The following is a 115,343-nucleotide window of genomic DNA, read 5'->3' as shown; positions in this document are numbered from 1 at the left end:
ACACGAATAAGCAAAATAAAAAGTTGCATTATTTTTCCTTTTTTCTTTTTTTTTTTAAAGAAACATCATTTATACATTTCAATAACTATTTACAATTATAAACAAAATATTTGATGTTATGAATGTATATACTTCAAAATCAGTAAAAAACAGTTCTGATATTCGCCTGTTCTTGTAGTTCAATAATCAAAGGATAATCGTACTGCATGATATACTTCGTTGTTGCGTCTCGACCTGATTCGCATAAGTATATGTTCATATATCCTTTCATACAGAGCCATTAACCATCATTTGTCATGATAAAATAATTCACACTCTTTATTAATCGGTATCTTCTCATCAAAAAACTTCACTTATAGTATGTACGTAGATTATCACATCGGTTATTTCCAATTAGTAGGCGGGGACTATTTGACGCTTGCATATACACCTCGCCATTTACGGGTAATAAGACCCCTCCCCAAAAATTCGGCACATGCGAGAAATTTAGGTAGGAGCCGAGTTACCCATATATGTCCAATTGATGAGCGCTAATAATCAATTTGGGATACCTGCCCCCTGCTGATTAAACTTTCAATTTATAGATTAAATACAGTTCCATATGGGATAGTAAGAAAAGAACTTCCATACGGTGTGATTTGATGTACTGGGTAAAAATAATCCATGGATGAATAATATGGCTGGATACCTTGTTGCTGCATTTGCATTTGTTGTTGCATTTGTAACGCTTGTTGTACAGCTTGAACTGTACTTTGTGCTCCGCTAAACGTTATCGATGTACCATACGCTGGTCGCATACCAGCTTGATTAGCAAAATACGAATAAAACATTATTTTCAGCTCACTTCCGTAAAAGTAATTACAATTTATGTTATGTTCCTTTATTTCAGTGGGTGCGGAGAGTTAATCTATTAACCTTGATTAGGGTTAAAGATTTTTATTATCTGTGACACTTTCATATTTCATTTACAAGTTTCTGATAATCACTTTTTAAATTTGACTACTTTCCAAGTTACGGAAATGGATGTTCAAGATTACTAAAAATAGATTACTTTGCTATACACCCTCCACAAAATAAAAACACCCTAAACGGATGCTTTATTTTTCACTACATTAATCCATTAACAATAATTCAATTGTCCTCGAATTTCACCATTAGGATGTTGAACTGTATGAACATTAATATATATGTTTCCAGATATGATTTCATTTACAAGAGTACCTAATGTTTGACCCGCTAACGGCCCAACCAAATCTTCTTGAGTAATCGCTCCCGTAAGAGTTGCACACTTTATTGAAACTGGATTTGTTATAGGTCCAAATAAAAAAGCTACTACAGGACCGTTCGTTCCTTTTGATCCAAGATGCAGATGGGCAGCTACTACATCCTCAATATCAAATAAATCTAATTTGAATTTTAGGCTAAGCTTGTCCAGGCTTAATTTAAAGAAAGCCTCTCCTCGAGCATCTGTTTCTACTGGTGGAACTTCATTTCTACCACGTAACTTTGCAAAGAACATATTTACCACTCCTACGTTTTTATATACTCCTAATATATTCTTGACCTTCATATATGGTGTTAATAAATGAGCAGTTAGTCAAATTAAATTTTTTATACCATAGGTTAAATTATCAATTCTATTAAATTCATTAATCTGACTATTACGTATTATAATTCAGTTCATATACTATATTAGATTACTGGAAAGGAGGCGTAAGTATGGAAAGTTGTGTTTTGTTCGTTAATGGCCAACCTCTTTTAGTGGTCTCAGTCGCTGGAATCGAAATTGCTAGATTAGAACTTTCTCTTCAAGTAGCGTTGACCTTAATAGCATTAGGAATTCCAATCTGTGCATAAACGTTAGGTATCTATTCAAAAGAGAGCTTAGGCTCTCTTTTTATTTATATCTTTCCTTCACAACAAAAAAAGACGCCATTAAAATCACGGCATCGCGTAAAATAACTGCTATTTGTTTAATTATTACTTCACTAGCAACCCTAATTCATGTAGAATTTCTGAGAACGAATAGCCATATGCAAAACCTACAATACGAATCCCTGGAATCCATCTATGTTCTAAATTTTCATTGTATGTTTTCTTATAATACTTTAATTTAGAATCTATACTGTATTTGTCGTTAATAATTACTTCATCGCTATGAAATCCATCCATTTCAATCTGAACAGCTACGTACTCTGCTCCTTCAATAAAGGCTTTATTATAACACTCTTCTAATTCTTCTAATGTCATCCCCATTATTAACCTCCTATCCAAATGGGTGTTTTGTTCGATAAAAAGAGCATCTAGATTAGTAGATGCGAAGATATATAAAAGGTAAGCTCTTTAAGTATTTAATAGATTGTAAGCTGGTTGCTTGTCCTATAACATATTATATGATTTTTATATAAAAATGGTTCATCAAAAAAATAAGGTAAAAATTAACCTTTTTCATTTTAGGAATTTTTTACTTTATTAAAAATTATTTAAGCTATTCTATTAATCGCTCCCTTCCAACTCCTCACTTTCTTCACGTATTTGTCCAATTAATGAAATTACAGAACCTACCGCTTGTATCCAACTTCCAGCAATATCTACCAACTGTCCTTTTTTATTTTCACCTGGTTCGCTATTTACTTGAGTTTCTAAATTTTCCTCTACATCATTTGATCTATCTTCTTTACTAAATTGCCGTAATTCTCTTTTACTCTTTAGTTCGTAAATCCCTCCAATCGCCTGCAATGAATTCCCTGTAGCTTGCAGTAAGTTTCCTACAATATTTAAAGATTCATCTTTATCTGAAGTATCCTCAAATTCATCTGCTAATGCTGTAAGTCCTCCTAAAGCCTGTGTCCAATTCCCAGCAATCACTAATTTAATTTTTGTTTCATCTTTAAACTCAATAACCAACCCAGATATTACAGTTACATTACCAATTGATTGAATTTCATTCCCGATTTTTTCAAGAGATATTTCTCCTTGACCATCAGCCTCTAAAGCATTTCCGACCGCTTGTAATACGTTCCCATATACATTTAACTCTTTCCTTACATTACTACCTATAAAATAGAAAGGTGTACTTCCAATAGCGGAAGTTATTGTACCTATAGCTGCTATCAATGCACCAAATATTTCTTTTAGTTGGTTCTCCATTTATAACCTATCCCAACATTAAGTAATTATTTTCATCCTATTCAATCACACATCTACCTGTTAAAAATTCAAACTGTCACTTAGTTTTTTCTTCCTTTAACGGAGTGTCTTATAATAGGAAATCTTCTTATCAATCACACTCATATATTGAGCGTAACTCTACACTTCAGTTTATTAAAGTACTCAATACACATCGTTATTTCTATAAAACAGAAAAATATTCATAAAATACCATTTCGAATTAACTGAATGTTGTGATTTTTAGATATATATATATTTGTATTACATTTCCTATACAAAATAGTTTTTGCAACTAGATGATTTCTCCACTAGAACACTCAATACATTACTCCTTTTATGTTTTAAGTTAATAAAAATGTATTTCCATTTTGTTTTGTAGCCTTACTTACACTTCCTGTTAATAACCAAGTATTGACTATACATCCCATAAGAACGTCTCGATTTTCTAAACATATACTTAGAAGAAAAATATTCCTGAACATTACACAAATACTTACAAGCCCTTTAAATGCAGAAGAATATACAAATTCTTAAGACATACTTAACGATTAAAAAATTTTAAAAAGGAGGTAACTATGAAAAATAATCAAAACTCAAACGATCCGTGTGAAAAATTCAAATTCCCCTGTTTTATTTCTATATCCTCTTGCGATCAAAGTAATTGTTGTACACCTGTTTTTTTCTCATTTTCTCAGCAACAAGAATTATTGTCCCTAATTAACCAATTAAACCAAGCTATCCTTTCTTTCTTTACCACGCCAAATCCGACAACTATACAAATACTCCAATCTGCATTGCAGGCATTAAATGATTTAATCATTACAGTGCAACCAAATACTCCAAATAGAAATTTAGTTATACGAACTATAACTCAATTAATCAATTCCTTACCTACTGCATCTCTTACTCAAATCTCTGCGTTATTTCAATTTCTATTCCAAAATTTATCTTCGTTCATTAGTTGTTCCAATATATCGGACCCATTGTTGCAACAAACATTCAACTTAATTTTGCAAGGAATATTGAATAGTTCTCTATTAAATATTATCGGAACACCCGGTCCTACTGGAGCTACTGGACCTAGAGGATTTCCAGGGCCTAAAGGAGCTACTGGGCCTCAAGGTGTGCAAGGTATTCAAGGGCCAGAGGGACCAGAAGGAACTACTGGGCCTCAAGGGGTGCAAGGGCTTCAAGGACCGGAGGGACTTGCAGGAGCTACTGGGCCTCAAGGCGTGGAAGGGCTTCAAGGACCAGAGGGACCGGAAGGACCGACTGGACCTCAAGGGGTGCAAGGCATTCAAGGACCGCCTGGGCCACCAGGACCCACTGGTTCTGGGACTGGAATGGGAGTTCCTGGACCACCAGGGCCGACTGGACCTCAGGGGGTACAAGGTATTCAAGGGCAGGATGGACCAGAAGGACCGACTGGACCTCAAGGGGTGCAAGGGCTTCAAGGACCAGAAGGACTCGAAGGGCCGACTGGACCTCAAGGGGTGCAAGGAATGCAAGGACCGGATGGACCAGAAGGGCCAACTGGACCTCAAGGGGTGCAAGGTATTCAAGGGCCAGAAGGACCACCAGGACCGACTGGCGATTGTGAGTGTCCACCGGGTCCGACCGGACCGACTGGCGATTGTGAGTGTCCACCGGGTCCGACCGGACCGACTGGGCCAACCGGACCGACTGGGCCAACCGGACCGACTGGGCCGACTGGGCCTGCATGTAATTTCCTAGTATATGCTACAAATGCAGGACTCATAGATGACCCTACAAATGATACAGTATCTGTAATTAACACCGGAACAAATACAGTGGTTGATACAATTACTGTAGGTAATGCACCTCTTGAAGTAACAGTTTCACCAAATGGCGCTCGTGCTTATGTTACTAACATTTTTTCTGATACCGTTTCTGTAATTGATACTGCTACTAATACAGTTATTGCTACCATTCCGGTTGGGGCTGATCCAATTGGCGTAGCTGTTTCACCAGATAACACAACTGTTTATGTTGGAAACCACGCAAGTGATGATGTTTCTGTTATTAATGCCGCTACTAACACGGTTATTGATACCATCCCTGTTGGTAACGATCCGCAAGGAATCACTGTTTCTCCAAATGGAACCTTTGCATATGTTGCAAACGAATTAAGCAACAATATTTCTGTTATTAATACTGCTACTAATACAGTTAGCACTACCATTTCTGTTGGCATACGTCCTAGAATAATCGTCTTTACACTAGATGGTACTCGTGCGTATGTCACAAATCAAAACAGCAATACTGTCTCTGTTATTGACACCGCTACTAATGCCGTTATTAATACAATTAGCGTAGGTTCTGAACCGGTTGGTATAGATATTACACCAGATGGCACTCGTATTTACGTTGTAAATAAAGTTAGTAATAATGTATCGGTAATAAGTGTGGCAACAAATACTGTAATTGATACAATTCTTGTTGCTTCATCCCCAGATCAAGTAACCATCATACCGGATGGTACTCTCGCCTACGTTACAAACCAAGGTAGCAATACTGTTTCTGTTATCAATACTTCTACAAATACGGTTATAGATACAGTTCCAGTAGGCGTTGCTCCAACTGGTATAGCAACTGGAACTATTTGCGAATAAAAAAACAGGGAGACAAAAAATATGTCTCTCTGTTTTTTATTTTTTATGTTCCTTAAAAATTTTATATTCATAGCGGTCCCCTTATGTACTTTTCGTTAATCACAAATTACCTATATCACGCTCTAATCTGATTTTTCTAACCTCCTATTCATCACCTTCTAAATTCCTTTGCAAAATAAAAAAGCAGCTGTTATGCTACTTTACATTCATTTTAACCCCAAGTGAAATGGTATATATATTCCCCCGGTGCCCTTTGATTAATCCCATTAATTCTAGCAAACCGCATTAAGTCCGCCCCTTGAAGAAAATACATCGCAAGCATTACTGGTACTTGCGACCACATAAACTGATAAAGCTCCTCGATCCTCAAGTTTGTCGAAACAATTAAATCATTTGCAGGCCCTTGATTCCATACCGAAGTTCTAACTGAAATAAACGGAAGATCCTTCCCATTAACCACTATTCGCGCCATACTTTGAGTTATATCCACATCAATTCCCTCCATCATTACAAAAATCGGACCTGTGTATTTACTCCTTTTGTTATAAATATTCTTGACTTTCATAAATGACTAAGGCAAATCTCTATTTTTCGATTCTATTCAAATGAATTTATTTATTACAGTAAAAAGCAAATATATCTTCAGTATTTACCTCCTCAACTTCCGTAACATTTATATATTTTATAACCTTGTTCACTTTAAAAAGTCTGATATGCAAAATTACATATCTTATTATCTCAATATCATTTTATTTACTAAACTTCGATAGAAATTCATTCCAATCACTTGATAAATCAACATTTGTAATTTAATTCCTTATTTTAAATTCCACCCCTTTACTTTTAAACACTATATTCGAATAATTATATTGGAATATCTTGTTGTATACACATCTATCTTTTTCAAGTATTATATACGAGAAGAGTAAGGTAAGAGTTACTCTTTGCCATTTTAGGAAAGGTCCTGTTGAAAACAACAGGACCTTTTTTCGTAAAATTACATTTTTTTATTTCCGCCTTATAACCATTTTATTATTTATCAAAACACTATGCTGACGTAACACCCATCTGTAAATCAATGACTATGCATCGCTTTATAAAGAAAATAAAAAAACACGTTATTCGTCATTTTAACGATAGCGCGCTTCACTCACCGCCTTAAAAATGCAGGATTTCCCTTTCCAATATCGAATTGGTAATGTTTAGAAAGGGGGTGTAACATGGCGGAAATTAAAGTGGGACTTACACAATTTTTAGACTTTACACTGAAGAGTAGTGCAGCTAAAACAAATTTTGTAAAGAATCTAAAATCTCAACCTGAATATCACCCGGTTTTTGATTACTGGAAACAATTACGAGAAACTATTATTAAATTTCATAAAAACGAACTACCTTTTGACTGTTTTGAAACATTTGTACAAACTGTTGACCAGAAGAAAAAGCAAAACTACATTGATGTTATAAAACAGTACAAAAAATTTATTAAAAACAAAGAGGTTTCTTGGTTTGATCCAGGTAAATCACATTGGTTATCAGATAATTTAATCGTCCGCTCATCACCTGAACTCGGTTTGCTCATTAATGATGAGCCGCATCTTATTAAACTATTTTTCAAAGGAAAAAAAGAGCGAATTGATAAATATAACATCAACTCAACACTGACATTATTAAATGAATCAACATTTTCAAATGAATATAAAGATGTGAATTATACAGTCCTTAACATCCAAAAGAACAGAATGTTTACGAATAACTCTATTAATAATGATCATTTAATAGCCCTTGAATCAGAGGCCCACCAACTTTCTTATTTATGGAATAAGGTGTAAAAGAGTATAGGTATCTCTTCCAATACCTTGTTCATGCGTAATTTGGGCACAATTTTCACAAATCCAATTCGTTTCTTTTAAGTGAAGCTCACCTTCTTGTTTCTCACAAACAATGCAGGGTGGGCGTTTTTTGAACACAGTTTCTTTACTCATTTCAACATCTTAATTCTCCCCTCTGAAAGAATAATATAATGGTCTTTTTCTACCACATCTGCATTAGCCTTCTGACTTCTTAACCGCTAAGTAATTCCTAAGATGTTCTTACAATCCCTTTCGCGTTCCACATCATGTTTTTTCTTGCACTATATACAGTGCAGCAATTCCCCCTCTTGTTATTCACATTTCTTTATTTGGTTGTGATTATTGCTGAAACTCAGCTAACACCGCCCTAATCTCTTCACTCACAATTTTACGAATAAGTTCTTATAACGATTCCTCTAAATTCATATATGCATCCCCTACATCTTTTTTGAATTTCCTGCTTGTTGTTTCATTCACTCATTAAATTTATGAGTAATGATCATCCACTGTTTACCTTCTCTAACATCTCATTAAAACACCTGAGGAAAAGAACGTGATAGCGATGGCTATCATGAATACAATTTAATTTATCCTGTTTATAATAGTAACCTTACAATTCAGAAGTTTGACACAGCTCATGAAAAAGCTTATAAAGAAAAGTGAGGTTCCTAATACTCGTTTCTAGGTTTTAAGGTGTATATCTCAATAATCTTAAATAAACGATTAGGACATAAAGAGTGGGATCACAACTAGATACCTACTTACATGTTATATCAGAACTTCAAGAAACTTCGGTGAATCAATTTGCAAACGAATGATTCGGAAAGAAAACTCACGTTAGAATTTCGTTAGAAGTTTTCATTTCGTAGCAAATACACCAACTAAACAACTAAAAATATGAATAGTGAAAAAGGAGAAACAAAACATGAAAGAAATCAAATCAGAACAGGAATTCAAAGACATCATCGCAAGCGAGGAGCCAGTAGTTGTTAAGTTCTTTACTACATGGTGCCCAGATTGCGTCCGTATGGACAACTTTATCGGAGATGTAATGGAAGAATTCAATAAGTTTGAATGGTATTCTATTAATAAAGATGAGTTCCCAAGTATCGCTGAAGAGTATCAAGTAATGGGTATTCCAAGTTTACTTGTATATCAAAATGGCGAGAAGCTAGGCCACTTACATAGTGCTAACGCAAAAACTGAAGAGCAAGTTACTGAGTTTTTAGAAGCATACTAAGATTAAAACCCTCTGAAAAATATTTTTTAGAGGGTTTTTATTTTACCCAATCATCTTTCAGCAGTGTAGTATACGGATTCATCCTAATTCATATGTCCTTTCCCCTACCCCCCCCGATTAATATCGCGTTCACACCCGAACTTTGCACTTTACAACATATTTTTCCTTCACGAAACTTTGTTATCCCCTTCTTAAAAAGCTAAAAAACGTCAACAATGTTTGTATAGACCCACACGAGTTTCGTTTGATACTCTATTTATAGAAAGAAATTCCTTGTAGAAAGGTGAGTGATTAAATTGGATACTCTTTCTCATAAAGAAGCTGATAAAGGTGCGATTGTCAGCATCATGGCCTACATATTTTTATCCTCTATGAAAATCATCATCAGTTATATTACCCTCTCTAGCGCATTACGTGCTGACGGTTTAAATAACTTAACGGATATCGGTGCTTCTTTAGCGATATTAATTGGTCTAAAAATCTCTCGTAAACCTCGTGACCCAGATCATCCTTATGGGCATTCGCGTGCAGAACAAATTGCATCACTTGTTGCTTCTTTTATTATGGCAACGGTCGGATTAGAAGTTGTTATTAGTGCCATTCAATCTTTTTTAAATCCGAAACAAGCAGCGCCTAATGTGCTTGCTGCATGGGTAGCTTTATTTTCTGCTATCGTTATGTACTTTGTGTATTTGTATACGAAAAAGATTGCAGCACGAACAAAAAGTAAATCATTAGAAGCCGCTGCAAAGGATAATTTATCAGATGCTCTCGTAAGTATTGGTACAGTAGTAGGTATTGTCGGTTCACAGTTCAAAATGCCTATTCTAGACCCTATTGCCGCTTTAATTGTCGGTCTTATTATTTGTAAAACTGCATGGGAAATTTTCGTAGAAGCTTCACATATGTTAACGGATGGAATCGATCCAGATAAGATGGAAGAGTACGCTGATGCGATTGAACATATTGGTGGCGTGGAAAACATCGTAGATATTCGCGCTCGTATGTACGGGAATCAAACTTACGTTGATATTACAATTGAGGTAGATGCTCGTATGGATGTTGGTGAAAGTCATTGTATTACTGACAACATCGAAGCTATGCTTCGGAAAAAGTTTGGCATTTACCATGCACACATTCATGTTGAACCAATGGAAAAAGAACCTATTATGACATAGGTTCTTTTTTAATGAACGTTTTATGAAATATAACACATAAAACGAGCCAGCTACCGCCAGCTGCCCATCCTGCTAATATGTCAGATGGATAGTGAACGCCAAGATATATTCGGCTAACTGAAATAGATAATACAACAAAGCTCGCTATAAAAATAATCAACAATTTTTTATGCAATGTAATACGTTCTTCTGTAATTGTAACGTATGCAATAAATCCTAAAAAAGCAGTAGCATTCATCGTATGACCGCTCGGAAAACTATATCCAGTTGCCGTAACAAGCTGCGTTACATCCGGTCTTGCTCGTTCGTACCATAGTTTAAGCATACTATTTAAATAACGAGATCCATAATAATTAATTGTTAGAAGTAATGCACTAAGCAACTTTTTTCTAACGAGAAAATACATTACAAGAATGATGAGTAACGGAAAATATATTCTTTTGGAACCGATAAAAGACACCCAAGTAAAATAGGCTGTCAAGTAATCGTTTCGAAAACTTTGAATAAAATGTGCGACTATATTGTCAAATTTCTCAATACAAGCGGTATGATACGAAAGTGATAATACGACAAAACAAATGAGTAGCGTAAAACTTAACAAGTATAAATGTCGATATCGTTTCACATACATAACCTCACTATGCAAAAAAATGGAGCGGTTGTTTTAGTTTTCCTCTCCATTTCTTTTTTATGCATAGTTTATTAAAAAATATAATTGTTAATTTTTTCTTTCATCGCTGGAATATCTTCATTCGTTACTGTAAAGCGAATCACTTTCTCGTCAAGATCAAGCGCTTCTGCAAATAAACCTGCTAATCCGCGAGATTTTCTATCTACTTCCATAATAATCTCTAGGCGATCGTAAGCGCTTGGTAAGATTAATAATTCTAGTTCATCTAATTTCCCATAATACTCTCCAGAAACCGGAACAAATTCAAATTCTTGTGCGAATGGAACTTGCTTACGTAATCGATACGGTAACTCTTCACATTCTATATGACGCGCTTTAAAACCTAATTGATTTACACTCTCTAAAACACTATTTAATAGTCCATTTGGCAACACTTGAATGTAATCACGATCACTCGGATCTATACTGCGTTTAATATCAAGGCCCGTATGCACCCAAACAGTTTTCATTCCAAGAGTAAGTGGCGTTTCAACTGGCATTTTAAATGAAAATGGAATTTCTCTTTTTTCATTCGGCTCAACAGAAAAAGGTTCTGTTAAACGAACTCGCTCTAAATCATATGTTGCTGTTACTTTTTTATCATCCACTTCACGTACATACGATGTTGATAACGTTAAGTAAATGCTTTCAATTTGTTGGCTAACTGAACCACCTATTATATGAACCTTCCCGTGTATCTCTTCTCCAACAAGATAATCTTCTTTTTCAAGAACTGTATCTACTTTTGCATTACCGATACCAACGCTTGCTAAAAACTTTTGAAACATGGATCCTCCATCCTTTCTAAAGCAAAAGCTACATCTTTTTTTAAATCTTGTACATTCTCATAGTACGGCGTTTTTATTTGTAACATGCGCATAAGCATTTCACGGTTACAATTTTCCAAAGTTAATTCGTCATACCATGGCTTTTCAAGTTTTTCATTAGATTCATAGCCTGCATATAATAAAAATAACGAGAAATGACCGAGCGCATAAAAATCGCTACGAAAGTGAACTTCTCGCATCAAAGCTTGTTCACCTTCATAAGTTGTAGCTCGTTCATCATCCTCATCCTTCAATTTAGCCAATCCAAAATCAATAATACTAATTTCGTTTTCTTTCATTAATATGTTTGGAATGCGTAAATCTCGGTGAATAATTCCTTTACTATGAAACACTGATACAATTTCTAATATTTCATATAAAATTTTTAAAACTTCATGTTCCGTATATACATACCCATCTAAGAAAATATAATCTTCGAAATTTTTACCAGGCATATATTCCATCACAAAAAAGCTTTTTTTCTCCCATACGAAATGATCATATAAACTAGGAATTGCATGATGATTTAATATTTGTAAAATCATTTTCTCTTGTTCAAATGATTTTCTTCCAGACTCATATCTTTGTTTACTTTGTCTTAATTGTTTTAAGACTTTATATCTATTTATTTGTAAGTCATTAACGACATATGTAACCCCATAACTGCCCATTCCAATTACTGATTCAATTTTATAACGTTCTGCAACAATTGTATTTTTTCGCAGTGGTCTATCAAATAAAGCTAGTATACGACGCCATTTCATCAGCTACTTGAAAAGAAGCTACGGCTTTTACGTTTTCTTTTATAATGATGATGCCCATAACCAGATGAACGTCGTTTATAATCGCTACTTGAATAAGAGCGACCTCTATGGCGATAATCACTACTAGAATACGAACGATATTTTTTCTTTCCTAATAAAGAATCAATAATTTTTTTGAACATCCCTTCACCTCTTGAGTAAAATTTTCTTTTAATTATACCAATAATTACCGACTATGTTTGTGACAAGTTTGTAAAGAGTAAAAAAACGACGAGTTAAGCCCGTCGTTACTTTCACTCATCCTCTTCATCAAAAACTTCATCAATCATACATTTCTCTAATAAATACTCGAATGTAATGTCTGCGAGATCTTCAATTTCTTCTCGTTTTGGGACGTATCCCCTTTCAATTAATTGCTCATAAAAAAACTCCGCAATCTCTTCCGTATCAATTACGACTTCAATTTCCTTCATGAGCATCACTCCTTTATTTCTGTTTTATGAAAAAATCTCAAAAATATGTATATGAGATTAGAAAAATAGTTTTTCTTTTTTTTAGGTTATACCCTTTGGACGAGATGCATACGATGGTAGTACAAGCTATCAAAAAGGGGGATTTTATTATGGAATACCAATATGAGGAAAAACAAGAAGTAGGGCAAACAAAAGAAGAGTTCATGCATGAAGATCAATGGGCAGACTCTCTTATTAAATGGCTTTTTATTTTTTTAATAATTGTAGGCATACCTTATACTGCATATGTTGTTGTTCAATTTATTCTCTCTTTCTAGTTAACTATTTTTTCTCTGTCAATTTAACTAAATAATTATGAACAACATCCATAACAATTTTGTACTCTTCATCTTTAAATGTATCGAATAACAATTGATAATCGTTATAAATATCAAGTAATCCATCAATGATTTCTTGACGATTTGTCTTAACACTCACTTTTTTTGAGTTGTTAATTGACTTTAATTTTCCTAAATCTAATTTATTCATACCAGCTTTATCTTGTTTCATTTTCTTCAAAATTGCATTTGCCGTTTGAGCATTGGCAAGTAACGTTAAATCTGATTCATCCGCTTCTAACCATTCACCATCCGTAATTCGTGACAATTCATATATTGTATCTTCCCATGCGTCATTTTTATATCTCCATACTTCTGTACGAAAACCAACTATTCGAAACACATCTTTATCGTATCCTGTTACTTGCACGAGATCACCAAATGTGAAATTATAATTTAATTCAATCCACTCAGTTTCACCTTTTTTCATATCTTGCTCTGAAACGTGCTGCAACGTTTGCTCTACGTAAAAGCCATCGTGATTATTTACTTCGTAAACGTAAACTCCATCTAAAACCTTCATATTTGTGATTTTACCAACGGTTCCATATAGCGTAATCACGACTATGTCCCCTACGTTATATTTAGGTTGCTTTTTCCTTGCCATCTATATCTCTCCTTTTTTTGACGTCGTGATTTTGATAACAGTATATGCAACCTACATAAAAACGCTTATCACAGAAGCGTATATTCATAAATTTTTTCAATAAAAAATATCACCATATGAAAATTTATTTACAACGTAAAAAAAGCTAGCAAATAGACTAGCTTCTCATCAAAAATTTCATATAGTTTTTATCTTTCTTGTATGTATAAATCCCAAGCTTCATCAAATATAGACATACTCTCTAGCATTCCGCTTAATTCTAAGTATGAACTAATTTCATCATAGTCTTCAGATTGCTTCGGAAAACTTAAATCATCATACATTGCCTCTGCTAAATTCGAAATTTCATTACTAAATAAAGCTGCACGATGCTTCATCATATAGTGGTAAAATGTCTTTTTCAAAAATATTCCCTACCTTTCTAACTTGGGTACATTATACAAGGCAAAAAAGAAAAAAACCAGCATAAAAGCTGGTTAAAAATCGAAATAATTTCTTTTTAATAGACGTGGTCTTCCCATTAATTCTTCATATGTTAGTTGTTTTGGTAAATCTTTCGTATAAATTAGAAACAATTGGTCTTCTATTTCTTTCACTGTTTGATCTGCTTGATAGTCCATACCACATGAGGAACAAGAAATACATGGTGTCTCTTGGATTTCAATGGCTTTCGTACCATCTGGTAATTCCCAATATACAGTATTCAAGCTTTCTTTCGCTTCTGTACTGTCACACCACATACAATTCATACTGCATCACCCTCAGTTTTTTTGTCGTTTTCTTCTAATTTAGCCATTTGTGCTTGATATTTTTTATCTTTTAATTGGTCGCGCTTATCACGTTTATCTTTTAATGATGCATGCGTTTCATTATCTTCGTAGTCTTTACGACGGCTCATACGCTGTAAGTCGTCTGGAACGAGGTTAAATTTCTTATCACTCATAAGGCCTGCGATACCAACATCTGAACGTTTTTCTTCGTAGTTCGGATAGATTTCTTTAAAGTATCCTTCTGCTCTTCCAGGAATGTAGCTTTCTGGCTCTGGATACGTTGTAATAACACCTTCAAAGTTACGAAGTACAACTTTATCTGCACTTTGTGAGATTAAATAGTTTGGCTGAAGTGCAATCTTACCGCCTCCTCCTGGTGCATCAACAACGAATGTTGGAACTGCATAACCAGACGTATGTCCGCGTAAACCTTCAATAATTTCAAGACCTTTAGATACTGGTGCACGGAAGTGACCAATACCTTCAGATAAGTCACATTGATAAATGTAGTATGGACGTACACGGATTTTTACTAAGTCATGCATTAGTTTTTTCATAATTGGCACGCTGTCGTTAATACCAGCTAAAATTACTGCTTGGTTTCCGACTGGAACACCAGCATTCGCTAACATTTCACATGCCTTTTTCGACTCTTCAGTAATTTCAATAGAAGTATTGAAATGTGTATTTAACCATACTGGATGGTATTTTTTAATAATGTTACATAAGTTTTCTGTAATACGCTGTGGGAACACTACTGGTGCTCTCGTTCCGATACGAATAATCTCAACGTGCGGAATATCGCGTAAATTTTTTAATACATATTCTAAAATTTTATCGTTAATAAGAAGACCGTCACCACCAGAGATTAATACATCTCGTACTTGTGGTGTATCACGAATGTAACCAATTGCATCATCTAATTGTTTCTTCGGCACACCCATTCCAATTTGTCCACTAAAACGACGGCGTGTACAGTAACGACAATACATAGAACATTGATTCGTTACTAGGAATAATACACGGTCAGGATAACGATGTGTTAACCCTGGAACTGGTGAATCTTCATCTTCATGAAGCGGATCTTCTAAATCGTATTTTGTTTTATATAACTCTTCCGAAATCGGTACAGATTGCATCCGAATCGGACAGCGTGGATCATCAGGATTCATTAACCAAGCATAGTACGGTGTAATATTTAACGGGATCGTTTTTGTTGAAATTTTAACACCTTCTTCTTCTTCAGGTGTTAAATTAATCACTTTCTTTAAGTCATCCAAAGTTTTGATCGTATTCGTTAATTGCCAAACCCAATCATTCCATTGTTCTTCAGTAACATCCTTCCACAACTCGATATCCTTCCAGTGACGATTTGGTTTGTATACATCATGTAACATTGCTATTCCCCCTTTTTATACGCTCATCCTTTATATAAGCAATAGTTATGCCAACTTTACTTTATTGATAAGTAAATGTACGGAGAACCCAATTACATAAGCGAAAAAATATTTTTAAGCACTGAATGAAATCCATACATACTATCATATTCATTACTTTTTATATATGTAAACGCTCTTTTATTGGTGCAAACACACAAAAACCGCCAACTATTCGGCGGTTTTGTCGTACTTACTCAGTTTATATTGAAGCGTCTGACGAGGGATACCTAACATTTTTGCAGCTTGTAATATATTCCCTTCCGTTTCAATTAACGCTTGATCTATTAATTCTTTTTCCGTTTGATGAAGTGCTTCTCTAAGAGGCAATATACCCTTCTTCTTCGGAAGATTCTCTTTCCGAAATGTACGTGGTAAACAATTAGCTGTTAACGTATTCCCTTCTGCAATTATGACAGCATGTTCAATTGTATGTTTTAGTTCCCGAACATTTCCAGGCCATTGGTAAGCTTGTAATCTTTCTTTCGCTTCCTTATCCATTTGAAGTACACCTTTTTTATAACTTTTATTATATTCTTTCAAAAAATAAGACGCTAATAATAATACATCTTCAGTTCTTTCACGGAGCGGCGGAATATATAATGAAAAGACATTTAATCGATAGTATAAATCAGTGCGAATTTTATTCTCTTTTAAGCATATTTCTGGTGGCTGATTCATTGCGGTAATAACGCGAACATCTACTTTTCTCGTCTTATTATCACCAATACGACGAATAACACCATCTTCTAATACACGTAGCATTTTCGCTTGTAAATCAAGCGGCATTGAATTCAGTTCATCTAAAAACAATGTCCCTCCATCTACAAGTTCAAATAATCCCGCTCGTTCAATTGCCCCAGTATAGCTACCTTTCGTTGTTCCAAACAATAGACTTTCTAATAGAGACTCCGGCAAAGCTGCACAGTTTTGTGCAATAAACGGCTTGTTCTTCCGTTTAGAAGCTTCATGAATTGCTTGTACAAATAACTCTTTCCCGGTTCCTGTTTCCCCATATATTAAAACATTCGCATCAGTTGGGGCTACTTTTTGTGCTAATTCTTTCGTCTGTTTAAACCTTGCATCATTCGTCACGATCGTCTCAAATGCAACATGCTTTTTGATTGCTTTTTTTCTAGATGACCGCTTTATTTTCGACTGCAAATCAACGATTGTATCCGTAAGCTTTTGTACAGTGGAATAATCTTTTGCAATTTCAACAGCTCCAGCAATATTTCCATCTATAAAAATAGGTAACGTCGTATTTACTGTACAAATGTCTTCTCCATTTAAATTTTGATAATGCTGCACTTGATGAACAATTGGTTTTTTTGTATCTAACACTTTCATCAATGTACTTGTTTCCCTAGATAAAGAAGGGAACGCTTCTAACAAATGTTTACCTAACACTTTTTCAATTTTTGAACCATCGTGTTTTGCAGCTACAGTATTATAGAAAATTGTAATACCATTTTCATCTACTGCGTGTATAGCCTCATCAATACTGCCCAAAATCGCTTCAATGACTTCTTGTGTCGAAACTGCTAGCAATGTCATCCCCCCTCTTGCCGAAAATTCAGCAAATATCATGCCGAATTTTCGGCATACCTATGTGCGATTATAAGCATGACGATTCCGTTCTATTTTCACCGTACTATTTAGACAAATCTTTCACCCATATATTCATATCTTCCAACTTATCAAAAATGTAGCAATTGTTCGCCAGGCGCCCTGAATACGTATAACCTAACTGATGAAAAGCCGCATTCATTCCGAAAGAAAGCGATCGAGCAATTGTATAAGAGCAGAAAATCGATCTTTCTTGTAGTTCTTCTTCTAATTTAATTAATAAGCTTTTCATAAACCCATGTTTACGATATTCGGGTAAAGTAGCACAATTCGTTAATTCTGCATTTCCTTCTTTTATATTCATTTCTGCAGATGCTGTACTAATTATTTTCCCCTCGAATTCATACACATAGTAAATTGTATCGTCTTCTTTCATCGTTTGTTTTACATAACTTGCTTCGTTTAAAGGAGTCGGATAAACTTCAAATACTTTTCCAAATACAGTTGCTAATTCTTCTGCATCCTCTTCTGTCGCTTTTCTTAATAGAAATTTCTCTGGGACTATTTTTTCCTTTACTTCTTTTGCTTTTACAGCGCTTAAGATGGTATCCTCCTCAGCCCAATGTATACTATTTCGTCTTTCATCATTACTAAATTTCACGAAAAAGTATGCATCGTGACCTTGGAAATAATGTGGTATTGTCGCTTCCAATAAAAAACCGAAAGAGAGCCATGTTGAAACATGCTCTCCCTTTCCTTTAAAAATACATTTAGTGAAAGAATGTTTCTCTGCTAATTCATCAATTGTTTGGATAATCCTCTCAATATTTCCCGTGTAGTGGTCTACTCGAATACGTTTATTAAAATAGTCCAAAACGCCTTCTACTGTATAGCTGTTCGTCTGCTCTCTAAAAGATTCATAGTATTTCATTTTTTCACCTCACACCAATCTAGTAATGTACATGCAATGATTTTTGCGGCAGCTATCATTTTATCAACTTCTATATATTCGTTTGGATAATGTGCTACTTTCGTTTCTCCTGGGCCAAATACTATCGTTGGTACACCTGCGATTTGTGTAAATAAACCTCCATCAGTCCCCCACGGAGATGCTTCAATAATTGGTTTGTTCCCTTCGATTTCAACAAAGTTATGACCGAGTGTTGTAATTAACTCATGATTTTCTTCTAGTTCACCAGGAACCCATCTCGCACCAAACCATTCTACTTCTACAGGATTTTCAACAAACCAATTGTCCACATCATTTAATTCAGCGATCCAATTCTCAAACTCTTCTTTTGCCGCCTCTATAGTCTCATTCGGCGCAATACCGCATCTTCCTTCTAAAATTAACGAATCAGGAACAGAACTTGGCCAGCTCCCGCCTTCAATTTTCCCAATATTAATTGGAATTGGAATCGGGATTCCTTTAAATAACGGGTCTGTAATTCGATCATTTCTCTTCTGTTCTAGCTTTCTCAAATGGTCTACAACAAACATACTTTTTTCAATTGCACTTACCCCTTCATAACGTGTTCCACCGTGTGCTGCTTTTCCTTTCACATGTAGACGAAACCACATGGACCCTTGTTGTTTCGGAAAAAACTTCATATTTGTTGGTTCTGGAATAATAACACCATCCGCTTTATATCCTCGTAATATAGTCGCTAATGTTCCTGCCCCGCCGCTTTCTTCTTCTATTACACTTTGAAAATAAATATCTCCTTTTAATTCAATACGAGATTCAATAATCGCTTCCATCGCAAGCATCAGTGCGACATTGCCGCCTTTCATATCCGTTGTCCCACGGCCATATATACGATTTCCTATTTTTTCACCACTATAAGGATGGTGGTCCCACTGATTCACATCTCCTTCAGGTACAACATCAATATGCCCATTTAATATCATAGATTTCCCGTCGCCACTTCCTTTAAGGGTTGCTACAATGTTCGGACTATCTGAAAAACTTGTACGCGGTGATACAAAATATGGATGATCTTTCATTTTAGAAAATGAAGGTTCCCAAATATCAAGATCTAAACCTAACTCACGTAATTTTTCAATTACAATTGCCTGCGCACCACTTTCATCACCAGATACGCTCTTTTCTTGAATTAATCGTTTTAAAAACTTTACGCTTTCCTCTTCATGACTCTCAATATAATCACAAACTTGTTTTTTTAATTGCTCCATATATTACATCTCCCCTCATTCAATTACTAGTAAGTTAGAGCCAATTTCAAACTTCGCTTCTGTATGTTTTTTTATATCTTCCACTGTGTATGGGCTCATTAATTCTTGTAAAATAAGTCCACTCGGCGTCACTTCCATAACTGCCATATCCGTAATTATTAAATCTACACATTTCTTTGAAGTTAATGGTAACGTACACTCCGAAACAATTTTTGCATTTCCGTATTTATCGACATGGTTCATCACAACAACGACCCGCTTTGCTTTTTGTGCCAAATCCATCGCTCCTCCAATACCAGGAACGCGTTTTCCTGGAACAATCCAGTTCGCTAAATCACCATTCTCACTTACTTGTAACGAACCGAGAATTGTTATGTCTAGTAAACCTTTTCGAATCATCCCAAACGCTGTGCAGCTATCAAAATAACTCGCTCCAGTAATAAGAGAAGTCGGCAAACCTGCTGCGTTACATAAGTTTTCGTCTTCATTTCCTTTGCTTGGCGTAGGTCCCATACCTACAATTCCATTTTCCGCATGAAACATAACATTTATATCGTCTGGCAAATGATTTGGTACGAGCGATGGTATACCGATACCTAAATTTACGATCATACCATTTTGTATTTCTTTCGCCGCACGTCTAGCAATTTTATCTCTCACTTCTACGCCCATACCCATTTCCAATTCACTCCTTCCGACGGTACGATATAATTTACAAATACTCCTGGGACAACAATTTCTTCTGGATCTAGACTTCCAAGTGGAACAATTTCTTCTGCTTCTACAATCGTTATATCCCCGGCCATAGCAACGTGAGGATTCATGTTACGCGCGCTCTTGTCAAACACAAGGTTACCGAACGGGTCCGCTTTTTTCGCATATACAATCGCAACCTCAGCAGTTAATGCTGTTTCAACTAAATATGTCTTACCATTCATTTCAACTGTACGTTTTCCTTCTTCTACAATCGTATCAACACCTACATCAACTAATACGCCACCAAGCCCTACACCACCAGCGCGAATACGCTCTGCTAATGTTCCTTGAGGAGAAAACTCAATTTGTAACCTTCCTTCGTTTAGCTGTCTTCCTGCATTTGGATTTGAACCGATATGAGAAGTAATTAATGATTTTACTCTTTCATTCGTAACGAGACGACCGATTCCTACATCAGGAAATCCCGTATCATTCCCTATTAAATTTAAATTTGTAATTCCTTTTTCTAAAATTGCCTGTATTAAAGATGGAGGGGATCCAATCCCTCCAAATCCCCCAAACATTAATGTCATATCATCATGGAACAAAGAAATTACTTCCTCTATTTCTTTTATTTTATCGAATGTATTCGTAATAGTTGTCATGCGATACTATGCCCTCCTTTTTGCATCATTTCTTCTACACTTTTTGCAAAAATTGAAAGTAATTCATCTAACTCCGAATATGTAGTTGTCATTGGCGGTGCCACAAGCAGTGCACTATCTTCTTTTCCTGCTTGCCCTGAAACAGCTTGGTATAAAAGGAGACCATTTTTAGCTGCAACTGAAATAAGTTCCGACGCCTTTGTAAACGGTTGCAATTCTACTCCGATTAGCAACCCTTTCCCGCGCACATCAGCTATAATTGTCGATTGTTGTTGCACTTTCTGTAATCCTTTTATTAAATATTCTCCCTTTTCTGCTGTTTTTTCAGGTAGATTATGTTTCTCCATATATTCAATAACAGCTAAAGCTGTTGCTGCAGATAATGGATTTGCACTTAACGTATGCCCACTCATAACAGAACGCGATCCTCGTAAAATCGGCTCCATAACACGGTCACTTACAATCGTCGCTGCCATCGGTGTATACCCAGCTCCTAAACCTTTACCAAGAGTCATAATATCCGGTTCTACACCCCAATGCTCCATCGCAAACCATGCGCCAGTACGACCAAGTCCAGTCATTACTTCATCGGCAATAAATAAAATGTCGTAATGACTACAAATATCTTTAATGACTTTATAATATTCTTTCGGCGGAACGACTGCGCCTCCAGCTGCTCCAATTATTGGTTCAGCGATAAAAGCTGCAATATGTTCTGCTCCAATCCTTTCAATTGATCTTTCTAGTTCAGTTGCACAAGCAAGCTGACAAGTAGGATATACTTTTTGCACAGGACATCTAAAACAATATGGAGCTGGAATAGTTGGATAATCTTCCAAAATTGACACGAAACGTTGTCTGCGCAATGGATGCCCAGACATTGATAAGGCCCCCATCGTTATACCGTGATAACTCATCCATCGTGACAAAATTTTATGCTTCCCTTGAATACCTCGCTCTTGAAAATGTTGAATTGCAATTTTCATAGCAGTTTCATTGGCTTCCGTACCACTATTCACAAAAAAGCTCCAATTCAAATCTCCTACACTTAAATCGCTTAATTTCTTCGCTAATTTTTCAGCAGGTTCACTCGTAAACTGTGATCTATAAACGAATGCAATCTCCTCTGCCTGCTTTTTTATAACGTCCGCAATCTCCTTTACGCCATGCCCAATACCTGCCGTAATTGCCCCTGACGAGCCATCAAAATATTTATTTCCGTTTTGATCATACAAATACACACCTTTTCCATGTGAAATCATTGGATACGGCTGACCAACAAGTGGTTTAATTAAGTAATCGCGCATAGCGCTCCCCCATTTCTCCAATTTGTATATATATATGAAGAAAATTGACGTTTCTTTCATAAAAAAGAACCCTCTGCGAAAGCAGTGAATTTATCAAAAAACTATTATAAAATATACAAATGAGTGCTAAATATTATTTCGAAAACAGAAAATTCAGAACTTAAAACGAAGACCAATCCTTATCTATACGCTCAAATAACCCTCCCTTATATAAAATTAATACTTCACTAAATATTTTTCTAGCATAATGCCAGCTTCCCTCAAACGCCGACATTGTGTAAACTTCGACGAAACTCCCTTTAAACTCCTTCCTATTCTCCTACTTTATATTGCATATTTTCAAACAAATCTCGACAATTAAACCTACTAAATGCATAGCAATTATTTTTAAAGAAGCCAATAATTCATATTCATTCCCCTCTGTTTTATGCAATAAAAAAAGAACCGATTAACCATATTAATCAGTTCGGCACGACGCTCTTTTATCGGTTAATACCGCCACTTGCTAACGTAAATAGAAAAAATAATGTTACAAATTCAAAATTCATCCTACAGCATTAAGCACAAAATCGTCCATAACTTCATTCACAATTCCTTGCGGGATATCCCCATCCCAAGCTTTCATTCCTTTCCTCAATTTCAAACTACCTTTCCTTTATAATTTATGTAGGACAATTATCACTTTGTATGTGTATTTGCCCATAATTTAAAAAAACCATAGTTTTAAGACTTATTTTCGATATGCCACCTGTTACACTCTTAAGGTTTTTTATTTCGAAATACATGCTGTGTACCTAATATAGATGAAATATTGCTGTATCATCTAGAAATTTATAACTCCCGCTCACCTAACCTACACTTATCTATTAAAGATATTTTTTATTAAATTTCCATTTTATTCTTTTAAAAAATCATTCTTTCGCATAATCTCGTTCTTGCTAAGCATATAGTTTTAATGATGACAAAGGAGGAATGTTCATGTCTCAATCTGAAATCGAAAAATATGGACAAGAAGCTGCACGTTACGAGCAGCTCGCTCGTTACTATCAATTTCAAAATCCAAAGAAATATGCAGAACTATATATGAAATATTACGATGCACTTACGAAACTTGTACAGGCTTATGAAAAAAGAGATTCACAAGAAGCTGCTTTACCGTCACATATAAGGTTTTTTCACTCTTCTTCCAATACACCCGTGGTTGACGTTTTAGTTAATGGGCAAAAAGTAATTAAAAATATTTCATTTAAACAATTTAGTCCCTATTTAACGTTAGTGCAAGGTAAATACCGCATAGATATTGTTCCTGTCGGAAATGAAACTCCCATCTTTTCAGCTTTAGTACCGATAATGGGAAATCACACTTATACTTTTGCCGCAATAAATAGCGATAGCCATCTACAATTACAACCAATGCTTGATAATACACATTTGCCAGCTGGCCAAGCAAAAATACGATTTGCGCATTTTTCTCCAGATACTCCTGTTGTAAATGTAGATTTAAAAGGCGGAGATCATTTATTTGAAAATGTACTCTTTAAACAAATTACGGATTTTTTAGAAGTTAGCCCTGGTACAGCAGATATTGAAGTTTCACTCGCAGATAATCCAAGCGTCTTGCTAAATATACCGGATTTCAAAGTCGAACCGAACATCATTTATACCATTTCAATTTTAGGTTATTCAACGAAAGATCCAAAATTAGAAGCCGTTATACTTACGAATTAAAACAGTCTACACCATTCATTTGGTGTAGACTGTTTATTTTTGAAATGCAATTTGAAATTCTGTCCAATCGTTATCTGAACGACACATGATGGACCCATTATGTTTTTCTACAATTTGTTTACATACAAATAATCCAATACCAGTTCCTAACTTTTTAGTAGTTACAAATGGTTCAAAAATCGTTTCTACATTTTCTGCTGGAATCATTGGCCCGTTATTTTTTATTACAATGCGAATCGATTGATCTTCTTCAAATACATCAATGATAATTTTTCGTTCTTCTTTCATTGATTCAAGAGCGTCAATTGAGTTCATTAATATATTTAGAAATACTTGTCTCACTTCACTGCGATAACCAGTAAGCGGAATTGGATACGGTAAATTCTTTTCAATCGAAACATTCGCATTGACCAAACTCGGATATAAGAACTGTATAATATCTTGAAACAAGTCATTAAGCCAAAATCGTTCTGATTCATTCCACATTTCTTTTTTCGATACGAGTAAAAATTGTGAAATACGAAAATTTAATTGGTCTAATTCATGCGAAATAATATCTAAATACGATAAACTAGGATGATCTGCCTTTAATAATTTGACAAATCCCATAATGGACGTAAGCGGGTTACGAAATTCATGTACAAAACTAGCTGACATTTGCCCTAAAATCGTCAGCCTTTCTTTATGTGTTTCATTAATATACTGCTGTTTTTCCTCTAAATTTCTTGAAATAATTTCCGAGTATTTTAAAACAGTGTAATAAATTAATTTATCAAAACAAGTATGTATTTGGGCCATAATTGGTTTCAATTCGCGTGCACTAACATCTAACTCACACATCGCTTCGAAAAGCTCATTTCTTCCCACATTTGCATTATAAACAAAATCACCTATATTCGCATCTGCTCCTGCACGTTCAATAGCTATTTTCTCGCATAATGGCTGAAGATAATTTATATCTTTTTCTTCCATAGTAAGTTCAATAATAAACTCTAATAAATCCTCTCCATTTTGAACTGCTTCTAGTCTAAATGGATCTTTATCGGAAATTATCATTTTGTTTTTCCAGTTCTCAACGAATTGGTGCCTGTTGTTTTTCAAGTGCGAACAAAATACTTCTTTAATATCCTTATCGATTGGAAAAACCTCCATTCCCTCCATTTCCATGCGACGAACACCCTTTATATTTTGAATATTAACACAAAAATTACGATTCGTTAATAGATTATTGTCACATTTTGTTAATATGTGTTGATAAAATTTTTTATGACTTTATTAATTGTTTAGATTGATACATGCCATTTCCCTTCCTTTCATTCAAAGTTTTTTATATTCGATGCGACTTTTTTTGCATCCTGCTTCATTCTTTCGTACAATAGAAAATGAAAGGTGTGAAAAATATGGTAAATAAAAATGTGGAAGATTATCTCCAAGAAGGCATTTACGGCCAAAAGCAGAACAAACCAGAAGAACGTAATATGTATTTAACTACATTACGTGAGCGTGTAGAAATCGCTTTAACTATCGGTCAAGTAATGCAAAGTAATGTATATTCTGAAGTAGCTAGTAGCATGCGCTCTTCTCAATCATTACAAATATTCCTAAATGGTGGCATTGCTTACCCACATTTATCTAAATACATTAAATTAGCAAATGAAAAAAATGTTCCTTTTACAATTGTTCAAAATAAAGGTACAGAAACACCAATCGGTTTAGTATTATCTCATAGCACCGCTGTCGACAAAGAACAAATTTATGTAGAAGATGCTATTTTCAAACAAGAAATGAAGTAAAAGGTACACTTGATTAAATGAAATCATTCTGAGAAACGTAAAACAAACAATAAAAAAACGAGTATGGAATCGTAAACATTTCCTACTCGTTTTTTATTGTGGTATTTAAGTTTTCCTATACTTTATTTTTTAATGCATACTAATTTCATTTCAGTCATTTCTTCTATTGCATATTTAATTCCTTCACGCCCCGTTCCACTTTCTTTCACACCACCATAAGGCATATGATCTACTCTAAACGTTGGAATATCATTTATCATGACACCGCCAACTTCTAGCTCATCAATTGCACGCAAAGCTTTAAACAAATTATTTGTAAATATGCCTGCTTGTAGACCGTAACGTGAATGATTTACTTGCTCTATCGCTTCATCAAATTCTTTAAATGTATTTACTGTCATAAGTGGGCCAAATACTTCTTGGCACTGTACAGATACATACTCTGGAACATTTGTTAATACAGTTGGTTCAAAAATTCTTGCATCCTTTTTATTACCACCGTATAAAACAGTTGCACCTTCCTTAATAGCTTCTTGCACCCACATTTCAATTCGCTCTACATCTTTTTTCGAAATTAAAGCTGATACATCCGTTTCGTCAAGCAGTGGATCACCAACAACAACTTTTTCCATCGCTTTCTTTAGCTTTGTAAGAAATTCATCCATTCTTTTTTCCTGTACAAAAACACGTTGTACCGAAATACAAACTTGTCCATTATTAACAAATGCTCCCCATTTTACACGTTCAATTAATTCATCTGTTAATTCTACATCTTCATCAATAATAACTGCAGCATTTGACCCTAGTTCTAACGTAACTCGCTTTAACCCAGCCTTTGCCTTAATTCCAATTCCAACTTTCGGACTTCCTGTAAAAGTAATGGAAGCAACATCATCATTTGTAACTATCGCCTCTCCTACAGTTGAACCAGGACCAGAAATAATATTTAAAGCTCCTTTTGGCAATCCTGCCTCTTCAAATAGTTCAACTAAAGCGTAAGACGATAACGGTGTTTGATCAGCTGGTTTTAACACAACTGTATTTCCGGCAGCAATTGCAGGGCCGACTTTATGTGCCACTAAATTTAATGGGAAATTAAATGGTGTAATAGCCCCTATAACCCCAATTGGTTTTCGTATAGTGTATGCAATACGCCCATCTGCACCAGGTGCTGCATCAAGTGGCAGTGTCTCGCCGTATATACGCTTCGCTTCTTCCGCTGCAAATTTGTATGTCTGAACGGTACGATCTACTTCCCCTCTCGCAGCACGTATTGGTTTTGCCGCCTCTTTTGCAATAATCTGTGCAAACTCTTCTCTTCTTTCATCCATTTTTTGTGCAACCTTCTCTAAAATGGTCGCACGATCATATGCAGATAATGTATTCATTTCTTTCATTGCATTTTTTGCAGCAGTAACAGCCTCTAGTACATCTTCTTCCGTTCCTTGTGCAATTTCCGCTAATGTTTCTTCAGAATATGGTGCGTATAATGGTTTATACGTGTTTACAGACTTCCAATCTCCATTTATATATAAATGCTTTTTCATAATTCTTCCCCTTCCAAATATATGTATACAACAATACTTCACCTAGTGAAAGGTCTGACTTATGTCATTGTATCATAGCCCTTATTCTGCCAAAAACATTATGCTCAAAAAAACTCTGCCATATAGCAGAGTCTACGAACTAATTTGTTCTTGTAATGAAATTTGCTTTTCATCTTCTAATACAACAATGGATTCTACACTTTTTGTAACTTCTAGTCTCTTTATATAGTGTCCATCTAATTCTTTCACGCAAAACTTATAATTTTCAATTTCAATGAAATCCTCTTCAGCAATTTCTATATTCTTCGTTAAAATCCATCCACCTATTGTATCAACACCATTATCATCAATCGTTAATCCTAACAACGTATTCACTTCACTTACGAGCACTTTTCCCTCTAATATCGTTTTCGTTTCACTAACTTGTTGAATTTCTGGCTGTTCATCTGTATCAAACTCATCTTGAATATCTCCAACTATTTCTTCTAAAATGTCTTCAACAGTAACAAGTCCAGACGTACCACCATATTCATCTATCAATATAGCAATATGCGTTCTTTCTTTTTGCATTTTTAAAAACAAGTCGTGTATTGGGATAGAGTCGATAACTAAAATAATCGGCCTCATATATTGCTCTACTTTCTTATTACTTACTGCCTTATGCTGCACAAAATCTGTGAAAATATCTTTAAAGTTTACAAAACCTATTACGTGATCTTTGTCGCCATCAACAACTGGATATCTCGTATATTTTTCCCGAGACATTTTTTGCAAAGCTTCTTCAGTAGGCATTTCTTTACTAATTATATGCATCTCAGTTCGGGGTACCATTATTTCTTTTGCTATACGATCATCAAATTCAAAGATTCTATTTACATATTTATATTCAGATTGATTAATCTCTCCGTTTTTGTAACTTTCTGAAACTAACAACCGTAATTCTTCTTCTGAATGAACCTCATCGTGCCCTTTCGGTGGTTTCAGCCCTAGCAACTTCGTAATCATTCGGGCTGATCCATTTAATAGCCAAATAAATGGAAACGCCATACGATAAAAGAAAATTAACGGTTTAGCAACAAATAAACTTACTTGTTCAGCTTTTTGAATCGCAAATGTTTTTGGAGCCAATTCCCCTATTACAACATGTAAAAATGTAATAAACAAAAACACTAAAATTACAGCAAAAATGTCTGCTAGTTGGGAAGAAATGTTCAAATTTACAAAAAGCGTGTCAAACATTTGCTTTAACGCAGGTTTACCAAACCACCCAATTCCCAGAGCTGTAACTGTTATACCTAGCTGACAAGCAGATAAATATTCGTCTAAGTTTGTAATGACTGTTTTGACAGATGTTGCGCGATTATTTCCTTCTGCAATTAAATAGTCAATTCGTGAACTTCGCACTTTAACAATTGCAAATTCTGCTGCAACGAAAAATGCCGTTAAGGCAATTAAAACAATCACTATACTTATACTATATATGTCCAAATACTTTTCCTTACTTACATTGTAAGCAAGGAAGCCACCTCCTACTTAATTTTATTCAAGTGAAGTAAGCATTCTAATACTCTAACAAAATTCTACATTAGCAACCACCTTTTTATATATTATATGCATACATAAAAAAGATATTTATCATTATGATAATCTAATTCTTTTCCTTCAGTCAAATAATTCTAAACCTTAAGGTAAAACATTTTTATATACACGATATATTCTTCATAGCTTCATTTCGTGAAAAAGCACTTTCTTTGCCGATTCCACACTTCTTTTGTCACACTAGAAGGGAACTTCCTTCATAGATCGAAATCATTCAACAGGATATATATAGGAGGGATTATTTTGGAATATAAAACACCATTTATCGCAAAAAAATTAGGTGTTAGCCCAAAGGCTGTTGTCCGGATTGCACAACAATTAAATCTTACGATAGAAAAAAATAAATATGGTCATTTTATTTTTACACAAGATGATTTAGATCAAATGTTAGAATACCATCTATCACAAATAGAACAGTGCCAAAACTCTAACCCTATTCAAAAAGCAGCATCAAACGATGTTGAAGAATTAAAAACTCAAGTAAATACAATTGTTCAAAACATATCCTCGCATGATTTTGAGCAATTAGCAGCTCAATTAAACACAATTACGAGAAGGCTAGATCGAATGGAAGAACAAATGCAAGATAAGGCGAATGATGTTGTTACGTACCAACTTTTACAACACCGTCGTGAAATGGAGGAAATGTTAGAGCGAATTCAAAAGCTAGAAGCTACCCTCAAGAAAGAAGAACCAATATATATTACTCCCGATACAAAACCAACATATGAACGTGAAAAGAAACCGAAGCGCCGTAAAATGATTTTTAGTATTTTTGGATTATGATTTTTAGACCCTTATTAAAATAATAAGGGTCTTTTTTCATGAGGAAATATTTCATTTTAAAATAGTATTCTCTTTATTATACATATTCATTTTGATTTATTTGGTTAACATAATATTCTTACTGTATTCTGCGATTAATGCTTGTGCATGAGCATTTCCTTGAATTACATCTCGAAATTCTTTTAAAGAATACAAATGTGTAGCCCCTTTTCGGGCATGAATTCGTACTGGTACACCTTGTAAAGTATCATGAAACTGAAATGGCTTATCTATCGGTTCAATTGGAAAACCGAGTGTTAATAAATACATGTACATTCTTTTTGTAACTGCTGCAATATACCATTCTGCTTTCGTTTCTAATGCATGCATAAATAAAATGGCTGTTAGTCTTTTGAAATGCCCTCTCCCACGAGACGTTTTCGCAATACTTAACTTGCCTATTTCATATACATTTTTCAAATCTTTCACTAAATCATTTTTAGAAAACGGATAGAAAAACTCAGAATTCGATTGCTCTGGTACCGTATACTTAATACATTCTACTGTACCGATATGATGTTCATCTTCTATTAATAAAAATCGTGATGGATTTAAATTACGTTCTACGAACATTAAGTTTCTTTCTTCACAAAAATCTCCCCATAGTTGCTCGAACCAAAAATGTTCTTCCTTTGTTTGAACACGCTGGAACATATTTCCCCGCCTTTCCCATCGCCGCTCTGTTTTTGATAACGCTTTCACTATCTATCATATAAGAACAAATCTTCGTATGCAACTAAAAATATTTATGACTTATTATATTCTGCAAAATGAATTAAATTCCATCTTAATCGTCTTTTATTACTCATGTAGCGTTCTGCTAACAACATATTTATATTACTATCAAATTCATATCGTAAAGAGCTATCTTCCATACTGCATATAATTCTTCTTAATCTAAAAGAAATCCTTTATAAAAAAGGATTTCTTTTACTTCATGCTTTTTAACCACTTCTCAAAAATTTGTACCATTCCATGTTTTCCAGCTAATTTCTCTTCCCCTTGTTTCGTTTTATATGGATATAATTGCAAGAACACACCACATCCAGACTCAATTTTTTTACTATGCATATGACTTCCTGGATATACACAAATGACTTCATAAATAGCCCTTCGATGATAGACTCGCTTTCCATCTTGTTCTTCTACATATTTTATAGACCAGTACTTATACATTTGCTCAGTCGCTTTCGTATTTCCAACGTGCTGAAAAATATTGTACATTGGGCTATACTTCACTTCTATAATAATAGAAGATTGATATACATATTTCTCTTCTTCCTTTACATAACAGTCTAATCGAATATCTGGCTTCTTCGTGTCCTCTCCATTATAAAAGTTACTCCCTTTACTTAATGCAATAAGAGGATGTGTTTCAATTAAATCATTAAATGCGACATGTACTCTCATATCATCTCGGTGTAAAACTACTGTCGTTCCATCTTGCAATCCATCTACATAAAAATGCTCTTGTATTTGTTCACGAATGGAATTTCTAGCCTCAAAACCAATATGTTCTAACATGGAAATAACGATAAAAAAAGCGTAATATTCATACACTAAAAATGTTGGTTTATAAACAAATAATAAAGATGGAGATTGATCTGTGTATTGTGGAAGTAAATCTAAATGCTGTAGTAGTTGTTTATGTGGTATCGGTAAATTATATGAGTTCATCTTACCCGTTTCAGAAACTTCTCTCCAAAATGGAGAATGCATTAAAGTTTGAAAATATTGTACACTTTCATGTACAAAATGCGCTAATATTTTATATTCTTGTATCTTCATGGAACTTTTTCGTAAATCCGCCTCTTTTAGTAAATGTATATTTTTATATTTCTGTTTCTCTCTATCGGTCACTGATCCATTACGCTCAATTGTTTGTATAATCGTTTTTACAGCTTGAAATTCTTCTGATTTCTTCTTCTTCTCTCTTTCTAATATTTCAATTGTTTGACGCAAAAAACTTTCCGCTTCAAGTAAATAAAGATAAAAATGCATCGCTTTAAATTTAAGAAATGCATTTTCCTTACTATTTTTTTGTTCTATAAACTTACGATTATAATATTTTGCATACGGTTTTCTTTCCGCGACTACGGCTCCTTTTCTCGTTGCTTTCCGCTCTTTTTCTTCCCATTTATATTCATGTATAAACTTTGAACTCGATTCTATTTTCTTAAAAATTTGCTTTATCTTTTTCATTTTTTGCGGCAACTTTCTAAGTAACACTAAATAAGAAGAATCTTCAATATCACTAAGCACAGAGAAAGTCTTTTTATAATAACCTCTATCTAAAATCAACTCATTTAAAATTGACTTCACATAGTCTTGAATCATATCAAATTGATCATTAAAAAAATTTTTTGGAACGACTTGAAAAGCGCCATAATACTTTCGATCTTCTATATTTACCTCAAAATGATATAAACCACAACGCCATGGATAAAAGAATTCTGTTTTTCCATGTTCATATATTAATACCTTTTGTTTTTTGTCATTTATTTCATATTTTGTCTCTTTTATATTCTTCTGTCCCTCATATACTTTATTCCATATAAAAGTAATATTCATTGGATTTTCATAATGGTATTGCAATCTAATTGGTTTTAATTCTTGTACTTTATAAATACATTGAACTAATGCTGTAGTAGATGTACAAAGGCGATTTAATAAAATATAATCCCCTTTTGCCTCTGTTCCAATGATTAACTTTAATACAAAAGGGAGCGTTTCTTTCGTATCAACGATTTCGGTTTCATATCGCCCTTCATTTTGCATAACCATACAACTCCAGTTCTCTACGCTTTTCTCTTATATATGCTATAGAGTGTTCAAATGTAGATACTCTGTTTGCAAGTGAAGATTGCAAAAGAGGTACTAATGTCGCTCCCCTTTTTACTTCTTCAGAAAGTAACGATCCAACCATCATTTCAGTCCCTCTTATTTTCGTCAATATACGTTGCTTAATTTGTAAATCAAATCCCTCTTCTCTACTGATCATATAGGAATGGTTATTTTGGAACGGTATATTTTGCAAATAAGAAGCGATTGCGTTTGCACACCGAAAAGAAATTCCCTTTGACGCATCGTGTGATGACAATACAGCATGTAACTTATCTAACAGTTCTAACTCTTCTCCAGAAAACACCTCAATCATCGTTTTATTCCTGATCCAATTTATACGAAATTCTCCTGCGGTTACTTTCAGAGGAGGTTGTAATACAACTTTCTCTTGTTCCATACACATCTCACAAAACGGAATCTTTTGTAACGTTATTAAATTCGTCCGATCTAATAATCGATCTGAGAGCTCTTTCGTTGTTTCATCAAAATTTATAGTACCTACAAATATAATATTTTCTCCAATTTCAATTGATGGTGGAATTGGATTTTCTTCTTCTTGTACACCTTCATATAAATTTAAAATACGATTTTGCTTTTCAAGTTGAAGTACAGATAGAAATGGAGTAAACCAATGTTCAATATGTGACATATTCATTTCATCAAAAACGATAATATACAGCTGATTTTGATTTTCTTTTGCCTTTATTAAGGCCCTAACTAATTTTGTTTCACTTTCAATAAAAGTACCATTAGGGTGAAGATAACCAAGTAAATCATGTGGTTCTTGATACGATGGTGAAATCGGGATCCAAACCAATTCTTCCCCGTATTGTAATCCAAGTGCTTCTGCATAAGCGTGCACAAAACGTGATTTCCCAGCGCCCGGTATACCACCAAGAATCGTCAACATATTGGTTTTTGCACTTATATGAAAATTATAAATGTCCGTTTCATCTAAAAATAGACCTTTATTACGTACATAACTTTTTACATATTGTAAAAAGACTGATTCACGCTCATCCCATTCCCATTCATCCTTTTGCACTTTTATTTCCTCTACTTCTACATGCTTACCTTCTTCAGTCATTCGTTTTTTTAATTGCTCATACACTTGATTACTTACAAAATATAATTGATCTTCTACTGCTATTTCTACATACTTCATCCAGTCATTAATTTCTATATACTTACATTCCCGCTGCTGTTCAAAATATGCGATTGAACTAATTGATGATGATTTTAACGATATATTTCCATATAGCCTTCCATCGTGCCACAATAATTCGGGAGGCTCAAAGTCTTTCGGATATTTAGGCATTAGAAATGACAAATAACCATTATTAAGTTTTCTTTCTAAAGACTCCCCTTTTTTATAATTGGAAACTTTAGGTACTGGAATCATTTTATAACCATTTGCAATTTCTCGCGGTTCTTCTGTACAAATTAATTCCGCGTATATATGCCCTCTTTCATAATAGAGTCGAAACATAACCAATTGTTTTTCTAATTTTCTTTTCTTTAATTCTGAAAAGATCTTTTCATTCTTTTTATTACTACATAACCCTTCAAATACATATGGTTCATCTTTTAATTGCTCTTGTAACGTGAATGGCATTGGCGATAGGCATTGTACAAAGAAATTCTCTCCATTCTTCTCTTTCTCTGCTTTTATAAACTTTCCGATAAACCTCATATAGTACATTCGTTTTATAAAACTTGGCTGAAGAGCTTTATGTAATTTCACCTTCGTCACCTTCTTTTTTTCATACTATTCTTAGTGTATGAAAGAAAAGAAAAACTAGAAACAAAAAACCTGACGTTATCCGCCAGGTTCAAAATGAAAACGTATATTAATGAGATGGAAATGCGTTTTTCTCTTGTAAAATGGCATTATGTGCGATTTTCATTTTAGCAAGTACATATCGCAAACGATCTTCAGCGTTCTCATCTTTATGTTGCTGTAATTCCGCTAAATTCTCTACAGCACTTGCTAAATTTTCAATCACTCCTCGTAGTTCAGGATGATGATTAAAAAAAGATTCTTGCACTAATACTTTCCTTACTTCACTCGCTAAATCAACGATTCTGGTCAACTGTTCTTTTTCTTCCATTTTCATCCCTCCTGAATATCTTATGTATTAAATATTCTCTAGACAAAGAAAAAAGCCCTTTATTTAAAAGGACTTTTACATTTTTATATTTCCAGTCAACAACATATAAAGAGATGTGATAGCTGCAATAACAATTGCCCACATTACATATCTCTCAATACCTCTAAAACAACGATTCCCTTTTTCTTTTCTTGCATACATGTAAACAATAATCCCGATTCCATACACGATTGAAACGAGTAATAAATTTTTCAAACCTGCTGCATATAGAAGCCATACAGAATAAATAGAAGCAATTAACGCTAACGATCCGTTTTTTACTTTTGCATCTTTTAGTTCGTTTGTAATAACTAATTTAAATTGAAATAACGCTGATAATAAATATGGTACTAAAATTGATGTTGACGCTATGAAATACATAATTTGATATGTTGATTCTGAAAACAGAACAATTATAAATATTACTTGGGCAACACCATTTGAAATCCATAATGCCATATGTGGCGTTTGTTTTTTATTTGTTTTCGTAAAAACTTTCGGAAATACACCATCTTTTCCTGCTACGTGAGAGATTTCAGAAACAAGTAAAAACCATCCTATTAATGTACCTACAAGTGAAGCAACTAACCCGATGTTAATCGCTACTGCACCCCACGTTCCAACAACATGTTCTAATACATGTCCCATTGACGGTGTTTCTAAAACTGCTAGTTCTCCTCTTGTCATCGCTCCCATTGATAAAACAGAAATTAAAATATAAATAGACATTACTAAAATAAGTCCTAATACTGTCGCTTTACCGACGTCTCGGCTATTTTTGGCTCTTCCAGATAATACTACCGCTCCTTCAACTCCGATGAAAACCCAAAGAGTTACAAGCATTGTATTTTTCACTTGACCAAGTATAGAGGAAACTGAAATAGTTCCTTCTCCCCAAAAATCATGTGTAAATGTATCCCAGCGAAATGCTGTTACCATTACAACAATAAATAATACGATTGGAACCAATTTCCCTATCGTTGCAATAACGTTCATAATAGAAGCTTCACGAATTCCAAATAAAATTAGTAAATGAAGTGTCCATAGTAAAAGTGATGCACCTACGATAGACGCAACACTATTTCCGCCCTTAAAAATCGGGAAGAAATAACCTAACGTACTAAACAGTAACATAATTGTTGCAACGTTTCCTAAAATTCCTGCGAGCCAGTATCCCCATGCACTGTTAAATCCAATATATTCACCAAAACCAGCACGTGCATAACTATAAATTCCGCCCTCAAGCTCTGGTTTTTTTCTTGCTAACGTTTGATATACGAGCGCGAGTGGAATCATTCCCATCGCTGTAATACACCAGCCAATTATTATAGAGCCACTATTTGCTCCTACTGCTAAATCATGCGGTAAACTAAATACACCGCCACCAACCATTGTTCCGACTACTAATGCAATTAATGGAAAAAACCCTAACTTCTTTTCTATTTGTACCACCCCATCTGTCATTCTAGGTGTTATGTTCGTTCAACTATTAAAGTCACCTTTTTCTCTAATAGACGTTTCTCTTATATTTTTTCAGGAAAACATTACTTATTCTAAAAGAAAATGAAGAAAAATGGAATACTTTTTTGAAAAAATGTATAAGTATGCACAAAAAAACCGTTCATTTTGTAATGAACGGTCATTTCATACATATAAATTTGTATATTTCTTGTAAAATTAACGAAGTAAATTCTCTTTTTGTAAAAATTGTTTCGCTACTTCTTCACTACTTTTTCCATTCACATTTACTTCATAATTCATTTTTCGCATTTCTTCATCTGTAATCTTTCCATATAATTTATTTAATACTTTTTCAAGTTCAGGATATTTTTCTAATGTCTCTGTTCTTAATAACGGTGCACCTTGGTATGGTGGGAATAATCCTTTATCATCTTTTAGCACTTTAAGTCCGTATTGCTCAAGTTCACTATCTGTTGAATATGCATCGATTACGTTAACATCCCCTGATTGAATAGCACTATAACGTAGTTTCGGTTCCATCGTTTTCACATTTGAAAACTTATAGTTATATAATTTTTGCATTCCTTTATAACCGTCTTCACGATCCGCAAATTCTAATGTGAATCCTACTTTAGCATCTTGTGCCATTTTTCCTAAGTCAGAAATTGTATTTATATTATTTTGATCTGCTATTTTTTTCGGCATAGCTAGTGCATATGTATTGTTATACTCCATCGGCTTCAACATCACCATATTATACTTCTTTTCCATTCCAACGCGAGCCTGCTCATATACTTCATCCCGATTTGTGCTTTTAGGCTCTTCTTTCACGAAAGTAGATAAAGCTGTTCCTGAAAATTCAGGGTATATATCTACTTCTCCTGATTTCAATGCTTCAAATACAAATGCTGTTTTTCCAAGTCCTGGTTTTAATTCTACGTGTAAATCGGTATCTTGTTCAATAAGCTGCTTATACATTTGAATTAAAATTTCAGGTTCTGACCCAAGTTTGCCGGCAATAACAATATCTTTCTTTTGTGTGTTCCAAAGAAAAGGAGAAGCAATCATGATACAAATCATACATATCGTCAATATAACACGCTTAGAAGAGCGTTTCGGACTCTCAAGTACTCGAAGTACTACATCAAAGAATAAAGCGAGTAACGCGGCTGGTACGGCCCCTAAAATGATAAGTGCATGATCATTTCGATCAATACCTAGCAATATGAGTTTACCGAGCCCACCAGCACCTATAAGAGCTGCTAATGTAGCTGTTCCAACAATTAATACCATCGCCGTACGAATACCGGCCATAATAATTGGTAATGCAAGAGGAAGCTCTACCTTCCACAGCCTTTTCCAGCTATTCATCCCCATAGCTCTCGCTGCTTCGATTAAAGATTCATCTAACTCCCTTATGCCTGTATATGTATTGCGCAAAATAGGTAATAGTGCATACACAACTAACGCAATTATGGCTGGAAGTTTTCCAATTCCTACCAACGGAATTAAAAGTCCGAGTAATGCAAGTGATGGCACTGTTTGCATTACTGCAGAAGTTCCTATAATAAACTCAGCCATTCGTTCTTTTCTCGTTAATAAAATGCCAAGCGGCACCGCAATAGTTACTGCAAAAAATAATGAAATAAGTGATATTTGTAAATGCTCACTTAATGCAGTTAGTAATTCTATTTTTCGTTCTTGGAACGTTTGTATAAAATCAGTCACTGTTTAGCCTCTTTCCTTCATTTGTTCAACAATATAATTGACAATATGACTACTTGTTAAAGCTCCAACATATTGACCATTTGCTTCAACTGGAACGACTTCATCAGCTCTCACACGAACTAGAGCTTCTTGTAAAGAAGAATGTAATGATAGTGCATCCCCTTCTACCCGCATACTCTCATCAAGTGGCAATACAGCTTCTATACTTTTCCCCTCATACCAAGGTCGTCCACGATTTCCAATGAACTCTTCTACAAATTCATTTTTCGGATTATGTATAATTCCTTCTGGTGTATCTAATTGAACAACTTTTCCTTCTTTCATAATACAAATACGATCTCCAAGTGATAATGCTTCTTGCATATCATGTGTTACGAATACAATTGTTTTTTGAATCGTCTTTTGCAATTGTACGATATCCTTCTGAAGCTGCTCTCTACTTAAAGGATCTAATGCACTAAATGGTTCATCCATAAGAACGATTTTCGGATTTGCGGCTAATGCCCTTACGACACCAACGCGCTGCTTTTGCCCTCCTGATAATTCATCCGGCATACGATCGCGATATACGTCTGGATCTAGCCCAACCATCTGTAGTAACTCATCGACACGAGCTTTTATTTTTTCTTTGCTCCACTTTCTCATTTCAGGAACAACTGCAATATTTTCAGCAATTGTCATATGCGGAAACAAAGCAATTTGCTGCAACACGTATCCTATATCCCAGCGTAATTCATTAATATTGTATTTTTGAATGTCTTTTCCATCGATTAAAATTGAGCCTTCTGTCGTTTCAATTAAACGATTAATCATTTTCATTGTCGTTGTTTTCCCACAACCACTTGGACCAATAAGGACAAAAAATTCTCCCTTTTTAATTTCTAAATGCAATGCATCCACTGCTTTTGTGCCATCTTCATATGATTTTGACACTTGATTAAACTGAATCACAAATACAACTCCTTTATCGTTGTTTCCTTTATTTTGATGGAATATGGAATTCATTTCAAATGATACGCATTATTCTACAAAAAAAGAGCTCACATTTGAGCTCTAACGGTCTAACAATATTGTTTTCATAATAGCGGCATATTCACGCACATACATTTTTCTCTTAGAGCGCATTGGCGTTTCAGCAGCTAGTGCCTCCATCTTTATACCTAAACGCTTTGCAATTATTTTCGTTCTAAACAAATGATACGTATTACTTACAACTACCGCATGTTTTACTTTATATAAATCTATACTAAACTTTAAATTCTCATACGTATTTGTAGATTGATCTTCTATTAATATACGACTATCATCTATACCACGCTCCATTAAATAATTTCTCATACTATGAGCTTCCGGTATATCTTCATCTTCTCCTTGACCACCTGAAACAATTACTTTCGCTGTAGGATGAGAAACTAAATATTCCAATGCTACATCCAAACGGTTTTGAAGAGATAAAGACGGTTTATCTCCAAATAATTTTGCACCTAATATAAGAACGTACGGAGAGTGATGGCTCAATTTTTCACGAGCAACCTGCTTCATTCGAAACGTCATATAAAGAATGTATAGTGGTGGTAATAATACGATTATAAGTAATATCCATTTGTTCATATATATGTTTGCACTCCCTTTCTTTTTATTATATAAAAAAAGATTGGAAGGGAGAAGGTTTTTTAAACGATTGATTTATTAGAAACGTTCGTCCCTACTTTACGTTGTGAATATACATAATAAAGAGCTATTCCTAATGATAGAATCAATATACAGCTAAGTACGTAAAACGGGAGCATTACCCCTGCTTTTGATACGCCGGCTGTAAACAACATTAATAATACAATGCGTATTCCTGTACCAATTAAGCGAAATAAGCTATCTACACGTCCCATTATTTCATTTGGGATTTCCTCCATCATCAATACATTTCTCGCCACTCTTGTACCCGCATTTCCAACTGCATGAAAAATCGAAAGTCCGTATAAAAACATTACGGAAGGCTCAATAATCATTGCGGTAATTGAAATTACATAAATGCACATCGTTATAACGATTGAAACTTCTGTTTTGACATATTTCATTATGAGCGGAATACAGATTCCTGCAACAACCGCTCCAACACCGTACATCATTCCCTCTATCGCGTATACAAAGGCATTAGCTTTAAGTATATCCGAAATATAAACTGGTATTAAATAATTTGCCATCATAACACCTATAAACGGCATATACGTGGCGAGTAAGAACCAAAAGAGCTTAGGACGTTTTTTCATAAAGTGAATTCCTTCGAACAATTGCTTCTTAAATGTTATTTTCTTTTTAATCTCTTTTTTCTTGACATACGGTATACATAAAAACAGCAAAAACGCTCCTGTAAAAGTTAACATATCTACAAACAAAATCCACTTCAAAGACACAACTTCAATTAGGAAGCTCGCGGCCGCTCCAGAAATAACTTGCGTTAACTGTCCTTGTATTTCCATCGTTCCCCTTAAACTTTTATAATGTTCTGCTTGAAATATCTCTTGGTTGAACGCAAATATTGTAGGATAAAATAATAAATAGTAAAATGACCCTGCTATATATATTAGAATATAGTGAATAGAATGATAAGGTTGCCCAGCGAATCCCCATATAACCATTATTCCAATTACAGCTATTCCAATTCCTTCGTTACATAATAATAAAGATTTTCTTGAAAAACGATCAATACTTTGCCCAATGAATGGTGTTAACAAAAACATAATAAGTGTTGAGATAATGGATACATAACCAAACGTTGTCTCCCCTCCACTCTCTTTAATTAACAACCACGGAATCGTTATCATTACAATTCCGGAACCAATAGCTGATAGACTATTGGCCCCCAGAATGAAATACAAGCGTGAATCTTTATATAGAGATGACATTATCACTCAACTCCTAGTTGCTTTTTCACCTCTTTATATACGCTCATATATGCTTTTAATTCTTTCACTAAATCGTGAATTAATGGTTTTGCATCTTCTCCCAGTTCACCGTCTTGTACATGAAGTCCATCAAGCACAACTTGTTTTGGGATTGCATTTGCGTATACCCCTCTAGCTACAATGCGCATACTGTTTAATGCGTTAATTCCACCTTTACCGCCTCCTGCAACTGCAAGTAGTGCGACAGGTTTATGAACAAATTCACTACTACTTAAGTAATCTAACGAATTTTTCAACGCCCCACTCATTGCATTATGATATTCAGGTGTACAAAGTACTACACCGTCTGCCGCTTTCACTAACGCCTTTAATTTTTTTACCGCCTCTAATTCACGTTGTGATTCTTCCCCGTTATATAATGGTAACTCTTCTATCGCTAAATCATATAATTCCCCTTCAAATTGATCCGCAATATATTTTGCCACCACGCGAGTTCTACCAAATTTTCTTGGCGTACCGTTAATAACGACTAGTTTCATAATTATTTCTCCCCTTTGTTTTCCAGTTATACTTATATATTATCAGAAATTTCTATACAAAACACAATATAAAGAAGGAACTAGCTTGATAAAATAATATGATAGACGTAAAAAAGAACTCATACGAAAGTATGAGTTCTTCACAATTACTTTTCCTCCTCTTTATGACTCAGTATGCCTTTGCTTCCTTTTGCTTCAAAATGGGTATACGCTTTTTCTGCTAATTGAATACGCTCTTCTGGTAATGCTACATATTTCATAATATTTTCTATTATGTTTTCATACGGAGTAAAGACAATTCCTGGCCACTCTATCTCGTCCTCTAGATTGCTATTTTCCGAAATAATAAATTTCTTATTTGCCACTGCATAAGAAACTCGCGGTGTTTCTAGAATGCCCGATAAGTAAAAGTGAATATTTAATATAATTTTAGACCTAGCAATTAACTCATTTCTGACAATTCCCCACGCATTATTTTTAAAAACGATATTTAAATGCGGGGCAATTGCTTTTAATTGATCAAAAATAGCTTGCCGCCTCGGGTTAAGAGCACCTATAAACAATATATCAATGTCTTCAGTTATCCCATCTTCAAATGCATCTTTTTTTATTTCTAAAGTTGGAGCATAGTTCATTTCCACATGTTTTATTTCTCTTCCTACTCCTTTTTGTTTTAACCATTCTATATTTTGTTTACTATAATCCCAAATTTCCTTATCTTTTAATAACATTAAATAAAGGGGATGCGCATAAGGACTTCCTTCATATAGCTGTTCTAAATTATAAATAATTGCATTTTTCGGAAGTAAATTCGGGTTATGTGCATATGTATGCGCTCCAAAAACGATTGTATTCCCCACATTTTCTAGTATTGTTTCTGATATGATTGCTGTATTTCCCTCTTGCTCCAATCGCCATTTCAAAGCACGTGCGACATCTATGAAACTACCATACGTCTTTGGGCATATAAACAGACAATAATCATATCTTTTATTCAAATATGCTTCCATTAGCCTTAAATTATTTTTATATAAATCCACATCCGGATATTTAAGTAAAAGCTCATTTGCATGTTTCTTTGCCACTTTATATAATCCTGCATAATAAGCGGCAATACACCTTCTTAATTCAATTCTTTGCCGATGCTCATCTGCTACATCCATATTTAAAAGAAGATTCGCTACACAATACGCTTTTAAATGATCTCGATCATAATAATAATCTAGTAGTGGTAACAATTCTTCATACGTATTTCCATGCACAGATTCCCCTAGTTCTAGCGCCCATCGTATTAATTCCATTATTACTCCACTACTCCTTTAACCGACATTGTATTTAATAAAATTTTGCATTACTTTCTACCATATTTGCTATATGCAACGGTAACTCTTCTTTTTTCGCTTCCAAAACTTTTTGTGATACTGCACCTAAATGTTTTTTATGTGGTATATAAAAAGCACTTATAGAAATCTCATAGTCAAATAAGTAATCATACACATGATAATCTACAAATAGAAGATCATTATTCGGAAAAGGAACTTCCTTCCCTTGCAGGGCATACATCAAAGCAATATTATTTTGAGATTTTAATCGATACATTCTTGCAAGTTGGTATAATGGCTCAGCCCGAGTTGGTCGATATTCCCACGCTTTTTGAAAATAAAGAATAGCTAACGCTGTATATTGCTCTTCTTGCGTCTTAGCATTTTCTTTTTCATCTGCTTCTGTTACTTCATGTTGTTTATTTGCTGAACGGTTTGCTAATTGTTCATAACAAAAGCCTATTCGCAATAACGAGTAGAAAACCTCTTCAACCCATCCGCCTGCTTCCACTCGTTTTTTATACCATTTAATCGAATCTTCAAATTGACTTAAATGAAAATAAGTTTGGGCTAAATAAAATAAATATCTTATATGCAAATCAGGCGTTGTTTCTGGATCATTAATCCCTTCTAACAACAATCTCTCATCTCTCTCAAATTTATCAGCTTTACTCCCACCATCCCCAGGGTCGTTAACGACAAGCGTCTCTAACCTAGCTACTCTCGTATTGTAATTCGCACCAACTTTGGAACGATCTATATCCCAATACTCATGAGTAACACCGACAGATTTCCATGGTAAAGAAGCTTTTAAAAGGCGTGTAAGCCAATACTTAATATGAATATCATATTGCAATGTAAGATAATGGTCTTCCGTTAAACTAGTCTTATCAAACCTCGGATCAACTTCTAATATCATATCTGCATCTAATATTAATAAATAATCTGCTTCTGGATATGTTTGTTGCGCCAATGAAACTGCTAAACTTCTGTTATAACCAAAGTTTTTAAATGGTTCATGATGAACTGTTCCAGGGATATCATTTTCTTTACACCAATTTTCAATAATTTCAGGTGTACTATCAGTTGATCCCGTATCACAAATAGAAACAAAATCTACAATTGATTTTGTAGCATTTAAACATCTTTCCATAATTCTAGACTCGTTCTTAACAATCATACAAAGACATAACTTTTTTTCTTCCCCTGCATTCTTCACTTTCTCATTTCCCATTTAACCACCTCATATTTTATTAACACGCTCTTTTCATATGTAACACCATTTCATAGCTACACTGATGACATAATCATCCTTTTACTATTTATGAAAACTTCATTTTATTTATTCTTATTTTTATGTTGGGACATTAGCTAGAATGTGATAATTATTACTGACGAAAACAATGACTGATTGCTATTTTTAAATTAGTTATTTCTTAAGCAATAAAAAAGAAACTTGCGCTTATACACAAGTTTCTTTTCAAAAACATCCTTATTTTTTCACAACTTCATGTCCACCGAACTGATTACGAAGAGCTGAAACTACTTTTCCGTGGAATGTATCATCTTCTTGAGAACGATAGCGCATAAATAATGACATTGCGATTACCGGTGCTGCAGCTTGCAGTTCAAGTGCAGTTTCAACAGTCCATTTCCCTTCTCCTGAAGAGTTCATTACACCTTTAATTCCATCTAGTTTAGGATCTTCTGCAAATGCCTTTTCAGTTAAGTCCATTAACCAACCGCGGATAACCGATCCGTTTGCCCATACTTTTGCAACATCTTCATAATTGAAATCAAAATCACTTTTATCTAACACTTCAAATCCTTCAGCGATTGCTTGCATCATTCCGTATTCAATGCCGTTATGAACCATTTTTAAGAAATGACCACTTCCGACGCGGCCTGCATAAGAATACCCATTCTCTACTGCTAAATCTTTAAATAAAGGTTCTAATTGATCGTAAATTTCTTTTTCTCCACCAACCATTAAGCAAGCACCGTATCTTGCTCCTTCTACACCGCCTGATGTACCGATATCTACGTAATGTAAACCAAAGCTTTTCGCTTCTTCAGCACGGCGTAACGTATCTTTATAGAATGAATTTCCGCCTTCAATAACGATATCGCCTTCTTCTAATAATGGATATACATCTTTTAGTACCGATTCAACAACTTCTCCCGCAGGTACCATTACCCAAATTGTACGAGGAGCTTCTAGTTCAGCGATCATTTCTTTTAATGTATGACGAGCAGTAATTCCTAAAGCCCCTGCTTTTTCAACAAGTTCTTTATTTACGTCATATACAACTACTTCATGCTTGTCTTCATATAAATGTTCTGCTAATGGGAATCCCATTTTTCCTAATCCAATTAAACCTAGTTTCATATTAATCAATCTCCCATTCTATACAAATATATTTAATAACGAAATGAGTCCAAGTGCTACAACAGATAATATTGTTTCCATTGCCGTCCATGTTAATAATGTTTCTTTCACAGTCATTCCGAAATACTCTTTAATCATCCAAAATCCAGAATCATTTACATGTGATAAAATTAATGACCCTGCGCCTGTTGCGAGTGCTAGTAGTTCAACATTTACACCTGGTGTACTTGCTGCAATTGGCGCTACAATTCCAGCTGCTGTCATCATAGAAACTGTAGCAGATCCAGTCGCAATTCGGATAAGTGCCGCAATTCCCCAGCCTAATAATATCGGTGAAATATGAGATTCTTTCGCCATTTCTGCGATTGTCGTTCCAATTCCAGAATCTAATAACACTTTATTAAATGCTCCGCCTGCACCAATAACTAACAGTATGTTCGCAATAGGTCCTAAACAATCATTTGTAAATTGTAATACTTTATCTTTTGAGAAACCTTTCGCATAACCAAGACTAAAGAAAGAATATATCGTTGCAATTAATAGCGCGACTATTGGATCTCCAATAAAGTGCAATACTTGTGCAAGTTGACTTGTTTTGTTTAGCGCTACTTCTGCAATCGATGCACCTAGCATAAGAAATACTGGAAGTAAAATAGTAAACAATGTATTTCCGAAACTAGGAAGTTCCTTCTTCTTATCTCTTTCAATAAATTGCTCTGCTATATCTAAAGGTACTTCTTTATGTATACGAGCACCAATCCACTTCCCGTAAAGCGGACCTGAAATGATTGCAGTTGGAAGTCCGACGATTAATGCATATAAAATTGTCTTCCCTACATCTGCTTTAAAAATACCTACCGCTGCCATCGCTGCTGGATGTGGCGGCACGAGTCCGTGTACAACGGATAGTCCTGCTACTAGTGGAATACCGATTGTAATAAGTGATACCCCTGTTTCTAACGCAATTGTAAACACTAATGGAATTAATAGTACAAATCCAACTTGGAAAAACACCGGAATCCCTACTAAAAATGCAACGAACATCATTGCCCAGTGAACACGTTTCTTCCCAAAACGACCAATTAATGTGTTAGCAATTCGTTCTGCACCGCCAGATTCGGCCATCATTTTTCCAAGCATCGTTCCTAATGCTAAAACTATTGCTAAAAATCCTAACGTATTACCAAGCCCTAGTTTAATAGAATCGATAATCCCTGGATCTTTTGGTGAAGTTCCAATCAATGGCATTCCCATTGCTAGCCCTACACCAATTGCTGTTAAAATTAACGCGACAAACGGATGCCATTTCACTACCGTAATAAGTAAAAGTAGTATGACAACTGCCGCTAGTACGATTCCAACTACCATTTCTCCCAATCCCCCTATTGTTTACGTTGGAAAGCAGCTATACAATCAAATTCTTCTTTCAAGCGATTGTAAAGTCGTTCATACATATAAAACATTTCTAAATATATAGCCGTATTTTCTTTATTCGGTACATGGTGATGAACAATATCAATCCAATCCTTAACCTCTTCAAGAGAATCAATTTTCCCTACAGCATATAAAGCAACTGCCGCTGCCCCAAGCGCAGATGCTTCATGACTTTCAGGAACAAGCAATTCTTTCCCCATCATATCGGATAACATTTGTCTCCAAAATGCAGATTTCGCAAATCCTCCTGAAACGCGTATTTCCGTAAGTGGCCCTGTACAATCCCTGATTGCAAGTGCTACAGAATATACGCTCATACAAACACCTTCCATGACTGCACGTATAAAATGTTCTCGTTTATGCTGAAGGTTTATTCCAAAGAATGTACCACGAGCATTTGCATTCCAGTACGGTGCACGCTCTCCAGATAGAAACGGTAAAAATAGCAATCCACCTGCTCCAGCTGGTACACTTTCCGCATATTTAATTAATAAATCATACGGATCAATTCCAAGCTTTCTTGCTACTTCTTGCTCCGGGCTACCAAATTCATCACGTAACCATCTCAGTAAAATTCCGCCGTTATTCGTTGGTCCCCCGATCACCCAGTGCTCGTCAGTTAATGCATAACAAAACGTTCTTCCTTTTTCATCTGTATTAACACTTGATGAAATTGTTCGAACTGCACCACTTGTTCCAATCGTAATTGCAGCTGAGCCAGGCGATATTGCCCCAACACCTACATTCGCAAGAACACCATCACTTGCCCCAATAACAACTGGAGTATCTTCACGAATACCCATCTTCTGTGCTAATTCCGGTTTCATACCGGATAAAATATATGTAGTTGGTACAGGTTTTGATAATTGTTCTGGCGACATATGTAACATCGTTAAAACATCTTTATCCCAATTTAATGTTTCTAAATTAAATAACCCAGTAGCTGATGCTATTGAATAATCCACTACGTAACGTGAAAACAATTGATAAATAACATACTCTTTAATGGAAATAAATTTATAAGCGCTCGTATATAATTCTGGCTCTTCCTCTTTCATCCACAATAATTTAGAAAGCGGTGACATCGGATGAATTGGTGTACCCGTTCGTCTATAAATGTCATGTCCATTCATATGTTGTAATAATTTTTCTGATTGTTTCGTACTTCGATTATCTGCCCAAATGATAGAACGCGTTAATGGCGCACCGTTTTCATCTACTGCAATTAATGCGTGCATTGCTGTACTAATACCGATTGAAGAAATATCATCTGGTAACACGTTACCTTTTTCGATGGCAACGCTTACAGTTTTGTATACAGCAGCACATATTACATCAGGATCTTGCTCAGCCCATCCGACGTTCGGTTGAATAATTGGATAATCAACTGCATGTGATGCAACGACTTTTCCTTTTTCTGTGAACACAACCGTTTTTGTACTTGTGGTACCGATATCAATCCCGATTACTCTCCCCCTTGTTTCCATGCGAATCTTCCCTTCGTTTCTAGCAAAATACGATCTAGTAAACCGTTTACATGAATTAGTATATAAAATATTTTTTCTTTAATCAAGTTTTAAAAAGAAAATTTTTTTCACAACAAAAAATATATCGCCCTCATTCCATTTCATTTATATACTATATGTAGCTTTTCCGTTTGGTATAGTTAGATAATATACGTTTCGAAACACACTCTTTTTCTAGTTTTTAATTAACTTGTTCTTTAGCTTAATAGATATGTGGTTTGTTGTAGAAACTCAAAATTTTTAGCAAGATTGCGTAAGGTGTTAGGGGGAGAAAAAGTTTTAGATTCCTTGAGCAAATTGTAATAATAGATTAAATGAAAAAACGCCATTCTTTCCTATGATTCTATGGAAAGAATAGCGTTTTTTCATTTTAGTTAGAATTTTATTTTGTTAACTTGATGATACTGTGCTTCTATCCTACATCGTCTCTAATTTGAAAACATTTATTCCATTTAATAATTCTTTAATGAAAATAATCTAACTGACATTTTCAAACAACTATATTGACACTACACTTCATTAAGGCACATTATTCTAAATTTATTGATGTAGCTGAGATGGACTCACTTTTTGAATTTGAACAAGTATATCAAACGCTTTGCCTAATGATATATCAACTGTTTTTGGTATATCAGGCCCTTCGGTAGCTATTCCAGCGAAAATTGGATGTTGTTCGTTTAACCAAGTTTTTGTCACGCCGTTTGCCTTACGTAAATCAATAAAAAATTGATCTTTTTTAACTTGTCCAAAGATGTAGTTATAACTGTTTGGATCATCCGATTTTAATATTCCATATGGGCCAAATTCACCATCGCTATTCTTGACATTGTATTGTCCTTCATAAACTGACGTTCCAATAGATACGTACCGTTTTCCATAATACTCTGCTAAATACTGCCCAGCTACTTTAGGGTATACAAAAGGAAGCATATTTGTTTTCGAAACGTGTCCATTATGTCCCCATACAATTGTTTTTCCTAAATGTTCTTCAGTCCACTTCGCATTTTCATACATTGCAATATCATGTTTCAAATATAAATCAGATGGTTTATCAGGAGGTGACGCTAACATTGTAGTAAACTGTTCAATAATACGAGCATTTTGTTTTATCCATGCGAACTCTTTAGATTTCCCATTTAAATAACTTTTATTTTCCTCTAATAAATCACTAATTTGTTTAGCATCTGAAATATACTTTTCTTTTTCTTCTTTCGTAAGGCTTTCAAAAGTATTCATATCCTTTGTTACAGGAATAAGACCTTTTATCTTCTCTTCTACCCTCGGCACAAGTTTTGAATTGGTTCTTTTAATATATTCTATTATATTATTATAAACATTCTCATTTACTGATTGAATGTCCATCCCAATGATACGCACTTTAGATTTATGTTTTGGATTAGCATTATATTGCCGAATCCAATCAAGTAAATCTAACATTTCTTTCGTCTTAAATATAGGTGATAGATATTGGCTTGGATCTCCCTTACCAGTAAGAACATATCGATCAAGTTCTAAAGCTCTGTCCCACCCCTCTTCTAAAACTAGGTTGGTAAAGCCCTTTTCAGATACTAAATAATTCACAATACGGTTTTTCATCGTAAAAACTTCATGAGCCCCATGCGTAGCTTCACCTAAACCTACAATTGAAGCTGAACCTACCATATTCTTAAGTGGTTTTAAATCATCAACAGATGCATTTGGATTCGTTGTTTTTAAAGGCTTCGCATGCATTTCTAACCATTCCGCTATTTGATTTTTCTTGTAGGGAGCTGTAACAGAAACTCCTGTTTTCGAGTCTGCATAAGTACTTCCTACAAAATTAGTCAGTATTATAGCAGAAACACCAAGTGCAGTAATCATTTTCTTTTTCATAAAACCCTCCTGAAATATTTACTTAAAACGATAGCGTTCTTTTATACTTAATTACGAGTATTAAATTTTTTAGAGCAAGTTGTTTTTTGCACCAAAATGGTATATTTTAAACTATAAAACTATGATAAAACTTATCCGTTTTTCCTACTTCCTAAATTCAGCAAGTAAAATACTTTTAAAAGGATCAGGATTACTAAAGTTAAAGCTGTTCAAATTGACGGCCAATGTATGCTTGCCTCCAAGTGTTCCACCAACAAAAGTGGAAAACCCTGGAACGCCCCCCCTGTGTCCCCATACCGAGACACCATTTGGAAGCTTAATTTCAAGTATTCCAAGACCATATCCAGTTCCTTCTCTTTCTGTAGGAACTGTAGTAAGCATTTGTTTTAGTTGCTGTTCCTTCAGTAATTTGCCACTGAGTAAGTAAGAGAAGAATTTGTTTAAGTCGTCAGCAGTGGAAATCATATCTCCATCCGAGCTACCTGGGTTAATATAAGTAACGTCTTTTAGCTCACTTGCTCCGTCTAGTTGCAAATAGCCACGGGCATGCTTGGTGCCTGGAATCACGCTTGAATTGCCAGGTAGGAATGTATTTGATAAATCAAGCGGTTCAATAATCCGATTTTCAACCTCTTCCGCATAGCTGTTTCCTGTTACTTTTTCAATAAGGATTCCTAATATTACGTATCCTGTATTTGAATAAGACCAACCCTTTCCTGGAGCAAAGTCTGGGGGAAGAGAAATCCCCATCTTTACAAATTCTTCAGCCGTATACGATTTTTTTATATCCGTAATATCAAAGTCTTTTGAATTTATATAGTCAGCAATACCACTTGTATGATTCAATATTTGCCGGATCGTAATCTGGTTACCATCATATCCGTTTCCTTGAATGACACCAGGCAACCATTTTTCAATGGAGTCGTCTAAATTCAAACGATTCTCCCCAGATAATTGAAGTAGAACTGTTGCAATGAACGTTTTCGTTACACTGCCAATACGAAAGCGAAAATCTGCTTCCATTGGTTTCTTGGTTCTCACATCTGCTACCCCAGCGGTATAACTCCAAGTTTTACCACCCTTAGAAATTTTAGCGAGTATTCCCGGGTATCCAAGTTGTAGTGCATCCCGTATTGCTTTCTTAACGGAAGTACGATCGCTTTTCGTACTTGTTTGTAACGAACTAGATACATTTTGCGTGGGTTCTGCTTTTACTATTGAGTTTGGTGTTATGTATAACAGGGAACTTCCAGCTATTAAAAGTGCTAGACTTGTACATGTAATTTTACTGCATGTTTTCATAAAGCATTCCTCTCCTCTATTTAAATTGTATTGATGGTTGATAGGTATGTCATACGCTAACCACATAGCTATCAACTCTCCCAATGATAAGAGTCAACACTGAATTTGCAATCATCTATAGATCAATTATTTCTACAAGCAACTCTCTGACCTAATAAATGATTAATCCCTCTTCTTCAGATGTTTGTTAATTTCTATAATTTCTTCTTTTTCTTCCATAGAGTTTTATTAATTTGTTTTTATAAAAATATATAGTAACTATTCCCCCTCTCGTTCTTCTCTATATTTTGATCATACACATTGAAAATCTCTTTTTTCTTACTCCTTCCTTACAAATTCCTTACGTTCAAAATCACTTCTATATTTCGGTGGTTTTTATTTTAAGAAATCTTAGTTCTATTAACTTGATCGCAATGGAATAGCACCAAATACCCATCAACTGAAGAAAAGTAAATGCCTCGAAAATGGAAATACTGCACATTTTGCTTGATGGACATAGGGACTGGCTCCCCACTATAACCTTTTTACCGTATAAATATATATTCCGTATTAAAATTATAAAATCCGATTAATTTCTTATTTTTCAGAAAAATAAGACAATAACATTGAATTTATTGTATAATGTTGTAAAAAGATGTCGGAGGGATTTAATGTTACATAAAATATCTCAATTCACAATGAAGCTTTCATCCATTCTTTTATCACTGTTACTATTACTAAATTTACCTTATTTATTTATCACTCAACAAGGATTTACCTTTCAACCAATTTATTTTTTTGACCAGATCGTTACTATGTTAAAACAGGTTTTCTCCCCTGAATCATTGTTGGTTATAGGATCAGACCCAAAGTATGGTCATTTAAAAACAACACCATTATTTCCAACTGTTTTAGAACCTTATCTATATTCATTTACTATTTTATTTTTAGCCTTTTTGCTTGCGCTCTTTTTTTCATCTAGCATGGCATTTTTTTATTTTTTAGCAAAAGATTATATAAAAAAATGGATAAACCGAATTGTGTTCATATTAGAAGCTGTCCCTGATATGATGATGATGATTTGTTTGCAAATATTTTTCATATGGGTACTTCAGAAATTCGGAGAAGCTCCTTTCACCATTATTTCCTATAATGAAAATCGAGCTTATTTACTCCCTATTTTATCTTTATCTGTTTTACCTACATTACAAATGTTTCGAATGATGGTGTTATACATAAAAGAAGAACATGGAAAACATTACGTAGAGGTTGCATATGGCAAAGGCCTTTCATCAAGTTATATACTTTGTATTCATTTATTCAAAAATATATCTATCCACTTCTTCCACCATTTAAAAACGATTTTTGTTTTCTTACTGTCTAACTTATTCATTTTAGAATTCGTTTTTAATATGCAAGGCATTATTCAATTTTTATTTAAAAAGGCGTTTATTTCACCACCAGCTGCATTTATCATACTTGTGATGATTATTTTACCGTTTTACGCCATTTTTCAAATCATCTCTTTCATGATGAATAAATGGCAAAAGCAATTGAAAGGAGCAGCTTTATGAAATCTATTTGGAAATCAAAACGCTTTTTAATCGGCTTTACTTATTTATTCATACTTGTTTCAGCTAGTTTTATTTATAGTTGGTTCTTTAAAGAGACCATCCCAAAAGCTCCCCAGTTACTTTACAATGATAATAACGAATTGCTTGGAAAGGCCCCCTTTCCACCATCATTAATACCGCCTTTTGGATCGGATCGTTTTGGAGAGTCTGTTTTCTTACAAATTATAGAAGGAGCAAAGTTCACCATTTTATTAGCCGTGGTAATTAGCTTCTTTCGCATATTATTCGGAACATGTATAGGAATACTCTTAAGTTTATACGCTTCAAAATTCAAGAGATTTTTCCAGGCATGCTCAGAAGTTTTTTACTATATTCCTACTTTATTTATCGCATTTATACTCATCACACCCGTTAATATTGTAATCGTATCAAATGCTGATAGATTAGATCCAAACATTTCATTTGCGTTTTATCAAGTACTCGTACTTATATTCGTCGCACTGCCTACACTTTCTTTATATATATCCTCAGAGGTTGATGAATTTATGAAACAAGATTACATTTTAAGTTCCCAATTGCTAGGGGCTAGCCGTTTTCATATTATCAAAAAACACTTACGAGTCTTGTTACTTGATCGCTTATTTGTGTTATTCATGGAACATATTGTCCAAGCGCTCATACTCGTTATCCATTTAGCGTTGCTTGATATTATAATTGGCGGGATCCAAATGCGGGAACTCTATGATGGAGCGCTCAAACCTGTTTCTCTATCTAATGATTGGGCTGGTCTTATTGGATTAAATCGTTATGAAATGAATCTTTCGTGGTGGATTATTTTTTATTCTCTCGCTTCATTCTTTATTACGATTCTATTTATTAAGCTTATGACAATCGGGATTCAAGATGCACTGAAAGTAAGAGATTCGCAAGTTGTAGCAATTCAAACCGTTCCAGATCATAAGAAATTTGTTAAAAGTAAAGATTCTTTTTCGTTTGTAGATAAAGTGAACTTTTAATCATCTCTCATGAATCGGTATTGATATAAAAAGAGCTGATCCCTGTTCAATGCAGGGATCAGCTCTTTTCTGGCATCTAACTTTTTTACATGTTTTTAGCTAGACTCATGCTTTTTATATTTAAAGTGGATTATTTACAATCACAATTATGCTGTTTAAAATCGATTACCATACGTCCTTGAATTCTACCTTGTTCCATTTCTTCGAAAACATTTTGCACTTTATCTAAAGAACAAGTTTGAACGACCGGCACTACTTTTCCTTCTGCACCGAACATGAACGCTTCCTCTAAGTCCTTACGAGTACCAACTAAAGAACCAACTACTTCAATTCCATCTAGTACAAGTCGCGGGATGTTTAAATCCATAGTTTCTACTGGTAAACCGACTGCAACGACTTTACCACAAGCACGTACTGCATCAACTGCTGAGTTAAATGCTACTTTAGAAACAGCTGTTACTACAGCAGCATAAGCACCACCAAACTCATCTTGAACAATCTTATCAGCAGGACCTTGAGAAATTGGATTGATAGTCATATCAGCACCAACCTCTTTTGCTAAGGCTAATTTATCGTCATTAATATCTACTGCAATTACCTTTGCACCAAATACATTTTTAGCATATTGGATAGCAAGGTTACCCAATCCACCACAACCATAGATGACGATAGGTTGACCAGGTTTAATGTCTGATACTTTTATCGCTTTATATGTAGTTACGCCCGCACATGTGATAGATGATGCTTGAGCAGGATCTAATCCTTCTGGTACTTTCACCGCATAATCCGCTGTAACAATACATTGTTCTGCCATACCACCATCTACTGAATAACCAGCATTTTTAACTTCACGGCAAAATGTTTCTCTACCAGTTACGCAATATTCACAACGCCCACAAGATTGGAACATCCATGCTATACTTACACGGTCACCTATCTTTAGTGAAGTAACATCATCAGCAATTTTCGTAACAATACCTACACCCTCATGACCAAGAATGCGGCCATCTGTGTTTCCGAAATCATGATTTGCAACGTGTAAATCAGTATGACAAACTCCACAATACTCTACATCTACTAGCGCTTCACCTGAGTGTAACGGACGTAATTCTTTTTCAATAACTTCAATATTTGCTTTACTATTTTTATTTACTACTACTGCTTTCATATGTGATCTCCCCTTTAGTGTTTTAGAGTTTTAATGAGTTCATCTCACAACTTCTACCTGCACTGTTTTGGCCAATTATTGCACCAAATTTAAATGTTCAATCATCATTACACGTTCATCATAACATGTAATTTTAAGAGCTTATTGTTAAATATTGAACAATATTTGAATTATTAACCAAATATTTATTTGAAGGAAAAACTGAAATTACATCTATGTATATATTTTATTAGAGCTCTACGCGGGAATATAAGACTCCATTAATACAGATTTTTCAAAACAGGAAATTCTATAGTCATCAAATTTTAATAACAGACTACTGACCAATATAAAAAGCCCTTCATCTGAAGGACTTTTTATATTCGTTTCATCGAAATTGTTTCACGTATACTTTGTAAATTTTGCAACGTTTCTTCTTGACGCTGTAACGATAACCCAACGTATAAAGTATCTAATAAACTTAATTGTGCTAATCTTGATGAACTGGCCTCTGTGCGGAATTCCGTCTCACGTGTTGAAGTATATAATGTAATATCAGCAAGTTGACTTAATGCGGATTTCTGATAGCTCGTAATTGCAATAATGTGAGCTCCCCTTGCTTTCGCTACTTCTAACGCTTCTAGTAACCCTTTATTGCTACCAGAATGAGAAATTGCAATAACCACAGCTTCTTTCGTAAGTAAACCCGCACCCATAATTTGAAAATGTGAATCCGTATGAGCAATACAAGAAATACCCGTTCTCATAAACTTATGATATGCATCCATCGCAATAATACCAGAACCACCATTTCCATAAAACTCAATACGGCTTGTATGTTGCAATACTTTTACAGCTTTCTCTAGCGCTGTATCGTTTAGCAAATGCAATGTATCTTGCAGTCCTGTAATATGCGAATGAAAAACTTTTTTAGCAACAGTTACCATACTATCTTCCGCCGATACTTCTTCATGAATATTTTGCATAGGAGTATGTACAATTTCACGAGCTAGTGTAATCTTTAAATCTTGAAACCCTTGAAATCCAAGGTGCTTACATAAGCGGAATATCGTAGCTTCAGAACTATTCGTAACTTCAGCTAATTCTGTAATAGATTTATGTACTACATCTTGTGGATGTTTCAATATATGTTCGGCAATACTTCGCAATTTCGGTGATAAACCGTTTAACGAAGCCTGAATCTTTCCAATCCCACTTCTTGTTCCTGGCATAGCATATCTTCTCCTTCCACCTTAGCTTAATCCCGTAAAAATCCAATTGGTACAGGCTAATAATCAGTTGGAATGGACCCACTGATTCAAGTTTCACTTTATTGTACCTAATTATTGAAAGAAGAAAAACCTTTATTTGGCACCACTATGATTTGTAATGTAAATCAGTGCGAGTTTTGTACATCTCTCACTGATTGTTAGCCCGCAAATAGCGGGCTAACTCTATATACTTCTATATATTCTGCCATAACATGGTACACCATTATTCATACTTACGATTCCTCTCATGTTTCACCGCATATAATGCAGCTTGCGTACGATCATCTACTTCCAATTTAGCTAAAACATTTGAAACGTGTGTTTTCACAGTTTGTTCTGTAATATGAAGCTCTGCTGCAATTTCTTTATTACTTCGCCCTTTCGCGATTTCACGAAGTACTTCTTGTTCTCTTTTCGTTAACATGGAAAAAGGGTTTTCTTTTTCTTTTTTGACTGCTGACCGTCCTAATAGTGCTGGTGTTACTTTCGGATGAAAATTCGCATTCCCTTCATGTACTGCGATAATTGAAGCTACAAGTTGCTCTGGTTGTACTTCTTTTAATTGATAACCATCTGCTCCAGCTTCTAGCGCTGGTAAAACATAATCTTGCTCTGAAAAACTGCTTAATATAAGTATCCTTATTGTTTCATCATATTGTTTTATCCGTTTTGTTGCTTCAATACCATCCATCTTCGGCATTGATAAATCCATTAATACTACATCTGGTCTTTCCGTTCGGACGAATGTTAATGCCTCTTCACCATTTTCCGCTTCCCCAACTATTTCAAATTCTTCTCTCGTTTTCAAAAAGAATACAAGTCCTCTTCGAACGATATGATGATCCTCAACTAGTAGTAATTTTATCTTCAACCTTCTTCTCCCCTTCAAACTGGCAATTGAATTTCAATTTTCGTACCCTTTTTCAGCTCCGTTTTTATTTGAAATGACCCCCTCATTAACTGAATACGTTCCTTCATACTTTTTAAACCGAGCGCTGACTCTCTTACGTGATCTTGTATAAATCCTATTCCGTTATCCTCTATGTAAAAATACAACTGATTATTTTCTATTTTTAAAAGAACATTTACCTTTTCACATGAAGCGTGTTTTTTACAATTATGTATAGCTTCCTGGCTAATACGCCATAAAACTTCTTCTATTTCATCTCCAATTGAAACCATTCCATCAATTCGAACTTCCACGTGAATCCCTAACAACTTCCCATAATTTTTAATCGCCTCTGCTAAACCTTTCTCTAATCCTTCCGGTCTTAATTGCCAAATTAAAAGTGTCATTTCTTGTAATGCTTCCTGTGATAATTCTCCAATATAACTCAACATCTCTTGCAAGTCTCTATCTTGCGTCATATTTAGAGTACCTTTTGCTGTTAGCATAATAGAAAATAACAATTGTTTTACTGAATCATGTAAATCACGGGCTAATCGATTTCTTTCAGCTACCACTACATATTTACGTTCTTTCTCTACTAACTGAATACGTTGTATTGTTGTTCCTATTTGAAATGCGATTGATTCTAGTAATGCCAATTCTTCCTCTGAAAAATGTGTTTTTTGAGGTGAGGCCACATTTAATAGACCAAACTTCTCTGATCCAGACCTAAGTGGAATCGTCGCATGATGCGTAACATCTTCTGTCTCTCCCCAATTACACTCAATTGCATCCTCTATTCGCTTACATTCAATAATATTTGTCGCTTTTTCTAATCTCCCATTCACAAAACGCTCTACACACCAGCAGTCCCCTTCACACATTGGCTTCTTCTCTTGCCACGTAAGAGCTGATGGTAAGTTTTCATCTACAAGCATTCGGTGCTTTCCACTTTCATCAATAAAAAAGATCCACCCTGTTTGCAAATTCATAACTTGTAACAATGTATGTAACACTTTTTCTAACATGTCTTGTAAATCTGTTGCTTCATTTAATAATTCTGCAATTGCCTTTAATGCTTCTAAACGATGCATCTCTTTTTCTTCAAAGTTCATTTTCATCACCATCTATCATTATAACATTAAGAAATTTCTAAATTCTACAAATAAAAAAGAACTGAATTCCTTCAGCTCTTTCTTTATATTGATCATTTTATTATTGTTTTTCTATCCAATCATTCTACTTTAGCTGTCCGATACAGATTGTCCACCATGGTTATACTGTAAACTCTCAGTAGTAACGAACATATTTGCTGATGGCATTTGCACTTGATTCTTATGGAACATAGACATTAATTCAAATCTTACTTGTCTCGAAATTTCAAAATAATCTTCTGGCTTTATTAAACCTGTAATACAAAATTCATATCCAACGTATTTAAGATTCGGATTTAAATCTGTAACACCAACGTATTTAAACGGTTCCACAGCTTCATCTTCTACTTTATAAAGATTTAGAGCGAATTTTTCATTGCAGTTCACACAAACTTCCTCTAACAATTTCTTAACTCTCGTAGGATCTTCCTGATAACTTACTGTAATCCGTTCAATTACACGCATCCATCCTTTATTAAAATTTTGTATCGTTCTAATCTCTCCGTGTGGTATCGTAAGAAGTTTTCCTGACCATTCACGAATTTGCATAAAACGAATACTAATTTCCTCAATTGTTCCTGAGTTTGTTCCGTTAAAAGTAACAAAATCGCCAACACGAAACTCTTTGTCCGCTAATCGTGCAAAGCCTAATATAACATCTTTTAACATCTGTTGTGCAGCAAAACCGATAACAACCCCCGCTATCCCTGCACCTGCAATGATACTTTTTATGTCTACAAATTGGCTAATTAAATATATGATTAGACTGATGATAATGATATATCTAAAAATAGATCGAATCACACTTTGAATCGTTTGCTCTACCTCTTCATCAAAAAAGCTTGATTTCCTAAAAAACCAATCAATAATGCGGTTAATTACAAAAGAGATAATGATTAAAACTAAAGCAAATAGTAAAAATCTTAAAAGTAAAAACTCTCTTACATAATTAAAAAATTCTTCCGTATACGTTAATACGCTCATTCATCCACACCCTTAACTAATGAAAATTTCATGAAAAACTAGTTTATTGTTTTCATTTTTGATTTCCTTAAAACTTGTTACACATTCTTCTATAAATATACCCTTTTTTATCACCTAAAGGGAGCTGACAATTGAAATTTTATTAAATGAAGTTTTTTTAATCGCAACACTTCCCTATACAAAAAGGGAAATATTAACACAATGCCGAATAGTTCATTTAAAAATATTTTGACCCTCGGAGGTTACTAACAATGGGATATATCGAAGAGCTAAGAGAAGCTATTGGATCAAGACCACTCAATCTAGCTGGCGTTGCTGTAGCTGTTTTCAATGACCAAGGACAAATACTACTACAACAAAGGCGAAGTGGTATTTGGGGTATCCCTGGTGGATTTGTTGAACTTGGTGAATCCACAGAAGAAGCCGGAAGACGAGAAGTGCTTGAAGAAACAGGGATTGAAATAGGAACCTTACAATTAATAAGCGTATTTTCTGGAAAAGAATTTTTTGTGAGATTACCGAACGGAGATGAATTTTACCCTATCACAATCGCATATCTTTGCAAAGACATTATAGGCGGCATATTAAAAGCGGATGGATTTGAATCATTACATGTACAATTTTTTGATTTAAATGGGTTACCAGAAAAAATGAGTCCGTTCATAAAAAAACTAATTGAGCAAAATATCGTCTCAATTTAAACGTAAAAAAAGAGACCTTTGTAAAGGCCTCTTTTTACTTTACTTCTGCATGTAAGCATGACTTAAAATGTCCAAGTGCAAATTCATGTCCTTGTGCATTAAAAGATGCAACCGCCTTTTCAAAAACTACAATTTTAAATCCTTTATTATAAGCATCTACTGCTGTGTGGAGAACACAAATATCAGTACAAACACCTACAAGATGAACTTCTTCTATTCCTCTTTCTCGTAACTTCATTTCTAAGTCTGTTCCTGCAAATGCACTATATCGTGTTTTGTCCATGTAATATACATTCTCTGCATTTTTATATGTTTCGTACACATTCTGTAATTCACCAAACAAATCTCTTCCATTTGTACCAGCTATGTTATGAGGCGGGAATAACTTAGATTCTGGATGATATACATCGTTTTCTTCATGTTTATCGATCGCAAAGACAACGTAATCTCCATTTTCAATATATTCTTTCGTTATATGGACAATTTTCTTCTCAATTTCTTGCCCTGGTTTCCCGCATGTTAAAGCACCTTTTTCAGCTACAAAATCATATGTATAATCAATATTAATAAGAGCTCGTTTCATAACCACTATCTCCCCTTCTCCTGTTTCACAGTAAACAATAGAAAATTTGTTATTACGACATCGTATGTACTATTCGACATTTCAAATGAAATACCTACATTTTTCATGTAAAACTTACCTTAATCCGAGTTTATCATATAATAGATAAACAATGGTAAAACAAATAGCTCCTATTAACAAGTCGGGAATTTGATAGTAAAGCGTAATTTGAGTCACCTCTTGAATCGTAAACCAAATGACTGACATCGTTAAAATAATTAAGACGATACGAATACACTAATTCACACCTTCAGTCTCTTTTTCTGTCATAGTAGAAACAAGTGATTTCTTCCTACTTAATCGTATTAGAAAACGAAACAAGTTATTCACTATTACATCCTCTAGTATAAACAAAAAAGCACACTACTTTTTGAGTAATGTACTTTTTATTCTTCTTATGACGCAGGTTTTGTTTCAAATGTTGCTTGATTTAAACTAATAACCTTTCCTTTTGGATCATTGTTTTCATACTGAACTGCAGTAATCGTATGACTACCAGTCTCAAGCGTCTTTTCTTTTAATTGTACTGTTGTCTGTGTTGTACTAGTTACTTGATGTTTATCTGCATACACTTGATCTACAAATATAAATGTTTCTTTATCATTTTGAAAATTAGAAAGCTCTAATTCAACATGTTGAATTAAAGTATCCTTTTTGATGAATACAGCTGGTATATTGCCATTTTCAGAAGTGCCATCTGGTGTAATGACTTTTACTTTTCCTTCTCCGACTGGTACTGCACCTTCAGGGAATACAACTATATTCTCATTACTTGCATTTACAACTCGTTCTTCCTGCTTTGATTGCGCATTCTCTTTTTCTTGTGGAGCACCGCAACCAGCTAATAACAATACAGACAATCCAGTGATTATGAATTTTTTCAAAATTCATCCCCCCTGTCATTTCATTATAATTTATTATACAAAAATAACTTTTTAATTTTAAGACTATTTTCAACACTTTCATGAACAAATAGAATATCGCTCACGATTAATGTATCATACTTTCCTTAATAGAACATTAATTTTTTTTATGAAATAAATAGTAATTCCCTCTTATCTATCATTTTAGCCCAACAAATGAATTACATACCTGTCCAAAATAAAAAGACATTGTTCATTCAATGTCTTTTTATTTTAAACTTTAAAAAATAAATGTTGTAATCTCATCTACTTCTTTTCTCGGAAGTTTCTTTGGCTTATCTTTCGGAAAACCAAGAGAAATAACCATGTTTATTTGTTTTTCAGGCTCAATTTGTAAATATTGTCGTAGTTCATCTTGAGCTAACAATACCGGTCCTGTCATTGGACAAGTACCAAGCCCTTTGGCATGTGCAGCCAACATTAAGTTTTGTGCTGCTAAACAGCTACTCTTAATTCCTTCTTCTTCCCAAACTGAATCTGGAACAAAAGCAATTGGATCAAATATCTTTTCGCGAAATTTTGATTCATATGGTGTTGCCAAACATAGGATTAGTACTGGTGCCTCTGAGAAAGCTGTTGCATATGGTCCGAAAGAACGGGTAAGTAATTTACCTGCTTTCTCTTCTCCGTTTTCAGTGGCTTTTGCCGCAAGTTTATGTAATGCATCCCAAGTCATTTGCTCAATTTCTTTAATTTTCTCTCGGTTCATAATGACTAAGAACTCCCAAGTTTGTGAGTTCGTATCACTCGGTGCATAACGAGCACAATCAATAATTTCTTTTATATCACTAATGGATACTTCTTGTTCTGTGAACTTCCTTACACTTCGTCTACCGTGAATTACTTCTTTAAAATCTTCATAATTCATACATTAAATCCCCTTTTTACAGCGTTTTCAAATCTTGTCCTATGTTTGAATTATATCATGAAAAAAAGCTGGAGGAATACCAGCTTTTTTCTCCAATATTAGTTCGTAACTTTAAACAAGCTAATACTTTCTTCATATGCAACTTGGAGTTTTTTCGTAATTGTTCCTCTTTCGCCGGTACCAAACTGTTCATCACCAATTTGAACAACTGGGAATATTTCAAGCGGTGTCGCTGTAAAGAAGCATTCATCAGCCTCATATACTTCTTGTAGTGAAAACTCTCTTTCTTCTACTTCAATATGTAACTCTTTCGCTAATGAAATAACGTAGTGACGTGTAATGCCATGTAGAATGAAATTGTCAGCTGGATGTGTAATCAATTTATTATTTTTCACCATAAAGAAATTTGAATGACAGCCTTCTGTTACAATTCCATCACGTACTAATATCGCTTCTTGATATCCTTGTTCGTTTATTTTATTTTTAATCATAATATTAGGTAGCAAATTTAAAGATTTTATATGGCAAAACTTCCAACGTATATCCTCTTCTACAGTAACTTTTATTCCTCGTTCCATAGCAGCAATTGGCCTTGGAAACGAAACAATATTTGCAAAATAAGTTGGTTGCATATTTGACTCATAAACATGATTACGTGCTTGAGCACCTCTTGATATTTGCAAATATACATTCCCATCTTCTTGAAATTGATTTTTTTCAATCATTTCATGTAACTCTTCCACTAACTCTTCCTTAGTAAACGGTGGAATTAGTTGTATTTCTTCCATAGAATTAAAGAATCGTTCCAAATGTAAATCTAACAAATGTGGCTTCCCATTATATAGTCTAAATACCTCATATATACCATCACCAAATTGAAAGCCTCTCTCCTCTAATGGAATCATCGGCTGTTCTTCCTTCGTATTTACAATTCTTCCGTTAAACAAAATCCAATCTTTATGAGTAGCTTTCATTTATTCCCACTCCTTTATTCCATGATTGATTTAATTGTACAACTTATCCATGTTCAAAAGAAGGAATTTTCTGTATTTTCACAAATAAAAAAGTACATCACCCATTTAAAGTGATGTACCGGGCCATTCTTCTACTTCAGAAAATATTTTTCAATATCATCTAACATAAGATTTGCAGCTACAATACCACCTGCTGTATTCCAAATCACTTCATCTACTTGGAATACTTTATTATCTTTAGAAGCCTGCAGTTGTTTAAATAGTGGATCTTCTGTCCATTCTTTTGCTAACGTGTTTCCTTCATTATTCTTATCCGCATCTTTATCAGATGTGAAATAGAATAAATAGTCCCCGTCCATATTTGGAATTTGCTCTTTTGTAATTCCTTTTATCGCAAATTCATCTTTATCTTGTAGTGGTGGTCGTTTAAATCCAATATCATTTAATACAACGCCTGAGAATGAATTTTTTTGATAAATACGAACATCACCTGGAACGAAGCGAATAATGGAAACTTTAGAGTTAATTTTATCACCTAATTTTTCTTTTATTCCTGCAATACGCTTTTTATAATCATTAAGAGCATTTTGCCCTTCTTTTTCTTTATTTACAGCTTTTGTATAAAGCGTAAAGTTTTCTTTCCAATCACCGCGCAATGTTTCAGCATATACAGTTGGCGCAATTTCTTTTAGCTGCTCATATATTTTTTCGTGACGCATTTTGTTTCCGATAATTAAATCCGGCTGAAGCTTCATTACTGCCTCTAAATTAATGTCACGCTCAGTTCCTACTACTTTCGTATCTTTTAACTCTTTCGCTAAATGAGGATACCATTCATCACCAGCTCTTGGTTTTGTCGTTCCAACTGGCGTTACTCCAACAGTTAAAAGCGCTTCAGCACCCTCATTTGTTAAAACAACAACTCTTTTTGGCGTACCATTTACTGTCGTTTCGCCCATTGCATGTTTTATCGTATATGAATCTTTTGCTTTAGCTGATGTACCTTTATCTTTCTTCTCTTCTTCTTTACCGCACCCTGCGATTATGACCATTAGTAACATAACGCAAAGCATAAGAATATTTTTAGTGCGTGTCATAAATCCTCCTAGTTGAAAATGATTTTCAATTACATTTACAAGACTAATGTATATCTCATACATTGTCAATACATATATCAGAAAACTTTTTCAATATATATAATTTAGACCTCATTTTTATTCAAACTATTACTTATTTGTTATCCATATTTTTTAACCGTAACATATGAAAAATAAACGGACATAAGAAAGTAATTGTAATTCCAGTCAATACATAACGTAAATAATACATATCGGGTATTACTTTTTTTAGTATGAGCTGTATCATGAACATGAAACTAAGACCTAATACTGTTTTTACTACTTGTATTTTAAAATTATTATTTTCATTCATTTTAATAAAATGATTCTCTAACATGATTCCAATCGTAGAACCTGTCAAAACTCCAAGTAATTTTAAATTATCTATTTGCTCTGTCATAAAATACATAATAAGTGAAACAGCCAATACAATTTGTTGTAACAATACGAATCTCTTATCACTTACGCCCACTGTTACTTTCGTATATAAATAAACAACGATGACACTAATCAAAACGGCACCCATTATATCACTGAGCCAATGTACACGTAAATATAAACGAGAGGTAGCAACCAATATAATAAAAACAAGACCAACGATCCAAATGATTCTCTTTTTACATAAAATCATGAATGAGCCCCAAAACGTTGCAGCTAACTGGACGTGTGTACTTGGAAAAGAATAACCTGCGGCTGATTTTTCATATAAAGCCTGAATTCCATCGTATGTATACGGCCTTGGGATTTTCATAAATTCTTTTACCACTATCCCTACATACCCAGAGAAACAAAGCATAACAATCATATGAAATGCTTTTCTTTTAGAAACGCACCAATATAAAATCGAAATAATAACTAAATACAGCGTTTCATTTGCAATACTAGATACAAGTTTTAGAAATGTTGTGAGTACACTTCCCTCCATACTGGTCATCCATTCAAGAAATAAAATATCAATATTAAACATACGAAAACGATACCTCCTAAAAAATTTCCTCCTGCTATTTGTCAGCACTTAAAATAAACTATTTGATTAGCATTTTAAATTTATACACCTACTCACGTTATAGATTAAGAATAAATAGTACCACATACTAATAACAGATAATATGTTAAATCCTCTAATCATTTCTATAAATTTTAATGAAATTTTGAGCTTTATATACAAATCTATTACAATTACAAATAAAAAAACCGCCTTATGTAAGGCGGTTTTTATCATTTTGCTTTAACCAATTTAAAATAAATATATACGATTGATAGTGAATATAACGTATGCAAAATAAAAGAAATAAAAGGGCTATTCCAGTGCTACTATACAGTAAACCGAACTTTAAAAAAATATTTAAAAGCGGCGGAAAGTTCGTTATGTTTTGCAATGTAATAAGCATACTAAACAAAAGGAAAAACACTGGAGCATATTGTAATTCATATGGTTTTCTCTTCTTATTCATTCTTTTCCGAATAAACATATGGATTAGCTCTGCTACTAAAAAACACCCTCCAATTAATACAAGACCAGAAGTCATCGTCATACATCCACCTGCCTTATATTTATCCCGCATAACTACTCATCGTTATATTTTCTTCACATATAGTCCATCTTCCACATTAAACCCGAAGCTCTCTATAAAAGATTTCGCTTCTTCTGTTAATTCCGTTTGTAATACCTTTATCTCTTTCACATTTCTTTCTTTCATCATCGTTTCAAATGTGAAATACGTATTTGTCCCATAACCGTAACTTTGATAATCAAAATGAATAATTAACTGAGATAAAATCGCACTCTCCTCTTGTACACTATAGTCTATTACACCGATATATGTATCATCAACTTTCACACAATACTGTACTTGATTCTCAGTTAAACTATGTGAGCGAAACATTTCTTTAACAACGTTTTCATTTTCTACAGTTACTTTTTCAAACGTAATCATATATTGTCCATCCTTTTACTATTATTGTATCAATAATACGTCCTATTTATGAAAAAAACCTTAAGATCATATGCGATCTTAAGGTTTTTCTAATTAAACTAAGCTATACGCACGTTTCGTTTCTTCGTGGAACTTATTCGTATCGTATTTATGCTCAACATAAATTTGATGCCATACCATAAACGCAAGTACAGTCCAAATTTTACGGCTATAATCGCCTTTATCTGCACAATGTGCTTCCAGTAAGTTTAATACATACTGTTTGTCGATTAAATGCTCTGTTTTACTCTCATTAATAATATTGATAGCCCAATCATGCATTTCGTCTTTTAACCAGTGACGAATTGGTACTGGGAATCCAAGTTTTTTACGATCTAATACGTGATCTGGAACGATTCCGCGTGCTGCTTCACGTAAAATAGCTTTCGTAGTTCCGTTAGCAATCTTAAATTCAGTTGGAATTTTAGATGCAACATCGAATACTTCTTTATCTAAGAATGGTACACGAAGTTCTAATGAGTTTGCCATTGTCATTTTATCAGCTTTTAATAAAATGTCACCGCGTAACCATGTGAACATGTCAATGTACTGCATTTTACTTACATCATCATAATCTTTAATCTCGTTATACAATGGTTTCGTGATATCCATATAGTTAACACTTTCATTGTAATACTTCATTAATTCAGCTTTCTCTTCTTCGCGGAAGATTTTCGCGTTTCCATAGTAACGCTCTTCAATTGGCGTACATCCACGCTCTAGGAAGCTCTTTCCTTTAAAGCCTTCTTTAAGAGCACCACTTAATGCTTTTAGAACGCTCTTACCTGGGCTAGGAATGTAAGAGAACATTTTCAGTGAGTTTGGCTCACGGTAAATGTTATAACCACCAAATAGCTCGTCTGCACCTTCACCTGAAAGAACAACTGTTACATGCTTACGTGCTTCTTTTGCAACGAAGTACAATGGTACAGCTGCTGGATCTGCTAAAGGATCGTCCATATGCCAAATGATTTTTGGGAACTCATCCATAAACTCTTTCGCTGAAATGAATACGTTATGGTTTTTAACGCCTAATTTCTCAGCAGTTTCTTTTGCAACATCAACTTCACTGAAACCACGTTGCTCAAAACCAACAGAGAATGTTAAAAGATTTGGATTCATTTCTCTTGCGATAGATGCGATGATAGATGAATCGATACCACCAGATAAGAATGAACCTACTGGTACATCACTGCGCATATGCACTTTTACTGAATCATATAACACATCACGGATTGCTTGGATATGTTCCTCTTTCGTTGCACTTGAAGCATTGAAATAAGGTTTCCAGTAACGATGGATTTCCATCTCTTTACCGATTTCTTTTACGAAATAATGACCAGGTTCAATTTTATTAACATCAATTGTTAATGTTTCTGGCTCTGGACCATATTGGTACGTAAAGTAATGTTGTAATGACGTTGGATTAACACCTTTATCTTCCATCACATGCATAATACTTTTCTTCTCAGATGCGAAGAATGTAGTATCACCTTGTTGTGCAATATATAAAGGTTTAATACCGAAATGATCACGTGCACCGAAAAGTTTCTTCTCTTCACGATCCCAAATCATAAATGCAAACATACCACGAAGATAGTCTACACATTTTTCTTTCATATGTGCATACAATGCAATGATAACTTCTGTATCAGATTGCGTTGCAAACGTTGCACCTTTTTCAAGTAACATTTCACGTAATTCTACATAGTTGTAAATTTCACCATTAAAAATAATTACATATCGATCATTTTCATAAGTTAGCGGCTGATGTCCTGCCTCTAAGTCAATGATACTTAAACGGCGGAAGCCAAATTGTACATGTTCATCACGAAAATATCCTTCGTCATCTGGACCGCGGTGGAAAATCATCGTGTTCATATTTTCAAATTGATGTTTTTCTGTTTCTGAAAACTCTCTAGGGTTTTCACATAAACATCCTACAAAACCACACATACTTCTTACCCTCTTTCAGTTTTCATTCTGTCTCTATACTACTATATCAACCCTATTTATACTAGCATAATCAACTGAATATGGCGACCAAAAACTATAAAAAAATCACTCCATTTCACATTTTTAACAATTTTTTATGAAAACATGAAAATTAGGCAATCACCTTTCTCCGCTTTTGTCATATGATATTGCAAATTGATTTCTAGGAGGGAATAACCATGAGTGAAGAAAAAAAAGACTCTTCTCGCCCACCGGTTCGCAATTATTTAAAGCAAATTGATGATTTCTTCGAGCAAACACCACTTCGCAATGTAATTGCTGATTTAAATCATTTTTTCCAAAAAGGAAACCGTTTATTAACATTCCCTGTAGATTTATATGAAGTTGGTGAAGAACTCGTTGTTACAGCTGAACTACCAGGTATACAAAAAGAACAAATTCAAATTGAAATACAAAGTGAATACTTAAAAGTCTCTGTAAAAGAAGAGATACTTGAAGAGGCTGAAGAAGGAACATCTCATAACTATTATCGCCGAGAACGTTCCATTTCAGAAGCATCCAGATTAATTAAATTACCATACTCAATTAATAAAAAAGAAGCGAAAGCTTCATATCAAAATGGCGTGTTAGAAATTCGGGCACCAAAACTTCCACAACAGCATGACATTTTATCCATAGACTAATGTAAAAAAAGAAGGGTGCTTTCATCTGCACCCTTCTTTTTAATCCGCTAATCGCTTCATATCACGTATAATGTCTTCATATGGCGTATTACTAATACCACTATACTTTTTCATTACTTTTCCGTTTTGATCAATTAAATAAAACGATGTACCATGTATAACTTGACCATTTTCAGGTTTATCTACAAGTGATTGGAAATTATCTTTTGAAAACTTTGTAATATCCTCTAACGAATAACCCGTTAATAAATTCCAGTTACTAGTATCCTCTGTAAACTTTTGAATGAAAGCCTTCAAATTCTCCGGCTTATCAAGGTCTGGATCTACACTAAACGAAACAAACTGAACGTCTAATTTCTCTTCTTTTGCCATCTTTTGCAGTTTTGCCATATTAGCAGTCATTGGCGGACAAACTGTTTGGCAGTTTGTGAACATAAAATCTGCAACCCAAACTTTCCCTTTTAAATCTTTTGTACCAAATGGCTTTCCATCTTGATTTGTAAATTGGAAAGTTTCTAAATCCCAATTCAATGGTTTACGAAGCTTTGAACCTGATCCACTACATCCAGCAAGTACAAAGAGACAAAATACAACCATAAGACCAATTATTTTTTGATAACGCTTCATTTATAAACCTCTTTTCTCTATCCTAAATTTAAATAGGTTATGTTTATCATAACAAAAGTTAACACTACGAGAAAATTGTTTACTACATTTGTTCACGAAATCGTACGAATTTACGTATGTTACTTCTTTATTTCAAGCGAATTACTAGACAAAATATATTTTTTTACTATTATTTCTCTAAATAGAAGTTACAAAACTAATTTTATTGTTACTTTTGTAAACTCATCCCCCTATTTTTTAACAATTCCTTAAACATTCATCCATGTTATACACTGTATTCCTTAACAACATTTCGGTACAATACAATTACAACGATTTTAAATGAGGTGATCTTCATGACAAAACGTTATGAAAACATGGATAATGTGAGCACAAAAAAATCAATTCGTTCCTTTATACGTTGGCGAAAAGAACGAAAACAAAATAAAAAGGATTTTTCTTTTTTAGTAGAACAATCACCTGTCAAACAAAGTAAATTCCTACAAAACAACTTTGAAAAGACGACTGTAACTTGGATTGGTCATTCCACATTCCTTATCCAAACGAATGGGCTTAATATATTAACAGATCCAGTATGGGCTACTAAATTAAAATTAGTTCCAAGGCTGACTGAACCTGGTCTTTCTATACAAGAGCTACCTAAAATTGATATTGTCCTCATTTCGCACGGTCATTATGACCATTTAGACTTTTCAACGATTCGCCAGCTAAATGATGATGTTTTATACCTTGTACCTATTGGATTGAAAAAACTATTTACTCGCAAAAAATTTACTCATGTAGAAGAGTATAATTGGTGGGAAAATACAATCATTAATGATGTTTCCTTTCACTTCGTCCCTGCTCAGCACTGGACGAGAAGATCGTTATTTGATATGAATACATCCCATTGGGGTGGATGGATTATTAATAATGAAATAACGAAAGAAACTATTTATTTTTGTGGAGATAGTGGCTATTTCCAAGGTTTCAAAGAAATTGGCAAACGCTTTTCCATTGATATTGCCCTTATGCCAATTGGAGCTTATGAACCTGAATGGTTTATGAAAGTATCTCACGTTTCGCCTGAAGAGGCAGTGCAAGCTTATTTAGATTTAAACGCTACACACTTTATACCGATGCATTACGGAGCTTTTGCCCTTGCCGATGAAACACCGCGTGAGGCTGTAACAAGGCTTCGGAATAATTGGAACTTACGTATGTTACCGTGGGAACAACTGCATGTACTCTTTTTAGGTCAAACTTTCACTTTTAGTAGCGTAACAAATGATAAACAGGTAAATGAAAAAAGCGAAACGTTACATGTATAACATAACTACTTATTTTCTATATCCAACATATAATATAGGAAATCATAAAGTGAAATTTTAATCAGTGGGTGTTTTCTATGAATGAATATTTACAGACGCGCTATATCATTAGCGGTAGTACCTGTATAGCCCTCCTTATTTCTTACTTTCTATTCACATAAAGTGAAACTTTAATCAGTGGAGTTCTTCATCTCCTACTTAACCAATTGCCCGTAAATAGTGGTATAAAAAAAGCTACTTGAAATTTATTTCAAGTAGCTTTTTTATTACTCTGCTAAATACATAAATCCGATTGCACCTGGACCTGTATGAGTACTAATAATAGGCGTTGTAAAGAAAATTTCTGATTTAGCAAATCCACTTACTTTTTCTACAGCCGCTTTTACATTTTCAGCTAAAGGAATTGCTTTCGCATGTGGAATTGCCACAGCTTTTACAACTTTTCCAGCTGTATCTTCCTCAAATAACTTAGCTAACGTTTTTACAATTTGACCTTGGCTACGCACTTTCGTTACAGGGTTATAAACACCATCTTCAAGGCTAGCAATTGGCTTTATATTAAGTAGTGAACCGATAAATGCTTTTCCTTTACCGATACGCCCACCCTTCACTAAGTTTTCTAATGTATCTACTACTACATATAAACGAGTATTTTTTCTCACTTCATCTACACGTTTTAAAATTTCTTCTAGTGAGCGTCCTTCATTTGCCATTTTCGCAGCTTCCACTACTTGATATGCTAAAGCATGTGTAATAAATTGCGAATCAACAACTGTCACTTTTGTGTCAGTCATTGATGCAGCACTATTTGCAGTTGCTACAGTACCACTCATTCCACTTGTCATATGAATGGAAAGTACTTCACTTCCATCTTCCCCTAACTTGTCATACATTTCTACAAATGTACCCATTGCTGGTTGTGATGTTTTTGGTAGTTCTTCTGATTTAATCATTTCTTCAATAAATTCATCCGGTTGTAGATCAACGCGATCTAAATATGTTTGTCCATTTACAGAGATTGATAATGGTAGAACATGAATGTCATACTTCTCAATTACCTCTTGTGATAAATCTGCCGTTGAATCTGTTACAATTTTAATTTTTTGCATATTATATTCTTCCCTTTCCAATACGCTCTCCTTGTTATTATACTAGTATTCCCATTGCTTTCAACAATTTGGAACGAAATTTAATCAAATTAATTATATTTTTATACCTAAAATGAAAAAGACAGAGCTCCTAACCCTGTCCACACTCTATATCATGCATTTTTTTCAAGAGTATTTGTTTTATATACATTTAAATAGTCATTCCACTTCAAACAATTTTGTAAATATTCACGGAAAGAATACGAAAATCTTGGTTGTTTTTGTTTTTGAATTTTTGCAATAAATAATTGAAGACGAGACTGAATTAGAAACGATAATGGATGCTGCGCCTGTAGGACAGGGATTTCAAATATTTTAATACAATCCCCTGTTGAATGAGTGAAATAAAAACTTTTCGTAATCACAATATCAATCCTCTTTTTCATTGGATTTTTGAACTTCCTCTACTTTACGCTGTAACACGTTGTTTAAAGTGGAGACTCCTATGAATACAAAAGCATCCTTAGACAACCCCTGTAGTCCTTATTGTTTGAAGATTTATACTCTATTCCTCTCCACCTAATCCATCCTCCGTCCTACATATCCGGTAAGACGGGAATCTCGTTATCCGTAAATTGCTTAATAATTTCAGTATAAACTTATAAAAGCGCAAAGTTTGTCTAAATTTTGGAGATTCTATAATTTTTTTCTTCTTTATATTGTATACGTTTATAGCTAGAGTATAACAAATAAATAAAAAAAGTGCCTTTATAACGAGGCACTTTTCGACTGGATTTCTTCTCTTTTCTTTTTTCTCTTACTAACAATCTTCGATAATGCGATACTAATTTCATAAATACAAATAAGCGGTACAGCAACTAAACTATGAGATAAAAAATCTGGCGGTGATATACACGATGCAATGATAATCAACGCTACGTAAGCATACCTTCTTATTTTTATTAGAAATTCCGCCGTCAATAGTCCAATACTCGTTAAAAACATGACTACTACAGGCAATTCAAAAATTACAGCAAATGGAACTGTTAAATTAAGAACAAAATGAAAATATTTTTCTGTCGTAAACATCGTATTAAACATTTCATTACCTATCGTAGTTAAAAAATGAAATAAAAACGGCATTACAACGAAATACCCAAAGCATAAACCTGCAATAAATAATATAGACAATACCGGTATATACATAACTGTCATCTTTTGTTCATTTGGATGTAAACCCGGTTTTACAAATAACCAAATTTGTATAGCAGCAAAAGGAATTGTACAAACGATAGCAAATACTGTAGCAATCGAGAAAAAAATCCACAATACATCACTTGGACCGAGAACAGTTAATTTCATTGGTAAATCTTTTACAAGCCAAAAATAAATATCTTTCGTAAAAGTAAACCCAACAATTAAAAATAATACAAAGGATAGCACTGTATATATTACTCGTTTGCGAAGCTCAACTATATGTTCTACTACGCTCATTTCCCGATCTTCCATCTCGTTCACCACACTTTATTTATCCATTACAAGGAAAATTCATTACATTTTTTCTTTTTTTTCCTTCTCTTGAAATGCATCATCAGTCAATTCTTTCGTTGATTTTTTGAATTCTTTTAACGTTTCCCCTAAAGCCTTTCCGATTTCCGGCAATTTTTTCGGCCCAAATAAAATAAGTACAGCTACTAAAATTAAAATTAATCCTGGAAAGCCAATATTTGAAAACATTTCTCCATCCCCTTTATTAGTAGATTCCTTGTCCTACTATTGCATAATTTTATTTTGTCAAAAAAGTTTGAAAACGTCAACAAAACCATTGTCTTTTGTCAAAAAAATTCAAAAATATAATCAATTATACAAATTTCATTTTCTATTGCCCTTGTGTATGATATGGTAAGGGAAACGACATATTATTTTATGATAGTAGAAAGGATTACCATTATGACTGAAAAAATGACACGAATGACGCAATTTGTGAAAGAAGAAATTGCAAACGCAATTACACATGGTATCGGTGCCATTTTAAGCATCCCTGCCTTAATCATATTAATTATTCATGCCTCTAAGCATGGTACCGCATCTGCTGTAGTTGCATTTACGGTTTATGGTGTAAGTATGTTCTTACTGTACTTGTTTTCGACATTGTTACATAGCATTCACCATCCAAAAGTAGAAAAATTATTTACGATACTAGATCACTCAGCCATTTATTTATTAATCGCTGGCACATATACTCCTTTTTTACTGATTACGCTTCGTGGACCATTAGGCTGGACGTTACTCGCTATAATATGGACACTAGCAATCGGGGGTATCATCTTCAAAATTTTCTTTGTACGTCGCTTTATTAAGGCATCAACATTATGTTATATCATTATGGGGTGGCTCATAATCGTTGCTATTAAACCACTTTATGAAAATCTAACTGGGCACGGTTTTTCACTACTGTTAGCGGGCGGAATTTTATATTCTGTAGGGGCTATATTCTTCCTTTGGGAAAAGTTACCTTTCAACCATGCTATTTGGCATCTTTTCGTTTTAGGTGGTAGTGCGATGATGTTCTTCTGTGTACTCTTTTATGTCCTACCAACAGCATAATAAAAAAGGTTTCAGCTTATATAAGCTGAAACCTTTTTTATCTTTTTCGGCAAGAAGAATCCATCTGATTTGTGTTACGGGTGAAACCCAACAATTCAGGTGGCATGAATGCTAGAGCGTCAAACTGTCTAGCGATAGACGAAAAGACCTAGCGTTCAAACTCAAACCCCCACTGAAACGCTGTATCTCAGTGGGGGTAGTTGACTACTTATGTAATTGTGATGCGATAACATCCTGAGTATGCTTCGTTAACTCTTTAATATCCATATTCGCATACTCTACTGGTGTAATTGGCTTAGAAATTGTTACTGTTGCATGAGCTGATTTCATACGGTTTCCATTCGCTTCAAACATTTTATATGTCCCATCTAATGTTACAGGTAAGATTGCTACACCAGATTTTACTGCAAGGTGAAAACTCCCAGCCTTAAACTCTCCGATTTCGCCACCTTTACTTCTCGTCCCTTCTGGGAAGATCACGATAGAATGTCCATTCTTTAACAGCTCAATTCCATCTTTAATCGCTTGAAGTGATTGACGACGATCATTACGATTCATAAATACACAATTCATAAGTTCCATCCAAGTTGGTACAACTGGAAACTTCTTAATCTCTGCTTTTGAAACGAATCCAATTGGTTTATTTAAGTAACCTAGTAAAACAGGAATATCCATATTACTTTGGTGATTACTTACAACTAGTACCGGCTTATCTTTTGGAACATTTTCAAGTCCCTTTACTTCAACTGCCCCACCAGCTACACGTACCATTTTCTTACCAAACCAATTTGTCGTTTTATACACAACATTATCTTTTTCTTGTGGCGACATCGTATTTGCTTGCCTTTTCAGACGCCACATTCTCGGTGTAATCGCAATTACGATTAAAATTAAATAAAAGATTTTAAAAAACGTTTGAATCATACAGAACCCCCACCTATTATCATTCCGACCTTCATTATACTAGACAAACGAAGGAAAAAGAAGAAAAAATGTCCAAACAACAAGTGTTTGGACATTTTTAAGCATTCTATATTAGAAACGTTTTGCTAATTCACGAGCATTAGCAATTGCTGCTTCTTTAATTTCTTGTGCTTTTTCAGGGTTTGCATTCATACCTTCAACTGCAATATATTCAGTTTCATTTACACCAATGAATCCTAATACTGTTTTTAAGTGATTGCGGCCAAAGTCTACAGCTGCGTATGCTCCTTCAGAATAAACGCCACCTGTTGCTTGAATGTGAAGTGCTTTTTTGCCTTCTAATAAGCCAACTGGACCATTTTCAGTATACTTGAATGTTTTACCTGCGATTGCTACGTTATCTAAGTATGCTTTTACTACTGGTGGATAGCTAAAGTTCCACATCGGAGTTACGAATACATAACGATCTGCATGCATAAATGTTTCTAAGTTTGTGTTCATTGCTGCTACTTTTTGTTGTTGAACTTCAGTTAAAGTTTCAAAGCCTTCACCTGCTGCAAATTTACCCCAAGCAGCAAATACATCTGCATCGATTGCTGGTACCGTAGTGTTGAATAAATCAATTGTTACCACTTCATCTTGTGGATGTTCGTTTTTATAAGCTTCGATGAAAGCTTCCCCTACTGCCATTCCGAAAGAACCTTCTGCTGAATTTGGATTTGCTGTAATAAATAGTACTTTTGTCATTGTATTCTCTCCCTTTTTTCTCTTTATCTTTAATTCAAGATTTGTTTTTTAAAAGTTAATAACTTACCTTATGTAAGTATAATACAAAAAGTTTTAATTAATGTCAATAAAAAAATAGCTACTTTTTTTTCGTAAGTTAATGATTTATTTTGTTTCCTTAAAATTTAGTATACAGATATTAAGAATTTTTTCATATAAAAAGGCTAGCTCTACAAATTATAGAGCCAGCCTTTTATTACATATTATTTTTGAAATACATGTTTTACTTTTTCCGCTGGAATATTACTTCCACCTCTACCTTTTACATCTTCAATCATCATCGTAATGACCATATCTGGTGAATTTAAATCAAATGCAGCGAACCAGCCTAGTTCTTTTCCTTCGGCCTCTTTTGATACTTTTAATTCGGCTGTACCTGTTTTTCCAGCAAGAGTCATTCCATCAATTTTAGCAATTTTCCCAGTACCATCTGGATCATTAATTACTTTCGTCATAGCAGTTTTTAATATATCCTGATTGCCTTTTGAAATTACATTCTCTTTCCAAACTTTTGGTTGCTTATCTGTTTTAATAATATATGGAGAAGGTATATTTCCATCATTAACAATTGGTGCGTACGTTAATGCTAGATGGAGTGGAGTCATTAATACTTGCCCTTGTCCATAACCTGTATCTGCCATTTGAATATCATTTTTAATACCATCATTTGCGATTTTAGAAGCTGGGAATCCATATTCAATTGGTAGTTTCTCATCGAATCCGAATTTTTTCGCTTCACTCATAAACTTGTCTTTTCCGATTTTCAAAGCTTCTTGTGCGAAGTAAATATTATCCGAGTATTTCATCGCCTTATCAAAATCAATCGGATTTGCATCTTTTACACGCGTTACATAATAATTACCCCAAGAAGAATCTTTTGTCCATTTTAATCCTTCAATTTTCAACTCTTCTTTTGGATCAATCGTTTTCGTTTCAAGACCGATTGCACCTGTAATTGGTTTAAATACAGAACCTGGAACTGATAATTGTGTAAATCGATTCGTCATCGGTTTTTTTGGATCATTATTCCATGCTTCTCGTTGTGCTTTTGATGTCCCTCTTGCAATTATATTTGGATCATATGCTGGACTACTTACTAGTGCAATTGTTTCTCCACTTTTCGGATTAATTGCTGCACTTGAACCAGCTTCACCCTTCATTTCATTATACGTTTTTTCTTGAACAGCACTATCAATCGTTAAAGTTACATTTTCTCCATCAACAGCATCTGTTTTTGCTAAATTTTTAATTTCTTTTCCTTGTGCATCTTCTACAAACACACGGCCACCTTTTTTACCGCGTAGCTTTTCCTCTAATACTTGCTCTAAACCCGCTTTACCTACTGGATCATCTGCTTGATAGCCTTTCTTTTGTAGCGTTTTTAAATCTTCAGCATTTACTTTTCCAATATAACCAGTCAGATGAGCTGCCGCTTCTCCTAACGGATATGTACGAACATTTACAGGTTTTGTTGAAACACCTGGTAATTCAATGTACGTATTTTGTGTTGCCCCTTCAGGCAAAATTCCAATTGGTACGAGATACCCTGGTTTTACCCATTTAGCAGCTAATTTTTGATCAATTTCTTCTACAGACATATTTAATAACTTCGCTACTGTTTCTTTCGTTTGCGGAGCAGTATCGCCTAACTTTTCAGGAATCAATCCAATTTCAGAAGCTTTCCCATTTGTTGCAAGACCTTTTCCATTACGATCGTATATTTCACCACGTTTTGGCTGTGTTGTCTGCATACGCACTTTACTATCTTTCGTCATGCCAGGGAAAATAAAATCAGGAGTCCAATCTATTTTCCAAGATTCTTTATCTCCATCTTTTTCTTTCACCATTTTTGCTTCATGACCAAATGTAATTTTACCACCAACTGTATCCATGCTTACTTTAAAAGGAACAGGGCCTTCATCTTTTTTATCTTCTTTTACTTCCCCTGTTTCTACCTTTAAGTCTTTCACTTCGATACCAGAATAAATTTTTTCATATTTCTCAGTAAACTCTTTCTTTGAAATATCTTTTTTTGCCTTTTCTGATAGTTGATCATACATATCTGAAAATTTTTGTTTATTCCACGCTTTTACATATGTATCAAACGCTTCTTGTGGTTTTTCTTCTTTACCACATCCAACTAACATGAATGTTATGCAAAGAAAAAGAATCCCCCATATCTTTCTCAATCGATTCTCCTCCTCTTTCTATATTAGTACTTTTGAAAATTTTAGCATTTTTACATGCTATCTATCATTATAGCACTATCGAATCTCATCTATAAACTTATATTGGTGAATATAAATAAAAAGATTGATGCGAATTCTCACATCAATCTTTTTTATTATTTTTGTTTCTCATATACATGGTAATAATACGTATACGGGTTTTTTTCATCCGTTAAACCTTTTTCAACAAAAATCTCTTTCCAATTTGTCATATCTATTTCTGGGAAGAATGTATCTCCTTCAAATGCATGATGGATTTTTGTTATATATAACTTGTCTACGTAAGGTAAAAAGAGATCGTAAATTTGCGCTCCACCAAAAATAAAGATCTCTTCTTCATTTTTGCATAGTTCAAACACTTCTTCTACAGAATGTGCTACTTCACAGCCTTCAACATGATACCCTTCATTACGAGTTACAATAATATTACGTCGTCCAGGCAGCGGTCTACCAATCGCTTCATAGTTTTTTCTTCCCATAATAAGCGAATGACCCATCGTTGTTTTCTTTACATATTGTAATTCACTCGGTAAACGCCAAGGTAAATTATTATCTTTACCAATTACTCTATTCTCGTCCATTGCGACCATAAATGAAACTATCATCTTTTCATCTCCTCTACAATTACACTGCAACCGGTGCTTTAATTGCTGGGTGTGGATCATATCCTTCAATCGTTAAATCTTCCATTTCAAAATCAAACACAGATTTTACATCTGGATTTAATGTAAGTTTCGGGAACGGACGTGGTTCACGTGCCAATTGCTTTTCTACTTGCTCAAAATGATTCGTATAAATGTGTGCATCTCCAATTGTATGAACAAATTCTCCCACTTCAAGTCCGCATTCATGTGCAATTAAATGTGTTAATAGCGAGTAACTTGCAATGTTAAATGGGATTCCAAGGAATATATCCCCACTTCTTTGATATAGCTGACAAGAAAGTTTACCGTCTGCTACATAAAACTGGAATAGCGTATGACAAGGTGGTAATGCCATACTTGGTACATCTTCAGGATTCCAAGCAGAAACAATTAGACGACGTGAGTCTGGCGTTTTTTTAATCATTTCAATTACATCTTTTAATTGATCAAGTGTCTCACCAGCTGTCGTTTTCCAAGCACGCCATTGCTTACCGTATACGTCTCCTAAATAACCATATTTATTTGAGAAATCATCATCTTCTAAAACGTTCTTTTTAAACAACTCCATTTGCTCATCGTACTGTACTTTAAATTCCTCATCTTGTTGTGAGCGAAGACCGAAATCGGTCATGTCAGGACCAGTATACTCGTCACTTTCTACCCAGCTCTTAAACGCCCATTCATTCCAAATGTTATTATTATGCTGCAATAAATAACGAATATTTGTATCACCTTTCATAAACCAAAGTAACTCACTTGCTACAAGACGAAACGGCACTCTCTTTGTCGTTAATAAAGGAAAACCTTTACTTAGATCAAAACGCATTTGATATCCAAATACAGATACAGTGCCTGTTCCTGTACGATCTTCTTTCTTCGTACCATGCTCCATTACATGGCGGCATAAATTTAAGTATTCATTTTCAGCATGTTTCATATGTAGTAAAACCTTCTTTCAATCTTATATGCAATTTATCATAACATGAAAAACAGTGAATTTAATAATTCAACTCAATAAAAAATATTTCTATATAAACTGAATTCTACTTCCATATATTTTTACAAAATGTAAATATATAATCCCCTGACCCTAAATCCCTTTCAATGTTATGTTCCGATTTCCACCTTGTTTCGTCCATCCTTAATGTAGCACTCGTATTAGGTGGTACAGAAATATGTAAAAAGGCTTGTTCCTTTTCTAAACTCCACTCAATCTTAATTTCTCCATAAGCTGTTTCACGTTTTACTTTAATCCATTCTAAATTCGAATCAAAATGTGGTTGTATATAAAAATGTTTATATGCAGGTTTGGCTTCATCCACTTCTAATCCAACGATATATCGGTATATCCATTCAACGATAGAGCCATATGCGTAATGATTGTACGAATTCATCCTATCATTCCAAAGGGTTCCATCCTCTTTCACGCCATCCCAATGTTCCCAAATCGTTGTGGCACCTTTTTTCACTTGGTATAACCATGATGGATAATCTTCATGAAATAGAAGCTTACAAGCAAGGTCATGACGATTAAACTTGCTTAATATTAAATTTAAATAAGGTGTTCCTATAAAACCAGTTGTTAAGTGATTTTTACTTTCTTTTAAAAGCTCAATTAAACGATTAAATACTTTCTCCTTCACATCATCTTTCACTAATTCAAAAAGAAGTACTAGTATGTGGGCTGTTTGTGTATTCGAACTTAACCTACCATTTGGTGTAACGAATTCATTTTGAAACGCTTGAACAATATTTGCATGTAATTCTTTATAAAACGTAGCATCTGTTTGTTCACCTAAAATCTCAGCAATTTTTTGTACAAGCGATGTTGAATATGCATAAAAAGCCGTCGCAATAAAATGCTTGTCTGTTCCGCCTTCATATATATCGGGTTTCGTATCTAATGCAAGCCAATCCCCTAAATGATAGCCTGTATCCCATATATAATCGTTCTCACCTTGTGAACGTATGTAATCTATATACTTCTTCATACTGTCATATTGTTCTTTTAAAATTGAGACATCTCCGTAATGTAAATAATGAACCCACGGACAAATAATTGCTGCATCGCCCCAACCACCGGAAGTATCCAGATCAAAATCTACTCTTTTCCCAAACGCATCTGGTATAACTAAAGGCACAGCTCCGTTTTTATTTTGGTCTAGTGATAAATCTTGGAGCCACTTTTTAAAGAACAATTGTACATCCATAATTTGCGTAGCTGTTCCAATGAACATTTGTGCATCTCCTGTCCATCCGAGCCGATCGTCCCGCTGCGGACAATCTGTTGGCACATCAAAAAAGTTCCCTCTTTGAGACCATTCCACATTATGATGAAGTTGATTGATTAATGGATTAGACGTTTCAAATTCAGTCGCTTTTTCCATATCTGTATGCAATACAATCCCTTCAAAATCTGCTATTTGAGGCGGCTGGGTTAATCCACTTATTTTTACATACCTAAAGCCTTGATATGTAAAATGAGGTTCGAACGTTTCGTCCTCTTCTCCTTTTGCCATATACACTATTTTTTGTTTTGCCTTTCGGAGATTTCCAGTATAAAAACTACCGTCTTTATCTAATATTTCAGCATGATGCAATTCAATCTTTTGTCCAATATAAACATGATGGACTGTAAAACGCATCCATCCTACCATATTTTGTCCCATATCAATAAGCCATTCATGATTTGATAGTTTTGAAATAGCAATTGGTTTTATTATTTCCATTTTGCGAATCGCTTTATTTTCTTGTGCAACAATCGTTTGTTTGGAATACTCAATTATTTCAACATCTTCTAGCACTTGCCCACTTTCTTCAAGCCTAGCATCGTATACTTCACCTTCATAAATTTCTGAGTACAAAATTGGGCTTGAAGTTACCTTCCATGTTTCATCCGTTACAATTTTTTCTTTCGTTCCATCTTCATACGTTATATGTAATTGAGCAATTATTGCTCGTCTTTTCCCGTAATAATTACGCACATGATGCATAGTAATCGGCCCTTTATACCAGCCGTTACCTACCAGAGTAGAAATATCATTATGCCCAATCTTTAATACATGGGCTATATCATATGTTTGATACAATACCCTTTTATCATAACTTGTCCATCCGGGGGTAAAATAACAATCTCCAATACGCTCTCCATTTATAGAAGCCTCGTATAATCCTAAACTTGTGATATATAAACGTGCTTTTTTAACTAACTTTTTAATAGAAAATTTTTTATTAAAAGACATAACTTGCGTGCGCTCTTTTTTCGCAGCAATCCAATTCCCACTCCAGTTATCTTGCCCTTGTAATCCAGTCTCCCAAAATGCTACTTCTGACCAAGATGTTTCTTCCCCATAATTATCCCATACCTTTACTCGGCAAAAATAGCGCGTTTCTGCTCTGTATGAAAATGAATTGATTGGAATATGTAAGCTTTGATCTGTTTCTACTTTTTGGGAATCAAACATTAAATTTTCAAAATCTCTATCCTTCGCAACCTGCAATTGATAAGCAAGTTGTTTTACATTTTGGTTACTCGATTCAAGCTGCCAACTCATTTTTACAACTTTTGAATCTATACCAATCGGATTTTTTTTATTATCGCAAAGCATTCTCTTTATTGTTAGCACACTTCTTCACCATCTTTTCTAAAACTCAATTTAAATTAATTATAATAAAAATAAAATTCTAAATAAATAATAATTCAATTCATCCTTACAAAATTATTAACTTTCCATAATTAAAAAGGTTTTCATTTTCTATTACCGAAAGTATAGTGCGGTAGAACAAAATTTATATTTGGAGGTTAGAGGTATGTCTAAAATTGAAACTCCTGTTATGTCTTCTTTGCAAACAACTGTTGAAAAAATGATGAAGGATTTAAAGGTTCCTGGCGCTGCTGTAGCTGTTATAAAAGATGGTGAGGTAATTATTTCAGAAGGTTTCGGCTATCGTGATTTAGAGTCAAAAGAGCCTGTTACACCGCATACTCGGTTCGCAATCGGTTCCTCAACGAAAGCTTTTGGCACACTTTCATTAAGCTTATTAGCGCAGCAAAAAAAGTTTGATTGGGATACTCCCGTCCAGTCATATATACCTAACTTCTCTTTATCTGAACTACTTGCTACCTCACAAGTTACAGGAAGAGATTTAGCTGCTCATCGTACTGGAGTAAGTCGTCATGATGCTCTTTGGTATAGCTCTTCCTTATCTCGAAAAGATCTCGTTGAAAAAATAAAACATTTACCACTTGATGCACCGTTCCGCACAGCATTTCTTTATAACAACTTAATGTATGCAACAATTAGCTACATTGTTGAAAACATTACAAATCAAACGTGGGAGCAATACGCTACAGAACATATTTTAGAGCCTTTAAATATGAGACATACAAACTTCTCTGTTACAGATTCACAAACTACAGATGATTATGCTTTACCTTACGTTGAAAATGAAGGTGAAATAAAAGAAGTTCCATTCCATAACATCGATACAGTCGGCGCTGCTGGGTGTATTAATTCTACAATTGAAGATATGGCAAATTGGGTACTTCTTCACTTAAACAAAGGGAAATTTGGAGACCATGAATTAATCTCCTCAGAATTATTACAACAAATGTATACACCACATAATTCCATTCCAGATCAACCAGTTTTATCACTTCCTGAATCTCCATTAAATAGTTACGGTCTTGGTTGGTTTATTAGCGCTTATCGTGGTAAAAAGGTGATTCACCATGGCGGTAATATCGATGGATTTTCAGCACTTGTTTCATTCATACCAAATGAAAACATAGGCCTTGTCATTTTAACGAATGCTGGAGGCACATTACTTCCTACTTATCTCGCTAATCAAATTTATGACGAACTACTTGAATTAGAATCTATCGATTGGCATAAACGTGCTGTAGAAGATAGTGAAAAAATGAAAGAAATGATGAAAGAAACAACTGAATCACTTCCTGAACAAATGAAAGGGACTGCACCTTCTCACAAATTAGAGGATTATACTGGTACTTTTGAACATCCTGCATATGGAACATTACAAGTATACAAACGAGATAATTCGTTATTTGTACAATTTATGGAGATGGATATTCAATTAGCGCATCATCATTACGACATCTTCTCTGCAAAAGTTGACTTATTCCAAATGAAAATGAATTTATTATTTGCTTATGAAATGAATGTGAGTGGTGAATTCCCATCCCTTCAGTTACATGTGCCAGCTATGTTAAGTACGCAGCCACTTGCATTTAAGAAAATTAAATAAATATTTTAATAGAGAGAATCCCAAAAATTAGACATGCATATTTCATATAAAAAAGTCGAGTTTCTATAGATAAGAAACTCAACTAGGAGCAAAAATCCCTTTATTCCTTCCTACTTCACATCATTCAATTACAGATAAAGGAATGTTCGAGGGTGGTAGTGGTATACAACGGTATATACTAGAAGGTGTAGATTTAAAGTTAGCATTACAACTGCTTCAAAACGACGAATGGTAAATAAAAAAGGTAGGTGTGAATCACACCTACCTTTTCTATTTCATATCAATCTTTTCTGGTTGAAACCAAATTGGCTTTAATAGCTCAAAGTCTTTATGATCGTCTAAAACTATAGTAAGACGTTCTAACGTATCATCTAACATATGCGGTGCTGCTCGTAATGTCCAGACAACTGATGAGAAAACTGTCATTCCAACGTACACCGCATATAATCTCCAGAACTCCTCAGGTATTCTTCCGTTATAATATCCAGTAATTTGCCCAATCGCATATGGGATACTAATGTCTCGTGCAAATAGCGAAATTTTTACGAAATCATGAAGTGGGTCTCCCCAATCATAACCATTAAAATCAACAACACCTACATATTTCCCATCCCGTACAATTATATTTTCTAAATGAAAATCATCGTGTTGAAACCGATTGGGGCGGTTTTGTAAATACATTTCATTATCATCTATAAACTTCATGATTTTATCATCATTTTTTATTTTTATTCCGCATGTTTTGTATGCCTCTACATATTTCCGATGTTTTTTCATAGCTCTTTCATACCATGGAAGGATTTCATTAGGAGCTTCATATGTATGCATTTTTACTAAATCTTTTCCTGCCTCTATACCAATCTCATATTGTTCTTTTGGCGTATATGTAGGCAACAATTTTTTCGCATCTTCCCCCTCTATATATGAGAAAATACTATATACACCTTCTTCTTCCAATATACCTATTTCAATCGGCCTTTGTGCCTGTACGTTACGTTTTACCATTTCATTTAAAATTTGAAATTCTATTTTCCTTCTTTCATACTCTTGTATATCGCCAATCCGTAACAAATATTTTTCATTATCAATTGTCGTAACTATATATTTTTTATCAGGAGAAAAACCTTTAGAAATTTCTTTAATATCCACTGCATCTTTTACTATTTGTATATTGTTTTGCCTTGCTGTAATTGTTTTCATTATTACTCCCCTTACATATCTACATTTGGTGTATACGCTACTTCTATAATAAATCCATTCGGATCGTAAAAATCAATTGTATAATACCCTTCCGAATAATGATTCATTTCAATTGGACCACGTATTATCTTTATTTTCGTACTAGAAAGAAACTGTGCTACCTCATCAACTACTTCTCTATGAATAGCTTGGTAACAAATATGTCTAGGACCTAACGTCCTTACGATTTCCTCGTCTACTTCTTTAAAATATATTTCACTTTCTCCCGTACTATATGATACTTCATTTAACTTTCTCCATCCAATTATGGAAAACAACATATCGTAAAAAGAAATGGACTCTTCTAAATTCGCTACCCAAAATTCAATATGATGAATGCCTGCAAAAAGCGTATTCCTATTAAGAATACGCCCCTTGTACTACTTGCACAATTTCCATTGGTGTATTGACCATATAATCTGGTGCATCTTTTTTCACTGTTTCAATGACATCATACCCCCAAGATACCCAAATTACGTTCACCCCAGCCTTTTTACACGCTGCTACATCTCGCTGTTCGTCACCGACGTATAACATATCTTTCTCTGTTATTTTTTTCGATTTTAAAAATCTTTTTATCATTTTATCTTTACCGAACAAATTTTTAGAACAATACACTTCTTGTATATTTTCTATATCATTATTGTGTAAAAATGCCCGAATGTGCTCTTCTGAGTTCGATGATATAACGGCAATTCCGTAGCCTTTTTTATGTAGTTCATCTAATACATCCTTCATCCCATGGAACAAAATGAGATCTTTTATAGCAGGTTGATACAATTTATAAAACTCTAGTGCTAATATCGGTAGTTTATACAGTGGTACATCGAGCTGTTTACATCTCTCTGGCATCGTTAATTTACGTAAATATTCAATTTCTTCTTCCCTTACCGTTTTATATCCGTGCTTTTCAGCGATTTGATTATAAATTGGTACAAATATATTTTGTGAATCTACTAATGTGCCATCAAAGTCAAAAACAATATATTTTTGCATTCCCATACTCCCTTTACTTCTTTTTTCCTAAACCTATTTTATTCAACACCGTAGTTGTCTTACCCTTCTATACACACAAAAAAAGAACAAGATTTTCTCTTGTTCTTTTTAAGAAAGCCACTTTGGTGGTACATTTGTATTCCAATAAATATTGCCTAATTCATGATGTCCTGAGTATCCATCATCAAAACGGTGATAGTGGAAATTAAAATAGTAACCATCTTGCGGTGGATGATCTCTCCTTACATGAAATCGCAATAAGTCATTTCCAGATTTCGTGTCATAAACGTGAAAGATTTTTTCATTATTCCCACCAGCTGGTTTTTGAGAAATCGCTAATGATTGTAGCGAATCTTCTGGTACATCATTGGCAAGCTCAGCAATTGCCTCTTCAATTTTCGGTAATATTACATCTTTAAACTCATCTTCAATTACTGGACCAATTTTAGTGCCAAACTTTTGCATCGACTGCTTCTCTGCTTCTTGCATTGCGTACGTAATAAAAGTATCAGTGGTTAACCTGTCATTCGTTTCTTCATATGTATAGGACGTACTCTCCAAATTTTGTTGCCCAGCTGTGCTCGTAGGCTTGTCCGCAGCTTTGGCATTATCAAGCAATATGGAAGGAGGTGTCACTAAACCAAATGTAAATACGGTAATTAATGCGACTAAGGTTTTTCTAAACCAATTTGGCATGTATGTTCCCTCCCCTTTCACTCATTATTTTTTATATAACGGTTGTTTCTTCTATTATACAAAATGATTGTAATTTTTGCACTTTACAATTTTGTTAACGTTCACATATTTTTCACTTGAATATGAAATTGTAAGATTTCATACAATATAAATACAACAACAATGAGGAGGCGATCATATGTCTTTAGATGTCATGTATTCCGCCGCAAGCATACTCGTTTTAGTATATTTTCTTTATCAATGTGTAACAGATTAAAAAAAGAGCCGTTTTTCGGCTCTTTTTCTATGGTAAAAATACAATCCAACCAATCCATACTATAAAAATAATTCCGGCAATTACAGCTGGTAATAAATAAAAATGAGAAAGGATAACTATTCCATACAAAAATAGTACTGGAAGTAATAAATAGCGATCTGCCTTCCATCTTAACAATAGTAATTTTCCTTCATCACAATATAAATGAAGAAACATTTTTTTCGTAAATTCATTCCAATAATCGCGCGCATAACGAGAAATTGCAACTAAAGCAAATGTAAGAATAATAGCTACAACCACCCTTGGACTCATAATAATACTTACAGTGCTTATACATACAATTTGAATATAAAATATTCGTGCACTACTTGTACGGAAAAAGTCTTTTAAAAAGGATTCAACAATGCGAGATTCCTTTTTCTTCCCTAAAAACTTTTTAGAACGCGGAAACATCCATGGTTTTTTATTTGAACTACTCGGTTTAGCTGTATGACCACCAACTTGTATAATCCCACTCGTCCAGCGCATACTTTCTTCTTTCTCTTTCTCAACTTCTGTGAACTACCCACCACTTAGTACCTCTTACGAGCTTACTTGAAGTAGGGGCTTCTCGGTTCATCGCTACTTTTGATAGCTAACGAATTTGTCCTAGGACAGCCGAGCTAATCCCTTGTTCCAAAGGTTATTTTATTACTATTTATGCCAACACTAATAAGCGGATGGCTTCCTTTTTGATATTGATTGCTGCATTATAATCACGGCCAATTGTGAGTCCACACAAACACGCATACGTACGTTCACATAACGGCATTTCTTTTTTATTTCCACAATTACTACACATCTTTGTAGAAGGAAACCATTTATCTATTTTTACAAGCTGTTTTCCTTGTTCTTGTAGCTTATATGCTAAAAATGTCGTGAACATCCTCCAACCGTTGTCCGCTACACTCTTACCAAATCTAAATGCTCGTGACATTCCTTTCATATGTAAGTCTTCGATTGCTACAACGTCAAAACTCGTAGCTAATTCTTTAGACTTATGATGAAGAAAATTTTTACGTTGATTGGCGACCTTTTCATGCAATTTCGCTACACGAATGCGTTGTTTATTCCAGCGCTGTGAACCTTTCACACGTCTTGCTAATACTCGTTGTGCCTTCGCTAATTTCTCTAACATCTGACGATAAAAGCGAGGATAATTGGCTTTCTCATCTTCGCTACTCACGTACAATTCAGCCATTGCGAAGTCTAATCCAACTACACGTTCTACTTCTTTTGGAGTGATTTTTTCTTCATATTCGGTCAAAATAGACACATAATACTTACCAGTAGGTGTCATCGAAATCGTACACGATTTGATGATATGTTTTTGCCGGATTTCTCTATGTTGCTTCAGTTTCACCATTTTCAACTTTGGTAATTTGATATAGCCATGAAATAACATAATATTTCCGTTTACTCGATTCGTTGTATAGGATTTTCTACTCTTTTTACTTTTGAATGTAGGAAACTCACTTTGACCACTAAAAAAATTCTTATACGCAGTTTGCAAGTTTAATTGCGCGTTGGCCAATGCCAATGAATCAACTTCTTTCAACCATTCATACTCTGTCTTATATTTTGCAGGAGTAGGGAATTTTTCTTTCTTTAGTTCTTCCTTGTTCTCTTTATATTTTTCATATACTTCTTTTCGTTCAGCTAACATTTTGTTATACACAAAACGTACACACCCGAATGTTTTTCGTATGAGATGTGCTTGTTCTTCTGTTGGGTACAGACGAAATTTATACGCCTTATTCTGCTTTGGCATATCCATTCACCTCATTTTCCGCTTCATTTTCCATAAGCTATGACGGTGATCACACAACCTGAACACTATAAGGTTATTATCTACTTTCATTGTTATACCAAAATTCCCCTCTTATAAGACTGATTATATCAGAGGCGAAATAAATAGGAAAAACAAATGTTTGGCTACGCCAAACTGAAATTCATCTCCCACCTGCCGCTAGACTATCGTCTTTCACACGCCTGAGGAAGGAGACTTCTTTCGGATAATATGTTAAAAAAGCAATTTTTATAATTCAATTTTTCTTTTATCAATATGATAATTAGAAAAACTGCTAGACCGATACATAGTATAGAATAAAATGGATTTTTATTAATAAAAAACAAACTCAATCCAAAAAAGGATAGACCTGTAGAAAATATTACATTTTTTATAATCCATAGTAGCCATCGTTTCCCCACACGTACATGAATAAATCTCGTTAATAACGCCAACAGAAATCGAAATACAGTAAAGAATAGCCCAAATAATACGAGTTGTATCTTCGTCACTCCGATACTTTTCATCAACACTGGTAACATAGCAACAACAACAACAACTACTACATTCGTTATCGCTATTCGAATAAACGTATATGTCATGCCATACTGGATTAATTTTTGCATGTGAGCGGGATACGAAATTAAAAATAAACTATCCGCTTGCTCAAAAAATGAGCGAACTCCTCTTCCATATAAAATATTTATTTTCATAGCAGGAATAAATATTTTTTAATAGAATAATAAATGTTTGATTACAATTTATTGGAGTGGATAATATGTCTTTTCAAATTCGCGAAGCGACGATATACGATATAGATGCACTTTGCTCATTGACGAAAGAATTAAAGGGTTCCTCTATTTCCTATGAAGATATGAACAACCGATTGCAATTCGTACAAATGAGTCCTTTTGATTTTTTATATGTTTATGAGGAAGAAAAAACTATATTTGGATTACTTGGCTTTCGTATACGTGAAAATTTAGAAGATGTAACTCGGTATGGAGAAATTTCAATTATTAGCGTTGATTCTACAGTACGACGAAAAGGCATTGGGCAAGTATTAATGGATTATGCAGAGCAATTAGCAAAGAAGCATAATTGCATTGGCACATGGCTAGTTAGTGGAACAAAAAGAGTAGAAGCTCATCCTTTTTACAAAAAATTAGGATATGAAGTAAATGGCTATCGATTTGTGAAACATTTTTAAACTACTTATAAATGGAAAGGACTAAAACTATGAAAAACATCGAAGCTATTTTTATTGATCGTGACGGTACAATTGGTGGTGACACTACAATTCATTATCCTGGATCTTTTACATTATTTCCGTTTACAAAAGCAGCTCTGCAAAAACTAAAAGCTCAAAATATAAAAATTTTCTCTTTCACAAATCAGCCAGGTATCGCAGATGGGATAGCGACTGTTGCTGATTTTGCACAAGAATTAAAAGGATTCGGCTTTGATGATATATACGTATGTCCTCACAAACACGGTAATGGTTGTGAATGCCGTAAACCAAGTACAGGTATGCTGCTACAAGCAGCCGAAAAACACGACCTTGATTTAACAAAATGCGCTGTAATTGGTGATCGCTGGACTGATATCGTTGCGGGAGCAAAAGTGAATGCGACAACGATTTTAGTACGAACAGGCGCTGGATACGACGCTTTACATACGTACCGAGACAAGTGGGCACATATTGAACCAAACTACATTGCAGAAAACTTTGAAGATGCGACAAATTGGGTTTTAAATCAACTATAATGCAAATTAAAAGAGACGCCTTCAAAATGAAAGCGCCTCTTTTAATCTAATATTATTTAAAACGTTAATTCATAATGGAAATAACGATTATCTCTCAAATATCCATTTTCAGCGTATAATCGCTGCGCTGATAAATTATCAATCTCCGTTTGTAATTTTACACCTTTTGCACCATTTTCTAAGGCAAATTCTTTCGCAGCTTCTAATAATTTTTTTCCTGTTCCTGCTCCGCGCTTAACAGCTTGCACAAATAAATCATTTAAAATCCATAATTCTTTCATCGAAATAGAAGAAAATGATGGATATAATTGTGTGAACCCAATATATTCACCGTCTTCAACTGCCACGAAAATAACGGATTCTTTTCTCTCCATTCGATTTCGTAAAAATACTTTTGCCCCTTCTATATCGGAATCTTGTCTATAAAACATACGATAGTTATTAAAAACTGATGCTAGTCCATCTAAATCTACAATTGTTGCTTCATATATTCTCATTTTACTCCATTCCCCTTCCAATACTGTCTCATTATATCCGTTGCCCATTTAGGCTGTACAATTTCTTCTGTCGGCATAAACTCTTTCATTATTGGCTTTATATCCAATATAGGGGTGCCATCAATAGCATCTAACCCCTCAACAATAATTGATTTTCCTTCTCTTTTTATCACCTTTACAATCGTTGCTCCTATGCGATTCGGACGGTTTTTCCCGCGCTGTGCAAAAATGCCTACTTTAGGATAATCATTATTATTTCTAGGATGTCTAGCAAAATATTGAATTTGTTCATCCATTACTTTATGAAAATAAAAAACAACTTCAATATGAGAAAAATCTTCAATCCCTTGTATACTTTCTTCTGTATACATTTCCGTTAAAGTAATATAGGATCTTACTTCTCCCCACTCATCATCTTTTATTTCCTTTCTTTCATTATGTACAAATGCGATTGGTTGAACCGAAAACATACGCATTCCCCCTTAAATGTAACCACTTACATTATAAAATATTTTCTGAATGTTTTCCACATACACGGACTAGGTTACATAATATAATTACATTCTATTTCGTAAAGCGAAATTAACTGCTTCAACTGCATGTATATGAGTTGTATCGAATATCGGAACTGATACGTCTTCCTGTTTAATTAATAATCCTATTTCTGTACACCCTAAAATAATTCCTTGGGCCCCTTCTTGTATTAGATTTTCTATAACACTTTTATAATACTCCCTAGATTGAGTTGTTATCTTTCCTAAACACAATTCTGTATATATTACTTCGTTTACCTTCTCTCTATCCTTTTTTGACGGAATCATTACATTTATATGATTTTCTTCTATTCGTAACTTATAGAAATCTTGCTCCATTGTATATTTAGTTCCAAGCAAACCAACCGTTTGAATATCTTTTCTTTTTATTTCTTTCGCAGTTGCATCAGCGATATGTAAAACTGGAATATGGATATTCTCCTTTATTTTCTCAATTACTTTATGCATAGTATTTGTGCAAATAATTATAAAATCGGCTCCTCCTCTCTGTAAAGAATATGCTGCATTCCCTAATACTTCTCCTGCGCCATTCCAATCCCCGTTAGACTGAAATCGTTCAATCTCTTCAAAGTCCACACTATTAATCATACATTTTGCTGAATGTAACCCTCCTAATCTCTCTTTTATTTCTTCATTTATGATTCGATAATATTCAGAAGTTGATTCCCAACTCATACCACCAATTAAACCTATTGTTTTCATTACACAATCCCACCTTATACTGTTTTTAAAAACTAATCACAATATTTTATTATGTATATTATACATAATAAAACAAGACTTTACGTTTATAATATAAAGTCTTGTTTTAACTATTTCCAAGGAAATTTTAAGTGAATATTCTGAAATTAATCACCTAATGTTTTTATAGAATTTTCATATTGATAATGAAAACATTCTCGATACAACTGTTTAATTTCATCATATGATGGCACACGTGGATTATTTGCTGGACTTCCACTTTCAATTGCGTCAGATGCCATTTTAGAAATTGCTTTTTCAAATTCAACCTCACCAATTCCGTATTCTTTTAAATTTGGGATACGAAGATCAAAGCAAAGTTTTTTTATTTCCCTCAGTGTGTAGTCAGCTACTTCTTCATCACAATAGGAATACATATCTTTATTTAAACAACGTCCAATTTCCGCTAGTCTTTTTACTGCACTCACTTTCGTATATTCTAAAACTGTCGGTAATAGTATTGCATTCGATATACCATGTGGTACATGAAATAACGCCCCTACTGGTCTTGACATTCCATGAACTAACGTAACAGATGCATTTGAAAATGCGATTCCAGCTTGTAAGGATGCTATCATCATTGCTTCTCTTGCCTCCATATTTTCTCCATCTTCATATGCAATGCGTATATATTTCATAATACTTTCAATCGCGGAAAGAGCTAGTACATCTGTGAGTGATTGTGAAACTTTAGAAATATATGCTTCGACTGCATGACATAAAGCATCTATCCCTGTTGCTGCTGTAATATGTGGTGGTACCGAGCGTGTTAAAATCGGGTCAATAATCGCTACTTGCGGGGTAAAACTCGGATGCTTCATCATCATTTTTACATCTGTTCGTTTATTCGTAATTACTGCTACACTTGTTACTTCCGATCCAGTTCCAGAAGTTGTTGGGATTGCAATAAGTGGTAGCGGATCATTGTCTATTTCTATATATTTTTGGACATAATCTTCCACTTCTCCACCATTTGTATATAACACCGCAACTGCTTTCGCTGCATCGATACAACTTCCACCACCGATACCGATAATAAAATCACACTTTCCTTCTTTACAAAGTGTTAACGCTTCTAACACGTGAATATTTGTAGGCTCAGCATTTACTTTATTATATGTAATAACAGTTATACCTTTCGTATTGAGTTGTTGTATACAGCTCTCAACATATCCTAAATCCTCCATAATTGTATCCGTAACTATAAACGCTCTTTTCCCCAACTTCTTAGATTGTTCCCCCAGCTTTTCAAGCGAATTTCTTCCATATAATACAGACTTCGGCATACGAAACTCAGCAACTTCTTGCAAGTACTCCACCCCTTCTTACCCTAATTAATATTTTAGTTTATAGAATATCGACTTAATAAATTCCTGTTACAGTATAGAATGCAATTACTAAAAACACAGCAACCGTTTTCAAAACAGTAATTGCAAAAATATCTTTATATGACTGTTTATGTGTTAAACCTGTAACTGTAAGAATAGTAATAATTGCTCCGTTATGTGGTAATGTATCCATTCCTCCTGATGCCATTGACACGATACGATGCATTACTTCTAATGGAATATCGAATTGATTGGCCGCTGCAATAAACTTATCTCCCATCGCACTTAAAACAATTCCCATTCCTCCTGATGCAGAACCTGTAATTCCAGCTAAAATATTCGTCGTGACTGCTCCATTCACTAGAGGATTTGTGAATGTGGCAGAAATGCCATCTCTCATAATCGCAAATCCTGGAAGTGCTGCGATGACACCACCGAATCCAAACTCAGCTCCTGTATTCATCGTTGCAAGTAGCGCTCCACCAATACTTGTATTCAATCCAGCTTGAAATCCTGTTACTACACGTTTCCAATATAATAATAACGTAGTTACTATACCTATAATAAGTGCCAATTCTACTGACCAGATTCCAACTACTGCACTTAATTCTACTTTTCCAAATGACTTCATACCAATAGCTGAAAAATCAAAACCATTCGGATACCACTTCGGTATCATAATAGTAAAAACTTTATTCATTACACCTACTAAAATAAGTGGTATAAAAGCAATCACTTGTTGTGCTCTTGTAATTTCAATACTTTTCAGTAACGGCATATCTTTTTGTTCTGCTTGTAAAGAAGCTGCCATTTCAGTATTCCCATCGTTAAAACCAAAATACCCTTCTCCTGCTGCCTTTGCCTTCTTACGTCTACTCTCTAAATATAGTAAACCTAACGTAAGTACAAAAATTGCCCCTACAATACCAAGTATCGGTGCAGCGTAGATGTCCGTTTTAAAAAACGTTGTAGGTATTACATTTTGAATTTGTGGTGATCCAGGTAGCGCATCCATTGTAAACGTGACTGCTCCAAGAACGATTGTTCCAGGGATTAAACGTTTTGGAATATTCGCTTGTCGAAACAACTTAGCTGCGAACGGATATACAGCAAACACTACTACATACACACTAACGCCACTATACGTTAAGATAGCACCCATTAATACAATCGCTAAAATCGTACGTTTTTCACCAACTAACTCTATAATTGTCTTTGCAATCGAGTCCGCAATTCCTGACATTTCTACTACTTTCCCAAATATTGCCCCAAGTAAAAATACAGGAAAATATAGTTTAATAAAACCTACCATTTTCTCCATAAAGATATTAGAAAAGAAAGGTAATACAAAACTAGGCTCTGTCAAAAATACCGCAAATAATGCAAAAATCGGTGCAAATAATATAACAGAAAAGCCTCTATAAGCTACAAACATTAGTAAACTAAGTGCTAATAATATAATAACTAGCTCCAATTATACCCCTCCCTTAAACTGAAAATTCAAACTTTTATTATTAAACTTCTACTAATCTTTTATTTCTGACATTCCTCCTCTTATTCATACAAATTTTTTATGCTAAAAATGTCTAATTATAAGTATTCGATTACATATGAAAAATCCCTTTAAACAAAAACGATTTCATCGTCATCTGTCATAAAGGGATTTTTAGTCTCTATATTTACTTTTTTACCAAACTATTTTCTACACAAAAATGATGTAATTCTTTTATATCATTTACTATATGAGTCGCACCAACTTCATTCAATTCTGTTTCACTACCATAGCCATATAATATACCGACTGAAGCAATTCCATTATAATTCGCCCCTATTATATCGTGTTTTCTATCTCCAATCATAACAATTTCTTCTTTATTAAGATCTTCATTTGTTTGTAGAATATGAGCAATGATCTCTTCTTTCTTTATTCTCGTACCATCTAAATTACTTCCAATGATATCTTCAAAATAATCCGTTAATTGAAAATGATCTAGTACTTGTTTTGCAAATACAGTAGGTTTTGAAGTTGCTATAAATAATCGATTTCCGGTATCTTTTAATTGTTTCAAAAGATTTGGAATACCCTCGTATACATTATTCTCCAACAACCCACGTTGCTTTAAATACTCCCTGAAATAAAAAACAGCTCGTTCAACTTCTCCTTCATTCATATTATATCTCTCTACGAATGATTGCTGGATGGGCGGACCAATAAATGAGTCTAATTCACTTACATGTAATTCTTCAATTCCAACCTTTTTTAATGCATACAATACTGAATTTACAATTCCTTCTTTCGGATCAGTCAATGTTCCATCTAAATCAAATAGAAATGTTGTATACAAATTTAATCCCCTCATTCATTTTTACTTTATATATTATATGGAAGGCTTTTTCATGCCCACCTTTTACTATACTATCATTGTTTATCTTTTCGAATTTTTTTCTTCTATGTCACATACTTTCCGTTACAAAGTGTAATACATATGATAAAGTAAAAAAGTTACAATTATTTTAATAGAAATTGGTGAATCTAATGTCAATTACGTTAATTGTTATAATGGCTTTCACAATTGTTATTCACGCGGTTGAAACGAGCTCTTATAGTATTCGGTTAGCTGGAGTGCGTTTAAAGAGAATTGCTGTTGCTTTGTCTGTCGTAGGCATGGTGTTACTTATTTCAAGAACATCTAACATGCTACAAGCCTTTTTAATCGGTGGGATTGTCGATGAGGCAAAACTAGACGCATCCATTAATTTAGAACATATTATACGGCTCGTTCTATTATCCGCCTCTGTCGGTACATTAATTGCGATTATACTATATCCAACTTTAACTAAACTATTTGGATATGTCATTCAAAACTTTGAAACAGACGGTTCTTTCATTCGATTGATGAAAACAAATAACATTCAAAAATTAAAGTACACAAAAAAATATGTACGCTTCCCAAAATTAGAAATGATTCATAGACTACGTATTGGTGGTATTCCAAAACGTATTATGCTTATTAACATGTTTGCTACTGCTATTTATACAGCTGGTGTTCTTTCAGCCCTATATGCTTCTTTTTTACTTCCAGCTTACGCGACAAAAGCTACTACAGCTTCTGGACTTATTAATGGTTTTGCTACCATTTTATTAACAGTGCTACTAGACCCACGTATCGCACTTTTAACAGAGCGAGCCCTTCAATCAGAAGAAGGTGTTGAAGCAATGAGTAAAATGTATGGTTGGTTAATGATTTCTAGACTTTTCGGTACGTTATTAGCACAACTATTATTCATACCAGGTGCTTATTGGATCACATGGATTATAAAACTAATGAATTAGTCCTCAATTAAAAAGTAGGTGGGATAACAAATGACAATCCAAACAGAGCAAGATATAATTCGCTTAATAGAAAACGATAAATGGATGATGAATGTATTACAAATGGCCAAATCACTAGAATTAACTGATTGGTGGATTTGCGCCGGATTTGTTCGCTCTAAAATTTGGGATACTTTACATAACTATGAAGTTAAAACAGCAATGCCTGATGTTGATGTGATTTATTATGATAGTCTACATAAAGATGAGCTATACGAACAATCATTAGAAACGAAATTAATGAATATGGATGCTACGATCCCTTGGTCGGTAAAGAATCAAGCTCGTATGCATGTAGTGAATAATATGCCACCGTATTCTTCTTCTGTTGATGCTATTTCTAAATTCCCTGAAACTGCAACGGCTTTAGGAGTTACACTTGATCAATTAAACAACGTCATATTAACGGCTCCATGTGGTATTGAAGATGTGATTGCCTTACAAGTGAGACCGACAGCCCATTTTCTTGAAACAAAAGAACGATTACATATGTACAATGTTAGAGTTACTAAAAAGAACTGGCAAAACAAATGGCCTAACATAACAATTACTTATCCAAAAATATAAAAAGGGAGCTTCGCATTATACGAAGCTCCCTTTCTACATTATTTCAAAAACTGAATGACTATTTCAGCAAAACGATCTGCTTCTTCATAATGCGGTGTATGACCACTCTCTTCGAATACAATATAATCCCCATTTTGAGCATCTTTATTAAACGTTTCAATTTGTTTTTCACACGCTACTACATCATATTTCCCTACAATTAATAACACTTGATTTTGTAAACCTTTTATTTTAGGTAATAATGAAGTATGAACTGCTCCTTCTAATTTTAATCTATCAAAATGAATTTTGGAGCGATTTGAAAATACTTCCCACTCTTCATCACTATATAAACTCTCGTCTGTCACATCTTCCTTATAATTGTATATCTCCATTCTATTTTCTTCTAATTCATTGCTTAGTCTTATATAAGCTTCTAGCAACTCTTCTGAACTCGCATTGCTAGATGAATAAGCAAGGGACTCTTCTGCTACTTCTTCTTTTCCATACTTTTTTAATAAATTCCCTGTCTTTTGTAACAAAGCTCTACTTGTTAACGCAAAATCGAACGTTGGCCCTTCAAATATGATTTTCTCTATTGAACTTGGATACCTCGACGCATATAGCAACGCTACATATCCACCGAAAGAATGTCCAATTACAGACCACTTCTCAATTTGTAATACTTTTTTTAGTTCCTCACAGTCTTCAATCAAATCATGTAATCCAAAAGCTTCGTCTTCAGTAATTTCTTCTGAGCGACATACACCTCTTTGATCTATCATAATTACAAATAAAGAATCTTTTAATCGTTCCGCTTGATGAAATGAAAAATCATAACAACTTTCTCCCGGTCCACCATGTAAGTATAGGACTGGTTTATTTTTAGGGTTTCCATGCGTTTCAACATATAGCTTTTTGCCTCTGATATGCATGTATTTCCCTGCTTCTATCAAATTCGCCTTTATGATCATCACCTTCTTTTTTTACTGAATATTATAACACTTCATCTTAAATAATCCCTATTACATTTAAAAAGACGATGATGATTGCGAGTGGTGCTACAAATCGAAGTAAAAATGCCCAACAAGTAAATACTTTCTTTCCATAATTACCACCTACAAAAAACTCTGCTTCTTGTACCTTCTTCTCCATTTTGAATGAAACGAAAATACTAATAAATAGTGCTCCAAGCGGCATTAATATATTACTAGATAAGAAGTCTACTGCATCAAAAATATTCTTCCCGAAAATCGTAATATCACTCCATATCCCAAATGATAACGCTGATGGTATACCTACTAAGAAAATGCCGAAACCGATCATCCATGATAATTTCGTTCTCTTTTCTTGTTCACCATTTGCTAATGCTGAAACAACTGTCTCTAATAGTGAAAATGCTGATGTTAGTGTCGCAAATGTAAATAGTGCAAGAAATACTGTTAAGAATAAACCACCGAATGGAATTTGACTAAATACTGATGGTAATACGATAAATAGTAATCCAGGCCCTTCTGTTGGCTCCATTCCTAATGAAAATACGGCCGGAAAAATAGCAAGACCTGCAAATAATGAAACAAATAAATTCAATCCAACAATTGTTATTGCCGATTTTGGTAAACTTTCTTTTTTATTTAAATAGGAACTATACGTGACCATAATCGAAATACCTATACTAATCGCAAAGAATGACTGGCCCATTGCAAACAAAATACTTTCTGAAGTAATCTTTGAGAAGTCTGGTTGTAAGAAAAACTTCACACCTTTTATTGCGTTATCAAGTGTTAGTGAGCGAACAATAAGAGCGACAAATAACACGAACAATGCTGGCAACATATATTTACTTGCTTTTTCAATCCCATTTTGCACTCCCTTTGATACAACCCAAATCGTAATGAACATAAAAGCGAAATGTCCCATAATCGCCCAAGCCGGATTTCCAATTGTTTCAGTAAATAATGCACCATAATTTTGTCCCGGAGTAATAAGTTGTCCCGTTACTCCTCTGAATAAATAAATTAATACCCATCCACCTACAACACTATAAAACGAAAGTAGTATAAAACACGTTCCAACGCCAAGACGTCCAATCCAGTGCCATCCTGTATTAGGTGCGATACTTTTAAATGCGCCAACTGCTTGTTTCTGCGTACTGCGTCCAATCATAAATTCAGCTATAAGTAACGGCAGCCCAATTAATACAGTAAATAATATAAATATTAGAAAGAATGCTCCTCCCCCGCTCTTCCCAGCGATATAAGGAAACTTCCATATTGCGCCAAGCCCAATTGCCGATCCTGCTGCAGCCATTATAAAACCTAATTTCGAAGTCCATTGCTCCGTCTGTTTCATCTTATTTTCCTCCTAAATAAATCTTTTTATATAAATAATAGAATTTTATAAACTAGTCCAAATAAACCCTCCATTTCTATTTCCATAAAATAAAAAAATGGCCCAACGTCTCTATATAAAGAGACGCTAAGCCATTTACTTAACGCGGTACCACTCTTATTGATTCCATTATGAATCCACCTTAGTAGTAATCGTTTGATTACAAACCTAATATCGAAGGTTAACCGTTAAGATTTACTAAGAATGTGATTCCGTTCCACCTTACTGCTCCTAGGCGAGTTCAGGATGTCATTTGACTATGTCACACCAACCCATAGCTCTCTGTACAAATATACGACCTTACTACTCCTATTCAACACAATTAAATATTTAGAATATATTTTCTTTTGAAATTAATATGAAGTATATCGGTTATATTTGTAACTGTCAAGGGATATATTAAAATTTGATGAGAATCCGTTTATTGTTGTGATTATCCTTCGTCATCATCATCTTGATCATCATTGCCCTCTTCTTGATCATCTTCATCTTGTTGCTGTGATGACTCCTTTTGCTGAATAGCGTTATTTACCGATGTAGTTGATATAATTTCTCCTGTTATTGTATGTACTCTTACATCAACCGTTTCTGTTTGTTTTTTTATTATAATTTGGTAGGTAGCCATACCATTTATATCAACTACACTTACCTTCTCGATAGAACCACCTGGTACTTTTTGTAACGCAACTTCTTTCGCCTGCTCTTCTGTTATAACTTTTTGTATTTGTGAAGTACCAATAAAAGCGCCTGTATTTTCTGCTATTTCTACTATTACATTCTCATTTGCACTTTTCTCTATTTCTATTACATATATATTTTTTTCGTTTTTTTGCTCAAGCCTAATTCCCTTTACATTCCCTGGCACTTGCTGCACTGCAATTTCTTTTGCCTGCTCTTCTGTAACTTTTGTCATCGGTTTCTCTAACAATTGAATTCGACCAGTTGTTTTTTCAATCTCAACTACCTTACTTTGCTTATCATTTGTTTCTACCGTAATTACAAACACTTCTATCTCATTTCTCTTTTCTAATATAGTATGTTTAATTTCACCTTGTACTTTCTGTAGCGCCATTTCTTCCGCTTTCTCTTTCGTTATTGTATTACTTTTTAATGATTTTTCTTTTGCGCGTTTTATCTCTCCATTTTTGGCCTCTACTATTATTTCATATGAGCCTTGTTCATTTGAAAGATTTACCTTATAAAAATCTTGTTCCCCTTTATTTACTAATTTCATACTTTTAATTTTTCCAGGATACTGTTCAGATACAATACTTTGAATTTGTTTCTCAGATAATATTGTTTCTCCTTGCTTAGAAACAATACGTTGTGATACAAACGCTACACTTACAACTGCAAAGCAAACTAACAATGCAATTTTCCATTTCTTTTTCATTTTTAAAGCTCCTATCCTTTTATGAAAAATAAGGTAAATTTACTGTAACTTTCGTCCATTCTCCTTCTTCACTTTCAAGTTGTATATCTCCTTCATGAGCATCAATAATTTGTTTGGCAATCGATAAACCTAAACCAGTCCCCCCTGTTTCCCTACTCCTCGCCTTATCAACTCGAAAGAAACGATCAAACACTTTCTGTATATCTTCCTTAGGAATTCCCATACCGTAATCTTGAATAGAAAAAAAGACTTTTTCTTTTTGTATTCCTACTATAATATCTATAGAATCTTTACTATATTTCATTGCGTTATCCAATAAAACTACTAATACTTGTTTTATTTTTTGTTCGTCAATATGTACAACAATCTTTTCTTCCTCTGTTATAACACGAAAAGTCCGAGCATATGTTTTTTCTAACTGCTCACCAGTCACCTGACATAATCGGACCAAATCTGATTCGGTAGTCTCCAAATTCCACTCAGCACTACTGTTTGCTAGAAGCAGCATTTGATTCGTCATACCTTTCATTCTTACTGCCTCAGAATAAATCGCTTCTACAGATTCTTCCAAAACATCTTGTTTTTTCATTCCCCATCTTTTTAATAATTTCGCATAACTTTCAATAACTGTTAGCGGTGTTCTTAATTCATGCGAAGCATCTGAAACGAACTGTTGCTGCTTTTCAAAGTTCTGATGTAATAAATCGATCATTTTATTAAATGTCGTTCCCATTTTGTACAATTCATCTTTTGATTTTTTCTCAAGCGATATTTTTTTGAATATCCCTCTATCTTGTATATGCTCCATTGTTTGTATTAAAGAATTTACAGGTTTTAAAATGAGTTTACTTAACATTCTTCCCGCAAAAAAAGACGGAATTAAAACGAAAAGTGATGCAATAACTAATACATTTTTTAACATATTTAAATTCTCTTGCAAACTATCTAAACGTTCTGTCATTTCTAACGAAACGATTTTCCCATCATTCCAAATGATTGGCATTTTTATATAAGCGAATTTCCCACCATTTTTCTCATAAATTCCAGCTGATTCTTTTCTTTCAAATTTCGTATTTAGTGCTGGAATTGGTTTTGTACTATCCACTTCTTGCCTAATCATTACCTTTGAATTTTCATTAATAATTCTAATCATACCGTTTGAAGGCAAGTATGGTTGCAATAGATTTATTGCATCTACTTTCTTTGCTGAATCAGCGTTCATTCCATCAATGATATGTACTGCCTCACGTTTCAATCGTTCTAACTCTCCGTTCGTAGTCACTTTATAAAACAAAAAATATATTGAACTATTAATAATTAATAAAATAAGTAGTAACCATACTGTAGAGAATAAATATATTTTATTTTTAATTTTCATATATTACACCTTTAAGACATACCCAACACCTCTAACAGTGTGAATAAGTGGTACATCCACATTACAATCTACTTTTTTACGCAAGTATCGAATATATACGTCAACAACATTTGTATCGCCATAATAATCAAATCCCCAAACATTCGTTACAATTTGCTCACGGTTTAACACTTGATTTTCATGCTTCATTAAAAAGAGTAATAAATCAAATTCACGTGGTGTTAAGTCGACTAGATTATTACCTCTTTTCACTTCTCTCGTTTTCTCATCTAAATATAAATCTGCAATTTGATAACTACTATTTTCCTCTTCTTTTACTACATTTGAAATTCTTAAACAAGCACGAATTCTCGCTAAAAGTTCTTCTATTTGAAAAGGCTTTGTGATATAGTCACTTGCACCTTGATCTAAACCACTAACCTTGTCAACAACTGAGTCACGAGCGGTTAATAAAATAATAGGTATTACAACATTTTTCAAACGTATTCTTCGAAGAACTTCTAACCCACTTATATTTGGAAGCATTACATCAAGTAATATTAAATCCCAGTTACCATTGCCGAACTTTTCCATTGCCTCAGTACCTGTTTTTGCAATTTCACTTTCATATCCTTCAAACTCTAATTCCAACTGCACGACACGAGCAATTTTTTCTTCATCCTCGACGATTAAAATCCTTTCTCCCATAAAAGCCTCCTATAATATATATTTGCACCATTTTAGTATAACAAGTAATACTTTCCTTCAAAAGAAAAAATATCCAATATGTTTTATCCTTATTGAAAAAAATCAAGAATGAAATATATTCCTGATTTTTAAAGTGACAATCCAACCCATTGCCAATATGCATAGTAAAATATAACCATTACAAATATATAAATAACACTTAAATAACTACTTAACTTTAACAAATCTTGTGGCTGAAACGTTTCTCTATCACTTTCTTGAAATAATAGTAATGCTTTAGAACTGACCGGAAAGGTTAAACAATAATTCATTCCAACAATACCTAAAAATAAGACAGCTACTTCATTTAATTGCAGACTACTTGCAAAATATAGTAATGGCGGAATAAAAATAACTGCTCTCGTTGTGTGAGAAGTAATATATAAATGTGATGTGACTGAAAGAATAACAATTACGAGTAACACGATAAAAATAGATTGCTTATTAATTAATTCTGTTACTAAAAATAGCTTCTGCATAATCCATTGTGCTGCACCACTCTCCATTAATGATTTTCCTAATGCAATTGCTGCTCCAACAAATAAAATTAAGTTCCACGAGACACCTTTTAAACTTTCTTTCCACTGCATCACACCGAATTTTGGTAAAGTTAATAAAAATACTCCTATTATAGTTACAGTTGCAATTTCCAAACCATGTAGCGACTCTGTTAACCAAAAAGCTACCATCGCTATTAAAATACTGACTGTATACTTCTCATTTCGCGATAATTCAAACTTAATTTTCTTCTGTTTCAGTTTTGTTTTTACTTCATCTTTGTCTAAAAATAAAAATAATATTACGCGACAACTTATAAAGCTCATTATGACACCAAATGGGAATCCCCATATTAACCACTCTACAAATGTGATATTTTTATTATTAAATTCCTTTAACATATCTAGGGCGATTAAATGTGAGCCTGCCCCAATAATTGTAGAACTTGTTGAAACTAAAATAACAGTAGGCATTAAAATTGCTAATGCTTTCGTAATTCTTCTACTTCCAATTTCTTTACATATTGCTTGAAAAACAGGTAATACAACCGCTGCACGTCCCGATGTAGATGGAATAAAAAAAGCGAGTATTTGAATAATCATTGTCAAAATCCCGCACAAACCCGAAATATTTCGAGCACGATTTACAACAAAGTACGTCATTTTCTCAGCTAAACCGGTAACTTGAAGTGCCCTTCCTAGAATAAAAGAACCGATCATAAGCCAAATGACATCTGAAGCTAAAGAATCAAATAAAAGATCTTGCTTTGCTGTTCCTGAAGTAATTAGAAATAAGACAGAACCGAGTGCAATATAGGCCGAATTTATCGTTGTTGTTGTCCATAATATAATTGCAGAGCAAAATCCAAACAAACTCCATTTTGCTTCCATCGTTAATGATGATGGAAGCAAAAGAACGATTTCTACAATTAATATAAGTGCTACAGGCAGTATCCAGGATGACTTAACTTTCGAGGTATCATTATTATTCACATGTAATTCCACTACATTTTTTTCAATCATGATACGTACCCACTTTTATTCAACCGAGAAGCGATTTGGTAACCGACTAAAACTGTACGCATCGTACTCTCTGTACAATCACGAAGCCATTTCTCCGCATTAGAAAATGCATTTTCTAATGAAGATGGCATTGGTAATATGCTTGTATATGCATCAATTCCATAATCGTAATTAATACGTGCACCTTTACCAACCGTCCCTACTAACGCTATTACTGGTAATCCATATTTTTTTGCACATTTAGCCACCTCAGCTGGAATTTTCCCACGTGGTGTTTGAAAATCTATACTTCCTTCCGCAGTAAATACAAGATCACACGCTTGCAATAGTTTATTTAAATCCATATACTTCATAATAATATCGTATCTCGGATGAAGCGTCGCCCCAATTAAAGCTTGCAGTCCAGCACCAAGCCCGCCAGATGCACCACTTCCTGGTGTATGATGTACATCTATCCCTATATCTTTTTTTATAATAGTAGCATAGCGCTCCAATGCTTTTTCTAGTTCTATTACTTGTGCTTCGTTAGCACCCTTTTGTGGACCAAACACTCTAGCTACTCCATGCTCACCACATAATTGATTAAACCAATTACAAGCAACGTCGATTTGAACATGCCTTAATCTAGGATCTACTTGTGACGTATCTATTTTTGAAACTTGTAATAAAGAGGTACCACCTTGAATTTGTATTTCCTTGCCATCTTCATTTAAAAACTTTACACCTAACACTTCAGCCATACCAGCACCTCCATCAGACGTACCTGAATCACCACATCCTATTAATATACGATCTACTCCTTTATTTAAAGCTAATTCTATTAACTGTCCAACACCATGAGTCGTCGTTTTTCTAGGATCCCGTAAATCTCTCGGTACAAGGCGTAGCCCAGCCGCAGCAGCCATTTCAATAACAGCTGTACGCTCACCATTTCTCGTTTCAAAAACACCAAAAAAAGATTGCACCTTGTCTCCAACAGGTCCCGTTACTTGTACTTTATACATTTTTCCACTAGTAATATTTATAATTGCCTCTGTAAACCCTTCCCCACCATCAACCATCGGTAAAGTCTCTACAGTAGCAAGTGGCATAACTTTTAAAATCCCTTCTTTCATTACATCAGCAGCTTCCTTCGCCCCTAAACTTTCTTTAAATCCTGATGGTACAACTAAAATACGCATGTATTATTTCTCCCTTCACCTTATATATCTTTCGTATCTACGGCTTATATTAAAGGTGAAAAAAGAGAGCAAAATTAAGCTTACATTAAAATTTGGTGAGAAAGTGCTGAATTTTGCAAACTAAAAAATCCATTACACTATGAAATAGCGCAACGGATACATTCCTTTACTCTTTATTCAATTTTATTTCTCTATTACGGGACAATACTTGTATGATTTCGCGTTTCTTTTACTCAACAAGCAATTGCTTTAAGTTTATATTTTGTAAGTTTTGTAGCACAAGTATGATACCTTTTACATGTGGCGACAAGTGTTACGTTAAAACTTACGGGTTTGTACGAGTTCGTTAGTTTCATGCTCACTCCATGTGTTTATATTTACCGCTATGTAAAATGTCATTTCGCCTAAGCTCGTACTTCGTTTTCTATTCTATCATTGCATATAGTACTTCATGATGGTACAACCATCATGAAGTACGTACTTTCTAACAGCCTATTCTTTTTCTTTTCACTGCAAATATACTTTATTCGCATTAATCTATATATTCTGCCGTACCAATGAAATCCAACTTGTAGGTAGTCTTATCTACGAGGTTAACAATTTTACCTTCTTTATTATAATCATAATTATAAATTAAAATGATGGTATTGTATTTAGACTTTAACTTAATGTTATTGTACTGTTGTATTAATTGATTATCATATGAAAAATCTACTAACAGCTTTTCTATGTCATCTTCAGCATCAGGAATCCAATCTTTTTCAACTAAGTCCCTATCATAAAAACCTAATTTAAAATCTTTCTCAAAAACAGAGCGAATACTATCTCCATCTACACTATATTTTATTTCAGTGTACGTTTCGATTTCATCAAAATCACTAAAGCATCCTAACCATAAAGAAACATCGTTTTTCATTTTTTATCTCCTCAAACCTTCTGGTAAATACATAAAGCCATTTTTCATTCTATTTTCAGCCCACTCATTAAGCCCTTTAAAAAACTTTCATAGTCAGATGTAGAATCAATAATCTTTAACATTTAATTATGTACTTTTGTCGAGCCTCTTCTTCCATGACGACCAGGTGGATTTACAAATTCAACATCTTTAGTCAGATACCTCATTTCTTTAATATCATCCCTACTAATTCCCCACCGCTTAAATTTAGGAGTTCTTGCTACAAGATGCCACTCATGGTATCCTCCTGAGCGTCTAATCCTATCTTCTATTTTACTTCTCAACTGAGGATTATTCTGCATTTCCTCAAATTCTTTTACTGTTAGATTATCAAACCATTTATTAAACTCATTGTTTCTTACTGATGGAATTTTCACATCACTTAAACGCTTACTATTCCCACTAGTACTCTTACTACCTTCACCCGTACCCTTATTTAAAAACAAAAGCGATAATTGGGTTACCAATTATCGCTTACTAATTCAAATCATTTGATGTACTATAAAGTAACAATTATTTTATTATCTATGATAGTTCTAAAATTGGTGTAATTTCTCATCATGTTATTACCATATACACTAACTGCTTCATTACTACACACCATACTTTCATAGTTATCTTTAAATTCTTTTTTTATTGACTCTTCCAAACTGGCATAGTATCTTTTGATAGCTTCCTCTGCCAATTCATGCGACCCGTGCGTTAATATAAAATTAATATCTATCATATAACCCTTTTGAGGATAAAAACCCTTTTCAACAACCTCTTTTACAAAGTTATTTAAATCATTTGTGCACTTTTCTAAAATTGGCATAAATACACTATTTAACCAATTAGTGAATTCATTAACTGTCCGCTCCCACTCTTCCTCATTTGCTATGTTCCAATATAACTGATCGCTTGGTACATTGCACTGACGTGTATTAATATGAAATATTTTATCTTTAGATTTTAAAGGAAGAATTGCACATTCACCATAAAATACTACATTTTTATCAGATATATTATTCCAACTTGTATAAAGGAGTACCTTATAAATGAAATTTTTATCTTTTTTACTCATCCAATGACCTGACTTAGAATATTTCCAACCATTATCTAAATACTTTTCAGATATTAGATTACATACATATTCAAATGCTTTGTTTGCTTTCATATTACATCTCCAATTCAAACTACCTAAGATTCATATATTTTAAACTCAATCCTTAAATCTTGAGTATTCTCCCTAAAATTCTCCAATAATTTGCAACAACGTACAAATTTGATTTCTGTAATATCTCATAAAAACGAACTCTTTTTTCTTCATTCTGTAAAACTTCCACTTACGTCTCATCTAATGGACAAATTTCTAGTAAACTCATTGAACTACACTCTTTATCTAAAATAACTTCGCCACCTTACTTAAAGCAAGATGGCGAATGTTAAATACGTTATTTTTGAATATTGATAACTGGTACTTCATTTGTATTATTAGTTCTATTTACTAGATTTAGGTAGAAATGTGATACTGTAGTAGTATAATATGGCGTAATCCAAAGGTATGGAAGATTTAGTGTAAATATTCCCACCAATGAACCTAAAATAAACCACCCAATGAAACTTAACCAAGTGATAAATAAATCTAACTTATGTCCTTTCATCATCATTTTACTTTTTTTAATTGCTTCACTTGCTGTACATTCTGGATCCTCTAACATAATGTAGTAAGCCATAGAATAAGAGAAAAATTTAATAATACCTGGAACAATGAACAAAAGACTCCATAAGCTAATAAATATTGTTTGTAAGATACCTAATTTCATAGCTCTAAATATATTATTTGAATTGAAACCAGCAAATAGATCACCTATTGTGGTAGATTCATTTTTCGCTAAACGTAATGTGATTTTATAATAGCCGTAACTCATAACACTTTGTACAACAATATAAAGAATAAAAATAATAGCCCATACAATAAGTTGAGATAAAATCAATCCAAAATTAATTTGAGGTTCGCCATATGAATAATATACAAAGTTCTCAGGTCCTATAACATCTATAAACAAACCAAAAATTAAAAATACTACTATACCAATGATATACATACTTGCTACGGGAATGAGATAATTAAGAAACGTTGAACCTACCCCTAATCCCCATCGGCCTTTCAATGAGACTAATGCTTCCCTTTTTAAATTGCTAATCACCTTTTTCCACCTTTCAAATTCTTTATTATGCATAGTGTGGCTTTAATGAATAATTAATGAGTTTAGTAAAATTTAAAAATCTACTAAAACTCATTAATATTTACTCCTTATACGAAATAATTGCGCCATCTTACTTAAAGTAAGATGGCGCATGTCAAATCCAATTATTTTTGAACGTTCATAGCTTTAATTTTTTCTACATTCTCTTTTGCTTGTTTCGTTATTTCTCCATTAATAGCTTTTGCATATTTATCACGAGTTAAAAATTCAAAACATTTATATGCATTATTCGTATCGGTTGCGGACATATATCCTGCACCTTTATTAAACATTTTTAGAGCTATCGTATTCATCCATTCTTTTGCATCTTCTTCTGGATATCCTAGTTCCATCGAATGATAAGTTAATTCAATTGCTGAAGCTAAATCTTCAATCGTATCTTTATTTCCGCTTACCTTTGCAGCTTCAAATGTACTCAAATACTCAATTGCCGCTTTTACCCCATCTTTAATTCCTAATTCTTCAATACCTGGTGTTTTATATAAAATTTGATAGTTGTTTAACGCTGATTTATATTGCGTTGTTTCTAACTGTTTTGCTTCTTTAATTACAAGACTAGCAACATTAGAAAATCCTGTTTTGTCAACAACACCTCGAGAAGCTGCTTGACCATAATAATGTAAAGCATTATAAAGGTTCGTTTGTCCTTCTTTATTTGCTTCATCACCTGCTAACTGAATAAGTTGAATTCCCTCCATTTTTTTGGATGCGTTATCAATCATATTCATACCACTAATTTGGCCAATCGTTTTATCAATATCCTTTAACTGTGCAAGTAATGTGTATGAGGGTAATAAGTTTTTACTTACTTCACTTTGCCATCCTGTCGTTCCATTTATTTTATTCCATTCATTTTCTGTATCTGTCCATAATTTATTCGCATAATTAACCATTTCTTCTCTTGAACGTTCCAATGGGTGCTTTGTACGAATTGCATTTGCAATATTTAATACCGCTGTATAATATTCTCCATTATTTGCAGCATCGTTTGCTTTTCTTTCAAACATTAGCGGCATTAATAACTTATGAGATTCATCTTGAACAGATTTTTCTACTCTTGCCGTATTGGCTAATAAATTTGCTTTATTTATAGCATCTTCCACTGTAAAATTAGGATCTTTTATTTGTCCACGAAGTCCCTCTACAGCCGCACTAAATTGCTGTTCTAATTTTTCTTTTTGTTCTCCTGTTGCCCCGTCAACATACTGATTTGCTAATAGTAAAGCATTTTCATAATGTGGATTTGCTGGATTTAAATATGTTTCTATTTGATCAATCTCTTGACTAAATGGTTCAGATTTTACTTGTGCTTTTTGAGTACTTGAATCGATATTATTTGTTTTCTCGTTATTTTTGGCACCTTCAGTCTTAGCATCTTTTTGGTTTTTCTCAGTTGTTGTACTTGTTGCCTCATTTTCTTCTGTAACTGCTTTTCCTTCATTACTGCTAGTATTTTCTTTTACAGGGCTTGCTTTTTCTTTTGTCTCAGTTGCAGACTGCACTACTGTTGTTTGGATATTAAGGTTCTGTAATTCTTCTTGTAATAGCTGGTTGAAAATATCTTCTACACCTTGATTCGCTTTTTCTACTAATGTAGGATCTACGCTTTCAAATACTGATGTAACTAAATAAAATTTACTTAATGCTTGTTCTAAAGATGCTACATCCCCTGTATTTGACCACTCTCTTTTTTCTTCTGTTGCTGTTTGATAAACTTTTTCTGCTACAGATTTAATATAATCTTTCTTATTTTCACTTAAATATCTTTGTAACTCTTCTTGTGTAGTAACCGATTCATTTAGTACATTCATTTGATTACGTAAATAGAATAGTGCTCTCTCATTTGAATATTCACCACTTGTAAGAATTTGTTCTACATTATCTAATGCTAACTTATGTTCAGCTATCGATTTTGATTTTGATGGTGTATTCAATTGGCTAACGAGCGTCCAGTCTTCTTTTTTGCTATAGTAGTTTGTTAAATTGTTTAATGCATTTTCATCCAGTTCTTTTTGACTCGTATAAAAATCATTAAAGAAAACAGATGAATAGTATTTTCCATTTCCAGCGTACCACTCAACTAAAATATCACCCGTCTTTGGTGATACTGTAATTGTTGGGTGTGTTGGTTTTGGTTCTGGATCTGGCTTTGGTTTTGTATCTGGTTTTGTGTCTGTATCTGGTTTTGTACCTGTATCCGGTTTTGTACCTGTATCCGGTTTTGTACCTGTGTCTGGTTTTGTGTCTGTATCTGGTTTTGTACCTGTATCTGGTTTTGTACCTGCGTCTGGTTTTGTGTCTGTATCTGGTTTTGTACCTGTATCTGGTTTTATACCTGCGTCTGGTTTTGTGTCTGTATCTGGTTTTTGTCCGTCTCCTTCTTGTACAGTTGGTTGCGGTTTATTATCATTCGCTTTTCCCGGTTCTGCCACAGGTCCAACCATATTAGTTGGTAAATCTAGTTTTTGCGGAGTTGGTGCATCTGATAATTTGATTTGTGGATCCTTCTTTTCCACCAATACTTCATCTGGTTTATACGTTACTGGTGTAATTGGTGATTTATTATTTCCAATTAAGTCTGCTAAATTAATAGTTGGTTTTTCACCTGGTTTTTCATCTTTTTTTGCAGGATCAGCGACTAAATTTGGGAACATAGACTGTAAGTCGCCCCCTGTAATACGATCATCTTTTTTCTCTTCTGTATTACTTGCTAGTTTTACTGGTTCTTTTCCTGCTGTCTTAAATCCTTTGTCATACACAAGATATCCTGACGTTCCAAGTAAAGCGACTGACATTACGGATATAGCGACTTTTTTCCCTAAGTTATTATTGTTTTCCTCCATGTCCTTTTCCCCTTTTCCTATCTTTATTGAATCCAACCGTTTGTTTTCATTTCTGTTAGTTTTTCTTGCGCGGCTCTTACTTCAGATTCATTTTCATTTGCTTGCACTGTTTTTCTTAAGAAGCGACTTGCTTCCTCGTATTTTTTCTGTTTAATTTTAAACATTCCGAATGCAAAATTCACATGTGGATTTTCATCGTTTTGTGAGTATGCTTCTGTGAAAAGCTTCTCTGCTTCATTTCCTTGTCCCACTTTATCGTATAAAATCCCTATATTTACAAGCGTATTTATGTCGCGTGTTCCACTGCTAACAACTCTATTGTAAGCTTCTAACGCTTGCTGATATGCAGCAGTACTCTTTGCACCATCTCGCGTTTCATAAAATTGGCCCGCTTCGTAATACACAATTCCTAGTTGATTTAACAACTCAATATTTTTCATATCTTTTTGAATCGCTACTTGTAAAATGTGAGATGCTTGTTGATAATTCATTTCTTTCTTCGCGCTATCAATTAAGTTTGTTTTATTCCAAAGAACATACAAATTTGAAAGTTCAATTGTATATATCGGATTCTTTGAATCTTGCATAATAGCTTCTTTAAAGAAAGATTCTGCTTTGTCTAACTGTACAGTTGCCGTTGATAATTGACCTTTTAAATACGAAACAATTGCCTTATCTTCATTTGTTTTCGTACTCATTTTGACAATAACATCTTCTGCCTTTTCAAATTCTTTCATTTTCATATGACTTACAGCTAAATCCCGCATCGCATCTTTTTTGTATGGTTCAATTCCTTTTGCATTATTCGCTAACGCTTGTTCAAAATTTTGCACTGCTTCTTGATATTTTCCAATGCGGAAATTTGCTGAAGCTAATAGATAAGCAGCTTCATTATTTTCTTTATCTATTTCTCTATCTTTTATTAGTTTTGTAATATAATCTATTGCAATTTTATTTTTTCCTTCAGCAACGTAAATCGTTGCTAATTGGAGATAAGCCTCGTCTTTACCCTTCACAGCAATTGCCTGTCCAACAGCTTCTTCAGCTTTTGTATATTTTTTATCATCATAAGCTTGTCGTGCTTGTTCCATAAACTTTTGATATTTAGCATTTGTTGTGTAGAAATAAAATAACGTTGAACCACCTATAACAACCACTACAGTTGAACCAATAATCAAAATTCGCTTTTTATTCTTTTTCCACCATGTAGAAAAAGCCGACGGTTCGCTTTGTTCATGCGTTATTGTGAGTGGTTGATTTGATGCTTTTGCATTTAAAATTTCATCATCCACATCATATTCCATTTGTTTTTTCGTTTGTTTTCGGCTCTGTAGAATGCTATTTGGCACTGTAATTGTAGCTGCTACTTCTTGCTGCGACTGTGTTCCTTGCTCTTCTTTTATCTCTTCAATAATGCTTTCAATTTCCTGTTTTAACGCCTGATCAATGTTTGGAAATTGTACGATTCGTGAATAGACGAAACAAGCAAATGCTGCATTGTTTTCTCGTTCCAATTCAGTAGCTAATTCCAAATAATGTTGTAGGACCATTTTATTATTTATTTCAGGCTCTTGACTCTCCATAGTTTGAATGATATATGCGAGTTCTTTTTGTAGAGCTTTTGATGGATTGAGTGAATTGAAAATTATTTTATACTCATATAATGCCGCTTGTTTAAATCCTCTCTCTTCTAATAATCTTGCAATTTCCAAACATTTTGATACAAAAAGAGAGTGTTCTTCTGCTGACTGCCTTTCCGCATCAATTTTTATTCTTTCTCTCGCGCTATTAAATACTTTGTACCACTGTGCAAAGCTTGGGCATTCTGCGAAAGATTTACTACTCCATGCCTGCTTAAATAATTTTGCAATTTCCCCGTTCCATTCATCATGTAATACTTGCTGAAGTAACGTATACCTTTCACATTCTGTCTGCATTTCTTCCGTTTTAAAGTAACTTGCATCCGTCCATTTTTTATTTCGAACTTCTTCACTACACCAACTTAATATTTCTCCCAATAAAATAGCACCAGCAAATCGATCGGCTTCTTTTTGCCATACTCCACTTTTTAAATACATCGGTGCGTAACCCGCTGAACCTGCTGGCAATAACGAAGGTCTTTTCGTTTTTGAGCCATACATTTGCTCAACATCAACAAGTTCGATATAGTGTTGGCCT

110 protein-coding genes, 3 pseudogenes and 1 other annotated feature (1 of these 114 only partly in view) are annotated in these 115,343 nt (G+C 34.1%); of the genes and pseudogenes, 20 read left to right on the top strand and 93 right to left on the bottom strand.

Annotation, left to right across the window (positions count from 1 at the left end; genetic code table 11):
* Window positions 1–578: 578 nt before the first annotated feature.
* Both VF726_RS05870 and VF726_RS05865 read right to left on the bottom strand, forming a co-directional pair.
* The gene (locus VF726_RS05870) at window positions 579–830 is read right to left on the bottom strand and encodes a DUF3947 family protein (protein WP_440166584.1); all 252 of its coding nucleotides are present in this window, start codon (window positions 828–830) and stop codon (window positions 579–581) included.
* A gap of 290 nt (window positions 831–1,120) precedes the next feature.
* Window positions 1,121–1,519, bottom strand: a complete 399-nt coding sequence (locus tag VF726_RS05865; RefSeq protein ID WP_074565599.1) for a CHRD domain-containing protein — start codon at window positions 1,517–1,519, stop codon at window positions 1,121–1,123.
* Window positions 1,520–1,719: 200 nt separating this feature from the next.
* Between VF726_RS05865 and VF726_RS05860 the strand changes: the two genes are divergently transcribed.
* The gene (locus VF726_RS05860) at window positions 1,720–1,857 is read left to right on the top strand and encodes a DUF3956 family protein (protein WP_000443219.1); all 138 of its coding nucleotides are present in this window, start codon (window positions 1,720–1,722) and stop codon (window positions 1,855–1,857) included.
* A 123-nt stretch (window positions 1,858–1,980) separates the two neighbouring features.
* Here the strand turns inward: VF726_RS05860 and VF726_RS05855 are convergent, their stop codons facing one another.
* The gene (locus VF726_RS05855) at window positions 1,981–2,256 is read right to left on the bottom strand and encodes a hypothetical protein (RefSeq protein WP_088298448.1); all 276 of its coding nucleotides are present in this window, start codon (window positions 2,254–2,256) and stop codon (window positions 1,981–1,983) included.
* 240 nt (window positions 2,257–2,496) lie between these two features.
* Complete coding sequence (locus VF726_RS05850; protein WP_074565600.1) at window positions 2,497–3,150, bottom strand: DUF6944 family repetitive protein; 654 nt, start codon at window positions 3,148–3,150, stop codon at window positions 2,497–2,499.
* 596 nt (window positions 3,151–3,746) lie between these two features.
* Here VF726_RS05850 and VF726_RS05845 point away from each other — a divergent pair.
* Window positions 3,747–5,804, top strand: a complete 2,058-nt coding sequence (locus VF726_RS05845) for a collagen-like repeat preface domain-containing protein (protein ID WP_440166580.1) — start codon at window positions 3,747–3,749, stop codon at window positions 5,802–5,804.
* Window positions 5,805–6,015: 211 nt separating this feature from the next.
* On the opposite strand, the gene VF726_RS05840 is transcribed toward VF726_RS05845, so the two are convergent.
* Complete coding sequence (locus tag VF726_RS05840; RefSeq protein ID WP_440166579.1) at window positions 6,016–6,369, bottom strand: hypothetical protein; 354 nt, start codon at window positions 6,367–6,369, stop codon at window positions 6,016–6,018.
* A 655-nt stretch (window positions 6,370–7,024) separates the two neighbouring features.
* Here VF726_RS05840 and VF726_RS05835 point away from each other — a divergent pair.
* Window positions 7,025–7,633 carry a hypothetical protein gene (locus tag VF726_RS05835; RefSeq protein WP_440166577.1) on the top strand — a complete coding sequence of 203 codons (609 nt, stop codon included), beginning with the start codon at window positions 7,025–7,027 and terminating at the stop codon, window positions 7,631–7,633.
* On the opposite strand, the gene VF726_RS05830 is transcribed toward VF726_RS05835, so the two are convergent.
* Entirely contained in the window at window positions 7,616–7,786 is a 171-nt protein-coding gene (locus VF726_RS05830) for a hypothetical protein (RefSeq protein ID WP_440166575.1), read from the bottom strand. The two genes, VF726_RS05835 and VF726_RS05830, sit on opposite strands and share 18 nt — an antisense overlap.
* Before the next feature lie 793 nt (window positions 7,787–8,579).
* Here VF726_RS05830 and VF726_RS05825 point away from each other — a divergent pair.
* Both VF726_RS05825 and VF726_RS05820 read left to right on the top strand, forming a co-directional pair.
* A complete protein-coding gene (locus VF726_RS05825) occupies window positions 8,580–8,894 on the top strand; it encodes a thioredoxin family protein (protein WP_000658777.1) in 315 nt (104 codons plus the stop codon).
* Between the two features lie 296 nt (window positions 8,895–9,190).
* Window positions 9,191–10,072: a cation diffusion facilitator family transporter gene (locus tag VF726_RS05820; RefSeq protein WP_440166572.1), complete on the top strand. Its 882-nt coding sequence runs from the start codon at window positions 9,191–9,193 to the stop codon at window positions 10,070–10,072.
* On the opposite strand, the gene VF726_RS05815 is transcribed toward VF726_RS05820, so the two are convergent.
* The 5 genes from VF726_RS05815 to VF726_RS05795 all read right to left on the bottom strand — a co-directional run bounded on the left by VF726_RS05815 (window position 10,062) and on the right by VF726_RS05795 (window position 12,806).
* Window positions 10,062–10,697, bottom strand: coding sequence for a phosphatase PAP2 family protein (locus VF726_RS05815; protein WP_000833365.1), 636 nt, complete (start codon window positions 10,695–10,697; stop codon window positions 10,062–10,064). The two genes, VF726_RS05820 and VF726_RS05815, sit on opposite strands and share 11 nt — an antisense overlap.
* Before the next feature lie 77 nt (window positions 10,698–10,774).
* Window positions 10,775–11,530 (bottom strand): sporulation protein, encoded by a 756-nt coding sequence (locus tag VF726_RS05810; RefSeq protein WP_440166570.1) that lies wholly within the window; start codon window positions 11,528–11,530, stop codon window positions 10,775–10,777.
* On the bottom strand, window positions 11,512–12,333 hold the full coding sequence (locus VF726_RS05805; RefSeq protein WP_440166568.1) for a serine/threonine protein kinase: 822 nt from the start codon (window positions 12,331–12,333) through the stop codon (window positions 11,512–11,514). The genes VF726_RS05810 and VF726_RS05805 overlap by 19 nt, the downstream gene beginning before the upstream one ends.
* The gene (locus tag VF726_RS05800) at window positions 12,333–12,515 is read right to left on the bottom strand and encodes a hypothetical protein (RefSeq protein ID WP_000473370.1); all 183 of its coding nucleotides are present in this window, start codon (window positions 12,513–12,515) and stop codon (window positions 12,333–12,335) included. Before VF726_RS05800 ends, VF726_RS05805 begins: the two co-directional genes overlap by 1 nt.
* Before the next feature lie 111 nt (window positions 12,516–12,626).
* On the bottom strand, window positions 12,627–12,806 hold the full coding sequence (locus VF726_RS05795; protein ID WP_000658451.1) for a YozD family protein: 180 nt from the start codon (window positions 12,804–12,806) through the stop codon (window positions 12,627–12,629).
* Window positions 12,807–12,955: 149 nt separating this feature from the next.
* On the opposite strand from VF726_RS05795, the gene VF726_RS05790 reads away from it, so the two are divergent.
* On the top strand, window positions 12,956–13,123 hold the full coding sequence (locus VF726_RS05790; RefSeq protein ID WP_087956367.1) for a DUF3930 family protein: 168 nt from the start codon (window positions 12,956–12,958) through the stop codon (window positions 13,121–13,123).
* 4 nt (window positions 13,124–13,127) lie between these two features.
* On the opposite strand, the gene VF726_RS05785 is transcribed toward VF726_RS05790, so the two are convergent.
* From VF726_RS05785 to VF726_RS05740, 10 genes are all read right to left on the bottom strand, one after another.
* Entirely contained in the window at window positions 13,128–13,790 is a 663-nt protein-coding gene (locus VF726_RS05785) for a hypothetical protein (RefSeq protein WP_000101496.1), read from the bottom strand.
* 188 nt (window positions 13,791–13,978) lie between these two features.
* Window positions 13,979–14,194, bottom strand: coding sequence for a YozE family protein (locus tag VF726_RS05780; protein WP_000750725.1), 216 nt, complete (start codon window positions 14,192–14,194; stop codon window positions 13,979–13,981).
* 72 nt (window positions 14,195–14,266) lie between these two features.
* Entirely contained in the window at window positions 14,267–14,539 is a 273-nt protein-coding gene (locus VF726_RS05775; RefSeq protein ID WP_000995761.1) for a YokU family protein, read from the bottom strand.
* Window positions 14,536–15,957: a lysine 2,3-aminomutase gene (gene ablA, locus VF726_RS05770; protein ID WP_440166563.1), complete on the bottom strand. Its 1,422-nt coding sequence runs from the start codon at window positions 15,955–15,957 to the stop codon at window positions 14,536–14,538. Before ablA ends, VF726_RS05775 begins: the two co-directional genes overlap by 4 nt.
* Before the next feature lie 210 nt (window positions 15,958–16,167).
* Complete coding sequence (gene rocR / locus VF726_RS05765) at window positions 16,168–17,553, bottom strand: arginine utilization transcriptional regulator RocR (protein WP_440166561.1); 1,386 nt, start codon at window positions 17,551–17,553, stop codon at window positions 16,168–16,170.
* A gap of 97 nt (window positions 17,554–17,650) precedes the next feature.
* Window positions 17,651–18,496 (bottom strand): putative beta-lysine N-acetyltransferase, encoded by an 846-nt coding sequence (gene ablB, locus VF726_RS05760; RefSeq protein ID WP_440166559.1) that lies wholly within the window; start codon window positions 18,494–18,496, stop codon window positions 17,651–17,653.
* Complete coding sequence (locus tag VF726_RS05755) at window positions 18,493–19,761, bottom strand: peptidase (RefSeq protein WP_440166557.1); 1,269 nt, start codon at window positions 19,759–19,761, stop codon at window positions 18,493–18,495. The genes ablB and VF726_RS05755 overlap by 4 nt, the downstream gene beginning before the upstream one ends.
* Window positions 19,762–19,776: 15 nt before the next feature.
* A complete protein-coding gene (locus VF726_RS05750; protein ID WP_440166555.1) occupies window positions 19,777–20,439 on the bottom strand; it encodes a CoA transferase subunit B in 663 nt (220 codons plus the stop codon).
* Window positions 20,424–21,122, bottom strand: coding sequence for an acetate CoA-transferase subunit alpha (gene atoD / locus VF726_RS05745; RefSeq protein ID WP_440166553.1), 699 nt, complete (start codon window positions 21,120–21,122; stop codon window positions 20,424–20,426). Before atoD ends, VF726_RS05750 begins: the two co-directional genes overlap by 16 nt.
* Complete coding sequence (locus VF726_RS05740) at window positions 21,119–22,429, bottom strand: aspartate aminotransferase family protein (protein ID WP_001205889.1); 1,311 nt, start codon at window positions 22,427–22,429, stop codon at window positions 21,119–21,121. Before VF726_RS05740 ends, atoD begins: the two co-directional genes overlap by 4 nt.
* Window positions 22,430–23,407: 978 nt before the next feature.
* Between VF726_RS05740 and VF726_RS05735 the strand changes: the two genes are divergently transcribed.
* The gene (locus VF726_RS05735) at window positions 23,408–24,157 is read left to right on the top strand and encodes a DUF4397 domain-containing protein (RefSeq protein ID WP_440166551.1); all 750 of its coding nucleotides are present in this window, start codon (window positions 23,408–23,410) and stop codon (window positions 24,155–24,157) included.
* A gap of 33 nt (window positions 24,158–24,190) precedes the next feature.
* Here VF726_RS05735 and VF726_RS05730 read toward each other — a convergent pair whose 3' ends face one another.
* Window positions 24,191–25,324, bottom strand: coding sequence for a BA2291 family sporulation histidine kinase (locus VF726_RS05730; protein WP_440166549.1), 1,134 nt, complete (start codon window positions 25,322–25,324; stop codon window positions 24,191–24,193).
* Window positions 25,325–25,557: 233 nt separating this feature from the next.
* Here VF726_RS05730 and VF726_RS05725 point away from each other — a divergent pair, with 233 nt between their 5' ends.
* Entirely contained in the window at window positions 25,558–25,950 is a 393-nt protein-coding gene (locus tag VF726_RS05725) for a YueI family protein (protein ID WP_000247572.1), read from the top strand.
* A gap of 122 nt (window positions 25,951–26,072) precedes the next feature.
* On the opposite strand, the gene VF726_RS05720 is transcribed toward VF726_RS05725, so the two are convergent.
* Entirely contained in the window at window positions 26,073–27,497 is a 1,425-nt protein-coding gene (locus VF726_RS05720; protein ID WP_440166546.1) for an aldehyde dehydrogenase family protein, read from the bottom strand.
* 132 nt (window positions 27,498–27,629) lie between these two features.
* Window positions 27,630–28,985, bottom strand: a complete 1,356-nt coding sequence (locus VF726_RS05715; RefSeq protein WP_440166544.1) for a hemolysin family protein — start codon at window positions 28,983–28,985, stop codon at window positions 27,630–27,632.
* 354 nt (window positions 28,986–29,339) lie between these two features.
* On the opposite strand from VF726_RS05715, the gene racA reads away from it, so the two are divergent.
* Complete coding sequence (gene racA, locus VF726_RS05710) at window positions 29,340–29,882, top strand: chromosome-anchoring protein RacA (RefSeq protein ID WP_440166542.1); 543 nt, start codon at window positions 29,340–29,342, stop codon at window positions 29,880–29,882.
* Window positions 29,883–29,978: 96 nt separating this feature from the next.
* On the opposite strand, the gene VF726_RS05705 is transcribed toward racA, so the two are convergent.
* The 17 genes from VF726_RS05705 to VF726_RS05625 form a co-directional block, all read right to left on the bottom strand.
* A complete protein-coding gene (locus VF726_RS05705; RefSeq protein ID WP_087956354.1) occupies window positions 29,979–30,575 on the bottom strand; it encodes a hypothetical protein in 597 nt (198 codons plus the stop codon).
* A 276-nt stretch (window positions 30,576–30,851) separates the two neighbouring features.
* On the bottom strand, window positions 30,852–32,699 hold the full coding sequence (locus tag VF726_RS05700; protein WP_440166540.1) for a hypothetical protein: 1,848 nt from the start codon (window positions 32,697–32,699) through the stop codon (window positions 30,852–30,854).
* On the bottom strand, window positions 32,689–34,509 hold the full coding sequence (locus VF726_RS05695; protein ID WP_440166537.1) for an AAA family ATPase: 1,821 nt from the start codon (window positions 34,507–34,509) through the stop codon (window positions 32,689–32,691). Before VF726_RS05695 ends, VF726_RS05700 begins: the two co-directional genes overlap by 11 nt.
* Window positions 34,510–34,615: 106 nt before the next feature.
* Window positions 34,616–34,876, bottom strand: a complete 261-nt coding sequence (locus VF726_RS05690) for a hypothetical protein (protein ID WP_048528867.1) — start codon at window positions 34,874–34,876, stop codon at window positions 34,616–34,618.
* Window positions 34,877–34,951: 75 nt separating this feature from the next.
* Window positions 34,952–36,379, bottom strand: a complete 1,428-nt coding sequence (locus tag VF726_RS05685; protein ID WP_440166535.1) for a basic amino acid/polyamine antiporter — start codon at window positions 36,377–36,379, stop codon at window positions 34,952–34,954.
* A gap of 213 nt (window positions 36,380–36,592) precedes the next feature.
* On the bottom strand, window positions 36,593–38,104 hold the full coding sequence (locus VF726_RS05680; protein ID WP_440166533.1) for an ABC transporter permease/substrate-binding protein: 1,512 nt from the start codon (window positions 38,102–38,104) through the stop codon (window positions 36,593–36,595).
* Window positions 38,105–38,107: 3 nt separating this feature from the next.
* Window positions 38,108–39,055 (bottom strand): ABC transporter ATP-binding protein, encoded by a 948-nt coding sequence (locus VF726_RS05675; RefSeq protein ID WP_440166531.1) that lies wholly within the window; start codon window positions 39,053–39,055, stop codon window positions 38,108–38,110.
* Window positions 39,056–39,157: 102 nt separating this feature from the next.
* Window positions 39,158–39,715 (bottom strand): YdcF family protein, encoded by a 558-nt coding sequence (locus VF726_RS05670; protein ID WP_440166529.1) that lies wholly within the window; start codon window positions 39,713–39,715, stop codon window positions 39,158–39,160.
* Window positions 39,716–39,777: 62 nt separating this feature from the next.
* On the bottom strand, window positions 39,778–41,007 hold the full coding sequence (locus VF726_RS05665) for an MFS transporter (protein ID WP_440166527.1): 1,230 nt from the start codon (window positions 41,005–41,007) through the stop codon (window positions 39,778–39,780).
* A gap of 2 nt (window positions 41,008–41,009) precedes the next feature.
* Complete coding sequence (locus VF726_RS05660; protein WP_440166525.1) at window positions 41,010–41,546, bottom strand: NADPH-dependent FMN reductase; 537 nt, start codon at window positions 41,544–41,546, stop codon at window positions 41,010–41,012.
* Between the two features lie 146 nt (window positions 41,547–41,692).
* Window positions 41,693–42,847, bottom strand: a complete 1,155-nt coding sequence (locus VF726_RS05655; protein WP_440166523.1) for a glycosyltransferase family 1 protein — start codon at window positions 42,845–42,847, stop codon at window positions 41,693–41,695.
* A 34-nt stretch (window positions 42,848–42,881) separates the two neighbouring features.
* On the bottom strand, window positions 42,882–44,102 hold the full coding sequence (locus tag VF726_RS05650; protein WP_440166521.1) for a tetratricopeptide repeat-containing glycosyltransferase: 1,221 nt from the start codon (window positions 44,100–44,102) through the stop codon (window positions 42,882–42,884).
* A gap of 258 nt (window positions 44,103–44,360) precedes the next feature.
* Window positions 44,361–45,257: a phosphogluconate dehydrogenase (NAD(+)-dependent, decarboxylating) gene (gene gnd, locus VF726_RS05645; protein WP_000765993.1), complete on the bottom strand. Its 897-nt coding sequence runs from the start codon at window positions 45,255–45,257 to the stop codon at window positions 44,361–44,363.
* A gap of 18 nt (window positions 45,258–45,275) precedes the next feature.
* Window positions 45,276–46,625 (bottom strand): GntP family permease, encoded by a 1,350-nt coding sequence (locus VF726_RS05640; protein WP_212955934.1) that lies wholly within the window; start codon window positions 46,623–46,625, stop codon window positions 45,276–45,278.
* 14 nt (window positions 46,626–46,639) lie between these two features.
* The gene (gene gntK / locus VF726_RS05635; protein WP_440166518.1) at window positions 46,640–48,178 is read right to left on the bottom strand and encodes a gluconokinase; all 1,539 of its coding nucleotides are present in this window, start codon (window positions 48,176–48,178) and stop codon (window positions 46,640–46,642) included.
* Between the two features lie 579 nt (window positions 48,179–48,757).
* On the bottom strand, window positions 48,758–50,089 hold the full coding sequence (locus VF726_RS05630; RefSeq protein ID WP_440166516.1) for an erythromycin esterase family protein: 1,332 nt from the start codon (window positions 50,087–50,089) through the stop codon (window positions 48,758–48,760).
* A 144-nt stretch (window positions 50,090–50,233) separates the two neighbouring features.
* Window positions 50,234–51,391: a serine hydrolase domain-containing protein gene (locus tag VF726_RS05625; protein ID WP_440166514.1), complete on the bottom strand. Its 1,158-nt coding sequence runs from the start codon at window positions 51,389–51,391 to the stop codon at window positions 50,234–50,236.
* Between the two features lie 650 nt (window positions 51,392–52,041).
* Between VF726_RS05625 and VF726_RS05620 the strand changes: the two genes are divergently transcribed.
* Together VF726_RS05620 and VF726_RS05615 are read left to right on the top strand one after the other, a co-directional pair.
* Window positions 52,042–52,944, top strand: coding sequence for an ABC transporter permease subunit (locus VF726_RS05620; RefSeq protein ID WP_073524197.1), 903 nt, complete (start codon window positions 52,042–52,044; stop codon window positions 52,942–52,944).
* Complete coding sequence (locus VF726_RS05615) at window positions 52,941–53,960, top strand: ABC transporter permease (RefSeq protein WP_440166512.1); 1,020 nt, start codon at window positions 52,941–52,943, stop codon at window positions 53,958–53,960. The genes VF726_RS05620 and VF726_RS05615 overlap by 4 nt, the downstream gene beginning before the upstream one ends.
* 130 nt (window positions 53,961–54,090) lie before the next feature.
* Here the strand turns inward: VF726_RS05615 and adhP are convergent, their stop codons facing one another.
* The 5 genes from adhP to VF726_RS05590 all read right to left on the bottom strand — a co-directional run bounded on the left by adhP (window position 54,091) and on the right by VF726_RS05590 (window position 59,405).
* The gene (adhP, locus tag VF726_RS05610) at window positions 54,091–55,128 is read right to left on the bottom strand and encodes an alcohol dehydrogenase AdhP (protein ID WP_000649118.1); all 1,038 of its coding nucleotides are present in this window, start codon (window positions 55,126–55,128) and stop codon (window positions 54,091–54,093) included.
* Between the two features lie 356 nt (window positions 55,129–55,484).
* The gene (locus VF726_RS05605) at window positions 55,485–56,339 is read right to left on the bottom strand and encodes a MurR/RpiR family transcriptional regulator (protein WP_429604939.1); all 855 of its coding nucleotides are present in this window, start codon (window positions 56,337–56,339) and stop codon (window positions 55,485–55,487) included.
* 262 nt (window positions 56,340–56,601) lie between these two features.
* A complete protein-coding gene (locus VF726_RS05600) occupies window positions 56,602–57,249 on the bottom strand; it encodes a response regulator (protein ID WP_440166509.1) in 648 nt (215 codons plus the stop codon).
* Window positions 57,250–57,263: 14 nt separating this feature from the next.
* Window positions 57,264–58,361 (bottom strand): sensor histidine kinase, encoded by a 1,098-nt coding sequence (locus VF726_RS05595; protein ID WP_440166725.1) that lies wholly within the window; start codon window positions 58,359–58,361, stop codon window positions 57,264–57,266.
* 150 nt (window positions 58,362–58,511) lie between these two features.
* Window positions 58,512–59,405 (bottom strand): mechanosensitive ion channel family protein, encoded by an 894-nt coding sequence (locus VF726_RS05590; RefSeq protein WP_440166507.1) that lies wholly within the window; start codon window positions 59,403–59,405, stop codon window positions 58,512–58,514.
* Window positions 59,406–59,656: 251 nt separating this feature from the next.
* Here VF726_RS05590 and VF726_RS05585 point away from each other — a divergent pair, with 251 nt between their 5' ends.
* The gene (locus VF726_RS05585; RefSeq protein ID WP_440166505.1) at window positions 59,657–60,106 is read left to right on the top strand and encodes an NUDIX hydrolase; all 450 of its coding nucleotides are present in this window, start codon (window positions 59,657–59,659) and stop codon (window positions 60,104–60,106) included.
* A 34-nt stretch (window positions 60,107–60,140) separates the two neighbouring features.
* Here the strand turns inward: VF726_RS05585 and VF726_RS05580 are convergent, their stop codons facing one another.
* The 9 genes from VF726_RS05580 to asnB all read right to left on the bottom strand — a co-directional run bounded on the left by VF726_RS05580 (window position 60,141) and on the right by asnB (window position 68,543).
* Window positions 60,141–60,689 carry a cysteine hydrolase family protein gene (locus VF726_RS05580; protein ID WP_440166503.1) on the bottom strand — a complete coding sequence of 183 codons (549 nt, stop codon included), beginning with the start codon at window positions 60,687–60,689 and terminating at the stop codon, window positions 60,141–60,143.
* Between the two features lie 434 nt (window positions 60,690–61,123).
* On the bottom strand, window positions 61,124–61,612 hold the full coding sequence (locus VF726_RS05575; protein ID WP_440166501.1) for a hypothetical protein: 489 nt from the start codon (window positions 61,610–61,612) through the stop codon (window positions 61,124–61,126).
* A gap of 259 nt (window positions 61,613–61,871) precedes the next feature.
* Entirely contained in the window at window positions 61,872–62,519 is a 648-nt protein-coding gene (locus tag VF726_RS05570; RefSeq protein WP_440166499.1) for a nitroreductase family protein, read from the bottom strand.
* A 98-nt stretch (window positions 62,520–62,617) separates the two neighbouring features.
* Complete coding sequence (gene dat, locus VF726_RS05565) at window positions 62,618–63,493, bottom strand: D-amino-acid transaminase (RefSeq protein WP_087956328.1); 876 nt, start codon at window positions 63,491–63,493, stop codon at window positions 62,618–62,620.
* 131 nt (window positions 63,494–63,624) lie between these two features.
* A complete protein-coding gene (locus tag VF726_RS05560) occupies window positions 63,625–64,590 on the bottom strand; it encodes an ABC transporter substrate-binding protein (protein WP_440166497.1) in 966 nt (321 codons plus the stop codon).
* Window positions 64,591–64,723: 133 nt separating this feature from the next.
* Window positions 64,724–65,578, bottom strand: a complete 855-nt coding sequence (locus VF726_RS05555) for a phosphatase PAP2 family protein (RefSeq protein WP_440166495.1) — start codon at window positions 65,576–65,578, stop codon at window positions 64,724–64,726.
* Between the two features lie 232 nt (window positions 65,579–65,810).
* Window positions 65,811–66,140 carry a hypothetical protein gene (locus VF726_RS05550; protein WP_440166722.1) on the bottom strand — a complete coding sequence of 110 codons (330 nt, stop codon included), beginning with the start codon at window positions 66,138–66,140 and terminating at the stop codon, window positions 65,811–65,813.
* A gap of 48 nt (window positions 66,141–66,188) precedes the next feature.
* On the bottom strand, window positions 66,189–66,548 hold the full coding sequence (locus VF726_RS05545; RefSeq protein WP_440166493.1) for a GNAT family N-acetyltransferase: 360 nt from the start codon (window positions 66,546–66,548) through the stop codon (window positions 66,189–66,191).
* Window positions 66,549–66,641: 93 nt separating this feature from the next.
* Window positions 66,642–68,543 carry an asparagine synthase (glutamine-hydrolyzing) gene (gene asnB, locus VF726_RS05540; protein ID WP_000333816.1) on the bottom strand — a complete coding sequence of 634 codons (1,902 nt, stop codon included), beginning with the start codon at window positions 68,541–68,543 and terminating at the stop codon, window positions 66,642–66,644.
* 218 nt (window positions 68,544–68,761) lie between these two features.
* On the opposite strand from asnB, the gene VF726_RS05535 reads away from it, so the two are divergent.
* Window positions 68,762–69,226 carry an Hsp20/alpha crystallin family protein gene (locus VF726_RS05535; RefSeq protein ID WP_440166490.1) on the top strand — a complete coding sequence of 155 codons (465 nt, stop codon included), beginning with the start codon at window positions 68,762–68,764 and terminating at the stop codon, window positions 69,224–69,226.
* Between the two features lie 39 nt (window positions 69,227–69,265).
* Here the strand turns inward: VF726_RS05535 and VF726_RS05530 are convergent, their stop codons facing one another.
* Window positions 69,266–69,853 carry an SCO family protein gene (locus VF726_RS05530; protein ID WP_048528837.1) on the bottom strand — a complete coding sequence of 196 codons (588 nt, stop codon included), beginning with the start codon at window positions 69,851–69,853 and terminating at the stop codon, window positions 69,266–69,268.
* A 335-nt stretch (window positions 69,854–70,188) separates the two neighbouring features.
* On the opposite strand from VF726_RS05530, the gene VF726_RS05525 reads away from it, so the two are divergent.
* Window positions 70,189–71,163: an MBL fold metallo-hydrolase gene (locus VF726_RS05525; RefSeq protein ID WP_440166487.1), complete on the top strand. Its 975-nt coding sequence runs from the start codon at window positions 70,189–70,191 to the stop codon at window positions 71,161–71,163.
* Between the two features lie 266 nt (window positions 71,164–71,429).
* Here the strand turns inward: VF726_RS05525 and VF726_RS05520 are convergent, their stop codons facing one another.
* The 4 genes from VF726_RS05520 to VF726_RS05505 form a co-directional block, all read right to left on the bottom strand.
* Window positions 71,430–72,272 (bottom strand): DegV family protein, encoded by an 843-nt coding sequence (locus VF726_RS05520; protein ID WP_025991670.1) that lies wholly within the window; start codon window positions 72,270–72,272, stop codon window positions 71,430–71,432.
* A gap of 152 nt (window positions 72,273–72,424) precedes the next feature.
* On the bottom strand, window positions 72,425–72,676 hold the full coding sequence (locus VF726_RS05515; protein ID WP_141436467.1) for a DUF2535 family protein: 252 nt from the start codon (window positions 72,674–72,676) through the stop codon (window positions 72,425–72,427).
* Window positions 72,677–73,019: 343 nt separating this feature from the next.
* Entirely contained in the window at window positions 73,020–73,760 is a 741-nt protein-coding gene (gene tatC, locus VF726_RS05510; RefSeq protein WP_440166485.1) for a twin-arginine translocase subunit TatC, read from the bottom strand.
* 42 nt (window positions 73,761–73,802) lie between these two features.
* Window positions 73,803–73,988: a twin-arginine translocase TatA/TatE family subunit gene (locus VF726_RS05505; RefSeq protein ID WP_000492443.1), complete on the bottom strand. Its 186-nt coding sequence runs from the start codon at window positions 73,986–73,988 to the stop codon at window positions 73,803–73,805.
* A 213-nt stretch (window positions 73,989–74,201) separates the two neighbouring features.
* Between VF726_RS05505 and trhA the strand changes: the two genes are divergently transcribed.
* Complete coding sequence (gene trhA, locus VF726_RS05500) at window positions 74,202–74,858, top strand: PAQR family membrane homeostasis protein TrhA (protein WP_000136894.1); 657 nt, start codon at window positions 74,202–74,204, stop codon at window positions 74,856–74,858.
* Between the two features lie 204 nt (window positions 74,859–75,062).
* On the opposite strand, the gene VF726_RS05495 is transcribed toward trhA, so the two are convergent.
* From VF726_RS05495 to VF726_RS05470, 6 genes are all read right to left on the bottom strand, one after another.
* Window positions 75,063–75,782, bottom strand: a complete 720-nt coding sequence (locus VF726_RS05495; protein ID WP_440166481.1) for a lysophospholipid acyltransferase family protein — start codon at window positions 75,780–75,782, stop codon at window positions 75,063–75,065.
* A 111-nt stretch (window positions 75,783–75,893) separates the two neighbouring features.
* The gene (locus VF726_RS05490; protein ID WP_440166479.1) at window positions 75,894–76,529 is read right to left on the bottom strand and encodes an FMN-dependent NADH-azoreductase; all 636 of its coding nucleotides are present in this window, start codon (window positions 76,527–76,529) and stop codon (window positions 75,894–75,896) included.
* Between the two features lie 242 nt (window positions 76,530–76,771).
* Window positions 76,772–78,757 carry a penicillin-binding protein 3 gene (pbpC, locus tag VF726_RS05485; RefSeq protein ID WP_440166477.1) on the bottom strand — a complete coding sequence of 662 codons (1,986 nt, stop codon included), beginning with the start codon at window positions 78,755–78,757 and terminating at the stop codon, window positions 76,772–76,774.
* A gap of 155 nt (window positions 78,758–78,912) precedes the next feature.
* Complete coding sequence (locus VF726_RS05480; protein WP_440166475.1) at window positions 78,913–79,401, bottom strand: dihydrofolate reductase; 489 nt, start codon at window positions 79,399–79,401, stop codon at window positions 78,913–78,915.
* A 19-nt stretch (window positions 79,402–79,420) separates the two neighbouring features.
* Window positions 79,421–80,377, bottom strand: coding sequence for a thymidylate synthase (locus VF726_RS05475; protein WP_000679600.1), 957 nt, complete (start codon window positions 80,375–80,377; stop codon window positions 79,421–79,423).
* Window positions 80,378–80,483: 106 nt separating this feature from the next.
* Window positions 80,484–83,066 (bottom strand): family 78 glycoside hydrolase catalytic domain, encoded by a 2,583-nt coding sequence (locus VF726_RS05470; protein WP_440166472.1) that lies wholly within the window; start codon window positions 83,064–83,066, stop codon window positions 80,484–80,486.
* 184 nt (window positions 83,067–83,250) lie between these two features.
* Between VF726_RS05470 and VF726_RS05465 the strand changes: the two genes are divergently transcribed.
* Window positions 83,251–84,708: a serine hydrolase gene (locus tag VF726_RS05465; RefSeq protein WP_440166470.1), complete on the top strand. Its 1,458-nt coding sequence runs from the start codon at window positions 83,251–83,253 to the stop codon at window positions 84,706–84,708.
* Between the two features lie 270 nt (window positions 84,709–84,978).
* Here the strand turns inward: VF726_RS05465 and VF726_RS05460 are convergent, their stop codons facing one another.
* The 7 genes and pseudogenes from VF726_RS05460 to VF726_RS05430 all read right to left on the bottom strand — a co-directional run.
* Window positions 84,979–85,908, bottom strand: coding sequence for an aminoglycoside phosphotransferase family protein (locus tag VF726_RS05460; RefSeq protein ID WP_440166467.1), 930 nt, complete (start codon window positions 85,906–85,908; stop codon window positions 84,979–84,981).
* 11 nt (window positions 85,909–85,919) lie between these two features.
* Window positions 85,920–86,315 carry a VOC family protein gene (locus VF726_RS05455; protein WP_440166720.1) on the bottom strand — a complete coding sequence of 132 codons (396 nt, stop codon included), beginning with the start codon at window positions 86,313–86,315 and terminating at the stop codon, window positions 85,920–85,922.
* Window positions 86,308–86,943 (bottom strand): HAD family hydrolase, encoded by a 636-nt coding sequence (locus VF726_RS05450; RefSeq protein ID WP_046955676.1) that lies wholly within the window; start codon window positions 86,941–86,943, stop codon window positions 86,308–86,310. The genes VF726_RS05455 and VF726_RS05450 overlap by 8 nt, the downstream gene beginning before the upstream one ends.
* 108 nt (window positions 86,944–87,051) lie before the next feature.
* The gene (locus VF726_RS05445) at window positions 87,052–87,639 is read right to left on the bottom strand and encodes a YpjP family protein (protein WP_001134412.1); all 588 of its coding nucleotides are present in this window, start codon (window positions 87,637–87,639) and stop codon (window positions 87,052–87,054) included.
* 283 nt (window positions 87,640–87,922) lie between these two features.
* Window positions 87,923–88,456: pseudogene (locus VF726_RS05440) on the bottom strand (ABC transporter permease); the annotation flags it as partial.
* A gap of 136 nt (window positions 88,457–88,592) precedes the next feature.
* Window positions 88,593–89,705 carry an RNA-guided endonuclease TnpB family protein gene (locus tag VF726_RS05435; RefSeq protein ID WP_440166465.1) on the bottom strand — a complete coding sequence of 371 codons (1,113 nt, stop codon included), beginning with the start codon at window positions 89,703–89,705 and terminating at the stop codon, window positions 88,593–88,595.
* 254 nt (window positions 89,706–89,959) lie between these two features.
* A pseudogene (locus tag VF726_RS05430) lies at window positions 89,960–90,436 on the bottom strand (ABC transporter permease); the annotation flags it as partial.
* Window positions 90,437–90,501: 65 nt separating this feature from the next.
* Here VF726_RS05430 and VF726_RS05425 point away from each other — a divergent pair.
* Complete coding sequence (locus VF726_RS05425; protein ID WP_440166463.1) at window positions 90,502–90,933, top strand: GNAT family N-acetyltransferase; 432 nt, start codon at window positions 90,502–90,504, stop codon at window positions 90,931–90,933.
* A 29-nt stretch (window positions 90,934–90,962) separates the two neighbouring features.
* Window positions 90,963–91,490 (top strand): HAD-IIIA family hydrolase, encoded by a 528-nt coding sequence (locus tag VF726_RS05420; RefSeq protein ID WP_440166461.1) that lies wholly within the window; start codon window positions 90,963–90,965, stop codon window positions 91,488–91,490.
* Between the two features lie 56 nt (window positions 91,491–91,546).
* On the opposite strand, the gene VF726_RS05415 is transcribed toward VF726_RS05420, so the two are convergent.
* The 6 genes from VF726_RS05415 to VF726_RS05390 all read right to left on the bottom strand — a co-directional run bounded on the left by VF726_RS05415 (window position 91,547) and on the right by VF726_RS05390 (window position 96,955).
* Window positions 91,547–91,987, bottom strand: a complete 441-nt coding sequence (locus VF726_RS05415; RefSeq protein WP_440166459.1) for an N-acetyltransferase family protein — start codon at window positions 91,985–91,987, stop codon at window positions 91,547–91,549.
* Window positions 91,984–92,463 (bottom strand): tRNA (N6-threonylcarbamoyladenosine(37)-N6)-methyltransferase TrmO, encoded by a 480-nt coding sequence (tsaA, locus tag VF726_RS05410; RefSeq protein WP_440166457.1) that lies wholly within the window; start codon window positions 92,461–92,463, stop codon window positions 91,984–91,986. The genes VF726_RS05415 and tsaA overlap by 4 nt, the downstream gene beginning before the upstream one ends.
* 81 nt (window positions 92,464–92,544) lie before the next feature.
* Window positions 92,545–93,243: an aspartate/glutamate racemase family protein gene (locus VF726_RS05405; RefSeq protein WP_440166455.1), complete on the bottom strand. Its 699-nt coding sequence runs from the start codon at window positions 93,241–93,243 to the stop codon at window positions 92,545–92,547.
* 146 nt (window positions 93,244–93,389) lie between these two features.
* A complete protein-coding gene (gene eutG, locus VF726_RS05400) occupies window positions 93,390–94,592 on the bottom strand; it encodes an alcohol dehydrogenase EutG (RefSeq protein ID WP_440166453.1) in 1,203 nt (400 codons plus the stop codon).
* A gap of 52 nt (window positions 94,593–94,644) precedes the next feature.
* Entirely contained in the window at window positions 94,645–96,084 is a 1,440-nt protein-coding gene (locus VF726_RS05395) for a GntP family permease (protein WP_144488222.1), read from the bottom strand.
* A 205-nt stretch (window positions 96,085–96,289) separates the two neighbouring features.
* Complete coding sequence (locus VF726_RS05390; protein ID WP_440166451.1) at window positions 96,290–96,955, bottom strand: HAD family hydrolase; 666 nt, start codon at window positions 96,953–96,955, stop codon at window positions 96,290–96,292.
* A 191-nt stretch (window positions 96,956–97,146) separates the two neighbouring features.
* On the opposite strand from VF726_RS05390, the gene VF726_RS05385 reads away from it, so the two are divergent.
* Together VF726_RS05385 and VF726_RS05380 are read left to right on the top strand one after the other, a co-directional pair.
* Window positions 97,147–97,944, top strand: a complete 798-nt coding sequence (locus VF726_RS05385) for a lipid II flippase Amj family protein (protein WP_440166449.1) — start codon at window positions 97,147–97,149, stop codon at window positions 97,942–97,944.
* 30 nt (window positions 97,945–97,974) lie between these two features.
* Complete coding sequence (locus VF726_RS05380) at window positions 97,975–98,550, top strand: nucleotidyltransferase family protein (RefSeq protein ID WP_440166447.1); 576 nt, start codon at window positions 97,975–97,977, stop codon at window positions 98,548–98,550.
* A gap of 38 nt (window positions 98,551–98,588) precedes the next feature.
* Here the strand turns inward: VF726_RS05380 and VF726_RS05375 are convergent, their stop codons facing one another.
* The 14 genes and pseudogenes from VF726_RS05375 to VF726_RS05310 all read right to left on the bottom strand — a co-directional run.
* Window positions 98,589–99,503 carry an alpha/beta fold hydrolase gene (locus tag VF726_RS05375; RefSeq protein ID WP_440166445.1) on the bottom strand — a complete coding sequence of 305 codons (915 nt, stop codon included), beginning with the start codon at window positions 99,501–99,503 and terminating at the stop codon, window positions 98,589–98,591.
* A gap of 37 nt (window positions 99,504–99,540) precedes the next feature.
* Complete coding sequence (locus VF726_RS05370) at window positions 99,541–100,881, bottom strand: sodium-dependent transporter (RefSeq protein ID WP_440166443.1); 1,341 nt, start codon at window positions 100,879–100,881, stop codon at window positions 99,541–99,543.
* A 116-nt stretch (window positions 100,882–100,997) separates the two neighbouring features.
* Window positions 100,998–101,246 (bottom strand) — a binding site (T-box leader).
* 107 nt (window positions 101,247–101,353) lie between these two features.
* Complete coding sequence (locus VF726_RS05365; protein WP_440166441.1) at window positions 101,354–102,313, bottom strand: PepSY domain-containing protein; 960 nt, start codon at window positions 102,311–102,313, stop codon at window positions 101,354–101,356.
* Window positions 102,314–102,332: 19 nt separating this feature from the next.
* Window positions 102,333–103,691 carry a HAMP domain-containing sensor histidine kinase gene (locus VF726_RS05360; protein ID WP_440166439.1) on the bottom strand — a complete coding sequence of 453 codons (1,359 nt, stop codon included), beginning with the start codon at window positions 103,689–103,691 and terminating at the stop codon, window positions 102,333–102,335.
* Window positions 103,692–103,694: 3 nt separating this feature from the next.
* Window positions 103,695–104,378, bottom strand: a complete 684-nt coding sequence (locus VF726_RS05355) for a response regulator transcription factor (RefSeq protein ID WP_440166437.1) — start codon at window positions 104,376–104,378, stop codon at window positions 103,695–103,697.
* 128 nt (window positions 104,379–104,506) lie between these two features.
* Window positions 104,507–105,937, bottom strand: a complete 1,431-nt coding sequence (locus VF726_RS05350; RefSeq protein ID WP_440166435.1) for an SLC13 family permease — start codon at window positions 105,935–105,937, stop codon at window positions 104,507–104,509.
* Window positions 105,934–107,118, bottom strand: a complete 1,185-nt coding sequence (locus VF726_RS05345) for a glycerate kinase family protein (RefSeq protein WP_440166433.1) — start codon at window positions 107,116–107,118, stop codon at window positions 105,934–105,936. Before VF726_RS05345 ends, VF726_RS05350 begins: the two co-directional genes overlap by 4 nt.
* Window positions 107,119–107,650: 532 nt before the next feature.
* Window positions 107,651–108,034: an immunity 22 family protein gene (locus VF726_RS05340; protein ID WP_440166431.1), complete on the bottom strand. Its 384-nt coding sequence runs from the start codon at window positions 108,032–108,034 to the stop codon at window positions 107,651–107,653.
* A gap of 122 nt (window positions 108,035–108,156) precedes the next feature.
* Entirely contained in the window at window positions 108,157–108,540 is a 384-nt protein-coding gene (locus tag VF726_RS05335; RefSeq protein WP_440166429.1) for a hypothetical protein, read from the bottom strand.
* Between the two features lie 32 nt (window positions 108,541–108,572).
* The gene (locus VF726_RS05330; RefSeq protein WP_440166427.1) at window positions 108,573–109,229 is read right to left on the bottom strand and encodes a hypothetical protein; all 657 of its coding nucleotides are present in this window, start codon (window positions 109,227–109,229) and stop codon (window positions 108,573–108,575) included.
* 88 nt (window positions 109,230–109,317) lie between these two features.
* A pseudogene (locus VF726_RS05325) lies at window positions 109,318–109,398 on the bottom strand (SseB family protein); the annotation flags it as partial.
* A 108-nt stretch (window positions 109,399–109,506) separates the two neighbouring features.
* Window positions 109,507–110,262, bottom strand: a complete 756-nt coding sequence (locus tag VF726_RS05320) for a DUF975 family protein (protein WP_440166425.1) — start codon at window positions 110,260–110,262, stop codon at window positions 109,507–109,509.
* Between the two features lie 164 nt (window positions 110,263–110,426).
* Window positions 110,427–113,165, bottom strand: a complete 2,739-nt coding sequence (locus tag VF726_RS05315; protein WP_440166423.1) for a hypothetical protein — start codon at window positions 113,163–113,165, stop codon at window positions 110,427–110,429.
* Between the two features lie 23 nt (window positions 113,166–113,188).
* Window positions 113,189–115,343: the 3' portion of a tetratricopeptide repeat protein gene (locus tag VF726_RS05310; RefSeq protein WP_440166421.1), read on the bottom strand. It continues 521 nt past the right edge of the window; only the last 2,155 of its 2,676 coding nucleotides appear in the window; its start codon lies beyond the right edge, outside the window — the gene reads right to left on this strand; the stop codon is at window positions 113,189–113,191.

The sequence above is a fragment of the Bacillus sp. Brlt_9 genome, assembly GCF_051948935.1.
In the GTDB taxonomy this organism is placed as follows: Bacteria; Bacillota; Bacilli; order Bacillales; family Bacillaceae_G; genus Bacillus_A.
This window is presented reverse-complemented; position numbering and strand designations above follow the sequence as displayed.

Excerpts from the sequence above, each read along its gene's own strand:
- VF726_RS05870 (WP_440166584.1), bottom strand. The coding sequence starts at position 830 with ATGTTTTATTCGTATTTTGCTAATCAAGCTGGTATGCGACCAGCGTAT.
- VF726_RS05865 (WP_074565599.1), bottom strand. The coding sequence starts at position 1,519 with ATGTTCTTTGCAAAGTTACGTGGTAGAAATGAAGTTCCACCAGTAGAA.
- VF726_RS05860 (WP_000443219.1), top strand. The coding sequence starts at position 1,720 with ATGGAAAGTTGTGTTTTGTTCGTTAATGGCCAACCTCTTTTAGTGGTC.
- VF726_RS05855 (WP_088298448.1), bottom strand. The coding sequence starts at position 2,256 with ATGGGGATGACATTAGAAGAATTAGAAGAGTGTTATAATAAAGCCTTT.
- VF726_RS05850 (WP_074565600.1), bottom strand. The coding sequence starts at position 3,150 with ATGGAGAACCAACTAAAAGAAATATTTGGTGCATTGATAGCAGCTATA.
- VF726_RS05845 (WP_440166580.1), top strand. The coding sequence starts at position 3,747 with ATGAAAAATAATCAAAACTCAAACGATCCGTGTGAAAAATTCAAATTC.
- VF726_RS05840 (WP_440166579.1), bottom strand. The coding sequence starts at position 6,369 with ATGAAAGTCAAGAATATTTATAACAAAAGGAGTAAATACACAGGTCCG.
- VF726_RS05835 (WP_440166577.1), top strand. The coding sequence starts at position 7,025 with ATGGCGGAAATTAAAGTGGGACTTACACAATTTTTAGACTTTACACTG.
- VF726_RS05830 (WP_440166575.1), bottom strand. The coding sequence starts at position 7,786 with ATGAGTAAAGAAACTGTGTTCAAAAAACGCCCACCCTGCATTGTTTGT.
- VF726_RS05825 (WP_000658777.1), top strand. The coding sequence starts at position 8,580 with ATGAAAGAAATCAAATCAGAACAGGAATTCAAAGACATCATCGCAAGC.
- VF726_RS05810 (WP_440166570.1), bottom strand. The coding sequence starts at position 11,530 with ATGTTTCAAAAGTTTTTAGCAAGCGTTGGTATCGGTAATGCAAAAGTA.
- VF726_RS05805 (WP_440166568.1), bottom strand. The coding sequence starts at position 12,333 with ATGAAATGGCGTCGTATACTAGCTTTATTTGATAGACCACTGCGAAAA.
- VF726_RS05800 (WP_000473370.1), bottom strand. The coding sequence starts at position 12,515 with ATGTTCAAAAAAATTATTGATTCTTTATTAGGAAAGAAAAAATATCGT.
- VF726_RS05795 (WP_000658451.1), bottom strand. The coding sequence starts at position 12,806 with ATGAAGGAAATTGAAGTCGTAATTGATACGGAAGAGATTGCGGAGTTT.
- VF726_RS05790 (WP_087956367.1), top strand. The coding sequence starts at position 12,956 with ATGGAATACCAATATGAGGAAAAACAAGAAGTAGGGCAAACAAAAGAA.
- VF726_RS05785 (WP_000101496.1), bottom strand. The coding sequence starts at position 13,790 with ATGGCAAGGAAAAAGCAACCTAAATATAACGTAGGGGACATAGTCGTG.
- VF726_RS05775 (WP_000995761.1), bottom strand. The coding sequence starts at position 14,539 with ATGAATTGTATGTGGTGTGACAGTACAGAAGCGAAAGAAAGCTTGAAT.
- ablA (WP_440166563.1), bottom strand. The coding sequence starts at position 15,957 with ATGTTACATGATGTATACAAACCAAATCGTCACTGGAAGGATATCGAG.
- rocR (WP_440166561.1), bottom strand. The coding sequence starts at position 17,553 with ATGACATTGCTAGCAGTTTCGACACAAGAAGTCATTGAAGCGATTTTG.
- ablB (WP_440166559.1), bottom strand. The coding sequence starts at position 18,496 with ATGAAATACTATGAATCTTTTAGAGAGCAGACGAACAGCTATACAGTA.
- VF726_RS05755 (WP_440166557.1), bottom strand. The coding sequence starts at position 19,761 with ATGGAGCAATTAAAAAAACAAGTTTGTGATTATATTGAGAGTCATGAA.
- VF726_RS05750 (WP_440166555.1), bottom strand. The coding sequence starts at position 20,439 with ATGGGTATGGGCGTAGAAGTGAGAGATAAAATTGCTAGACGTGCGGCG.
- atoD (WP_440166553.1), bottom strand. The coding sequence starts at position 21,122 with ATGACAACTATTACGAATACATTCGATAAAATAAAAGAAATAGAGGAA.
- VF726_RS05740 (WP_001205889.1), bottom strand. The coding sequence starts at position 22,429 with ATGCGCGATTACTTAATTAAACCACTTGTTGGTCAGCCGTATCCAATG.
- VF726_RS05735 (WP_440166551.1), top strand. The coding sequence starts at position 23,408 with ATGTCTCAATCTGAAATCGAAAAATATGGACAAGAAGCTGCACGTTAC.
- VF726_RS05730 (WP_440166549.1), bottom strand. The coding sequence starts at position 25,324 with ATGGAAATGGAGGGAATGGAGGTTTTTCCAATCGATAAGGATATTAAA.
- VF726_RS05725 (WP_000247572.1), top strand. The coding sequence starts at position 25,558 with ATGGTAAATAAAAATGTGGAAGATTATCTCCAAGAAGGCATTTACGGC.
- VF726_RS05720 (WP_440166546.1), bottom strand. The coding sequence starts at position 27,497 with ATGAAAAAGCATTTATATATAAATGGAGATTGGAAGTCTGTAAACACG.
- VF726_RS05705 (WP_087956354.1), bottom strand. The coding sequence starts at position 30,575 with ATGTTCCAGCGTGTTCAAACAAAGGAAGAACATTTTTGGTTCGAGCAA.
- VF726_RS05700 (WP_440166540.1), bottom strand. The coding sequence starts at position 32,699 with ATGCAAAATGAAGGGCGATATGAAACCGAAATCGTTGATACGAAAGAA.
- VF726_RS05690 (WP_048528867.1), bottom strand. The coding sequence starts at position 34,876 with ATGGAAGAAAAAGAACAGTTGACCAGAATCGTTGATTTAGCGAGTGAA.
- VF726_RS05685 (WP_440166535.1), bottom strand. The coding sequence starts at position 36,379 with ATGACAGATGGGGTGGTACAAATAGAAAAGAAGTTAGGGTTTTTTCCA.
- VF726_RS05670 (WP_440166529.1), bottom strand. The coding sequence starts at position 39,715 with ATGAACAAATGGATATTACTTATAATCGTATTATTACCACCACTATAC.
- VF726_RS05665 (WP_440166527.1), bottom strand. The coding sequence starts at position 41,007 with ATGTCATCTCTATATAAAGATTCACGCTTGTATTTCATTCTGGGGGCC.
- VF726_RS05660 (WP_440166525.1), bottom strand. The coding sequence starts at position 41,546 with ATGAAACTAGTCGTTATTAACGGTACGCCAAGAAAATTTGGTAGAACT.
- VF726_RS05655 (WP_440166523.1), bottom strand. The coding sequence starts at position 42,847 with ATGGAATTAATACGATGGGCGCTAGAACTAGGGGAATCTGTGCATGGA.
- VF726_RS05650 (WP_440166521.1), bottom strand. The coding sequence starts at position 44,102 with ATGGGAAATGAGAAAGTGAAGAATGCAGGGGAAGAAAAAAAGTTATGT.
- gnd (WP_000765993.1), bottom strand. The coding sequence starts at position 45,257 with ATGAAACTAGGTTTAATTGGATTAGGAAAAATGGGATTCCCATTAGCA.
- VF726_RS05640 (WP_212955934.1), bottom strand. The coding sequence starts at position 46,625 with ATGGTAGTTGGAATCGTACTAGCGGCAGTTGTCATACTACTTTTACTT.
- gntK (WP_440166518.1), bottom strand. The coding sequence starts at position 48,178 with ATGGAAACAAGGGGGAGAGTAATCGGGATTGATATCGGTACCACAAGT.
- VF726_RS05630 (WP_440166516.1), bottom strand. The coding sequence starts at position 50,089 with ATGAAAAAGAAAATGATTACTGCACTTGGTGTTTCTGCTATAATACTG.
- VF726_RS05625 (WP_440166514.1), bottom strand. The coding sequence starts at position 51,391 with ATGAAAACATGCAGTAAAATTACATGTACAAGTCTAGCACTTTTAATA.
- VF726_RS05620 (WP_073524197.1), top strand. The coding sequence starts at position 52,042 with ATGTTACATAAAATATCTCAATTCACAATGAAGCTTTCATCCATTCTT.
- VF726_RS05615 (WP_440166512.1), top strand. The coding sequence starts at position 52,941 with ATGAAATCTATTTGGAAATCAAAACGCTTTTTAATCGGCTTTACTTAT.
- adhP (WP_000649118.1), bottom strand. The coding sequence starts at position 55,128 with ATGAAAGCAGTAGTAGTAAATAAAAATAGTAAAGCAAATATTGAAGTT.
- VF726_RS05605 (WP_429604939.1), bottom strand. The coding sequence starts at position 56,339 with ATGCCAGGAACAAGAAGTGGGATTGGAAAGATTCAGGCTTCGTTAAAC.
- VF726_RS05595 (WP_440166725.1), bottom strand. The coding sequence starts at position 58,361 with ATGCATCGTTTAGAAGCATTAAAGGCAATTGCAGAATTATTAAATGAA.
- VF726_RS05590 (WP_440166507.1), bottom strand. The coding sequence starts at position 59,405 with ATGAGCGTATTAACGTATACGGAAGAATTTTTTAATTATGTAAGAGAG.
- VF726_RS05585 (WP_440166505.1), top strand. The coding sequence starts at position 59,657 with ATGGGATATATCGAAGAGCTAAGAGAAGCTATTGGATCAAGACCACTC.
- VF726_RS05580 (WP_440166503.1), bottom strand. The coding sequence starts at position 60,689 with ATGAAACGAGCTCTTATTAATATTGATTATACATATGATTTTGTAGCT.
- VF726_RS05570 (WP_440166499.1), bottom strand. The coding sequence starts at position 62,519 with ATGAATTATGAAGATTTTAAAGAAGTAATTCACGGTAGACGAAGTGTA.
- dat (WP_087956328.1), bottom strand. The coding sequence starts at position 63,493 with ATGAAAGCTACTCATAAAGATTGGATTTTGTTTAACGGAAGAATTGTA.
- VF726_RS05560 (WP_440166497.1), bottom strand. The coding sequence starts at position 64,590 with ATGACACGCACTAAAAATATTCTTATGCTTTGCGTTATGTTACTAATG.
- VF726_RS05555 (WP_440166495.1), bottom strand. The coding sequence starts at position 65,578 with ATGTTTAATATTGATATTTTATTTCTTGAATGGATGACCAGTATGGAG.
- VF726_RS05550 (WP_440166722.1), bottom strand. The coding sequence starts at position 66,140 with ATGACTTCTGGTCTTGTATTAATTGGAGGGTGTTTTTTAGTAGCAGAG.
- VF726_RS05545 (WP_440166493.1), bottom strand. The coding sequence starts at position 66,548 with ATGATTACGTTTGAAAAAGTAACTGTAGAAAATGAAAACGTTGTTAAA.
- asnB (WP_000333816.1), bottom strand. The coding sequence starts at position 68,543 with ATGTGTGGTTTTGTAGGATGTTTATGTGAAAACCCTAGAGAGTTTTCA.
- VF726_RS05535 (WP_440166490.1), top strand. The coding sequence starts at position 68,762 with ATGAGTGAAGAAAAAAAAGACTCTTCTCGCCCACCGGTTCGCAATTAT.
- VF726_RS05530 (WP_048528837.1), bottom strand. The coding sequence starts at position 69,853 with ATGAAGCGTTATCAAAAAATAATTGGTCTTATGGTTGTATTTTGTCTC.
- VF726_RS05525 (WP_440166487.1), top strand. The coding sequence starts at position 70,189 with ATGACAAAACGTTATGAAAACATGGATAATGTGAGCACAAAAAAATCA.
- VF726_RS05520 (WP_025991670.1), bottom strand. The coding sequence starts at position 72,272 with ATGCAAAAAATTAAAATTGTAACAGATTCAACGGCAGATTTATCACAA.
- tatC (WP_440166485.1), bottom strand. The coding sequence starts at position 73,760 with ATGGAAGATCGGGAAATGAGCGTAGTAGAACATATAGTTGAGCTTCGC.
- VF726_RS05505 (WP_000492443.1), bottom strand. The coding sequence starts at position 73,988 with ATGTTTTCAAATATTGGCTTTCCAGGATTAATTTTAATTTTAGTAGCT.
- trhA (WP_000136894.1), top strand. The coding sequence starts at position 74,202 with ATGACTGAAAAAATGACACGAATGACGCAATTTGTGAAAGAAGAAATT.
- VF726_RS05495 (WP_440166481.1), bottom strand. The coding sequence starts at position 75,782 with ATGATTCAAACGTTTTTTAAAATCTTTTATTTAATTTTAATCGTAATT.
- VF726_RS05490 (WP_440166479.1), bottom strand. The coding sequence starts at position 76,529 with ATGACAAAAGTACTATTTATTACAGCAAATCCAAATTCAGCAGAAGGT.
- VF726_RS05480 (WP_440166475.1), bottom strand. The coding sequence starts at position 79,401 with ATGATAGTTTCATTTATGGTCGCAATGGACGAGAATAGAGTAATTGGT.
- VF726_RS05475 (WP_000679600.1), bottom strand. The coding sequence starts at position 80,377 with ATGAAACATGCTGAAAATGAATACTTAAATTTATGCCGCCATGTAATG.
- VF726_RS05465 (WP_440166470.1), top strand. The coding sequence starts at position 83,251 with ATGTCTAAAATTGAAACTCCTGTTATGTCTTCTTTGCAAACAACTGTT.
- VF726_RS05460 (WP_440166467.1), bottom strand. The coding sequence starts at position 85,908 with ATGAAAACAATTACAGCAAGGCAAAACAATATACAAATAGTAAAAGAT.
- VF726_RS05450 (WP_046955676.1), bottom strand. The coding sequence starts at position 86,943 with ATGCAAAAATATATTGTTTTTGACTTTGATGGCACATTAGTAGATTCA.
- VF726_RS05445 (WP_001134412.1), bottom strand. The coding sequence starts at position 87,639 with ATGCCAAATTGGTTTAGAAAAACCTTAGTCGCATTAATTACCGTATTT.
- VF726_RS05435 (WP_440166465.1), bottom strand. The coding sequence starts at position 89,705 with ATGCCAAAGCAGAATAAGGCGTATAAATTTCGTCTGTACCCAACAGAA.
- VF726_RS05425 (WP_440166463.1), top strand. The coding sequence starts at position 90,502 with ATGTCTTTTCAAATTCGCGAAGCGACGATATACGATATAGATGCACTT.
- VF726_RS05420 (WP_440166461.1), top strand. The coding sequence starts at position 90,963 with ATGAAAAACATCGAAGCTATTTTTATTGATCGTGACGGTACAATTGGT.
- VF726_RS05415 (WP_440166459.1), bottom strand. The coding sequence starts at position 91,987 with ATGAGAATATATGAAGCAACAATTGTAGATTTAGATGGACTAGCATCA.
- tsaA (WP_440166457.1), bottom strand. The coding sequence starts at position 92,463 with ATGCGTATGTTTTCGGTTCAACCAATCGCATTTGTACATAATGAAAGA.
- VF726_RS05405 (WP_440166455.1), bottom strand. The coding sequence starts at position 93,243 with ATGAAAACAATAGGTTTAATTGGTGGTATGAGTTGGGAATCAACTTCT.
- VF726_RS05385 (WP_440166449.1), top strand. The coding sequence starts at position 97,147 with ATGTCAATTACGTTAATTGTTATAATGGCTTTCACAATTGTTATTCAC.
- VF726_RS05380 (WP_440166447.1), top strand. The coding sequence starts at position 97,975 with ATGACAATCCAAACAGAGCAAGATATAATTCGCTTAATAGAAAACGAT.
- VF726_RS05375 (WP_440166445.1), bottom strand. The coding sequence starts at position 99,503 with ATGATCATAAAGGCGAATTTGATAGAAGCAGGGAAATACATGCATATC.
- VF726_RS05370 (WP_440166443.1), bottom strand. The coding sequence starts at position 100,881 with ATGAAACAGACGGAGCAATGGACTTCGAAATTAGGTTTTATAATGGCT.
- VF726_RS05365 (WP_440166441.1), bottom strand. The coding sequence starts at position 102,313 with ATGAAAAAGAAATGGAAAATTGCATTGTTAGTTTGCTTTGCAGTTGTA.
- VF726_RS05360 (WP_440166439.1), bottom strand. The coding sequence starts at position 103,691 with ATGAAAATTAAAAATAAAATATATTTATTCTCTACAGTATGGTTACTA.
- VF726_RS05355 (WP_440166437.1), bottom strand. The coding sequence starts at position 104,378 with ATGGGAGAAAGGATTTTAATCGTCGAGGATGAAGAAAAAATTGCTCGT.
- VF726_RS05350 (WP_440166435.1), bottom strand. The coding sequence starts at position 105,937 with ATGATTGAAAAAAATGTAGTGGAATTACATGTGAATAATAATGATACC.
- VF726_RS05345 (WP_440166433.1), bottom strand. The coding sequence starts at position 107,118 with ATGCGTATTTTAGTTGTACCATCAGGATTTAAAGAAAGTTTAGGGGCG.
- VF726_RS05340 (WP_440166431.1), bottom strand. The coding sequence starts at position 108,034 with ATGAAAAACGATGTTTCTTTATGGTTAGGATGCTTTAGTGATTTTGAT.
- VF726_RS05330 (WP_440166427.1), bottom strand. The coding sequence starts at position 109,229 with ATGAAAGCAAACAAAGCATTTGAATATGTATGTAATCTAATATCTGAA.
- VF726_RS05315 (WP_440166423.1), bottom strand. The coding sequence starts at position 113,165 with ATGGAGGAAAACAATAATAACTTAGGGAAAAAAGTCGCTATATCCGTA.